The sequence below is a fragment of the Runella zeae DSM 19591 genome, from assembly GCF_000423565.1.
Lineage (GTDB): Bacteria > Bacteroidota > Bacteroidia > Cytophagales > Spirosomataceae > Runella > Runella zeae.
In genome coordinates this window covers 155,653-241,653 of sequence record NZ_KE384041.1, presented here as the reverse complement: position 1 = coordinate 241,653, position 86,001 = coordinate 155,653, and the positions used below count along the sequence as shown (strand labels likewise).

The following is an 86,001-nucleotide window of genomic DNA, read 5'->3' as shown; positions in this document are numbered from 1 at the left end:
GCAGAGAGAGAGGGATTCGAACTCTTCTCTTTAAAAACCTGACTATGAGGCAAATCCGAATCTCGGATTTATGACGTAATCGCAAACGTAACTGCGGGTTGAGTCAAAAAATCAGGCTCTTGCCTGACTTTCTTTCCAAAGAGCTACGATTTGCGCCTCTTCGACTACGCCATCAAGCTTTCCCAGTAAATCCATCAAGCGCTCATTCTGACGCTGATAATACTCAATTTGCTTATCTTTCACTTCAATCTGTTGATTAAGGCGCTGAAAGCTTTCTTCCAGCTTTTGTAGATGATTTTGAAGGTAATCAGTTGGAGCGATGTGCTTACTTTCTTCATTTAAAAACATTTCACCTTCTCCTTTCATCAACCAACTAGAGTTTACCTGTGGATATGCTAACAAAATGGTTTCTAATAAGTCATAACCCGGTTTACTTTTACCTTCAACTATAATCTGAATAGAGCTAAAACTTTTATTTAGCGATTTTGCGAAGGTATTCCTGTTCATCTTAAGCGCATTAATCAAACTCTCAATTCGGCTTGCAATTGGATGTTCCATACCCTTAATACATTTATTTGTTTTTAAAATTGATTTCAATTTTCTGATTAGTCACAATTACAATAGCTTCTATCTACATACGTTTTATTACCATTTGAATTAATGTAGTAACAGCCTCCCCTTGGCCCTGTAATTAGAGTTCGGCCATTATAAACTCCACAAGGCCACTCTTCAGGAGCTGAACGTGATTCGGTAGCCTTCTTCGTTTTTGCATTATAGGAAGAGGTTAAACGTAAGTGAGGGTCACTTCCAGTAAGTTTGTGGACTGATTTTCCTTTAAAATAAACCTCAATTGTGATGTTACCTGATACATAAGGTTTGTAAACAGTTATCTGAGCGGTTTCCGCGCCAAATAACTTGAATTTCAACTCTGAAGGTAAATTCACATTAAGCAAAGAATCACGTTTCCCTTCAGGAGTAGTATAGTATATATTTACAGTTTTAGAAGTTCCTGAAAAAATATACTCTAATGTATTTAAGTAGGCATTTAGAATATAAGTCTTACCACTAACTTCGTATTCTGTGATTCTGTCACCTGATTTCATCATTGGTACCATTCCATTGCCATTTCTCGTCTTAATTACAATTTTAGAATTAGGATTAACTGTAGTTTCAGAAAAGTTCCCTTTTGGGTTACTAGAATCATTATTATAAACTGTGATAGGAAAATTAGAGGTATTTTCAACAATGTATTCATACTGTTTGTAGTCAGCACTCAAGTAATAAACCTTCTTTTCAGCGTCGCTCTTCACTTCGAATACTAAATCAGGGTCAGAAGATTTAAGTTTTGGTTTTAACCCGTCTGCGGACTTTGTTTTGACAGTAGCTTTAGTTTTAGGAGCAATTGTTACTTCATTAAAGTTGTCTTTAAGAGATATTGTATCATTGTTAAATACTGTTATGGTAAAATTTGATAGGTTTTCAAGAGTATATTCATAGTATTTATAGTCAGCGTTTACATAGTAAGTCTTTTTGTCTATATCCCTCTTGATATCAAACACTAAATCAGGATCCGACGACCTAAACTTAGGTTTTAATCCATCTGGTGACTTGGTTTTAACTGTAGCTCTCGTCTGAGGTTCAAGCGACACTTCTTCGAAATTGTCTATAGGACTAGTAGCATCATTATTATAGGCAATTACAGTATGTTTAGAAATATTCTCTATAATATATTCATATTCTGGCTCAGGAGTCTCCTTACATCCGCAGACAAACAGAATAAATAGCAGAAATACTCGATATTTTGCCGATACAAATATCATAATTATGGCATATGTTTATTTTTTTAAATTATTGAAAATCAATAATTTACATTATTTGCAAAATTTTATTTCTTATAATTATTTGATAGTATCATATAATTATATGATATTTGTACTCAATTACAACAACAAATAAACAACTTTTTAGAAAATAGTTGTAATAAATCGAATAATTATTTACTAAACGGCAAAGTTATGACACTCGAAGAAGTACGTCGGATGTACCACGATGGGGTCATCAAAAAGAAAGCCCGCTCCGAAATTAAGAAAGACTTTGTGGAGCTTTTTGGGTACTCTACCGACCAGCAATTCACAATGATGATGGCCGTAGGAAGTTCAGAAATCCCTACTCCCAAAGAATTGGATTGGCTGATGGACACTGTGCAGCGTTATCACAACCATTACACTGAGCACCAACTTACTTTCCAATGATACCCCTTGAAGCTCGTTTTTGGCTCGAAGCTTTGTTGCTTTTTGTCGTTTTTTTTGTGGCTCCTGTAGCCTTGTGCGTAGAGCTTATCAGAATCAATTTTCCTAAAAAGCGTCATGAATAGACATCCCGACCCGCTGATTGGGGGGTATTTGCAGGTAGCTCTCAATCGATTTAAGACCGTAAAAAATCCTACAACAGCCATGTGTTTGCTTGAGTTGGCCGCCAAAGATGTGAATGCTCATCTGAGGGGAGAAGCCAATATGAAGTCGGTTTTTGAAACCGTAATCAAACGCCACCAATCTAAACCTTAATATGATACCCTCGCTCAACCCTAAACAACAAGATTTGCTCCAAAAAGCGGCTCAGGACATGGATGTCTTACGGGAATCGCCTCACAATCGGGTGTTTCAAGAGACTCAAATGCGATTGGTAATAGCAAAACTGAGCCTGGCGGGAGTGCTGATTAGTGATTTTTTGGATGGCTACTATCGTAACCTGTATCAACCTCCCAAAACAGTAACTCCTAAGCCTCTGGATACCCCCAAAAACATCACTGAAGAGAATGACATGCATACGTGCCGGGGTTGTGGCAAACAGTTTTCAGCAAAGGCGTTTAATGGCCACGGTGAGCGGCGATGCTTACTGAAGCATGGAAAGGAGGCTACCAAATGACCGCAGATACAGTGCTTTGGCTCATTATGTTCGTGGTTTTATGGCCGTGGTTGACGCGTATTAGTCCCCAAAAATCTGAAAAATGAAAAAGGAACCTATCTCCGTACAGAGTATCCTGTTTGCGGCAGGTCTCGTTCAGAAAATAGAGGAAGCCGCCAAGCCAGTGCTCTATTGGTACAAGCAACTGGAGCGGCATCGCCACCATACTGCTCTACTAGGTAGGCTACGCTATGCGTATGCACATTACCGTTTCACTCGCGCACAAACTCGATATTTCAATACATTCTTAACCCTCAAATCATGATAGCAATCCCCAATTCGGATGAAAGAGCAAAAATCGTCCAAGAAGCCTTTCAGGAGTTTATGGCAAAAACGGGCGTCAAAAACTGCATAGCCGTATTACAATTCAATGAAAAGCAGAGTGTCTATACCGACGGGGGTATTTTGCCCAGCCCGCCCAAAGAACTGGTACCTATGGGGCTGATGATGAATGTACCGGGTGGTATCAATGACCATCTTGCTATGCTGTATTTTTTGAATATGGCTACCAAAGAAAAGTACCCCCTAGTGTGGGGCATACAGGTAGGCCAGATTTTACAAGAAGTCGAACATTTACCCCCGCCGCCGGACTCTCATAGAGGTTAAGGGTTAGAGGATGGATACTCAGCGCATCGCTGATGCGCATGAGTGTCCGGCGGAAACTTCAGATAATGTCTCCTGTAGTGTAATGGTAACACACCCCCGCCACAGGGAAAGTACTGGTTCGAGTCCAGTCAGGAGACCAGGGTAGGACAGCCTACAACCCAAGTACCCGCGCACGGAGTAACGCCCGAGCGTGGGGAAAGGGGAGTTTTTACTAAATAAGTAAAATGTACAGCAAAATTGACAACGCTGAAGCCTTTGTGCGCTTCTTAGGCCGCTATCGCACTCACAACGAGGCTTGCCCCTCGGTGGAACACCTGCGACGGATCCGTCTCAAAGACGGTACCATCCGAGAATACAACTACTCGCGCCGCACAGGTTTGCTGCCTGAGCAGCTCAAGACCACTTTTTATATACTGCTACAGGAGTATGCCAAGGCTTACAATCAGGTAGCGAGTACGGCGCCGCTGGTGCATCAGGAGCTACCTAGTTTGCTGACCAACAACGTAAGACTGGCCGAAATTTGCGACTGTACCGACCGCACTATTCGCAATCACCTCACTACGCTACGCAATTTGCGGCTGATTCGTACCAAGTTTCGTGGCAGAGAGCATGATTTTGAGCTGTGGATAAGTCAAGAAATCCTTTGGGAAACGAGCGAAAAACCGAAAACTTTAAAAAGCTCAAAATCAAGCCTTTCGCCCACCAACAGGAAAAGTTTTCCGCTTAGTAATATCTACGTAGAGACTATCGTAAACGAAAATGATAGAGCGGAAATCTTGAAATGTGGACAGGGACAGAACAACGAGGGACAGAGGGGTCGGACAGCCAACCAAAGCCCCGAAAATGAGTCCTCTGAGCTTACTACAGAGAGAACAGGGCTGGGGGGCGGCGGGGGGCGGCGCGCACAAAAACAAGCCCAGGACGAGGAGCTACGCAACTTACGCGCCGACCGTGTCCGCAGTAAACTCCCTCAGCTGCCCCCACGTCTCGAAAAGTACTTCGCCGAAATATTGATGCAGTTTTGGCTACACGCTTGGAAAGTACTCTATCCTAGCCGCGATTTCAGCAAAAAGGAGCAAGAACAGGCCATTTCAGCGATATATACGGGTGTTTACAACCGCTTTGACGATGCCCGTACGGCTGCTGATTGGGCTGCTTTTCAGGCCAGACAGCTCGAAAAACTCGACCGCGCCGCCCGATACTACGACCACCACCCGGAGGCATATCTACCTGACCCCTTTGCGGTCCATGTGGCAGGTCGTGGCTACTTCGATGCCGAAAATACCCGCGGATTTAAGGGCATAGAGGCATGGTTACAGCGCGATTCGGCCTTGGCCAGTCGCCGCCGACGTGCCTACGAAGAGGAAAGGGAGAAAAAGCAAAAACGCGGCGAAAGCCTTATGCGGCAAGCCCGTCGAGACTTCGAAAAACTCCGCGCTGGCCAACCGATGCGTCAGGAAGTCCAGGGCAAAGACCTGATGGCACTCTGGAATTATTATCGCCTTATTTTCAGTGGCCTTGGCAAAAAATGGAACGATAGGTTTATGAAACAATTTCTCGAACAGCAAGCCAACGACTTCCAGCCCCCGGCCTATCTGAAGCCAAGCCGTCAACGCAAACTTGCCCATGCTCCTACGGTCATCATCGTAGAAGACTACATGACTTGGGATGATGGATATTACTCATAGCAATCTCTAACCTCTTATCAATATGTCGTCACCGTACATCTTACAAAAGCAAAAAGCGAAACAAAAGACCGTCAAACACGAGCGCAAACCCCTCACCGATGAGCAACGCGCCGAGCAAAGAGCCAAAGCAAGCTGCTATTTGACCGTGACTTTCTACGACGGTAACAAATGGTCAAAATGGTCGAACGAATGGAAGCAACCCCATAAGGGCAAAATCAATGAGTGGATTAACGAAATGTTCCGGGTGTGTGAGGAATACTTCAAAGGCCAAATCCGAGAAGCCGCCATTTTTGATACGCGTACGCTGAAGCAATGTATCGCCTCTGAGCGTGACCCCAACTGCAACAAAATATACCAATACGAAAAAGGCTCGTGGCGATTAGTCCAGCCGATTTCGTGGTAACAACATCATACTATATATAACTATGATACGACTTTCCGTAATCACCCAATCTCAATTTACCACGCTCGGAGCCAACGGTCTGGTCTCTTTCATTGAGGCTGGTTATACTGATAAAATCAATACAATCCAGCGTATTGATGATGATTTCCTTCAGCTCTCTGAAGCCATGAAAACTTACCCATACGGGTTTACAGTCGAAATGAAAGCTGAGTTTTTGGCACTTCTGCAAGCGCACAAAGGTCAAAAATGCCTTATCACTACTAACTGGATATACAAACGCTCTTCGCCTAAGTCAGACTACTTAATGCGAATCGTAGAGAAAATAAACAAGGGTGAACCCTTAACCGAAGCTGAAGCAGAAAAACTGGGAAAGGAGGTGAAGTATGAATGAACTTTCTCGCAATACGTCACTGGATCCTATCAGCATCAAGCTCTATCGCACAGAAGCCCATTTATTACGGGCTTACCTTCTCAATATCTTGGCTGATGTATATGAGCTGCAGGGGACAGCTTCCAACGCTCATCTTATTTTGTCTGAGTGGCTCTGTACTAAATTCATGGCACGTAGCCTACGCATAGAACAAGGCTCACCCGCTATCCCAAAATCAGTCGTCATCCCCCTGAGCATAGCTAGAATACTAATGACGGAAATGACCAACACACCCATACCTGCTCACCTCAATATGGTACTTGGCCAAATCCATCGACAGCTTACTAATCGTAATTTTTTACCACAATAAAATCCAACAATCATGGAAGGAATCAAATACACCCGTGTGGAGTATTCCAAGACTTACAATCTTGGCAACTACGAAAATGAGCGCATCGGCCTCACTGCCGAAGTACCCGAAGGTACCGATATGTTAGCGGCCTACAATCAAATACGTAATGATGTGGAAGCAGCCCACGACTACCGAAAAGACCTAAAAAATTTCGAACGGGCTAAAGAAATCGTAAGCGATAGCCAGAATCATTACGGTCGTGAAGTAATCAGGGCTGAAGAAGTGATTAACAAGTTTTACGACAAATACCCCTTTCATCGACCCAACGATGTAGAAGCAGCTCTCCAGCTCGCCGAAGCTCCCCTCATCGAACACAAAGACGCCAAGGAAACATGGGAGGAGCGATACTAATGGAAAAGTTTAACATTGAACATCAGTTCATGCTATATCTTGAAAGAGTAGGTTTGAATGCACTAACCATGAATCCAATTCAACTCCAAGAAACTCGCCGAGCCTTTTACGGCGCCGCTGGTCAAATGCTTATTTTAGTACGTGACGACATCACCGAACTCTCAGAAAAAGTAGGCAGATTGGCTCTTCATTCCATGATTACTCAAGTAGCAGTATTCTGGGAGAATGAGGTAAAACCTGACAGTTTAGGGTAAATTAGGAAATCATTAATCAATAGTGGTCAGCTCCGTGCTGGCCACGCAAAACACTCCCTTCAATTCAAATGCTAGAACGTGTAAAAAAAATTGTCGATAGAATTACCATGATGGTTTTGGGTAACGGCACCTTCAAATTGAGAGTAGAGCATGACAACGAAAACCCTTCAGGCCGGATTTTCCTTCAGGTCACTTACCAAGCCCCCTGTACTAAAACCGGAGAACTCAAGACATGGAATGGGCGCAAATGGTATTTGTCAAAATATATGACCGACGATGAAGTAATCAAGACTGCTTACGTAGCATTTGAATCAGCCTTAAAACATGAAACTATGGAAGGTTTCAAGGTGGATGGCATCATCCTTTTTAACCCCCATGTTAATTTTGAGGCACTTTTGGAAGTATCTAATCAAGAAGTAAGAAGAGAAAACGTAGAATAATATTTTATTATGAATCTCGAAAACGTAAAAACCAAAGATTTGGAACACCAGCTTAAAAAGCGTAAAGGAGAACATATACGCCCTACTATTATTGGTAAAAACATACGCTTACTTCGGGAACGCTTAGGTTTAAGTCAAGAGGCATTGGCTGATTACCTAAAAGTCTCCCACGTAACGATTAGTTATTATGAAACCGGACAGCGTACTATTCCCTCTAGAAATTTACTAAAAATTTCTGAACTGTTTGGTATTGATGCATACAAACTATCTCTTGAAGATATTCAAATAGAAGAGAATATAACTTTTACCTTCCGAACTAACAAACTCTCAACAGAGTCTCTTGAGCAAATTACAGCTTTTCATAAAGTCATTAAAAATTATCTAAAAATGATAAATGATAGCACATTTTAAACTTTTTTTAAGATGGGACTGTTCCATTTTCGAACGCATATTAAACTTATCCAAAAATGGCATTTATACTCATTGATGAAAATGATTTGAAGTTATTATCTAACTTTCTAGATAAAGTGCATTCTTATGAAAACAAGCCTTTTTCTGAAATAGAAGAAAAAGAAAAAAATCCTCTAAAACAGTTCATTAAAATTGCAGAAAACTTATTGACTTACGGCGAGGAATTGGACATAAAGGGTAGAAAACGCGACTACAAATCAATTAAAGAGGAATTAATTAATTTATTAAGAGATAAGGAAATAGCAACGTATCACCCCTTTATTAGAGACAATCATACTTTTAAAGAACTAATAATTTCTTATACTCAATACACTACAGAAAAAGATTTGGGTCAACTACTTAATAAAAAAATTTCGGAGATGACAGGCAAAGACTTAATCAAACTTTTAAAACTTATTGGAGTTGAAATTTCAAAAAATAACTAATAAACCAAAAAGCCTCCGTTGTGGAGGCTTTCCCTTTTTCAATAGTTCCAAGTCAAACACTCAATCTTCGTCTTATTTTCTTTCCTGCGGCCGTCTACGGCCAGTGTTTTTACATTGTCTTCAGTTTTCTATGTATGCTTCTTTCGGTACTCAGTCAAGAATCAATTTCAACTTGGTTTTAAAGTTCCTAGAGAAGGGAACGTAAAAATAGATATAATCAATCTTCAAGGTAAAATCATCCGCACGTTGAGTAATAAAAAATATTCTAGTGGAGTTTATTACTTAACGCATGATTGTACAGCAGAACCCACAGGGGTTTACTTATGTAAAATGGAATTGGATGGTGCTTTTGTAAAAACTGAGAAACTAATCATAGAAAAATGAAAAGGTTGCAGATAACCCCAACATTTGTGTTAGGATGGGTGTGTGTTGTTTTGGTGTTGGGATGCCGTAAAGACACCAAAGAAGAACCGCTTCCCACCCCTCGCAATTCTGCTCAAATAGTGATGAATGGCGAACCGTGGAATAAAGTCTTGCCAAATGGTGTCGCTGTTGCCACTCGAACTTCCTGTTATTCTTGCTGGGCTGAACGCTTGGACACCCTTTATAAACGCTTTTTCTCGTTATCTCTATACCGTTATTATGACTTTGAAGATTATAAAAGGTATCCCTTTGAGAGTATAACTTTTGGGGCAATTCCTCTAAAAGTAGGTGAGTATGTATTCCAAGAAGGATATAAACCAGCCTGTCGTCCTGACACAATTCCACAAGCTATATTTTTTACACATGAATTTGATGCAGGTAAAGACCAGTATACTGTGTTACCCAGTGAAAAGCAATATTTTAGGGTAACAAAGCTTGATAAAAGTACAGGCTATATAGAAGGGGAATTTATGATGACTTTTATTCGAACTCGAAAAGGGAGTACCTCTACTTATCCTGATACTTTACGTATTCAACCCTCTCAATTTTCTGCTTTTATTGGGGAAAATAATTGAGGAGAAATTTAAGCAAAAGCCTCCACCACGGAGGCTTTTGCTTTTTCAATAATTCCACGTCAAACACTCAATCTTCGTTTTATTCTCTTTCCTGCGGCCGTCTACGGCAAGTGTTTTTACGTTGTCTTCAGTTTTCCATTGATGCTTCTGTCGGTACTCAGTGAGGATAGCTTCAGGGTAGCTTGAGAGTAAAAACTTGCCTTGCATGGATACGCAAGCATCGAGGAGCTGTCGGAAGTTGTCCTCTGTATACCCTGCATAATGCCCTTGGTTAGCCGATACGTAGGGCGGATCGAGGTAGAAAAATGTGTTTGGCGAATCGTAGGCTTTAATCACCTTCAGTACGTCGTAGCATTCAATCGTTACTTTCTTCATGCGGAGCTGGAAGGCATCGGTGAAGGCATTCTTTTTGTTGTGGAGCTTGAGGGCACACTTACCCCCGCGGTCGTATCCAAAACCTGACCCTATTTGGGAACCAAACGACATGTTGGTTTGTACCCACACTGCCCAGGCCATCGCCAATGGGTCTTTGATGATTTCTTCACCAGAATCATACTCGAGAGAGGAATCTTTGTGCTGCGCTCTTGAGTGGAAGGTTTCGTCAATCTTCGCCCTGAGGTCTTCAAAATCATACTTGAGCGCACGGTAAAACGTAACAAGACGGTGATTGATGTCGTTTACAATTTCGGCACCTGAGGGTTCCTTTGCAAAGAACACCGCTCCACCCCCAAAGAAAGGCTCAACGTAGATATTGTGAGCTGGTATCTTGGGGAGAATGTGGCTTAACATCTGCTGTTTGCCACCGTAATAAGTAATTGGGGTTTTCATGGTTATCAATTTTAAGCCACGAAAATCCTTTGTAGGTGAACATATTAAAAGGACAAAAAAACGCCCAATTATCTGGCAAAAAATTGTACGTTTGTAAAGCTGCGGATCCAGCAGTTAAAACACGGAATATATTATGCAAAATGAATTCGCCCGCGGAATGGAGCTTGGGAGAAAGCACCTATCCGCCATCATGAAAAGAGGGGCTAAATGGCAAAATCGTCATATCCCTATCTACATCAGAGAAAATTTGATGTATCCTTTTTTTATCACTGAAGTAGGCACCGAAGAATATCTATATGTTATTCAAGCCCCCCTAAATGATACCGAAAAGGTGCATTTCCTTCAGTTCGCGCGGCGCCCTCGCGATGAAAGTCATCCCCAAATTTCTGGTAACACACAATGAAGCCGCATCTCCCGGTGTAGTTTATATCGTCCATACTCAGTCTCCTGCTTATGTAGCGACCATACACCGATTTGCTGACATTCCATCACTTGAAAATTTTGTAGCAACGGTCAATCATACCAACTTTTTTTACCTCAAAGACCAGCTTATCGGTATTGAAGTATTGCATTTTCTAACGGAGTTTTCCCAAATCCCGGCACGTTTTAACTATTCGTTGAAACGTGCCTTGAATTGGTATCTCCACTCTCAAGAGGATGACTGATTACCAATCAGTTAAAAAAGTTGCACCCTTTTTTCTCGACGGGCACTGCAAATCGCCAGATTGACAGTGTGTTGACCGTGGCGGTCATCATTTTTGCCCCAAAAATCCCTCTCGAAAGCCCGCCCTTTAACATTTTGGAAATTTCCAAAATCAAAATGGCGAATAGCTGAAAGCTATTTACATGAAGTCGATATCGAAGCCACTGGAAGCATAAGCGAGGTGAGGCTTTGAGATGTAAACGGCATAGTAGTCAACGGTATCACTCAAGTGAGTCGCGTTCTCTTGGGCTACACCGGGCTTGCTCTCACTGCCCTTGTCCTTACGGTAGTCGCCAGTGATGGGCGTCATCTGTATCGAGGTGGTGGTGCTACGGGCGTGTGCCTTACTGAAGCGCAGTACTACAGGGGTGACCTCACTGTTCTCTGATAGCATATCACTCATAAGGGTATATATCTCATCCTTAGGAGGGTTATAATGAATGGGTGCTATAATAGTATCCCACCCATGGGTAGAAAATTCTTCCCCAAATTGCTCAAAAAAAGTTTCCCACGTACCGTCAGATTTTTTTACCGAACCCGCCGATTTATTATTCCCATTCCTATCCCCGGTGATGATAATTTGCCGTTTTTTATGACCCCTATTTTCAAGCTCCTCCCGTAGCTTGATAGCCAAGGTCTGCGCCATGGTCTTGTCATTGTCCGGCTCTTTGACGAAGCTATCAAAGGCGCATCGGTGTAAGGGCGAATGAGGGGTGTTTTGCCAATTGGTACAGCTCGTGAAACGCGCATTGAAATCGACTACTGTCACAATGCCCTCAGCGGGGTTGTATATTTCTTCTTCGTCAATATCCGTATGCCGCTCGTAGTCAAAAGCGGGATAATAGCAGTTTGGCAAACGCGAAATCCGTTTGCCTTCTACTTCCACCGCATACTCAATTTTGAGGAGTTTCTTTTTGAGGTTTTCGATAAAATTCGGCGGCAAAAACAAGATATTATCCCGGGTGGTAATGGTCGTAAAATAATACCTGCCTACTTCGGTGGCCATCAATTTTTCGACTTCGTACATCCAATCCCCTCCGCTCCCGTAAGATGGGCTAGAAAAAAAACAGAAAAGGTGGTGCCAATTGGAGTGGAATTTCCCAACGTTTGCCCGTAAACGTCCCTCCAAAATTTTGAGCCATTCTCGTTTAAACAAAAGTGCCTCATCCATGAAGGCAAAATCATCGTTACGTCCCCGGTGCAAATCCGCGTTCAACTTATACCCACAAACTTCCATCACCCAACCGTTCGGAAAAGAAATACAGTTTTCCCAATCATCGGGTTCTTGCCAAGGTCGGTCCCAATTTGCGGGCGGCTCTTTCCACAAACAATAATCCCCTTCGCCCGTCGAAAAGTCGTAGGGCGTCATGTTGAAATGTTCGCGCCAAACGGATTTCACTCCTGGGAAAATACTCCGCTTAAACTGCTTTACGGTGTTGCAAGCAAATTGCCCCTTGGCTTTGGGCAAATCTTCTTTCGAACACAGCATCGCAAAAGCCATAATAAACGACTTCCCTGAGCCGATACCGCCGACGATGCCCGCCGTCTTCACCCCTTTGGCGTTCAAATCATAGGTAATGGCCTCAATAAAATCGGCTTGACGGTCATTGAGTTCAAACTCGACCGTTTCGTCATCAATCCAATTGCTCATATTCAGCTTCTTCGTCTAAAACATCCTTTTTGATATTCCCATTGACGACCGTCGTGCGGCGTTTGACCACAATTTTGGTCGGTTTCTTTTTATCCCCAATCGACCTTGAGGTATCGTAAGCCCCGTCAATCACCGCCGCTTCTTTCATCAACCGCGTGTATTCTCTGAGCAGCATGGCTACCTCTTTCACCGTAGAAGTATCTACGTTCATTTTGATGTCCAAAAACACCACATCTTCACTCACTGGTACTCCTATAATCTCATTGATTTTGTCCATCACCATCTTGGCGGCACCCCGAAACTGCTCGGCGTAGATGTACTTGATGCCGTCTCGATTGCGGAGCTGCCTCAGCTCGGCAAACACCTCATAACTCATCGCTAGGATTTCCCGGGCTCGCCGCTCCATTACCTTGCTCGTGGGGTGATTTTTCAGCATTCGGATCACTTCCGTATCTGAGTAACCATCCTTAAGCCAGGCTCGACAAATATCCATTTTTTCAAAAGTCTCTTCCTGCGTTGGGGTAAGTTCATGGCCATGCAGCAAATGTTTACGATACACGTCCATTTCGCTATACACTTTCTCCAAATACTTATTGTGTTGTCTCATATTTGATTCTCGTAATTTGGGTCTGTAAATCGGTTTTATGGGCTTTCATCCGCGCAAGTTCTTCTTCCCACTGAGTCGCTTTTTTGTGTTCCGGACTTTCGGCCAATTTCTTGGTGTATTTCACAATATTGACATTGAGCCGTTGGAGCTCCAGCCGTAGTTCAGCTTCAGAGCCGGAGACGGGTGAGTGAGGCTTGGCCGATGAAGTCTCTGGAAATTTTCCATATTTCTGAAAATGCTCAATTCGCAACCTAATCGCTTTCCAAGCTTTCCTTCGGTCCATTATCTGGTCAATTACGACCTTGGCACCCTCCGCGTCCCGGTCTTGGAATGTATGCAACTCATTAGAAAAACGAGCAGCTTCTTGATGCAAGCGTTCGGCCTGCACAAGAAGCTGCTCATACTCATCCAGCGAAGCGTTGACTACGCCTCCGTGTTTTTTTTTGCCTGTTCTTCGTCGGTTGCTTCCGCTTGAGGCTCCGTGTCCGTGGCTTGGGGTTCTTCAGTAGTAATTGGCGGATTGACTACCACCGTAGGCTCCTTCTTTTCAGGCTCCACTTTCTCCTTTTTAGGTGCAGCCTCTTTGTTTGTTTTAGCCTCCTTAGCAGGGGTGCTTTCCGCTTTGGTTTCCTTCAGCTTTGCTTGAGTCGCTTCAGGGGCGGTAGCATCTTCTGCTCTTGCGGCTTTCAAAACCGCTTTGGCTTCCTCCAGTTTTGCTTTGGTGGCTTCACTTTTAATGGCATCGTGGCGCATCTGTGCAAACTGCACATCTGCCTCCAATCGTTGAATATCGTGCATTAGTTGTCGGCGTTTTTAGGTTTTACCTCGTTTTTCTCGGCTTTGGTTGGCGTTTCAAACAGCTCTTTGTATTTGTCGCCTAGCCCCCATACCCACTCCAAATCCTTTTGGGGAGTATCGTTGGCCAGCACAATAGATTTATCTGAAGGAGTAGCTACCGTGGCGCCGATGTGTTCTTTTTTTACCTTGAGCATGATTTTAAAAACAGAATAAAAACCAAGAAAAATGCCCTCGGCGAGCATTTTTCTTGGCAGATACAAAGATTAAACCGTTGGCAGAGCTTCTACCAAAAATACCACGTCATCGGCCATTGGGACGGGCATCGTCGTCAAACCGTCGTTTTTAGCTCTGACGGTGATGTCTTTGCGGGCATTTCCTTTTTCGGGCGAAGCACCCACCGCCTCTAGCATAAATGGCACGTGTTTTTGTCCCAAATAATAACGCGAATCATCGTTACCTTGAATCACGATATTGACCGGAACCTCGTACAAACGCGTCAAAAACTTCACGTTGTCTTTGTTGATACCCAAGATTTTGAACTCGAAGCCTTGGGTAAAACCCGCGCCTGGTTTCATCTCAAAATCAAACTTGGTCGTATCATACCACGCTTGTACTTCAATGGCCTTCTTACCCGTGGCCAAAGGAATCGCCGTTGGGCCCGCCAGTTCGCCTCCCGTTACTAGCATATCATAAGTGACCACCTCGTTTTCCAAATCATCGCAAAAGATAATCCACAAACGTTTCGAGCCACCCAACTCAGGCTTTTGGTACTTGCGTTTGACCCCAATCAAAGGCGTAAACGCCAAAATAGGAGCCGTCAGCCCCAAGCCCGTTGGATCACCAAACACCTCAGTACCCACCACAAAGGCCAATACCAAGGCGAGCATCCACCCCAAAATAATCCCTAGTTTTTTCATTACTGTCAATAGTTGATTGTGTTAATTATTAAATAAGTTTAGAAGCTTGCTGACAATCCCCTAGTCAGTACGGTTGTTCATAAACAAGTACTTTCCTACCCCGTAGTTGACATCTGCCGAAAACATAAAGTTGGCTTCCCAACCCTTCACGTTCTCAATCATCTTGGCATTGAAGTTTTGGTAATTCTCGTTGAGTACGAAAAACAAGTTCTTCGGCAAACTGATAAACTGGAAGCGTTTATTGCCCAAACCTTCCTCTACTTTGATTTTGATGTGTGGGAAGTCATCCAACTGTGCTGGTTGTTCACTCAACGAAATCGTGTTAGGTGATTTTTCCCGACGCGTCGCTTTGAACTTACGGTAGCTCGGCGCCGACATATACACCGTCATCGGGCGTCCCGAAATATCAGGATTCGATTCCGTCAACTGCGCCAACTCATTGGTTTGGTCATACACATCGGCATCAAAATCGTTGGCCGTCATGGCCGCGATATTCTTGACGTTGTCGGTCGGAATATCTCCCCCGGATCCCCGACCTTCGGCAAACTTGTAAATCAAACCATTCATGACCGTAAGCGAGCCTTTTACCGCCGGGTTTTTCACCCCTCTAAAGGTCGAATTGTAAGCCAAATCACGTCCCGCTTTTTCCAAGATTTGCTCCGCAAAAAACAACGGCCAAGGGTTAGAAATAAGGGCATCAAGGCTTTGAAAACCAATCACGTTTTTCAAATAAGTGCGATAAAAATTAATCAAGTCACTTCTACGAAGCGACAAGTCAATATCGATATCGTTGAAAGTAGGCAAACGCGCCCCAAACTTCACGGCGTCGGCGGAGGGATCGAAGTCATCACTCGCCACGCGCATTATATCCATTACTTCCATCGAAAGCAAGGGCGTACGGTCATCTTGCTCCCGCACCTCAAAATCACTCCGAATCTTCCCCCAGCCATTGGCCAAGTACATATTCATGATTTCGGGCGTGCTGCTGATGGTGTCGGCCAGCTCGTTGGGCAAGTTGTCAAACTTGACCGAGTTTACTAGATTGTTAGCAATAAGTGCCATTGGTAAAATCGCTGTTAAAAAGGTTGAAAAAAATCAAATCGTCACAAAAGCGTCGCAGCTCTTAGGCTTGCGGACGATTACGCTTCCAAATCTCCGCTGCCACGCCCATGGGGGAGTCGGTGGCTGCCTTGGTCAAGGCTTGTGGCACGCGGCTCGAGGCATCAGCTTGGGGCAATACTACCCCTGCATTCTGAGCCGTTTGGAAGTAGTTATCATAAGCCGCCTGTTTGGTCGCCATTGAATCCACTTTTTGCGTCAAGTTTTGTACCGCTTGGAGTACGGCCTGCATGGGGTCAGTCGTCGGGGGTGCCGTTGCTTCAGCTGAAGCTTGGGGAGCAGGGGAAGTCGTCGCCGCTACTGGAGCTGAAGCTGCCGCCACCGCCGAGGTCGTGGGCTGAGGAGCTGCTGCACCTACGCTAGTGGTGGCCTGTATCGCTTCCAGTGTTGAGTCCTGGGCAAAGGTCGCCGCATTCTCCGTCAGCTCCGTGTATTCCTCTGGCGACAGCGCCTCCGAAATCTTCTTGTGAAGCCCGCCAAAAATCACCTCAAGTACACTTTTGTTCTTGTTCTTCATGATGTATAAAAAATAAAAAATTGGTTATCACTTCTTTTGCGCCAAAGCCAATACGCGGTTCACCGCTTGCGTCAGCGTCCCCGTGCGGTCGGCCAGCCCTACTTCGATGGCTTGTTTGGCAAAAAACATTTTACCCGTCAACGCTTCGGATTTGACCTTGCCTTGCCGTCCACGTTTGACGATGCCCTCAAACTCCCGTTGGGCGGCATCCACCGCCGCCTGAAGCTCTGCTCGGCCTTCGTCGGTGAGTTCTTCCAGCGCATTCACCCGCGCTTTATCGGGCGATTTCTTCGCTCGGATGATTTCCCAGTCAATGCCCTGCTGCTTGAGACTTTCGGCAATATTCTGGTAGTACATGATAGTACCGATGCTGCCCATCTGAGCCGTTGAGCTATCCTCCAGCCAAGTTTCGTCCGCTTGGCACGTGACCAACACCCCCGCACTGGCACAGAAGTTAGTCCAGTTCACAATGGGTTTGGGAAAATTCTCTACGGCTTGTGCCAAAATCGGCGCGCCATCCGCCGCTCCGCCACCCGTGTTGGTTTTCAAGACGACCCCTGCGTAGCGTTCATCTTGGGCGGCACTGTTGAGGAGCGACGCCAAAAACTCGTAGCCCGGCGTGTAATAGCCGCCTCTTGATAGCGGTCCCTGTATGGGCAATACCAGCACCTTTTGGTTAGGCGAGTATACTTCCGTAAAATATTGATTCCAAGATTGCTCCCGCGTCAAGCCTTGCAGTACCAATCCCGCTACACGCAGCGGATCGCTCCACGTAGGTTGTTGGGTGGCCAAACTCATCAAAGCCGGGATATAAGAATGTTCAATGTGCGCAATAATCGGCTGCATGTTCTAAACTTAAATTTTCACGTTACGAAGATGCAAGCCTGTTTTTCAAGGAAAAAGGACGAAAAAGCCTGACAGTATTACCATCAGGCTTTCAATTTATCAGTCCAATTTACCCTACGTCTATGCTGTTGATGATGAGCTCACCGATCGTTGCTAGTCGTTCCTCTGGAATCGGTACCAGCTGACGCTCGCTATTCAATACGCGTATTTCAATCGGAGGCTGCCCCGCTATCATTACCACTTCTTTGTTGATGGCATCCATTACCGATACTTCATAACTCGTCACCCCTCGTTTCACGCTCCCTCTCAACACCACTTCAAATTCTTGGTCTTTGCTCAACTCCAACTCGGCAATTGCCTCTAGTTGCTGTTGAGGACTCAGCTCCGCATAGAGCTTTTTCAATACATTTTCGGTCAATTGAATATTCATAGTATTACCAGCTAGTTGTTGACTGAGTGAGGGTGCCTCTAATTTTCATATTCCCTAGATTATCGGCATAAAACATCGGAGGGTAAGTAGCAAAACTGGTAGAATCAAATTCTACCGTCCCCGTTGGCACCGTGGTAGTAGTAGCCTCGCTAGGGTAAAACGTAATATTGTTGGCACTAACCACATTAAAACGAACAAGGTTATAAGTCGGAATCACTTTGATGTAGATGTCCACTTTGCCCGTTGTGGCACTCTTTACGCACAAAATCCCCGCGACGATATTATCAGCTAGAGGACCCTTTCCGCCTGTTATATACCACTTATACTTGTGGCTGGCATTGGTACTACCTCTATTAGAAAGGATAAAACGGGAAATAAGTAAGTGGTCAGCTGACCAAAGTCGGCAAGTCACCAAATCCACGATGATGTTATCGTAGTTTCCGTTGTCTTCAAATTCCCGAAGCTGGGCAATCTTCAGGTAAGTGTTCGCCCCAAAGGCATTCCCCATGTCTTTTGACATCTGAATCCCATTGATGACGCCCGTCACGTTCAAGTTGCCGTTCACCGTAGCTACTCCAGCGGCTTCTCCTATGATAGAGTCTTCAAAATTGCTGCTACCCCGCTTGGGCAATCGCCCTACGGTCGAGTTCATCCCTCCGCTGCCGCTGCTATCGATACGAGCGTATACTTCTTCTACGATTTTGTTGAGAATCGCCTTGATGGATACCCCTGTATTCAATCGATTTGGGCTCGTGAAAATATTAGAGGCTATCCAAGCCTTTAGTTCGTTTAGGGTCATGGCTTAATGAAAACTTAAATCAAAATCTATTGAAAACTCTCCCTCACCCAAGGTCTCAAAATTGAGTTCCTTCATGGCCACCGCCGGGAGCCAATTTTGTCCGTTGAGCGATATACGTACATCATTGGGTGTGCCCGTCACTTTCGACCACGTCAGCACCAGTGGCAATTCGGGGGTGCCCACTAGCCAGCCACTTTCGTCTTGAAGCTGCACTATCGCCACCCACCTCACCAAGCTGGCCGTCATGAGCCAAGCCATCAGCAAGCCGTCGGGCGCGGTAAGCCGGGTCTCAATCACGCTACTCACCACCCCACCATCGGGTGTGCGCGAAAACCCTTCCGAGAAGCTACATTGTTTGGGTCGAAATTTAAGATGGGTGCAAACCGTTTCCGGCTGTAGCTCTATATCATAGCCGCTAATTTCCCAAGCCGATGGGGTTGAAGGCATCACTACTGCCAACCGATCCGCCGGAACCAACAGCAAACGCACGGGATATCCAATCCCCATACTTTGCCCAAAATGCCCAATGGTTGTACTTTCCATAGCACGAAAGTAAGGGGAGGAACTCCTTTCTAAAAGGACGGAATTTTCGCGCTTTTTACCTGCCTTTTAGATGGTAAAAACGCCTTTTCCGCGCTAGAAACGCACAAAAAAGCCACCCAAAGAGGTGGCCTTATCGCTATTTTATTGGCCTTTTCTCCCAAAAAGTGGCCTTATCTCATTTCTAGTGGCCTTATCCTGCAAAAATTTTCTGCCTTTTTTTAGCCACACTTTCGAGGTAATCGCGGTAGATTTTACGCATACTTTGCCAGTTGACATCCACGTCGGGGATGATACCATAGCGTTCCAAAAAATTGGTCACGTAGGGCCCGTAATCACCACCGATAAGTTCGTGCTTCCCCCTGACTTCATTGATGAGTGCCGACCTGAAAATCTCGTTCAACTGCCGCGCTAGACTCTCTACTTTTTCCGGGGGTACATCATACACCTTCTCATAAGTCGTATATTGAATGGTCAATACATTCTCTCCCTTGTCAATGCTCGGATAGGTATAATTATAAGGAATAGACCGCGAGATGGCATGGATCAACCAGCCCAATTCCGACTTCTTATCCACTTTCACAATCCCCCTACCATCACAGCCGTACTCCCCTTCAATAAATTTCTTGACATAAATCGGTACTTTCAATTTAATTCTTTTGACCATGTTATTGGGTGGTGTTTGCCTAAGAGCGAAAATACAAAATAATTACTTTTTCCCGAACGACGATATGGCCCCAATCAACGAATCCAATCTACCTCCCTGATTAGAGCTGTTGACGGCATCTTTCACCTCGTTTACGGCACTTTGTACCCCGCCTAGCTTATCACCGAGGCTGGTATTCATGCCACCGATACCCAAGGTCAGCAATGCGACCCGCTTGTTCAGCTCCTTGGCTTGCTCTTCGATGCCCTCCAGTAGTTTGAGCTGCTTCTCGCCCTGGGCTTTGGCCTCCGCGTGCGCTGCTTCGGCGTCGGCACCTCCTTCTACTCCGCCCGCATCGCCTGAGGAGTCGTAGTCCCCTCCCGCGTCGGCTTGCTGCGCGGCGGCTTCTTCCTCCGCCCGTCGTGCTTCCTCTTCGGCTTGTTTCTTTTTCTTCTTTCCCCCAAAAAGAAACATATCCCGCTGCCAGTACGGCGACTCTGCAATCCCCCCATCCCGAAAAGCCGGGCCTCGCAAATCCCCCCCAATGGGCTTGCGACGTTTGCCCGGCGTGCGGGCGTTCATAAACATCTGTTGAATGAGTGGCATGTTTGCCTCGGTTTGGTCGGCGCTGATGATAGCCTCGTTGCCTTCCATTTCGCCCACCTCTCGGTTGGTCTTGCGGTCAATCAGCGCGATGCCTCCCTCGCCGTACTTACTACCGTGCTTGCTGCCTTGCGCCACAAATCCCCCCTGGGCAAAACTCGGCTCAGGTTGCCGTTTTATCATGGCGACCTGCACAGCCGTCATCGCAGCCGTTACCGCCGCAAAAACCAAGTTCAATGGAAAAAATCCCGACGCCAAGGCTTTGATGGTGGCCAGTGCTCCGCTGATGATAGCCGTCGCAATATCCGCCCGCTGCTGTGCTTTCCACGCTTGGCGTTTGGCATTGGCCTCGCGGTCGCGGGCTTTCTTGTCTTCCGCCGCGATGCTGCTCTCCAGCTGCTTTTTGCTTTGGATACGGGTTTGCTTTTCCTGCTCCAGTTTCTTGAGCTTTTCCCGCTTTTCCTTTTCCGCTTCGTCGATTTTCGCTTTGGTTTCTTGCTTCGCTAAGTCGATTTTTTCCTTAGCTTCTTTCTTGGCCGAGGCTAGCATCTCTTTGGCTCGCTTGGTATCACCCGCCTGTACGGCTTCGATAGCCTCCAGCTCACTATCCCGCTTCAGCTCCGCCAATTCGATTTTGGTTTTGGCTTCCGCCTGCGCTAGCTCGGTTTTGGTATTGGCCTCAATGGTGGCTTGCTCTATCTTAAAAGTAGCCTCACTTTCGGCCATGCTTTTCTCTTCCTCGTACTTGGCCTGCGCTTCGGCTAGCAGTTTGGCTCGGGTAGCCGAGTCAATATCTGCCCGCTGATTGATGGCCGCAATCTCCGCATCACGGGTGACCTCTGCCGCATCAATTTTGATGAGTTTTTCGTTTTCAGCCGCCGAGATAGCCTCTTCTTTTTTACGAGTCAGTTCCGCAATTTGGTTATCGGCTTCCTGCTTGGCCAGCGAGATAGTTTCGTCGGCCGTGGCACGGGCTTCGTTGCGTTTTTCATCGGCATTGGTGAGGTAGGCGTTGAGCTGCTCATCCAGTTTGGCAGCGTTGTCGGTCGTGGTCATTTCACGGTACTGCGCCTCGAGTTCGGCCACCCGTCGCGCCGAGTCGTCTTTGAGCTGCTGCACCTTGGCTTCGGCTTGCTCTTTTACGCCCCGTTTTTCTTCCTCAATCCGCTCCAGTTCGGCCTTCTCCTTTTCGAGACCTTCGGTCAAAATCGCCACCTTTTCGTCGCGCTCTTTGCGGGCAAGTTCTATCTCCCGTTGGGCTTTCTTTTGGGCTAAGTCATTCAGGAAATTAACGGCAGCCGTCGCCATCTGCGCCACCATTTCGTACTTGGCCATGTCCTCCCCAATCTTCTGTTGCCAAGCCTCTTTGTGGCCTTGCACCATGCTATTGGCGGCATTCAAAAAACCATTGACGTCGCCCTTCAAAATACTCGAAAACATATCCGAGTATCCCTTCAGGTGAGCTTCTTTTTGGGCTTTCAGGTCGGCATCAATCTTCTTCTTATCCTCCGCCGCTTTACGCTCCGCCGATACTTCCTCGGTACGGTAGCGGTCCCGAATGTTTTTCAATACCTGCTGAAGCTGCTCCGTATCCGTAATCTCCCGTTTGGCTTTGGCTTCTGCTTCCGCTTGGTCTGCTTTGAGTGCCTCCTTTTTGAGTCGGAGTTCGGTATCCACCCGCTCTTTGGCAATCGTCAGCAGTTTGGTGGCATTGCCCTTGGCTTGGAGTTCTTTCCAGTCCAAGAGCGCCATTTCGGCCGCTTTTTCCTGCTCCCGCACAAATTTCAGGGCTTCTGCCCGTTTCTGAGCCGCTTCCTCCTCCGCTTTTTTCTGCTTTTCCCGGGCTTCCGCTCTCGCTTTTTCGATGTCAGCGTCGGCGGCTTTGTTGATAGCCGCTCTTACTTTCTCTTTATTGGTTTCGTCGGCCAGTGAGTCATTGATTTCCTTCAGCCGTTTGCGCCGCTTTTCATTAATCTTGGCCTCTTCGGTTTTGATAGACGAGTCGGCCACGAGCTGGTCATGCTCGGCGTTGAGTTGCTCCAGTAGTTCGAGGGCTTTGGCATTGGCATCCTTTACGTCTTCAAGGTGCTTTTGCTCTTCTTTGAGTCGCTTTTCCTCCGCTTTTTTGGCCGCTTTCTCCCGCTTTTCGAGGGCTTTCTTTTGCTCGTCGCTGATTACATTTTGCCGTTTTTTCTCCACCGTTTCCGCCGCCAGTACCGCCGGAGCTTCATCCTTTTTGGGTTGGTCAACAAAGGTATCCGTCCAACCTTTTTTGATTTTGGCAAAGGATTCATTGGCGTGGGTTTCGACGTTGGAGAAGTTCTTCTTCGATTTTTCAAACGACTCCGCCGCTCCTTTAAAATCTCCCACCAGTACCTTAGCCACGGCTTTGCCGCCTTCTACCAGTCCGGCCATTGCATCATAAGCCAAGCGCAAACCGCCAATCATCAATTGGGTCGGGGTCAGCAATGCCCGAAACACCACGGCCACGCCTTTCATCACTCCTTGCAGGGTGATACCGCCGCCGCTGAAATTGGGAAACAGCGTCCGAATGTAGGTCATAAACGAACCCGCCAAATCACCGACGGCCTCGTACATATCTTCAAATACCTTCACCACCGGGTCACTCGCGTCCACCAGATCCTGTAGCCATTCGATGCCCTTGCCAATCGCCCCCAAAATCCCCACAAAAACGGGCGCTAATTTCTGCCCAATCGTCACTTTTAGGGCATCCATCGCATCGTCGATGTTGGAAACTTTCCCGTTCAAAGAGTCCATTTGCTGAGAGGCGTAGCCCATTGTACCGGGGAGTTTCCCCATTTCTACGGCCAGCTCCATGGCACCCTTTTCCGTTCGTTCAAACGACTTGGTGACTCCACCGATAGTGGCCTGTATCTTATCGCCAGAGGTCTTGACTTTAACCCCAAATTCACTCCAACGTTCGTTGTTGTTGACGTCCAAAATCGCTTCCCCCAACTGCGAAAGCGAAAGCCGAGATTTGGACGAAAAATCAATCATCCGTTTCATCTGCTCTTCTCCGGGTCTCAATCCCCGGTTTGCAAGGGCAATGTACCCCTTCGTCACTTCATCGAGCGTCAGCGGCGTATCTTTGGCAATTTTCGCCAAGGCTTTCATACTGGAGGCCGCCGCTTTTTCGGCATCCTCTTTTTTCATGGTGGCCTGATAGGTCGCCGCCAACGATTTATTATAGCTCTCAAATTTGGCCGTCGTGTCAAAAATCGCTTTACCGATACCCGCCACGTACTGCACCACCTGCAAGGCCATAAAAGCTTTGAACACGTTCATCATGTTGCCCGCTCCTTGCGTGATTTTCTGCCAAATCGTAGGTTTGCCCAAATCTTCCCCGCCCTTTTTGATGAGTCCCACTTCGGTCTTCAGCTTCACGAGCTGGGCTTCGGCTTCCTTCAGTCGCTTCACCGAATCGTTGGTTTTGGCCATGCCGGGCGGGATATTGGCCACTTCTTTTTTGAGGTCGCTGACGTGCCTAGTCAGCTGTTTGACGGTCATTTCGCCCACGTCCATGCTCTTGAGTGCCTTGGCGGCATTCTTGGCTTGGTCTTCTACGCCCTTCAGCTCCGTCTTGTATTTCTTCCAGTTGTCAGAGCCTTTGCCACCCGATTTTTCAATCTCCGACAAGGTTTTACGCAGCTCTTTGGCACGGGTGTTCAGGTCGTCAATTTCCTTCTTGGAGTTGCCCATTCCAAGGCTTACCCCCAAGTTCAATTCATCACTTTTCATGGCTTATGGGTTGTATTTGCGGCTTAGTTTGGTATCACGGGCATTCCAAGCCGCTTGGATGCGGGCAGTATTGACGGGGTCGGGTATGCTGATGCGCACTTCATAGCCAAAGGCCTCTTTGAAGGCATTGGCCGTGTAGGTGGCCACATACTCCCGCATGTTTTCGTAGAAAGTAGCTATGAGCAGCTTCAAAGGATCGTTGTAAATCCCGCGATAGCCGCGTTTCACATTAGGCACGGCCTTGAGGTGATACTGTATCCCACGGGCTACCCGGTAGATGCCCTGAATTTCGGAGGATTTCTTGAGGCCGTTTTGCATGCCCGGCACGTAAGGAAATCGATTGAGACCTTTTCCTTCCACCCACTCGGCCAAGGGTCCAATCGGCGGAATGGTGGTATAGCGAAGCTCTTTCAAGTCTTTGACCCGCAGCAGCTCCGAATAATATACATGACCCTTGATAAACCCACTGCCCACTTCCACGGCACCTTCGCGGATAGAGTTGAGCAGGTCTTCGGTATCCAGCAAGCCTTCCCGACGCACGGCATCGCGGAAAGCCTTGGCTGATTGACTCACAAAGTCCTGTAAAATTTTCTTAATGACGGGATTATTCTCAATAGGTACCATAGCGCGGCCATACAGTGATTCACGCTACGAAGAAAAAGGGAAGGAAGAGTGAAGGAAAGGACGAGAATAAATTACTCGTATGCTGTCCAATACTAGAAATTTAGTATTTTTTTATTGAATAAAAGGCTAAGGGAAATAATGATATTTGTTTTGTAAGAATTTAAGGAAAGGAAACTTTGAAAGAATGACATCCCTTTTGATAGGAATAAGAGATAGTCCAGCCGTTTAAGACACATATTTGTCGAACAATGGCCAAGCCAAGCCCCGTACCTTGCGTATGGCTCCAGCCCTTAGTAAAACGGTCAAACAACCCCTGTTCTGGAAAATCTAACAGCTCCCCAGGATTAGTAATAATGAGTTGATGTGAAGTTAGAACAATAGATACTTCGCTGGGTGAAAATGAGTATCGTAAAGCATTAGAGAGAAGATTGGAAAGAAGCACTTCACATAAGTATTGGTTGGCAAAAACCGTTAGTGAAGTCATATCAATAACCAACGTAATTTTACGAGCTATAAACAAATCGTCCATTTGTTCCAGATGCTTTCTTAATAGCTCTTTCAATTCAATAGGTTGCTTTTCTACAAATGCTTTATTATCCAACTTAGCTAATAGCAACAGATTTTTATTCATTTTGGTTAAACGCTCCACTCCTGATTTGGCCTGAACAATATAACGGGCCATTTCTTCACTGACTTCTAATTGGCTCATACGGTCTAGTTTAGATTGAATTATACCCAATGGTGTTTGAATTTCATGGGACGCATTTTCGGTAAATTCACGAAGTGCGAGATATTCTCGGCGGCTCCGCTCAGTCAGTTCTTTCAGGGATTGCTGTAATTCTTTAAATTCAGTAACGGAGGAGTCGTGCCATTGCAAAGGCTGAGACGAACTAACGGAAAACTGTTTCAGATTTTCCAAATTTAAAAAGAAAGGCTTCCATAGATTATGATTAGAATAGTAATTTAACAATACCCCCATGAGTGTTATCCCGAAAGCAACCGCCAAAAATGAGATAAAAATCGTTTTGTAGTATCGTTCCCAACCAATGTAAGAGGTCATCACCATAATATGATAATTACGTTGGTTAATCTTTTTGGTTATAGTGAGATAGTAATACCCTTCTTTTTTATCCTGCAATCGGTCATAAATCAGCGTGTCGCCCAGTCGTTTAGATGCAGCAGACGAAAAAGGCATTTCGCTAACCGAAGCAAGCGGAAAATTAATACTCCTTCCTGCGGCAAGTTCCTCCTCAATCAATTCTACCTGTAATTCAAGCTGTTCGTTGATTTCGTCGGTTACTTCTTGACGAAGTAATAAATACAAAGAAAGCCCTGCCACGGCCAAGATAAAAGTCATAGCAGGGAAGAAGTTGAGGGTAGTTTTATAAAGTAATTTCACATCGATGTAAATTTATAACCCATTCCGTATACAGTTTTGATATAATCAATTCCAGCATGGGCAATAATTTTCTTGCGAAGATTCATGGTATGTACATACACTGTATCAAAGTTGTCGACCGAGTCATAATGATCCCCCCAAAGATGTTCGGCAATCGACTGCTTACTAACAACCCGGTTTTTGTTAATAATAAAATACAAAAGTAATTCAAACTCCTTTCTCGTTAGTGCAATGAAGGTGCCGTTGCAAGAGACTGTTTTAGCTATGGGGTCAATGATTAAGTCGTCTACCACAATTTGAGGACTACCTTTAAATGATTTTCTACGTACTAATGCATTGACTCTTGCATTCAATTCCTCTAAATGGAAGGGCTTGGTCATATAGTCGTCAGCGCCAAGGTTCAAACCTGCCAATTTATCAGTTAGCGAGTCTTTTGCCGAAACAATCAAAACTCCGGCTTCTTTTTGTAATTTTTTGAGTAATTGTAACAACTGGAGGCCATTTCCTCCGGGTAAAGTAATATCTAAAATAATGACATCATACTCGTATAGTACTATTTTGTCCTCACCTACTCCAAAAGTGGTTGCTTTTTCACAACGATACCCTTGCTCAGTGAGATAAGTATCCATTTCGTCCAACAACATAGGCTCATCTTCAATTAATAGCACCTTCATCTATATGCAGAAATAATTTGTTCTAAGGTAGAAATTCCTTTTAAAACTTGTAGTTGTATCCAAACCTAATGACTTGGGTTTCGTAATAATCCGTACTGACGTAACTGAACCCCATTCCTTTGATAGTTTTTTTAATTTGCATTGTATTTAGGAGGTCAGACGCATTGATATATAGCTCCTGTTTTCCGTTTTGCATCAGTTTTTTCAACCCCATATCCAATGAAAAGCGCTGTCCGATACTACCTTGTGGAATCAAATCTGGAGCTAAATAAATAGCCGATACTTGAAAGTCAAATTGATTGGGTAAATGAAGCATTCCGTTCCATTTGATATTTCCTGACCACATCGATTCTGTTGGAGCTGCGAAGGTGTTAAGTTGAGGGTATTGGTTGACTACACTAAAAGCATTGATTTGATTTCGATACCCATTCAGATTCAGATTAAACGAAAACCGCTCGTTTATTTTCTGAGACCATACCATTTCTAAGCCAGACATATAGCTTTTACCAGCATTTTGCATAATAGAATAAATCAAAGTACTGCCAGGCACTGTACTCGCGATCCTTGTAATAGTACCCTGAGCCGCCCGATGGTAAGCTGCTGCGTAAAGATAGCCAGAGTTCCACCCTGATTTATATCCTACTTCCAAGGTATTAGTAAACTGCGGAGCCAAGGCTGGATTACCAACTTTGATAATTTCGGCATCATCGTATTTTGGAAATACTCTAATATCAACTTCATTGGGACGATCCACTCGACGATTAAAGAATAGAGATATTTTGTTGTAATCGTTGAATTTATAGGCCAGCCTCACATTTGGAAACGGTTGAGTATAATTATACCCGTCACTTTTGTACGTATTATGATTGGGGTCAACAAGATAATTGACACCTACATATTCGACTCGAAGACCCGCTTCCAATTCCAGCTTGGTGTTTTCAAAAACATAAGTACTATAAAGAGCGGGGATGTTTTCCCGATAGGTAGCCTTCCCACCTGCATTAACGTCTAAAGGTGAGTTTTGACCTGGGAAAAACTGCATATTAGTAGGAATTTCACGCCAGCGATATTTCACTCCCGCTTCCAAGCGACCATATCGAAGCGGACGTATGTAGTCAGCAGTATAATCCAAAACATGTTCATCAGACAGTAGTTTAAAAGCATCCTGCCCAGTGAAAGCAGGCATGATGTTGGTAAAAAAATATTTCTCGTCTTCTCGATGAAAGGTATAATTAAGACCTGAATTGAAAATGTGCCCGGGTTCTCTAAATTTATGCTGGAAAGCCGTTGTAGCAGTAACGGTCGTCTTCAATTCATCTTCCAAAAATTGCCACAAGCGGCGGCGCTCGGTTAAGTATTGGTTGAAAAATGGTTCATCGCCGTTGTCAAGTATTTTTTCACTACTAAACAAACCCGAAAAGCTTAAAGAATTGTGGGGATTGATGTTCCAATCCATGCCCGTACGCAGTGTACTAATGGTTGTTTTGCGATTACGTTTGGTTTGTTGGTTGATGACCTCACCCGAATCATAAGTACGAACAACGAACTCGTTTTTGTTGAGAGTAGGAGTATATAAAACATCCCCTTGGAAAAAGGTGTTAATTTTGTTTTTTCGATAATTAAGTGCTAACGAAGGGTTTAGTTTAGGGGTATTCTGAAACTGAGGACGTATATCGGGCAAGTTCTCTTTTTTAATCCATAAAGCACCCAAGCCCGCCATCATCCCGACCTTGCCGTTAAAGCCTTCTCGGTTGTTCTTTTTAAATACAATATTGATAATGCCCGCATTGCCATTAGCATCATATTTAGCAGAGGGATTATTGATAATTTCAATTTTGTCAATAGCCGACACTGGTATATTATCTAAGCTTGTCTGACTCCCAAAGCCAGTTAAAGCAGTTTGTTTACCTTCTATCAAAACCACGACTTTATCACTACCCCTAAGTAGTACTTTCCCCTCCTGCATCGTAATTCCTGGCAAATTTTGCATCATTTGCAGGACAGAACCCCCGCTTTGGGTGATGTTGTTTTCAACTGAAAATGTTTTTCGATCCAACGTTTCTTTCACTTCATCAGCTTTACCCGTCACAACCACTTCCGTAAGCGTTTGGATATCTGCTTGCAGGTCTTCTACCCCTAAATCAATAAACTCCGACAGATTACCCACAAAAAGCGGGTGTTGTTTTGGAATATATCCCAGAAAAGAAAATAGTAAAAGATAGCGTCCAGGCTTGATTTTAGTCAATTCAAAACGACCTTCCTCATTACTGATTGTTCCTGCTACAAAAGAGCTATCTTTTTCGTTTTTAAGAATTACATTGACAAATGAAAGTGAGCCTTTAGTTTGATTATCCTTAATCGACCCAGATACAGTAATGGCACTGTATTGGGCACAAAGTGAGTTGGCACAGAACAGAAAAACGACTAACAAAAGTACGCATCGAGATGGGGTGTGTAGTGTCATAAGAAATGAATTTTATGACACAAAAGAGAAAATCAATTTTAAAGAAAGTTTAAACTTTTATTGCATGATATTCACATCCCCCCCATCAGCAACGCCCCTACCGGCTTGCTGATGGGGAGTTCAGCCGTGAGGGAGGCAATGAGATAATCCACGCCATTGAGGTGGTATTTGGCTCCAAAATCAAGCTGCGCCAAGTCACTTTCGTTGAGCATCAAATCCGTCTTCAGATAAAAAGCCGTGGCTTTCATCGCCTCCGTGCGCTGCCAGTACTGCGCCGCCAAACCCGTCGCTCCCGTCCAATAGAGCGCAATCCCGTCTTTGGAAGGCAATGCTTTTGGCCAGTCATCCACTAGGCCGTGCCAAAACAAAAGACGCGGGGCAAACTTGTTGGTCGTTTGCTGAAACTGCTCCGTGATACCCGCTTGCTTTGCTACTGGATAACCCGTAGATTCATCCACCAAAAGTGTCGAAAACTTACTCTTCAGCACCGCTATTCCCGTCGGCTCTGCCAGCTCGGGCGTCAGGTAGTCGGCTGTGAGCGCTGGTTTGTCCTTCATCAGCCCGTCACCACCGTCCTGCTCACTACCCAGCTGGAGGCGTCGATTCATTTCGGGGGTTTTGATGCCACCCGCTACCAATTTTGCCGTCCAATTTTTGGTGGTGACCGCCGCCAGCCGATCCTCCCAAAAATCAATCCTCAGCTTTTTTTCGGGTGAATTGAAGGTAAACATCAGATTGGGGAGCTTGCGAAGCTCAATCAAAAATTGCTCCAGCGTCAGTTCGGGCAAGTGGTTTTTGATGACTACCTCCGTCGCCGCGTCCAATGCCCTGGTATTGTACATAATCAGGTGCTGCCACACGGGATGCGTCAAAAAATCCCCCTCAATGGTCGTGCCCGTCACGGCGGCTATTTTCAGCAACAGCCACTTCACCGAAATCATCGGCACTTTGGGCTCGGTCGTGGTGTAAGCACCACTCTCATAATCGTTGACTTTGCCCGAGTAACCAATACCCGCGCCGTTGGTACCGTAAAAATCTGGATTCAAAATCGTGGGAAAACAGCACACCTGCCCCAAAGCATCCGAAAGCGTCGACGTCAGTACCGTCGGTACCGCCACACTTCCAAAATCAATCTCCGTAAGCAGCTTGGTTTGAAAATCCCCAAAAAACTTGCCCAGCCGATCCGTAAACGCCCCCACATAGCCACCGCGTTCTGATGCTTCCGTCAGGATGAAGTAGCCCGCCCGGATCAGCTCTCCGCCAAAATACTGCTCACAATCAAACTCCCCCAGTGCTACACTAGCTTGCGGCTCATGGTAGTACTCAAACACCCGCTGATTGTTGGCCGAAAACGGAATACTTGGAAAACTCGCTTTGCTGCTCTCGATGCGGTCGTAGAGCAAGTAAGGATTGTTGAATTCCCACAACACTTTGGTTTTGGGGGCCAAATCCAACGGTTGGCCGTTGATGCGTACTCCTATCATGCGTTTTCAACTTTGATGGTTAGGGGAGAATCGGGGCTATTGATGACCACATTCTCAAACAAAAACAAGCCATTGCCCGTCACGGTTGCCGTGCGGCCTTTGCCCACCACTTGCAGCGTACAAGCCTGCATCGGGGTCGTCGAATAAGCCACCCGACACAAAATATTATACGTACCCGGCATATAAGTACTGGAAGAAGTCTGCGTCCCGCCCGCTGAAGTATTGGCCACAATATCGGCTGATTCGCCCGCAATCGCTATCACTGGCGTATCGGCGCCACCCACGCTACTCGTATTGTTTTGGATACGAAATACAAACGGCACCGTATTGTTGATACAGCTGCCATTGTCGTCAGCATAAGCCTGAGTGTTCAAGGTAGCGTACTCCGCCTCAGCGAGCGCATCGGCATCGCCCGGCCGTTCGCCCCCATACTTACCCGCTGGAATCACAATCGTGGCGGGGCCTCCCACAAACCCACTCGCGCAATTGCTGCGGTTGTAAGTTCCCAATCTCGATATGGCCACCGAGGGGAAAGGCGTCGATCCCGCCACCACCGCCGAACTCACAATCGGAGCCAGGTAATCAGGATCGCCGGGGGTGTTGGGTTTGCGAGTGATAGGCTTGTAGAGTTCTTCGTTGTCGGCATACACCTTCTCCAGCTGGGCAAATCCTACTTCACCCGTTCGCTTGCCAAATGCATTGAGGATGTACCGCAAATTGAGCCCGCGCCAGCGCGTAGGCCGCGTAGGTTGAGGAGGCGAGGGAGCCATACGGCTAAAATTGGAGGTGGTTTCGCCCAAATCAAAGGTCAATACCCGCGCTTCCAGTTTGCGCTCATCGTTGAGATACTCCAGCTGATTGCTGGTAAGTCGGAGACTTTCCAAACCTTTGTCGGTAAGTAAGTACCTTACGGGACTCAACGCCAAGTCTTGCAAACACCGCAGATACACCGCCCCATCTTGCCTGAAGTAGCCCGTCGATACCGTCAAACTACGGTCGCCTTCGCTGTTGATGACAATCAGCTCCGGTACGGTCGAAGTATTCAAATCGCGCTCGGCCAAAGTTTGCCGCACGGTAAGGCGTTCGCTGCCTTGCCCTATGAGGCGTAGCGTATCCCAGCCCCCAAGGCTATTGACGTACATCAAATAGCGGTCGGCCAGCGTGGGCATGGTATCTATCCAGTAGCGGCGTACTTCCGAAAGCCGCAGGTTGTTTTCGTCGGTCAGCCATACTTCATAGTACTTGGCGTTGGTTGGGATACTCAAGGCCACGGGTCCCACCGGGCATTGCAACACACTCAAGAGAGGCGTGCGGCTGACACTCATTTTGGTGCTGACCGTAGGCTCAGTCCCGTCTTGATACACCACCCGCGCCCGAAGCCGCACTTCTTGGGGAATAGGCGTGAAGTTGAGTACAAAAGACAGGTATTCTTCTTGGGTCGCACTGACCCAACGCTCGGCAGGAAGCCACGTCAAAAACTGCCGTGCTTCCGCTTGGTAGAGATTCCAGAATTGTTCGCCCCATGCCTCAAAATCTTTGTGGTCAAGCCCCGCTTTAATCGCATACTTAGTAGTGCCTTCCACGTCGGTATTGACCGCAGGCGTTCCCCCTTGCACTCGTTCACGCAAACGGAAGGGGGCAGTCTGTGTAACTATTACGCTAACTTGATTTTGGCCTTTGGTAGGCGCTTGGTACGTGAGTAGCCCGTCGATTTTCCCGTTGATGTGGTTGTAGCGAAACGTGGCACCTTCATAGACTGACACCGCCGAACTATCCACCGGGACTTCCCGCCCTTCAGAAGTACTCAAGGTTTCAAAAATCGACGCATTGGGATACGGCGGTACCTCAATATCCAAAAAATATTTAAGCCCTGCTCGGCTGCTCAACTCAGGATCAGCCGCCGCAATGGTATGAATCAGGGCATTGCGGGTGAAGTGCATCGGCAAAAACACCAATCCACTCTTGAGTGGGTCTATGAGCATATCAAGGTCTAAATTTTGTTCGGAGCGGCGTACCGCTCATTTCCTGACGTACCAGCATGGCTTTCCCCCATGGCCACGGCCTTCTCTGATTGATAATATCCATCGTTAGAAAATAGCCCCACACTAGCGGAAAACAAAACCAAAAAACCACTTCAAACAAAAACCGATACAGGAAGATATTAAACAGTATTTTCATCAGTGAGCCAATAAATGATTGATGTATAAGCCTACCTCAAAACTCACCTCATAGCCATAAGTAGCGTCGAGGGTTTTGTAAATGACGGGTTCGGTGCTGAAACTATTCAGGTCAAAAAGACAATCGTAAGCCTTGCTGTCCATAAACAACCGCTGCATGAGGTCGGTGGCCATGCGCTCCGCCGTTTGGTAGGCGGTATCTTGCTCGGCTTCCTCCATGCCCGCTACCACAAAAAAATACAGGGTAGTCTGGAATTTATGGACGTACACGCCTGTGTTATCATCAACACCTTTATAACGGGGACGCATCACAAAAGCCGCCGGATAAATATCCTCCGAGCGACTCGCTATCGACAGCCGATCCATGCGTTCGGCATCCGACAATTGTACGGAGGCCACCCCGTCGATGCCTTCCAAAATAGGCTGCAAATAGGTCCAAAAAATATCAGTAGGTAGCATGGGCGTCTTCATGCGCACGCATTAAGTCGCGTTCGCGTTTGTTGTTCTCTTCTAAAAACAAAAATACTTCGTGCAAATTAGCGGCGCGCGTTTGCGGTACCGACCCAAAAATCCCTTTTTCGGCCAGCGTAAAGGTGTTTTTGACGAACGATTGACCGGGGTAATCTTCGCCCTTGGAGGGGCCGTCGCCAAACAGTTCGTACATTCCAAAAACGGCGTTCATCGTGCCAATAAACCACAGATAAATGGCCGCTTGGGTCGCCGCTGGCAGCTGTGCCACTTGCGCCACCCGTTTCTCCACCAAGTGGGGATTGTACGGCTCCCGTTCATCACCGTTCCAATCGTCGCCTCGGCCTGAGCGAGCGGGGCGGCATAGGGTTGCGATGAGTTGATACAAACGTGATTCGCCCGGCTCTAGCTGCTCGGCGTAAGCTTTGGAATGCACAAAAGCATCACTCAGCTCCCCCCAACTCATGGTCTTAAAATCTTCATCGGGGAGCAGCCACCTTTCTTTGCCTATTTGGAGATACCCAAAAGGGCGTTGGGTCAAATCCGTTTGCCAAATCCAGCGTAGCGACATCAACAACAAGTGAAGTTCCTGGGCATTTTTCTCGCGGGTTTTGTCCGAAACGTGTCGGCCAAAATACCGATTCATCATGCGCCGATAGTCGCGCTCTTCAATCCCTAGCACCGCTCTAAAGAGCGCATGGTAAGTGAAAGCACTTTCTCTTTTCAAAAAAGCCACTTCTACCACCCTCGGTAGACGCTCAAGGGGTAGCTCCTGCCACGACTCAGGCAAATCATAGGTGTGAGGGTGTAAAGGAATTTTTTTCATAAAACAATACTGGCTGAATGGGTAAAATCATCGTCGCTGGGCGAGCATTGTTCCTGCATCAGCCGCGTGTGGTAGGCTGGAAAGAGACTTTCACTCGCCACCGAGTCGAGCCATTGGCGGAGTTTGGCAAGGTAGAGTTGCCCGTCGTTGAGGAGCTGCATCCGCTGCGCGTCGCGCTGCTTGCTATCCACGATATCTTCTTCACGAGTACCGTCGGTTTTTCGGATTTGGCGAATGCCCTCCTGGTCGATGAGTAACGGTAAATACGGATAGGCTTCATAGACGGCCAACGGGCCCAAGGCTTTCCGAATCCGTTCTATCAGCATTTTGTCGGTCGGGCTGAGGAGCGTGGGCGTTTGCCATTTCTCCAATAGTGCGCCGTACACTTCTTCCGTCACCGCCGGAGCAATGTACAGCTCCTCAGCGCGGCCAATGTACATGACCAAACGGTCAAAGAAACGGGCGTTTCGTCCAACCAACCCCACGTACTTATCAAGTTCTTGGGGACTTCGGAGCAAGTGGGCATTCCGGGCTTGGTAGGCTTCTGAAGTAGTCCATACCGCCGGGGCTACCACTTCGAGTTGGGTATAAAAATGCTCCAAAAACAAATCATACATCACCATGTTGGCATCTCTGGTATCGGTATAGTACCATTTGGTGGGCATGGCCGTATTTTGGGGAAGTTGTACCAACAGCCCCATATCGCTCACTCGCATCTTCAGGTGAGGCATGGCCAAGTCGTAGGCTTTCCAGCACACGACGGCTTCGGCGAGTTCGCGCAAGTCTTTTTCATCTTCGCTAGCAGTGGCCGTAATCGCCGCGATGAATCCAAACAAAGGCGCGCCAACGCGCTGTTTAAACTCTCGGTTCGCGGCCTTCAGATGACTCAGCACCGTCGCTTCGGCAAGGGCACCCTGCACCCCCGAAATGTGTTTTTTGAACGTCGCAATCGTGGTCAACATCATACTGAGCCGTGGTTAACGACGGCCGCTTTGCCCGTAGGAGCGACGTCGAGGGTGGTCAATGATACATCTTTAAACATCGGGATGATGTCCCGCTTGCCCATTGCTACGAGGCTGTGGCGCACATCCTCCAAAATGGCGTTGCGTACAATGGCCGTGCGGTTGCCCTGCTGAAACTCCGCCATGACCCGGATTTGGCTACCCGAGTCGTTGCCCTTGCCCGGATTGACCCCCGCCAAAGTAGGGAGAATCCCCATCGAATTGGCGATGCTGATGTTGGCCATCTCCCATACTTGAGAGTAGGCCGAATCCGACATCTCGTTTTTCAGGGGGACTACGTCCACGTTGTCGAGTGCCTTGCCGTCACTACCACGCAGGTATTTGATGAGCATCGTTTTGTTGACTTGCTTTTCGCCCGCCATCCAAGAGTTGAGCCGCTCCGAAAAATCCTTCCATTTGCCCTTCACGGCTTTTTCGTCGAGGGGTTTGCTGCCTTCTTTGTCAAAATAATCCATCGGCATCCGAATCAAGTACTTGATATTGTAGCCGTTTTTGATGCCATTGAAGTGAAAAATAGGGATCAAGTTGGCAAGTTCAATCCAGCTCCGCGCACACCACCACGCGGGGTAGGAGTAGTAAGGGTTGCCCGGAATCTTGATTTTGCTCTGACGCATGGTCACAAGTCGAGCGATGTTGGCCTCATGCTGATGAGGCTCAAAGACGGGCAGGCGTTGGGTATCGTTGGGACGGTAGAGTCCCCGCTCCCCAAAGTAAGGATTGACGTGGTACTCATACACGCCACCCGCTCCCGGTCGCCCCACCCGCGTCATAAATCCGTCGCTGACGTCGAGGCGGTACCAGCGTTTTTTGATGTCCCATACCCAGCGCGTAAATCGATTGGCCGTGTGGGTCATCTGGTTGATAGAGGTCACGATGTAGTCGTTGAGGTCGGTTTCGTACGCCCAATCTTCCACTTGCTGGTCGTAGAAAGGACTTAAACTCACCTTGCCTTCCACTATTTCCCTTTTAAAAAAACCTACTCCCGTGCCGTAGATGATATCGCGCAGGGCTTCGAGCTGTCCCCGCACTTGATTGTTTTTTTCGATGAGCTTGTTAATCCAGTTGGGTTCATCGTCGCCCGCTCCCCAGCGAACGTGCGGTAAGTGGTCGCTTTGGGCTTGCCACACACTCCCCACCCCAAAACTCTGGTCTCGGACGGGGGTCAGCTCCAGTACCGCATTTTGCAGCACAAAAAGCCCCTCTGATATTTGTTGTACTTTCATACGCTGTGGTCTACTATCATCCCATTGTACTCCACAATGAGGTCGATATGAATGTTAAAATCTTCGTTGGTCTGGTGGTCGTGCAGGAGCAGCAGGTGATTGTGGCCGATATGCGTTCGAAAACCCGACTGCCCGGGCGTGCGGCGAAACGACTTACTGACGCGTTTTTTGCGCGATAGGCTCCCGTCTACTTTGCGGTAGGCAATCTCAAACGTACGCAGACCGTCGCCACTGGGGATATCCTGCTGGTGCATATCGGCAAACATCGCCCGGCGTTTTATGACCTTCTTGGCCATTACTTATCGAGTTTGACGGTGAATTTGGCAATCAGGGAGGTGACCGCTCCTACGGCACCCACCAAGTAAGCCAACCATTCGGGTACGGGTAGTCCTTGCGCCACCAAGCTTTCGTGGGCCGCTCCTAAACCCACCCCGACGGCCACCACAATGCCGCCGATTTTGAAGAGTGTTTGAAAGAATTGGGGCATGGGGGCGTTGAAACGCTCCATTAGTGTCAGTTTCATGGCTTTGAGTTAATTGTTATTGGGTTGATACTTCTTTTTGGTAAAAATTCGTTCGCGGGCTTCCGTCCACAGGTGGTAGAGGGAATCATATTTGGCTTTCCAGTAAGCCGAACTATCAGTAGCTGTCAGGTAGGCTACTGGCGTATAGGGTGGCTTGGTCACAATAGAAGGTACCAAAGGTTGTTTTAAAGATACTTTTGGTACAAAACGGTACAGAATCCCCATGGAAGCCAACAAAACAATTATCAATAAGACCGTCCGATTCATGGTGTGAGGACATCTGATATCTTGTAAAATGACTTCACCGACCGCCGCACGTAGTACACGCCGTCGCCCTCTCGATTGACGGTATTGTAGGCTTGGGCACCCGAAGTGTTGGCCCCGATAGCATATACGTAGCCTTCCTCAAGGTCGATACGCTCCAAAATCTCCACGTGCGAAATCGCCCCTCCGTAAAAAATGTAGCCGATGACATCCCCCTTTTTCGGCAGCTTCAGCATTCGACGGTTGCCCCGTAAGCTTTGCTGCGTCAGTACCGTTTGCTTCGATACCAAAAACCATTCCCGCGCCCGCGCTGGATTGGCGATTTTGGGTTTTACACCCGCTTTACTGTAGCAGTACCACACAAAACTCGCGCAATAGGGCGCCACCGGACGATGCTTGTAGAGCCATGTACTCACCGCTCGGTGATAGTCCAGGATACGAGGGTGGTCGTTGCGGCCACGCGGCTCCCGCAGGCCTACTTCCCCAAGGGCAGTGTGCCAAATCTTTTCCCGTAGAGAATCGGCGGCCACTAGTCCAGTTTGCCCGCGGCTACCAGTACAAAGCACACCAATAAAAAGCCAAACAAGGCCAAGGCGATTAAATTTCGTTGCCATTGGGTTAGTTCTTTAAAGTCCTCGTAAAAATCTAATTCGGAGTGGTTGAAGGGGTTGAAGTAGCGGCCAAAACCCGGAAAGAACACATTGAGCGCGATAATCACGCTCACAAATCCGCCAATAAAAACCGAAAAACCAAAGAGAATTTTTTGGAAACTCACTTCATTGTAAACAGCCGCTTGGGGGTATTTGCCCAGTATCCAATCGCCCGAATACAGCACAATGCCCCAACACAAAAGCAGCAAGGCCACTATCTTGAGGGTGGTGACCCAAGCGGCATTGGCCGTGGGCTGTAGGTCACGCTCGGGTACGGGTGCCGGTTCCTGACCTAAATCATACTTGGTCTCGATTTCGCGGATACCATCTAGCAGGTTTTGACGCTCACGCGCCAACTGCTTGGCTTCTTCAAGGCTGAGTTTGCCCGCTACATTCATGACCGCATCCAGTTCTTTGAGTCGGTCTTTGGTGGTAGCCAGCGTATCCATGTCAATGGCACGGTCGCGCTCCAGTTGGGCTTGGCGTTCGCGGGCTTTTCGTTCACGCGCTTCACGAGCACGCTCAGCCAGCTCAGATGCTTGTTGCTCCAGTTCTTCGGGGGTATAGTCCCCTTCATTTTTCAGGATCTTCATGGCAGTATGGTTACTCAAAAATTCAGGTTTCATCTTCAGGATATTTTGAGCAAAACTCCCTCAAAATCATCCCCCAAAAAAGGACGGAATTTTAGGGCTTGAGCTTCCACCACAGCACGGCCGCCGCGCCTATGCGCCACGCCCACACTTCTAAGTTACGCCGCAGGAGTTTTTGGCGGGTTTGGCGTTGTTGTTCTTGGGCAGCATGCACCGCCGCCACCAATACAGGCAGCTGTTGTTCACACTTCTGACGTTTCTGAGTTTCGGTGTTGAGCTGCTCCAGCCAATCGGCCATTTGGCGTTTTTGGGTCTCTAGTCGCTCGGCCAAAAAATCAGCCCGCCGTAAGTCCTCCAGTATCCGATTGGCATTGCGCTGGTACTCCGCTCGGATGCTATCGCTTTTGGTACCGCTCGTTGATTGTGCGCATAGCTTCCAGCTCAGACATACGGCGCACGCTATCCAGCGCCATTTGCTCGCGAAGGTCGATGATGGTTTCATGGGTTTGGTGGAGTTCGATTTGGAGTTGGCGTAGCTGTAGCTGAAGCGTAGAATCTGATGATACTACGTAAGGCGGTGCGGTAGCCGCTGGAAGGCTAGGGTTGAGTTGGCGACCGAGGAAAATGCCCAATACGATCCCCAAACCCCCTGCTATCAAAACAGGCGTCAGGCGGTTGGAAGTACTTGGGGCGGTCGAAGGAGTGGCCGAGAGGAGCCAGTTCCTTACGAAGTTCCAAACGCGCTTCATTTGGAAAAAGCGTAGTAAAGTTCGAGGGCAATGCACCCAAAAGCCAGCAAGGCTGTAATGGCCGTGATGACGGCGCAGATAGGTAGTAGTAGCTTAGCGATGTCCCGTTTCATATTTTTTTAGGACAAAGATGAGCTACTCACCCCGCTAGCGAAAGGACATAAAAATAGAAAACCTGAATCTGTCAGGATTTACTTCTAAAGCTGAGAAGATAGGCTAGTGACAATTACTTAATTTGGGCAACTTTATCAATCAATATTCGAAGTAAATGAACTATTTCTTTCTGTGGTTCACTTAATTTTTTGTTTCCCAAACTTTCTAAAAAAAGGTCCTTATAGAGGTCATGTTCTTCAATATTCAATTCAGAACAAACTTTTTTTAGTAGGATGTGGCTTGGCCACTTCTTACCCTTCTCAATTAGAGACATATAGGTAGGAGTAATGCCAAGCCTTTCTGCCAATTCCTTTTGACTCAAGCCAGTTTTCTTTCGATATTTAGCTATCGAATGACCCACTGAACTTAACATAGTATGTTTTATTTGTTGAAAAATTATATTCCCTATTCTAATAAATCTGTTATATCTTGGTCCGTAATCTTTTCTAGCACTGTGTGTAAAAAGTGAAGATTTTTAATAATTTCGTAAATTCTTTTCCATAATTTTTGCTTACTTCTACTTCTGTCAGAAGATATGTCTAATCTCCTGAGGTCATCTTCTAAATCTTTTAACAATTTTAGCCCTTTGGTATCTTTTCGAGCCACTAAATGAGATTTTAAGTTTACGAGCACATCTCCAAACTCGTTGGTTTTAAGCGAATTAGCCATGTCTTTTTAATTGTTTTTTTTCTGCTGCTTCCATCCTGGACGTAAGCAACTCTTTGTTTAATTTGATTCATTTTTTTTCAAGTTGTGTTGAGATTACCTCAACGTTTCAGATATGTGTAACTATAATTCAATGCCACAAACCTAGGTAATATAAAACCAAAAAGCAAGAAAAGTCTAAGAAAAGTTTAACAAAAATCTAACAATAAGTTAAAGTTTTTTTTGGGACCTAGAAGTCATCCACTTAGTGTGAAAAATAACTAGAAAAAAAATCCCCCAACCAAGCGGCTGGGGGATTCCGAATTATAAACGCATAATATACATGTCTTACTCAACTCGCCGCCAATATTTACAGGCTTCGAGGTCGGCGATAAAATTTTCAATGGTATCAACACGCACCACGGCGCCGTTCCAAATTTTGATTCGATAGGCAAATCCCTCCATGTATTCTTCGAGTCCCTCCTCCGAACCAAAGCGACTGCCATCACGCAGTGCCTCCACTATTTGTTGGGGGGAGGCTCCTTCGATGGCCTCCCCGTCTTCAGTTATAAATTTCATGCGGCTAACTCTTGTTTACGGTTATGGTAAAAAGTAATTACCTCGGCTTGATTAATGCTTTTGAGCGTGTCCCAGCTGTGGTCGGTTGCGAGGTGGTTTTTTGAATAATCAACCAAGTTATGCAAAAATACGAGCCAGTTTGAGATTTTCGAGTATTCAATCGTTCCGCTGTGTTGGCGAAATTCGATGGTGTTATGGCGACTGTATGAGGTGGGGTTAATTTTAAAATATCTGCTGTTGTTAAATACCTCAGGCATTTGGTTTAGCGAGCTTACTAGGTCGATTTTAGCGTTTAGGTTTCTGATGCTATTTAAGCTGCGGCAGTAGTAGTTGGTGTTTCCGCGTCGGCTTTGTGGCATCAGCTCGTCGATTTGGTTTTCAAATCCTGCGTAGTTTTTATAAATGTTTTTCCATTGGCGGAGGTCAAAATTTTGAGCGTCAAAATGCACATGAAATCCGCAGCTTTTATTGATATAGGCGTTCAAATTTTTAAGCACTTCACATACCTTATTTACTTCTTCCAACCCTGCTTCGCCTTCCAGCACCGGACTTACGAGTTCAAAAGCGTTTACTCCGCTGATGCTGCTGTCCGAAATGATTTTCCAGTAGCTTCTTGTGTGGTGGTTGTAGCCATCCACAAAGCATCTGATTCCTGCGTTTTGTAGGCTATTAGCTAAAACGTGCATCTCTACGTTATAGGCTTCGATTTCGATACCAAATTTTTTATTGAAGGGGCTATGGTTAAAATTTTCGATGGCTACTTGGTTAAGTTTTCCTTCAGCCTTCATTTTAGCGTACACGTTCTGCACAAATCCGTAGTTGCCGTTGGTGACTAATTGCGCGATTTGGGTGCGTGTAAGTCCGATTAAAATTAGCTCTTGAATTTTGCGGGTTTTAGTCCAGCTTTGGCTTAAAATCTCTTGCGTATTCATTTGATTATCTGTGTGTTATGCGTTTATTTTGATAGAACAAACAACGCACTTGTTGTCTCGACAAGCAAGTCTTTCGGCAAGTATTTTTCAATAAAAAAAGAAGATTTTTTGATAATCATACACTCCGATTTAACTCATTTTTTTCATAGAATAAAGTTTAGTGGCATGGCCAGTTTAACATTTATTTAACTAATTTTAGGCTGCATCTATACGCAATACATCATTCCACGATGTCATTTTACGCGCTATTCGCTCCTCTTTAATTTTTACGTAATGTTTTAGGCTGCGGGTGGTCGTTAAACCCAAACAAGCCGCCACATCACCTTCGTCCAACATCAGCACATTCAGTGCCATGTTAGCAAATGTTTTTCTTGCGATTTTCGTACTCAAAACCAGAGGCACTTTGCACATCGTGGCCAGCTCCTTCAGTGTAGTGTTGCGTTTTTGGTTAGATTTCACTGGAAGATTTTCAATCTGCCCACCATATTTTTGGAGGATAGCTACCGCTGGCTCAAGCAGCTTCAGACTAAATACCTTCTGTGTTTTTTTTCGCTTTCCTTTCAAAAACGTCGCCCCTTTGTAGGTTTCCAACCAATACTTGCGCTTGGTATAATCGCAATGGTGCATCCCCGTAAAAGCCGAGAAAACAAAAGCATCGCGTTCTCGGTCCAGGCGGATTGCAGTCTCCTGGGCAATGTACCCTTGAGCATAGAGCTTCATAAAATCAAAAGCCACTACCCTTTCTAATTGGGATATGGTCAAATGAGTAGTATCAGGGTCATCTGGTTCACTTTTCACTATCACCCCTTCTAAAGGATTTGATTTTATTCTTTTCTTTCGAAGTGAGTGTTTCAATAGCTGCTTAACCCAACTCAGGTGTTTTCGAGTATGCCCATACACAAAACTCTTTGGTTTAGACATCAAAAAAATCTTAAATCCATCTAAATGGTCTTCTTCAAAATGACTCGGTGCCAGTGTCTTTAATCCTTTCAGTACTAAGTATTCTTTAAAATTTTTGGAATAATTTTGGTGCACATCAAGCGTTTCTTGGCTGACTAGCCCCGCCTCCTTCTCCTCTTTTCTGTCTTTAAAATATTCCTCAATGAGTTGCTCAAAAGTGTACCTAAAAAACTTCTTACCCGTAAACAAGTCCTTCACCATTTTGGGAGTGACTTCATCACCATGTTCTATCTGTAGGAGTTCATAGATACGCTCTAGCTTATTTTTTATGTCATTGAGAGTTCTGTTATAACGGCGAGCGTTAGAGTCATTCCCTATCACTCGCTGAGTTTTTTCGTCCCATGCCGACCTCTTAATATTGATATGTACGCTTCCTATTTCCTCTACTTGCGTGGCTATCGTTATTCGGCAGCATAGACCTCCCAAAGTGTCATAATTTGGATTTTCTTCTCTTTTTAGTTTTTCGGCCTTCGAGTCACTTTTCCGAAACCAAAACAAAACAAACATTTGCTTAAAATTGAACATAAGTGTGTGTGTGCTTTGGGCCACACCACTCAAAAAAATATCACAAAAAAGAAGCCAAAAAAATGACGTAACTGCGACGCCCCGACGTAATTGTAAACGTAACTGTGAAGTGAAAAACTGAGAATCAACCCCCTAAAATGCAGAAAACCACCGCCTTATATAAGCGGTGGCCTCATAGTCAAAAGCTTTCAGCAGAGAGAGAGGGATTCGAACCCCCGGACCTGTTACAGTCAACGGTTTTCAAGACCGCCGCATTCGACCACTCTGCCATCTCTCTAATTTTTGTCCCAGAGCTCGTTGCTTTGGGACTGCAAAGGTAGATGTTTTAAATCGTTTGTCAAGCGTTTTGAGTAAAATTTTTCAAAAAAAATTAAGATAAAATTTCTGAAAAATACCGCTTTGAAACCAATATTTTGATAATCAAAGACTTGCCCTTATGAAAGTGCTTGCGCCAAATCTGCTATCAAATCATCGATGTGCTCTAGTCCTACCGAAATACGCAACAAATTCTTAGGACTGACCGAATGCGCGCCTTCTGCCGTAGCACGATGCTCTATCAAACTCTCTACCCCTCCTAAGCTAGTAGCCCGTACAAACACTTTCACTTTGCTCTTAACTCTCAATGCTTCTTCTGCCCCTCCTTTGACTTGGATTGATAGCATACCACCACCCGAAAGCATTTGTTTCTGGGCAACTTCATAGCCCAAATGACTCTCTAATGTGGGGTAATGCACGGCTTCCAAACCAGCATGAGTACTTAGAAAATGAGCCAACTGAGTGGCATTGGCCGACTGCTGACGCACGCGCAAAGGCAAGGTTTTAATACCCCGCAAAATCAACCAACAATCAAAAGGCGACGGCACAGCCCCTCCTAGTGCCTGAATTTGCCGAGCTTTTTCGGCCAAGGGGCTATTTTCTTTGAAAATCAAAGCTCCACTCAGCAAATCACTGTGTCCTCCAAAATACTTGGTAGCAGAGTGCATTGATACATCACAACCCAAATCAAGCGGACGCTGTAAAATAGGCGTTGCCCAAGTATTGTCGCACACAGAGTAAGCGCCATTATGACGCGCTAAGTCGGCGATCGCCCCGATATCCGCAATTTTAAGTTGTGGATTTGAAGGTGTTTCTATCCATACAAGTTTGGTATTGGGCTTAAAACTACGGGCTACGGCTTCTACATCCCCCATATCGACTTTGGAATATTCTAACCCCCATATACGCATCACATCTTCTAGCAACGCGGGAGTACCGTAGTAGGCGTCGTCGGGGATAATTACGTGGTCGCCAGGTTTTAAACATTGAAAAATAGTGCTCGCAGCCGCCTGTCCCGAGGCAAATGCCATCCCAACGGCTCCTCCCTCCAAAGCTGCGTAGGCTTTTTCCAAGGAATTGCGATTGGGGTTGCTGGCTCTGGTATAAATATGTCCGTGCGGCATACTGCCGTCTGCTTCTCTTTCAAAAGTAGTTGATAGATAAATCGGCGGTACTACTGCACTGGCATTGGCATCGTGAAATTGGGTACTTTGAATGGCAAGTGTTTCTATATTCATACTTAAAATGAGTGTTTGAATCGATGGTCAACTAACTACACAATTTTACACCAAATCTTTTTGAATCAAAAATTAGTTGTGTAGGTTTGTAATATAGTATGCAAGCAGAACATTTGCTTATAAAATGATGAATTCAAAATCAGGTTTTTAGTGCTTACCTTTTCTTTCTACATATGCTATGAATTTCGAAACTTTTCAGCTTAACATAGAATCTCATCTTGCGCATGTTACTTTCAACCGCCCCGAGCGCGCCAATGCTCTCAATCAAAAAGCATGGGACGAAATGAAAAGTATTTTTGACCATTTAGATGAAAATGAAGACGTAAGAGTAATCATCCTCAGCGGAGCAGGCAAACATTTTTGCGCTGGTATTGATTTAGAATTGCTGATGAATGTAGCTCAATTTTCACAAAAATGTGAAGGACGAAAACGCGAACAACTTCGCAAAAAAATCCTTGACTTACAAGCTCCTATCAACGCTATCGAGCAATGTAGCAAGCCCGTCATTGCGGCGATTCATGGAGGATGCATTGGCGCAGGGGTGGATATTGCAAGTGCTTGCGATATGCGCTATGCCGTCTCCGATGCTTTTTTTACGGTCAAAGAAATAGATATGGGTATGGTGGCCGATTTAGGCACGCTCCAACGTTTACCCAAAATCATTGCTCCTGGCATAGCCCGCGAAATGGCTTTTACGGGGCGAAACGTGAGCGGACAAGAAGCCGAACGCATTGGGCTGGTCAATCGAAGTTTTGAAACCCCTGATGCAATGAATGCCGAAATTCTCAACATAGCCCAACTCATTGCGAGCAAATCTCCTTTGGCTATCAGAGGCACTAAAAATGTCATGAACTATTCGAGAGATCATTCTGTCGGCGATGGACTCGAATACATTGCTAGCTGGAATGCAGCGATGCTGCTATCTGATGATTTAACCGAGGCATTTCAGGCCAAAATGCAAAAGCGTGAGGCTACTTTTAAGTAGGAGCACGACCTTGTTTAACCCATTGATTTACAACACCAAGTACCTCATCAACGCCTTTTCAACTTAGTACATTCACTTATATTTTTAGCATTTAAACACTTTCCATGAACTATTCCCAACCTATGCTACGCGAAGGCTCTTTGGCGGGCAAAACCATCATCGTCACGGGCGGCGGCACTGGCCTTGGCAAATCGATGGCCAAATATTTTCTTGAATTGGGTGCCAATGTAGTCATCTGTAGCCGCCGTTTAGCGGTGCTAGAAGCCACTGCCCAAGAACTCGCCGAAGCCACTGGGGGGCAAGTACTAGCCGCAGAATGTGACGTCCGAAAAACCGACCAGATTGAAGCAGTTATTGAAGCGGGGATCAGTCGATTTGGTGCGGTTCATGGTTTGGTCAACAACTCCGCTGGCAATTTTATTAGTCCTACCGAACGGCTTTCTTACAAAGCTATCGATACCGTAGTGGATATTGTTTTAAGAGGAACGTACTACTTTACCCTTGCGATTGGGAAATATTGGATTGAAAACCAAATCAAAGGTACAATTCTCAATATTTCCACTACTTATGCTTGGACAGGTTCAGGCTGGGTGGTTCCTTCGGCCATGGCCAAAGCAGGCGCCTTGGCAATGACCAAGTCGTTGGCTTATGAATGGGGACAATACGGCATCAGGCTCAATGCAATCGCACCGGGGCCTTTTCCTACAAAGGGAGCTTGGGACCGTCTTTTTCCGAAAGATTTGGCCGAAAAATTTGCTTTCGAAAACCGTATCCCTCTTCACCGCACGGGCGAGCATCAAGAATTAGCCAATCTTGCGGCCTATCTCATGTCCGACTTTTCGGCTTATATGACGGGAGAAGTCATTACGCTCGATGGTGGAGAAGTATTAAACGGGGGGCAGTTTAATTTCTTACGGGAAGTCACTCCCCAAATGTGGGATATTTTGGAAGCCCAAATCAAAAACGCCAACCGCGCTAGTAAGCAAGAAGGCAAGTCTGAGGGGTAAGTTTTTCATAGGCTGATTCAATTGCTCCATTAGACTCTTGAATCAGCTTATATTGCTTTCGCCCGTTTAGTTTGCTTTTCTGTCCGCTTCATTTCTTTTCTTCATTTCTCTCTTCTCGTTCTTGCGTCATTTTGTAGCAAACAATGTCACCAAACAGTTATGCTACAAATCTTAAAATACTTCCTTTTTGCTTTATTAGTAGTACATTCTGCCCTAGGCCAAAACAAGTACACTATCAGCGGTACTATCAAAGACGCCAAAACAGGCGAAACGATGATTGGGGTCACCGTTCGGGTAAAAGAACTCCCCAACACCGGTACCACTTGCAATGAATACGGTTTTTATTCACTCACTTTACCTCAAGGGACTTACACCATAGCGGCTAGCTTGATTGGCTACGATACCAAAGAAACACAGGTAATTCTTACTTCTAACCAAAAGCTAGATTTGTTGATTTTGGAAAACACGGCGCTGTTGGCTGAAGTTGTTGTCAAAGCCACTTCCGACAACGACAAGATAACAAACCCTACCATGGGTGTTGAGAAGCTGAGTATCAAAGAAATCAATAATATCCCGGCTTTAATGGGCGAAAGAGACCCTCTTAAAATAATGCAACTTTTGCCCGGAATCAAATCGGCAGGAGAAGGCAATAGTGGTTTCAATGTACGGGGTGGCAATGCTGACCAAAATCTCATTCTTCTTGACGAAGCTCCTGTTTACAATGCGTCTCACCTGTTGGGGTTTTTCTCTACTTTCAATGCCGACGCTATCAAAGACCTATCCATTTATAAGGGAGGTATGCCCGCACAATACGGCGGTAGATTATCTTCGGTACTTGATGTCAAAATGAACGACGGCAACAATCAAGACTATTACGTAGGAGGCGGCATCGGCCTGATTTCGAGTCGGTTATCGGTAGAAGGGCCTTTACAAAAAGACAAGAGTTCATTTCTTATTACTGGACGCCGTACCTACGCCGATGCCTTTCTCAAGCTTTCTTCCGACCCAGATATCAATCAAAACACGCTTTACTTTTATGACCTCAATGCCAAAATGAACTATACTTTTTCGGACAAAAATCGACTTTACTTATCGGGTTATTTTGGACGAGACAAATTTGGCTTGGGGGATTTGTTTGGCATCGATTGGGGCAATGCCACTGGCACACTTCGTTGGAATCATCTTTTCAGCGAAAAACTATTTAGCAATACGTCACTCATTTACAGCAATTACGATTATAGCGTCAGTATCGCCAATGGAAGCAATGAATTTAACCTATCTTCTTCTATCAAAGATTTCAACCTCAAACAAGAATTTAGCTATTTCCCCAATCCCAAAAATGCAATGCGGTTTGGGGTAAATTTCATACACCATACCCTTAGCCCCCGCAACCGCATCGCCAATGCTCCAAATTCAAGTGTCAACAACACCAGCGAACCCAACCGAACAGCCCTTGAAAATGCTGCTTTTTTTAGCAACAAATGGCAACCTTCTTCTCAGTTTAGTATGGAATATGGCCTCCGAATAACCTCTTTCTTGACCTTAGATAGTGCCCAAAGCCAGACTCATTATTTCAATGTAGAGCCTAGGCTTTCGGTAGCATACATCGCAAGCCCTTCGCTTTCGGTCAAAGGTTCTTATACCCGAAATGTACAAAACCTCCATTTGCTCACCAATTCCAACGCTTCTTCTCCTACCGACCGCTGGCTCATGAGCACGGCTCAAATCAAACCCGAAATAGCCGACCAAGTATCTTTTGGAATTTTTAAAAACCTGTACAACAATGCCTATGAGCTAAGTACAGAGGTTTATTATAAAACCATGAAAAACCAGATAGATTACAAAGACGGAGCTGACTTGACTTACAACGACCAAATCGAATCACAGCTTCTTTTTGGGCAAGGAAGGGCTTATGGAATAGAATTCTTGATACGTAAAAATAGCGGCAAACTTACAGGCTGGGTAGGCTATGCCCTTTCTCGTACCGAAAAACAAATCGACGGTATCAATCAAGGTCAGTGGTACGCCGCCAAGCAAGACCGTACCCACGACTTATCGGTGGTGGGTGTGTATAGGCTTTCTAATAAATGGACTTTTTCGGGAACTTGGGTTTACAATACCGGCAACGCCGTCACTTTTCCGACAGGCAAATACCGGATTGATGATGCGGTAGTTTTTCAATATTCGGAGCGAAACGGGTATCGAATGCCTGATTATCACCGACTTGATTTGGGGGCTACGCTCAAATTCAACAAACGGAAGCATTTCGATTCGGATCTTTCGTTTGGGATTTACAATGCCTACGGGAGGGCTAATCCTTGGGCCATCAATTTTGAAGAAAACGGTGATGCAACCGAAGTACAACGCGTGTCGCTTTTTAAGTATGTTCCTTACATCACTTACAATTTCAAATTTTAAATGTTTACGCAGTGGCTCTTGTCAATCACTGTATTTACTGCCAAAAAATGAGTCAATGGAGACACATAACTTCAATACTCCACTAAAATTTTCCATTACATCCATGAAATCTTCCAATACACTTATTCTCAACTCTTTATTGCTAGTGTTTAGTTTAGTCAGTCTTACTTCTTGCGTTGATACGATTCAATTGGATTTAAGAGAAGTAGAGCCTCAGCTGGTCATTGAGGGGAAAATTACCAATACCCCTTCCGAAAATGAAGTAATCATCACTACAAGCGTCGATTTTCAATTGAAAAACGAATTTCCCCCCATCACAACGGCAGATGTAAGCCTTACCGACCAAACAACTGGCGAGTCAGAAAAGCTCATTCAAACTTCAGCAGGTGTATATGCTATCACTGCCCTCAAAGGTATAGAAGGACATACCTATGCTTTAAAAGTAGCCTACAATGGTCAAATATATTCGGCGATTTCCACCATGCCCCAACAAGTGAATTTTGAAGAATTGACCTATGAAGAAGGGCCTCGCAGACCACAAAATAACTCTCAAACCCGCATGGTAGCTATTTTTAAAGACCCTGCATCGTCCGAAAACTTCTATCGGTGGGTTAGTTATCATAACGGCCTACAGTCTCGGACGGTGTTTGTACGTTCTGATGCTTTTACAAATGGTAATTCAATCCGCCAGTCCATCAATAGCGACATTGATATTGCCGCAAATGATGCCATTACTGTCGAAATGCAATGTATATCCAAAGAGGCTTATGAGTATTTTAATACGCTTATGAGACTTCAAGGTGACGGGGTTAATCAAGGCACTACTCCTACCAATCCTCCAAGCAATATTGTTGGAGGTGCTTTAGGTTATTTCAGTGCACACACTTCTCAAAAGCAAACAGTAGTGATAAAGCCATAAAGGCTACTTATGAGGATTTTTTCAAAAATTGGGTTGACAATTTAGAGAATGGTAATTTTGGAAACATTGCGATTTTAAGATTTTTACATGAAAAAATACCAAATAAAAACCGGAGCCGTCATCTCTCTTTTCATCTCAATACTGGCACTGCTACCTCGGATTATTCGCTTTGAAATGGATAATCTCAGCAATATCACCCAAAACCTCTTCTTTACATTTACATTTTCGCTGCTCTGTTGGATTCTTTTACAAGTACTTTTTCAAAGCCGTCGTTTTACAAATATTTATCTCCGGCTCTGGGTGGGAGTATGGGGGTGCATTTTCCTCTCGCTGCTTCATTATTCTTTTTTTATTCAGCTTCTTCCTCGACCTATCATTTCATTTTTTTTAAATGATTTATCTTGGAAACAACGCGTAGGAATTATACTTTTTAGAGGTATGATGGTAGGCGGAGTTTTATCTTTTATTATTTACTACTTCAACTTACTGCTTCGTACCCAAAAAATTAAGTTGGAGATAGAGCACTTAAAACAAGATAATCTATCGGCACGTCTTGGTTCGCTCAAACAACAAATCAGCCCCCATTTTTTATTTAATTCATTGAATACCCTCAAAACATTGACTGAGGAAGAAAATGTAAAAAATTATGTGGTACAACTTTCAAATGTATATCGCTATTTGCTTCATCATTCAGAACGTCATTTAGCCCTGATTGAAGAAGAACTTAACTTTGTAAAATCTTACTTTTACATCTTACAAGAACGTTTTGAAGACGCTCTTTTGATTGATATCAAGGTATCGACTGAGACCTTGAAATGTAGTATTCCCCCGTTGTCGTTACAAATACTTGTGGAAAACAGCATAAAGCACAATGTCATTTCTCTCAACAAACCCCTCACAATCAGCATTTTTAATGAGAATGGCTATTTAGTTGTTCAAAACAATCTACAACCCAAAAAATCAGTAGAGGAAAGTACTGGAATAGGACTTAAAAACATTATCAGTCGATATGCTTTATTGGCCGACAAATCAGTCGAAATCTCTCAAACTTCTCATACTTTTACGGTCAAACTTCCTTTGCTCGCATGTCACAAATACTCATCATAGAAGACGAGATAAAAGCCGCAAAAGAACTCAGGCGGATGCTCGAAGATACCTACCCCGAAGCTAAGATTATGGGTATTTTATCTTCCGTTGAAGAATCGATTGAGTGGTTAAACCAACACCCGAGCCCTGATCTTATCTTTTCGGATATTCAACTAGCTGATGGCCTCAGTTTTGACATTTTCAAGGCGGTCAAGATACAAGCACCGGTGATTTTTTGTACAGCTTTTGATGAGTACGCCATTCGAGCATTTGAGACCAATGGTATCGATTATCTTCTCAAACCTATTGATAAAGAGCGGTTACAGCAAGGACTATCTAAGCTAAATACCTTAAAAAACGCATTTAAAGCCCCTAATACACCCCTTGAGAACCTTCTCTCGGTTCTCAAGCCTTCGCATAAATCGACGTTATTGGTTTATTTCAAAGACAAAATCCTCCCCATCAAAGCCCATGAAATTGCCTTTTTTTATTACGAAAATGGAACATTGGCCGCCTATACCCACAAAAACCTCCGCTATCAGCTACATTATTCGCTTGACGACCTTGAAAATCAACTTGATTCGCAAATGTTTTACCGCGCCAACCGGCAGTTTATCGTTCACAAAGAGGCCATCATTTCAGTAGAACAATATTTTGCGCGGAAGTTAGTTTTAAAACTTAGTTTAGCTACTCCCGAAACCGTCGTGGTCAGCAAAGCCAAAGCCTCTCATTTTCTTCGTTGGATGGAGCAATAAGTGTAAATCAAAACATCGTATCTCTAATCTCCTAAAAATCTGCACTTTAAATATATTCCATCAACAATATTTGCTCACAAAAAAGGCGACAAAAGCACTTTCTTGCTTCAACTAGCAAGAATAGCACTTTTGTCGCCTTAGGGAAGCTAGCCTAAAAGTTTATACCCGACGCAATTTTGCTTCAATCGTCTGCTGCGTGTGTGGCACAGCACGTAGACGCTCTTTTGGAATCAACTTGCCCGTATCTATACAAATACCATAGGTACCATTTTTGATACGAACAAGGGCATTCTCAAGTTGTGTAATAAATTTCTGCAAGCGAGCGGCCGATTGACTCATTTGCTCACGCTCACTTGTATCTACATCTTCCATCAACTTGGTAGCAGCGCCAGTGTTGTCGGTGCCACTGTCGTTTTTCCGACTCAACGTGTCTTTAATGTACGCTAATTCATTGCGCGCAGCATCTAATTTCTGGTTGATGATACCTTCAAACTCCTTCAACTCTTCTTCGGAGTAACGCTTTTTTTCTTCCTGTACTGTCATACTCAGTTTACTGTTTGGGGTAAAAACTTAAATGGCGGCCTTCGATATTCAGCCGCAAAATTACGCTTTATTCTATTTATACCAATGATTTTAGCGACCGTTTACTAAAAAGTTATTATTTTTTGATTTGCAAAAATGTCATAAATACCAAGTTTTATTTGGGAAATAAACACTAAACTTCTATACGATTCTACACTTTATAATTTAATTGATACAACCTTCTTTAAAAACCAAATTGTACTTAAACAAGAAAAAACTATCTTTTTGTTTTTTTCGTTATAAAGATATTAAGTTTGCGTTCAGGAAATAGACTGCTAAAATAAGCAAGTAGCTAGTTCGTTTCCTTTTTCAACAAACAGCAATTCCAAAACAATCAGAATCGTTAAAATTATGACTTATATTGAGCCAGCTCCTATTAAAGATAAGGAGAATCCACTGGAGTCTATGATGTCGCGCTTTGACAAAGCAGCCGAGCTTCTCGGTATCAGCGACGAAATGTACCATATACTCAAAGTTCCTCGCAAACAAGTAGTTGTAGGGCTTCCTGTGACAATGGACAACGGGCAAATCAAGGTTTTTGAAGGCTACCGCGTCATTCACTCTACCATCTTAGGCCCCGCCAAAGGTGGGATTCGTTTTGATATGGGTGTCAATATCGACGAAGTACGCGCTCTAGCTGCTTGGATGACTTGGAAATGCGCCGTAGTAGATATTCCTTACGGAGGCGCCAAAGGAGGCATTGCTTGCAACCCTCGCCAAATGTCGGCGGGCGAAATTGAGCGTTTGATGCGTGCTTATACGACGGCTATGCTCGATGAATTCGGGCCTGACAAAGATATTCCGGCTCCTGATATGGGTACAGGCCCCCGCGAAATGGCATGGCTCATGGATGAATACTCCAAAGCCATGGGGATGACCGTTCCGGCGGTGGTGACAGGTAAGCCTTTGGTATTGGGTGGGTCACTAGGCCGTACAGAAGCCACGGGCCGGGGCGTGACGGTATCGGCATTGGCAGCGATGGAAAAAATGCGTTTGAACCCTTACCGAACTACGGCTGCCGTGCAAGGATTTGGAAACGTGGGCATGTATGCAGCGGCGCTTTTGCATGAGCGGGGCGTCACGGTTCAGGCGATTAGTGATATTTCAGGGGGATATTATAACGAGCGCGGTATTGACATAGAAGACGCAATCGCTTATCGGGCTGCCAATGGTGGGATATTGGAAGGTTATCAACAAGCAGAGTCTATTACCAATGAAGAATTGCTCGCACTGCCGGTAGATGTGCTCGTACCTGCGGCCAAAGAAGACGTGATTACCCAAGAAAATGCCGCTCATATCCAAGCCAAAATGATTGTGGAAGGTGCCAATGGACCTACTTCGGCCAATGCAGATACCATCATCAATGACAAAGGTATCATGGTAGTTCCTGATATTTTGGCCAATGCTGGGGGAGTAACCGTTTCGTATTTTGAATGGGTACAAAACCGAATCGGTTATAAATGGAACTTAGAACGAATCAACCGCCGCTCTGACCGTATTTTGAAAGACGCTTTTGAAAACGTGTACGCCACTTCACAAAAATACAAGGTCAATATGCGCCTAGCTGCTTACATTGTGGCTATCGACAAAGTAGCGAGTACCTACAAATTCCGTGGGGGGTATTAATAAAAGTAAGCACTAGGCAGTAGAGAGTAGTAATAAGATTACTATTTTTGCGGGGCAAAGGACTCACCTCCTTTCCCCGCATTTATTTTTTATACGTATAAGAATGATGACTATCCATAAAGAAGGCTTTGTTAGTATTGGATTAGCGGCACTGTTTGTATTAGGAACCAATGCCCTCCTACGTAATTTTTTAGGCGAAATCGAATGGCTTACCACCACTTGGCTAGTAGCCTCTATTATATTCTTTTTTATCATTGTACAGTTTTTTCGTAAACCTACTCGCCTCTCTCCTATCAACCCCAAGCACGTCATAGCACCTTGTGATGGCAAGGTAGTAGTAATAGAAGAAGTGGTTGAAACAGAATACTTTAAAGGACCAAGACGACAAGTATCCATTTTTATGTCACCCATCAATGTACATATTAATTGGAACCCTATCAGCGGAGTTGTGAAGTATTTCAAATATCATCCAGGAAAATATCTAGTAGCGTGGCACCCCAAATCAAGCACCGAAAATGAACGCACTACTACCGTTATTCAGTCACCAAATGGTGTAGAGATTTTGTTTAGACAAATTGCAGGTGCTTTGGCCAAGCGTATCGTTTGGTATGTAAAAGAAGGACAGCAAGTAAGCCAAGGCTCTGAGATGGGTTTTATCAAATTTGGGTCTAGAGTAGATATTTATTTACCCCTCGATGCTACCCTCAATGTCAATTTGGAAGACAAAACCACTGGTAGTGTTACGGTCATAGCCACTCTTAATTAATCTTTCAGGTAAAGTTCTTCATAAACACAAAAGGAATTTTACTTTCAAAAATTTGCTTTATTTTTTACGCACATGCTATCTACAACCGAATCGACCTCTCTCTATAATAACCTCGAACTCATGAGCGTGAGAGAGCTGTTAACTAATATCAACAATGAAGACAAAACTGTGCCCTATGCCGTGGAAAAAGCCATTCCACAAATAGAAGCACTCGTAGAGCAAATCGTGGTTAGAATGAAGCAAGGGGGTCGGCTTTTCTACATAGGCGCAGGTACCAGCGGTCGGCTAGGTGTAGTAGATGCATCCGAATGTCCCCCTACCTATGGCGTACCTTTTGATTTGGTGATTGGTATCATGGCAGGTGGTGACCAAGCCATCCGAAAAGCGGTAGAGAATGCCGAAGATGACCCCAACCAAGCATGGATTGACCTTCTCGAATACGAAATCGATGAGCTAGATTCTTTAATTGGGATTGCCGCCTCAGGTCGTACCCCTTATGTCATTGGAGGCCTTGAAAAAGCGCGCCAAGCGGGTGTCTTAACAGGCTGTATTGTGTGTAATACTGGCTCTGCGGTAGCCGCAGCGGCGGAGTTTCCGGTAGAAGTAGTGGTAGGACCGGAGTTTGTGACTGGTAGCACCCGCATGAAAGCGGGTACCGCCCAAAAACTCGCCCTCAATATGATTTCTACCTCTGTAATGATACAACTTGGACGCGTAAAAGGCAACAAAATGGTCGATATGCAAATGACTAATTATAAACTTGTACAGCGTGCCATAAGAATGGTAAGAGAAGAACTCCCCTATTTAAGCATTGAAGAAGCTCAGGGTCTTTTAGATGCCCACGGTAGCGTGCGCAATGCCGTTGAAGCAGGCAGAAAGCCTTAATATGAAAGCGATTTGGCAAGCTATTCGAACGCATTTCCAAGCCGATTTTCGCTGGGATATTTACATTAGCATTGCCTTATTTCTTTTCGTTATTATTTTCTTCAATTATAGCGTCAATCTCGAAAAAGGCATCATTGATAGTTACCGTGGCAGGCCATTACGCATGTTTTGGTATTTTCTGCTATATGCCTTTTCTTACTATGGTAGCTTATTGATTTGGATCGGCTTTCGCAAAGAGTGGTGGCGTTTACAAAATCCACGTTTTTGGGTATATAGCCTTTTCATCTTAGCAATCCTTGGGATAGATGGTGGTTTTTATGCCTATCACCATTGGAGTCAATCGATATTTAAGGGAGCTATTTACAACTATGCTTTTCATTGTTTCACTAATATCTCCTCTTTCCTGACAGTATTTGTTCCTTTATTTATATTTTACAGCACATTTGATACCCAACGGCATTTTTTCTACGGTTTTCTTCCTAAATGGCATGCTTTAAAGCCTTATTTATTCTTGGTGGTATTGATGATACCTCTCATAATCTGGGCTTCTTTTCAAGCAGATTTTTTAAGCTCCTACCCCTCCTATGAAGACTCCAACGCCGATGAGTTTTTTGGAGTTTCTCCCATACTCACTACTTTGATTTATGAAGTGTTTTATGGGTTTGATTTTGTATCTACGGAGCTTATATTCAGAGGTTTTATGGTAGTTGGGATGTCACATTTACTGGGAAGGGGCAGTATCGTACCTATGGTTGTTTGCTATGCGGCCCTACACTTTGGCAAACCTATTGGAGAAACTATCGGGTCTATTTTTGGGGGATATATATTGGGAGTACTCGCCTTTCAAACGCGCAGTATATGGGGAGGCATCATTGTCCACATAGGTGTAGCTTGGCTTATGGACCTTGCCGCTTGGCTCCAAAAGATTTAAAGTTTATAATACAGGCCTTACCCTAAACCCTTGTTTTTTCAATAAACTCAACACTCCCTTTTGTCCACCCAAATGCCCTGCCCCGACCGCAAAAAAAGTAGGTTTTGTTTGCATGGCTTTTTCCATGATAGGTATCCATGCGGCGTTCCGATTGGCCAGTAAAATATCTTCATAACCATTAAAATCCCACTCACTATTATCCATTACTTTCAACAGCCCTTCTACATCTTGAGCTTTATAAAGTCCTACCATCTGCCCAAATTCTTTGGCAGATTCTTCTTTTTTTCGAACCATATCGGCCAGTAATGCCGCCTGCTTTTCGTAAGGAATTTGGTCAAAAACTCCCATTTGAAATTCAACGGTTTCCAGTCCTAGCATTTCTTTTTTGGCATTGGAAGCCATCTGCGTAAACACTAACTCATAGGACTGTGGTTGACACGACAGTAAAGTCATGTACAACATCGACATCACCGTAAATGGCTTCATGCCATTCATTTGGTCGAGTCCCATTCCCATTTTTTGTTTAAAATAATCATTCAATAACGTATAATCATCCACCGAGAGATAATCTTTGAGCTTTTTACCATCTGTAAACATCGCCGTCTTCATCATTTTCGACATCATGCTAGGGTCGTCCATGTCAAGTTCAAGATATACCTGATCGGTTTTTGCAAAAGCAGCCTTAGTCGAATCGGTCAAAAAATAATCACTGGGACAAATCAAATGAATGGTACCATAGAGATAGGAAGGCTTCGAAAGGCCATTGCCCGATATTTCCCATAACAATGACTTGTCTTGCGCTTGAATGAAGTGAGTTAATAAACAAAAAATAAGAACTTGAAATGTTTTCATTGCTTAAAAAATTAAACTATCCGTTTGAAGGCAATTTAATTGATTTTTATCTTTGTATATTCATTTTTCTTTATTCTTAAACATAATATTATCATGGGAAAAGGAGACAGAAAGACCAAAAGAGGTAAGATTTGGCGAGGTTCAAATGGTGTAAAACGCCCTTCTAAGAAGAAAATGATACCTCCAAAACCTTCCTCACCAACTACTTAAGGTAGGCTATGACACAACTGAGTTACTAAGCCTCATAGCAAATCATGCCTTCGCTTAGTAACTCAGTATCTTTCAAAATTTTTATTCTCAGCTTTTTCTCTTTGAAGCTCCTGCTATGTCATCAAGTGCATTGACCAAGCGATCAAGATCTTTGGGAGTATGATATACATGCGGTGTTACGCGTACTCCTTTGATATTTTCCCACTCAATGCTTGTTGTATGGATTTTGTGCTTGTTGTAGAGATGCCCGTCCAATTCCGAAGTTTTCATTCCATCGACGGATACAAGCGCAATCGCGCAGGCGTATTTAGGGTCGGGAGAAGTATGGATTTTAACGCCCGGAATCTGACGAGCTTTGTCAGTCCAATAGCGCTGTAAGTAATGCGCACGAGCCTGCTTACGAGCCGCCCCAATCGACAACTGAAAATCTACGGCTGTACCGATAGCCATTTCTGACGCAAAAGAACGCGTGCCCAGACTTTCAAATTTACGAATATCGGGGCCGTCAGGTTCATTGTTTGACAAGAGTGCCCATACTTTTGAGATTTTGTCTTTTTTGACGTACATCATACCACTCCCAAAAGGCGCACAAAGCCATTTGTGTAAGCTTGTAGCATAATAATCACAGCCTAAATCGGGAATTTTAAAATCCAACAGCGCAAACGTATGTGCGCCATCGGCAATTACCTCAATGCCTCTTTTATGAGCTTCATCGGCGATTTTGCGTACAGGTTGAATCTGCCCTACCCAATTGATCATGTGAGTGATATGAACTACTTTGGTCCGAGAAGTAAAAGCACTCACAAACTTGTCTACAAAGTAATTGTCGTTTTCTTGGGGCAAATCAAGATTAATCCAAACTAGTTTGATACCGTCGCGTTTTTCGCGTTGCTTCCAAGCATTAATCATGTTAGGATAGTCTTGCTTAGTCAAAACTACCTCATCTCCAGGCTTTAAGTCCAATCCAAAAATGACCGTATTGAGCCCTTCAGTTGCATTCCGATTGATAGCAATTTCTTCGGCTGAGCAGCCGGCCAAATCTGCCAATTTGCTACGCAACGACTCCCTACCTTGATCCAATATACGCCACATATAGTAGCTAGGGGCTTCATTGCAGTACTGATAGAAGCGAATATGGGCATCTTGTACTGAGCGGGGCTGAGGGCATACCCCTCCATTGTTGAGATTAAGTAAGTTGGGAGAGACGGTGTACTCCGTTTTGACCCATGCCCAGAAGTCTTCATTTTGAGCAGCCTCTAAAGGCGAAAAATGAGCCATTTGCTGATTAAACATTTCGAAGGTTTTGGCTTCGGCAGGTGCTAAGAATGGCGGCAGGGTGATGGCGCTAGCAGCAGCACCAAGTGACCCTAAAAATTGACGACGGTTAAACATTGTTTAGGTAAATATTTGAAATATGAAGCGGCTTTACAATACTACAAATACACCTCCAAAAAACCAACTTCTATTTTCCGTTTAATAAAATCCTGCCTTAGTTTTTACCCTTCCTTATGCTTTTCTTAGAACCGTTGTTTACCTTTGCTACGAAATAAATCTCTAACATTATTGTCCACTTACAAACACCACAACAATGAAACGCTCTCAGTTGTCGTCCTTCCTCCTCCTATTATTTGCTTCTTTTATCATTGTATCATGTAGCAAGAAAGATGATCCCACTCCCGCTTCGCTCTCTGATCAAGTAGCTGGTAATTATACAATCACTAGTTTTGGTTTTCTAGGTCTTTTACTTCCATTCCCATTCAAAGATCCAGCTACGGGTGTTACTACCTCTGGTAAAATCGAAGTAAAAAAACTAACAGATGATACTGCCAACGCAACGCTAACTTTAACAGATACTGATGCTGCTGGTAAAGCTACTTCTGATAGTGAAGACCTCGGTACAGTAACGCTCAAAAAAGCAACTACTGGCGAAATTGAAGCATATCAAGGCACTGTTAAAGTTGCTACCTATAACAACGGTGAACTCAAACTCACCGCAGAAGATGAAGATTTAGGAGAAATCAACATTATAGCTAAAAAATAATTACACTATAAAGGTTCATATTAAATTATGTGAAACCCTAAGAACCCGTAACTTTAGAAAGTTACGGGTTCTTTCTTTGTAAACATCCACTTTTACAAACTCCACCTACGATACATAGTTCATCTTTAATTTTCTGCACTCTTCATCTAAGTGATTTGAGGGTGCTTTTTTTATGAGCCAAATGCTTACTTTTGTGATTATCCAACATTTGTCTCCTTTCTATACTCTCATGAAAGTCCTCTTCTTTCTTTTATTCACCTTTACAATTGCTGCTTGTAGCAAAAAAGAAGAGCTATCCCCTTCGCTTGCGAATCAAGTAGCTGGAAGTTATACTTTTGTGAGGGAAGAATACAACGGATTTGATATCGTATATCCCTATACACATCCTACTACAGGCCAAACCACTTCTGGCAAAATAGAAGTAACAAAACTTACCGACGAAAATGTATCGGCTAAGATGGTTTACAGCTTTATCGATAAAACAGGAAAGGTAACTTCGGATTCACAAAATTTGGGGGAAGCAACCCTCAAACAACTATCCACCGGCGAAATCGAAGCTTACCAAGGTAAACTTCGAGTGGCTATTTATGCTAACAACGAACTAAGGCTATCTGCAAGCGATCCTGACTTGGGAAAATATACCTTAGTCACAAAAAAATAAACTCCCTAGGCACTCGTCATCTCTTCGCTTTCACCTACTTGCTGACGCCACATAGCATAGTACAGTCCTTTTTGAGTCAGCAAATCTTCGTGATTTCCAGATTCGATGATTTTTCCTTTTTCTAGTACGATGATTCTGTCGGCGTGCATAATTGTACTCAAGCGGTGGGCAATCAACACCGTAATATGCTGCTGATTGCGCGACAAATCGCGAATCGTTTGTGTGATTTCTTCTTCGGTGAGAGAGTCTAACGCAGAAGTTGCTTCATCAAAAATCAACAAATTAGGGTGACGCAAAAGCGCCCGCGCTATAGATAGGCGCTGTTTTTCACCGCCTGACACTTTCATACCTCCTTCTCCAATCACCGTATCGAGGCCATTATCGGCCCGATTGAGCAATGAATAAGCCGCCGCTTTCTGTAATACCGCCAAACACTCTTCGTCGGTCGCAGTGGGTTTTACAAAGAGTAGATTTTCGCGAATAGTTCCTGAAAACAATTGTGCGTCTTGAGCCACAAAACCAATTTGTTCGCGTAGCTCATCTTTATCAATTTCCCGACTATCTATTCCATTATAAGTAATATGCCCTTCCTCGGGGTCATATAAGCCCACAAGAAGTTTAATCAGCGTTGTTTTTCCACTACCTGAAGGCCCCGCAAACGCGATAGTTTCCCCTTTTTTCACTTCAAAATTGACTCCCTTAAGCGCATGACGACCCGCAGTGAGATGTTTGAAAGCTACCTCATGAAAACCGATTTTTTCGATTCGCGTCAATTCAACGGGTTTGGTGGGCTTGGCCTCAATGGGCTTACTCAAAATATCCCTGAAATTGTTGAGCGACACTTCCGCCTCTCGATAGAGTTGTATTACATTTCCAAGTTCTTGAAGAGGTCCAAAAATAAAAAATGAATACAGCAGCAATGAAAAATATTGCCCAATCGTAAGCACTTCTTTGAAAATAAGCCAAAGCATCAAGGCTACAATACAGCTACGAAGAAAATTGATAGTGGTACCCTGCACAAACCCTAAAGTCCTGACAAACTTCACCTTACGAAGTTCAAGCCCTAGTATTTTTTCTGTATTTCCATTCAAACGCTTGATTTCTTGGTCAGTAAGCCCCAGACTCTTTACCAACTCAATATTGCGGAGAGATTCGGTGGTACTTCCCGCTAGAGCCGTCGTTTCGGAGACGATTTTCGTTTGTATTTTTTTGATGCGTTTGCTTAGTACCGAGCTCAACCACGCAATCACCGGAATGGTAAGAAAATATACCGGAGCGATAGGCCAATAAATACTCCATGCGTAGATAATCACAAACGTAATCCCAATTACGGACTGAAATACCACATTGACCACCGACGTAATCATGCGCTCAGTGTCGGTTTTGACTTTTTGCAACACCCCCAATGTTTGCCCACTACGCTGATCTTCAAATACCTGATAGGGTAAAGCTAAAGAGTGCTTAATTCCGTCGGTATAAATCTGTGTACCAACCTTTTGCGTAATGACACTTATGAAATAGTCTTGGAAATTTTTGGCAATGCGCGACACCATAGCAGCGCCAATCGCCAAGCCAACGTATTTTAAGACACCCCAAATGTAATCGCTTTCAGAAAAGTCTTTGATATGCGAAGCATAACGGTCGATCACTAAGCGATAAATGTAAGGGTCAAGCAAAGAAAAAATTTGATTGACAGCGGCCAGAGTAAGAGCCACCGTGATGAGTTTCCAATAAGGACGAAGGTAGCGGTAAAGTATATCCATGAGTGAAAAACACCGCTTTTCCCCTTTCTGTTCCGCATAGGCTACCTAAAAATAGCGTTTTAAATTTTTTTGAAACGATATAAATAAGGAGCTTTGTTGGGCGCTCCAGTATAGCGTTTTTCGATACGTTCTAGAATGTCTAAACTCAGCATTTTTCGTTGAAAATTGTTTCGGCGCAACGATTCTCCCAAAATTCCTTCGTATAGTTTTTGTAGCTCATTCATCGTAAATACATCAGGTAAAAGGCTCGTACCTATCACTTTAGAATCGAGATTGAAGCGAAGAGTCTCTAAGGCTTTTTCGATCATTTCTTGGTGGTCAAAAGCCAAAACAGGCAACTTATCAATCTCAAACCACTCGCAAGCCAGCGTAACTTCATTGACCTTGGCGTGTACTTTCGAAAAATCGACCAAGGCATAGTACCCTATAGAAACAAACCTTTTCAACAACCAATCCGCTTCAATACCTACCGAATGATTGGCGGCCAAAAAATCCTCTATGGATTGTTTGGTAGGGCGTTTAGCTTTCCCAAAAACCCGAAATTGCTCTAAATAAATATCATAAACCCCAGTTCTATTATACAGAATATTTCTTGCGGCATCATCAATATCTTCCTCTTGTTCGACAAACCCCACCGGTAACAGCCAATTTTGCACTCCTTTGGTTTTCAAAAGCAGAATATGAAGTTGATTTTCATGAAAGCCAAACACGACACAAGCAATCGAAAGTTGGGGTATAAAAAAATCTTTTTTGGACAAAAATGTTGATATTTCTTCTGAATCAGACATCATAAATTGACTATAATAGATAGATACAATATTGTTATAATTTGTTTTTCTAAGACTTATACTCCCTACTACCCATGCTTCTATCGAAATAGTAATAATTTAACCTTGCTTTGGGTAGCCATTTACATTAGATAAACGTAACCAAGCGAGATCTACATGTGGAATACCAATAAAAAAATATTGTATCTTTAGAATATGAAACCAACGACCTTTTCCTCTCGACGAGAATTCATCAAAGCATCGACAAGTATGGCCACAAGCTGGGTTTTGTTGCCAGATATTGACATTGCTTTTTCTAAACCTCCTTTCAATCAATCACCCAACATGACAGTCATTAAAAGCCTTATTGGAATCTATGGCGAATGGGCCGCTTCCTTAGTGCCCAACCTCCCGGCGCTATCGTTTCGGCAAAACAAATGGAATGATACAAAAAAATGGCAAAAAGAAGCATTAGCCAAAACCAATGAGCTACTATCGAAGCCTAATTTAGGAAAAACCCCTACCGTGACGCTTGAAAAAAAATATACTTACGACGGTCTGGAGATTGAAGAACTTTCATGGCAGCTTCCTTATGGGCGTGCGACCAAAGCGTATCTGCTCAAACCTCAAGGAGTACAAAAGCCACTGCCTGCGATTTTGGCCCTTCACGACCACGGTGGTAACAAATATTTTGGAAAACGTAAAATCGTAAAACTTTCAGACGACCAACATCCGCTACTTAAAGACCACCAAGAGCATTATTACGGTGGCAAAGCTTGGGCCAACGAAATCGCCAAACGAGGCTATGTAGTACTGGTTCATGATACTTTTGCTTTTGAAAGTAGGCGAGTACTTTACGAAGAAGTGGGCGGTTTTTTCTGGGGGCCTCTCAAAACCGAGGGCAAATCGGATGCCGAGCCCGAAAAGCCTGAAAACATCCAAGCTTATAATACTTGGGCAAGCGAGCACGAGCATGTGATGTCGAAGTCGTTGTTTTGTGGGGGCACTACTTGGCCGGGCGTAGTACTAGCCGAAGACCAAGTTGCCCTCGACATCCTGAGTAATCGTCCCGAAGTAGATAAAAACCGTATTGGCTGTGCAGGGCTATCAGGAGGAGGACTTCGCACGGTTTATTTAGGCGGGCTTGATCCCCGTATTAAGTGCGCCGTGTGTGTGGGTTTTATGTCCACTTGGGATGACTTCACCCTCCACAAATCCTACACCCATACATGGATGCTGTATGTTCCGTTGCTTCCTAATTACTTAGATTTTCCTGAAATATTGAGTATCAGAGCACCACTTCCTACTATGGTACAAAACAACAATGACGATGATTTGTTTACCTTACCCGAAATGAAAAAAGCAGATGTCATTTTGCAAGATATATTCAAAAAAGCAGGGGCAGCCGACCACTATCAAGGTAAGTTTTATGAGGGTGAGCATAAGTTTGACCAAGCCATGCAAAAAGATGCCTTCGATTGGTTTGATAAATGGTTGAAAAGTTAGACTTAGCCCTTTTTCTTCTGTTGTTACTTTAAACTCACTACACTCTGATTCGCCTTAATTCGGCACTTTGAGGTAGTGAGTATTTTTATTCTTCTACCAAGACTCTATGCGCCTTTAACAGCTCTTTTTCAGGCGATATTTCTCCGATTTTAAGCATAAAAACACAGAAAATAATTAATATGTACGGTTTTCATTCGTACCTTGCACCCCCATATTCAACTCACAATTATCGTTATGCCTCCAAAAATTCGTAAAGAGGACGCACTCTATTACCACTCAAAGGGCCGTCCTGGCAAGATTCAGGTTGTTCCAACCAAAGAGACCAACAACCAACTCGACCTTTCTCTGGCTTACTCTCCGGGAGTAGCCGAGCCGTGTATGGAAATCCACCACAACGTCGACGACGTCTATAAATATACGGCCAAAGGCAACCTAGTGGCGGTCATTAGCAATGGCACCGCCGTACTAGGTCTGGGCGACATTGGGCCAGAAGCGGGTAAACCTGTTATGGAAGGGAAGGGGATTTTGTTCAAAATTTATGCCGATATAGACGTATTTGACCTTGAACTCAATACCAAAAACGTAGACGAATTTGTCAGAACCGTCAAAATTTTAGAACCCACTTTTGGGGGCGTCAACTTAGAAGACATCAAAGCGCCCGAATGCTTTGAAATCGAACGCCGCCTCAAAGAAGAGCTTAATATCCCTGTCATGCACGATGACCAGCATGGTACGGCTATCATCAGCGCAGCAGCGCTCTTGAATGGGCTTGATCTGGTCAACAAAAAAATTGAAGACATTCGAGTAGTAGTATCAGGGGCAGGTGCATCGGCCATTTCGTGTACCAAGCTTTACATTTCGCTAGGCGTAAAACGTTCAAACGTAGATATGTTTGACAGTAAAGGGCATATCAACACCGCCCGTACTGACCTTGATGCCATGAAATCAGAATTTGCTTCTGAGCGCCGTTTTGATTCTCTAGCCGATGCTATGGTGGGCGCTGATTTGTTTTTGGGATTATCAAAAGCCAACGTTGTATCGCAAGACATGGTACGCTCTATGGCCAAAGACCCGATGGTATTTGCCATGGCCAATCCCAACCCCGAAATCCCCTACCCTGATGCTGTAGCCGCCCGAGAAGATGTAATCATGGCTACGGGGCGTTCAGACTATCCAAACCAAGTCAATAATGTACTGGGTTTCCCTTATATCTTTAGAGGAGCTTTGGATGTACGCGCCCGCGAAATCAACGAAGAAATGAAATTGGCCGCTGTACGTGCCTTGGCAGATTTGGCTAAAAAGCCAGTTCCTGATATTGTTAATTTAGCCTATAACACCGACAACCTCACTTTTGGTCGCGAATATATCATCCCCAAACCTGTCGATCCACGTTTGCTTACGACCCTTGCTCCTGCCGTAGCCAAAGCAGCCATGGACAGCGGCATGGCCCAATATCCTATCACGGACTGGGATGCTTATATTCAGCAGCTTGAAAAACGCTTAGGACAAGACAATCAAATCTCACGCGTCATTATCAATAAAGCGCGCCGCGCGCCTAAGAGAGTGGTTTTTGCCGATGCCGAAAACGTCCAAGTTCTTAAAGCAGCTCAGCAAGTACGCGATGAAGGGATTGCAACTCCTATTTTATTGGGAAAAGAAGACAAGATTCGGGGTATTATCCAAGCCAACAAATTGGATATGGCCGATGTCCCCGTCATCGACCCTTACAATCCTGACCAATCGGCCAATATAGACCGCTATGCCGAAGTGTACTTCAAAAAACGCCAACGCAAAGGTGTAAACATCATTGAAGCTCGCAAAATGATGTACTACCGCAGTTCTTTTGGTGCAATGATGGTAGAAATGGGGGAAGCCGACGCCCTGATTTCGGGTTTGACGCGCAACTATCCTGATACCATCCGACCCGCCCTCCAAATCATCGGTAAAGAAGCGGGTGTAAAAAAAGTAGCAGGGATGTACATCTTGCTTACGCGCCGTGGACCTTTATTTTTGGCCGATACCACTGTCAACTTTAATCCTTCAGTTGATGATATTGTAGAAATTACGGAACTGACAGCACAAGCCGTAGAGCGTTTCAATATCAAACCTCGCATTGCGTTACTTACTTATTCCAATTTTGGAAGTGCCAAAGGAGACGATGCCGAAAAAATGAGCGCTGCGGCGGCTATTCTCCAACAAAAACATCCCGAAATGATTGTAGACGGTGAAATGCAGGCTCACTTACCCTTTGATACTGAGCTTCTCCGTACCAATCACCCCTTTAGCAAGCTTGCCGAAGATGGCGCTAATACGCTTATTTTCCCCAACTTATCGGCCAGCAATATCGCTTACAACTTGTTAAAAGAAGTAGGTGAATATGAGGCGATTGGGCCTATCTTGCTAGGAATGCGTAAACCTGTTTATGTATTACAATTAGGTAGTTCGGTCCGCGAAATCGTCAATATGGTAGCTATCGCAGTGGTAGAAGCTCAAATGAAGGAGTAGTTCCCAAATTTTCAATCATTGAGTACTAAACAAAATGGGCAAGCTGAAAAAATTAGCTTGCCCATTTTGTTGATGGTAATACTTTTATTTGTTGGCTACTTTTCCCCAAGTATCTTTCAGGCCAACGGTACGATTAAATATCAGTTTTTCGTCGGTACTATCAATATCTAAGCAAAAATACCCTTTTCGGATAAACTGAAACCTAGCACCAATAGCAGCATCTTTCAAAGCAGGCTCCGCATAGCCTGTCACGATTTGTAAAGAATCGGGATTGATATAATCTTTAAAATCTCCTTCGGCATTAGAGAGGTCTTCTACTTTAAAAAGTCGGTCGTATTGACGAATCTCTACCGAAAGTGCTTGATTAACAGCCACCCAATGAAGCGTACCTTTGACATTGATACCAGAAGTATCGTTACCGCTCTTACTGTTTTCGATGTAGCTACAGTGAAGCTCTGTCACTTCTCCATTTTCGTCCTTGATGACCTCATCACAACGAATGATGTACGCGCTTTTCAGACGTACCATTTGTCCGGGAGCTAAGCGGAAATACTTTTTGGGAGGATTTTCCATAAAATCTTCCCGCTCAATGTATATCTCACGACTAAACGGCACCTCTCTCATACCCCCGTTGGGATCTTCGGGGTTGTTTTCGCTATAGCACATTTCTACTTCTCCTTCCGGAAAATTAGTAATCACTACTTTGATAGGGTCTAAAACCACCATACGGCGTTCGGCCACTTTATTGAGATGGTCACGCACACAAAACTCCAAAAGACTTATGTCAATCAACTGGATATTTTTGGTCACACCAGCCCTGTCACAAAACTCCCGAATCGACTCCGGCGTATAACCCCGTCGCCGCATCCCCGAAAGCGTAGGCATCCGAGGATCATCCCAGCCTGTTACGTGCTTTTCGTTGACCAATTGTAACAGCTTCCGTTTGCTCATCACGGTATAAGTGAGATTCAAACGCGAAAACTCATATTGTTTAGAAGGAAAAATCTCTAAATTGTTGATACACCAATCGTACAGCTCGCGGTGGGGTACAAACTCCAACGTACAAATCGAATGCGTAATTTTCTCAATCGAATCCGACTGACCATGCGCAAAATCATACATAGGGTAGATACACCACTTATCACCCGTACGGTGATGATGGGCAAATTTGATACGATACAGCACAGGGTCTCTCATAATCATATTGGGAGAAGCCATATCGATTTTTGCACGCAGCGTGCGCGTTCCTTCCGCAAATTCTCCATTTTTCATCCTGACAAACAAGTCAAGATTTTCTTCGACCGTCCTAGTGCGATAAGGGCTATTGGTACCGGGCTCAGTAGGAGTGCCTTTCATCGCGGCCATTTGCTCTGACGTAGAATCATCGACATATGCTAATCCCTTCTCAATGAGAACAATCGCAAATTGATATAACTCATCAAAGTAATCAGAAGCATAAAATTCATTAACCCACTGAAAACCTAACCATTGCACATCATTTTTGATTGATTCGACATACTCAGTATCTTCAGTGACGGGATTGGTATCATCAAAACGAAGATTGGTAGCACCTCCATACTTTTGAGCTGCTCCAAAGTTCAAACAAATAGACTTGGCGTGGCCAATGTGCAAATACCCGTTGGGCTCGGGTGGAAAACGCGTCAATACTCGGCCGCCATGTTTTCCCAAACGGAGGTCTTCTTCGATGATTTGCTCGATGAAGTTCAATGATTTTTCTTCGGTGGATTCTTTGCTAATGTCACTCATTCTTTTTGTATTTAACAATAAATAGGCTAGGTATGCTGCTTGTCGGCTTCTAATTAGAACTTTTCTAATAACTGACAATTATTTTTTAAGCCTTAGAAAACGCAAAAGTAGTACAATTCGATTTGATTGGTATTGCAATACAACGCGAAAAATAAGATAAAATCACCAATGTATCGTACTTTATTTTATGGTCTTTTTTTCTTTTTGGTAGATTTTATCCACTTATGTACTTCTTTTATCTGTTTTAAATCAGCCAATACATCTGTTTTTAGCTTCATTGGGGATTGAATGGGGTTAGAATTAATTATAGTATTTTTTCTACAGCTCAAAAAAAAATAAAACTATTTGGGGACTAAAGCCGTTTAGTTAATGAATTGAAAACGAGACTTACCCAAGGGCTTTGGTACCACGCCCAACGGTCGAGAGGGTGTTGCAGACAGACTTTCTGACGACTCCTCGGCACGTTCGTCACAATCACATTTGAAATTGAATACAATTATTGGTATGAACAACCCTAGAGTGGCAGTTTTTCGCAAGGCCCACTTCAATGCAGCCCATCGTCTGCACAATCCGTCGTGGTCGCAAGAGCAAAATGAACGTGTGTTTGGAAAATGTAATTTACCTAATTATCACGGTCACAATTATGAGCTTATTGTGCAAGTCACAGGGGAAGTAGACCCCCAAACGGGCTATGTAGTGGACTTAAAGTGGCTGAACGATTTGATTGAAGACAATGTTTTACAAAAGTTCGACCACAAAAATCTTAATCTTGATACTGAGGAATTTAAACATCTCAACCCTAGTGCTGAGAACATTGCAATTGTGATTCATAACATCTTACGTGGACATCTGGAGACCACACTTGACTTGAAAATACGACTATATGAAACCGAACGAAACTTCGTGGAGTATCCCGCATGACAACCAAGACCTTTTGGAATTAACCATTGATGAATGGGGTGACAACCACGGATTGAGTGCTTACAACACTCCCCTGCGCTCCGATGCTTTTGAGTTGAGCGACGCAGAAAAAGTGGCCAAAATTGAACACCATTTTCGAGAAATTATGGAAACTTTGGGCCTCGACCTTACCGACGACAGCCTCAAAGGTACTCCCCTGCGAGTAGCCAAAATGTATGTTAAAGAAATTTTTTCTGGCCTCAATCCCGCCAATAAACCCAAGGCTACACTCTTTGAAAATAAGTACAAGTACAATGAAATGTTGGTAGAAAAAGACATTAGTTTTTACTCCAACTGCGAGCATCACTTTGTACCTATTTTTGGAAAAGCGCACGTCGCTTACATTTCGAGCGGGAAGGTGATTGGCCTTTCCAAACTCAATCGAATTGTACAATATTTTGCTAAGCGGCCGCAAGTCCAAGAACGCCTCACAATGCAAATAGCCAAAGAGCTGGAAGATATCTTAGAGACACCCGATGTAGCTGTAGTAATAGATGCCAAACATCTATGCGTAGCTTCGCGTGGTGTACAAGACGATACTAGTACAACTGTGACGGCATATTATGGCGGGAAATTTCAAGAAGCTGGCACAAAAAACGAGTTTTTGAAATACTTGGAACTTAGCAAGTAAATCTCCAATCAGAAAAAAATCATTGATTGATTCTCGCACTAGTCAGTCAGCTCCCAATAAAGTCAAAGCAGCGCGGGCCTTGTTGTCCACGCTGTTTTTGTATTCATGCTTTGGGTAGTTGAGAGCTAGTTTGAAGTATTCAATCGCTTTGCTTTTCAGGTTTTTGTTTTGGTAAATATAGCCCAACTGCAAAGCTGAAGTTGCCCCAAAATACAAACTTTGAGATTTACTCAATACGATAGCTCGTTCGTAATGAGGTATCGCTGCTTCGGATTGGTTCTGACGTTGCAGAATCCGCCCCCAACGATACTGAAATTCAGCTTTGTCGCTTGTTCGTACAAATGTCTCTTCTTGGCACGGCTTCAAAACCTGCGCTGCTTCCGCCAAGTACCCTCCGTCAAAAGCAAAACGAGCTTTCATCAAAGTCTTTTGCTGCTCCGAAATCTCGCCTTTCTTGAAATTTTGAGCAAATTTTTCGGCAAATTTATCAGCTTCCACATACGCACTGCCTACCTTCGGGATACGATCCAAATACGGCATGGCCGCCTGCGCTTGCCCTGCAAGCCAATAGCTCAAAAACAATTTTAGTTGGGTATCTTTCAAGAAATTTTGGCCTCGGTAATTTTTCAAAAAACTATTAAAAAGAATTCTAGCTCCCTCATAATCACCTTTTTGTAGCAAAATCTCCCCTTTCAAATAATCTAAGAAAGGAAAAGGCAAATATTCTTTGCCCGTAGGACGATTTGAAAGAAATTGTAGGGCTTGGGTGCCTCGCCCGTCTTTCATCGAAATAGTAGTACCAAAGAAATGAAGTAAAAGATTTTGGGCGTCACTTTCAACCAGGGCTATTAGTTCCTTGTTTTGTACGTCCGTGTATTTCAAGACATAAGCATGCAGCAGCGCAGAGACCAGTTGCGCTTCAATCCGAAATAATGAATCTTGCTCAATTACTTTTTGTAATTCGCTCAATCCCAACGGAATATTACCACGCAATCCGAGAAGTTTGGTTACCCATTGATAGTTTTGTGGTGCCGACCCAATCAACACATGCAGCATTCCGAGAGATTTGTAGGTGCTGATAAAGTGGGGATACTTTTTTGCGTTTTCTTCCAACAACCGATACGCCTTGATGATGTCCCAGCAAGCACTTACTTCTTTGCCAAACTTTAGTTTTACAAAAGCCCAGTGAAGACGTATTTCGGCTTGCCACAAGCGCTGATAAGGGGAAGTTGACGGCAATTCACTCAAAACCTCCAAACGCTGATCTTGACGAGGGACAAGCTGCTCAAAAAGCCTTTTCTCATCACTCACCAGCAAGGTCACCATGTCTGCATAGTCTTCCACGTATATCTTAAAAGCATTGGTTTGGGCTTCTTTTCCCAACAACGTACGAGCCACACCTACTTTCATCCTAAACACTTCCCTATAAGCTTGCTGTTGTATGGGAGTCATGGTATAGGGTGCGTTTTGAGCTATCAAAGACCAAGGAAACAGTACCCACACCACACACCTCGCTATGCTATTCAAGCTTACTTTTCGAATCATTTTAGGTGATATTTTGGATGACGGCTTTTTTTTGTTGGAACAAAAACGTATCTCCCACTTGCTTTCCCATCAGCGAAGCACCAAGTGGCGATTGAGGAGATACCACGATTATTTTTTGTCCCGACACCATCACCACCCCTACGCTTACGGCAATCAAAAAATCCCCCAACGACGAATGTACCAATGCCCCTAGACCTACCCTTTCAAAATGGAAAGAAGGATCAATCCGCTCCAAGACCGCCCGCTCTTGACGCAGTTGCTCATAAAGCTGCGCATGACGGTCACGTTCGATTTGAGCCATGGCGCGGGCGGTTTCGTATTTGTCACCCGCACTGCTTTTGGTTTCTTCGTTGGCCGAATCTTGCGCCGATTGCATGGCATCATAGGCCGCTTGCATGCGCGTATCTAGTTGATTTTTGAGGATTTGTAGTAATTCTAATTTCATTTATAAAAGAAAAAAGAGCATTAGAATTTTCTAACGCTCTTTTCTTGAGTTTAAAGGCGGTGATTAATAATTTGGTCGTAGGTTCCGGCAAAGGCCGATTGTTTTACACCTTCTGACGACAAAAAATCGTGCGGAAACCCTAGTTCAATTTTACTTATTTCGTTCAAACGCTCCATCATTTCGTCAGGAATGACCGAGTTTAGACTTTCTAAAGAATCTTTGATTTGCTCCACACGACGCGAACCAATAATTGGCATCACATTAGACACCCGCTGACGCACCCAGTTGATAGCCACTTGGGTAGGTGTACACCCCAACTCTTGAGCGATACTTACTACTTCTTGGGCGATTTCCATACTGCGGTCATTGCGACGGAGGCTATTTTCGGGCACTCTTCCTCCTTCACCACGAAGGTATTTGCCAGTGAGAGCACCACCTCCAATCACCCCCCAAGGCGTAACAGCCATATCAAGGGCTTTGGCCATGGGCAGCAAATCCCTCTCAGCTCCCCTTTGAAGCAATGAATATTCGATTTGTAAAGCGGCAAATTGATTCCAGCCCCTAAGTTCGGCCAGCATATTGGCCCTAGAAATTACCCAAGCGGGCGTATCCGAAATCCCGATATAATGCACTTTACCACTGCGTATCAAATCATCCAATCCCCGCATTACCTCATCGACAGGCGTGGTAAAATCCCACATGTGTACCCAAAACAAATCTATGTAATCAGTGTTGAGTCGTTTCAAGCTTTCGTTTATGGAGCGAATCATGTTTTTGCGGTGGTTTCCCGCAAAGTTGGGATCACCATCGCGGTCCATCAAGGTATATTTGGTCGAAACCACAAAATGATCTCGATCAGCGGCGATAAAATCTCCCAAGTATTTTTCGGAGGTACCTTCTGTGTACCTGTTGGCAGTATCCAAAAAATTACCGCCAGCTTTGGTATAAGCATCAAAAATTTTTTTACTTTCATGCTTATCGGCCCCCCACCCCCATTCGTTACCAAAAGTCATCGTACCTAAGCAAATTTCCGAAACGCGCAGGCCAGATTTTCCCAATAATTTGAATTTCATAGTTAAAATGTTTGTTTGATGAAAGTAGGACGGGAATAGTATTTTCGCCCAAAATTAAGGATTAAATTGGTTCATTATGTGTTTTCGCAATTCCTTAACCGCCACCGTTGCGGAAATAGAGCAACGTCTAGAAGCCGAAATGGAAGTTGATGCCGCTGACTTCCAGCCTGTTTATCACGCCAACGGATTCGACTACCCCAAATGGCCCGTCGTAACTGCACAAGCTCCCCGTCGTATTCAATTTTTTAATTGGGGTTTGGTTCCTCACTGGGTCAAAACCGTAGCCGAAGCCGAAGAAATGCGCCCTTTGACACTCAATGCTAAAGTCGAAACGCTCACTCAAAAACCCTCCTTCAAATACGCCCTCCAAAATGCCCAAAGGTGTCTGATTCCTTCGACGGGTTTTTTTGAGTGGCAAACCGTCAACAAACAGAAATACCCTTATTATATTAAGCTACGTACTCAACCCATTTTTGCGATGGCAGGAGTATGGGAAAGCTGGGTTAATCCCGCCCACGCAGATGATGTCTGGAATACATTCAGTATTATTACTACGGAGGCCAACCCTCTTATGGCAAAGATTCACAATACCAAACAGCGCATGCCGTTGATACTTCTTCCGGGTACCGAAACAATTTGGTTACAAAACAATTTATCTACTGCGGCGTTAAAAGAAATAGCCAAACCACTTGATGATAGTCTTATGGAAGCTTTTACAATCAGTCGTCGCCTTAGCAATCAACGTAGCAATCCAAATGTTCCGGAAGTTTTGTTGCCAATGGCCTATCCTGAACTCTCTCAACAACAGCTCTCTTTGTTTTAGCTTTTGTAAATAATTACAAAACTTTTGGCTAGTAACTTTTCACTCAGACTCTAACCAAATCTCACACTTAACCATTCTCATGTTAAAGAAACTCTTCATTTGGGCTTGTATCTGCGGATTGTGCGGAGGACTTTCTTCTTGTTTTCGTTCATGGCGAAAAAGTGACCGAGAAATCAGAGAACATTATGCCAACCGAAACATTAAACCTACTTATTATACCATCCAAAACGACAGTCTACGATTGTTTGTCGCCACCACTGGAGCCGATACGCTACCGCCGCTTTTATTGATTCATGGCGCACCCGGTGCTTGGTATGGCTATATGAACATGATAGACGATAGCTTGTTGCAACAAAAATACCATATTATCGCCGTTGACCGCCTAGGCTACAATCACTCTAGTTATCGCAAAAAACGCTTTGTGACGTCTATCGACACCCAAGCTCGTGCTGCGGCTCTTGCCTTGAGCCTTAATCATTCGCGCCAAAAAGGGGTGATTTTGGGACGCTCCTATGGTGCTCCTATCGCCGCCAAAATCGCTATCCTAAATCCCCAAAGATTCAATAAACTAGTGATGCTGGCACCCGCTATTGATCCTGCGACAGAAAAGTTCTGGTGGTTTTCGAAGCCTGCCAAGTGGTGGATAGTGAGAATGTGGCTACCCCATCGCCTCAATGTGGCCACTTTCGAAAAGTTTGCCCATGTCAAAGAGTTGGAAAAACTCAGCAATGAATGGTCGCAATTGGAAGTACCTACCACGGTGGTTCAAGGTGGCAAAGACTGGATTGTAGACCCTTCTAATCTGGATTTTGCCCGAAAACAGCTTACCAACAAGACCGCCGAGTTTATCTACTTGCCAGAGGCAGGTCATCTTATTTCTTATTCACATCCAGATTTGGTACGTAAATTGGTCACAACCCTCTTCGATTCTGGTTTAGCTACTCCTATGGCAACCGCCAGTAGTGGGCAAGATGAGCACTAAAACAGCCCTAAGTCTAGAGGCACTCCTATCTTACTTTGTTTTGTGACAGGATGTTTTTTGTCGTACTTTCACGATTTAAACACTCATCCAAATGAAACCATTTTTTATATCATTCTTAGTCGCCTTGCTAAGTTTGTGGGTATCAAGCGCATTTAAGACCCGCCCCTCCTTGTCCTCAGCCAATATCATCACTGGAGCCGACCAGCCTTCTGAATATATCCCATATCTGAAAGGGAAGAAAGTAGGAATGGTCATCAATCAGACCTCTATCATTGGCAATAAAATAAGCGTAGACAGTCTTGTTCAAATGGGGGTGACGATTGCTAAGATTTTTGGTCCCGAACATGGTTTTAGGGGAAATGCCAGCAATGGTGCCAAAGTAGACGATAGCGTAGATGCAAAAACGGGCATTCCAATCATTTCGCTTTATGGTAAAAATCGCAAACCCAGCGCCGAACACCTCAAAGACATAGATGTGATGATTTTTGATGTGCAAGACGTAGGGGCTAGGTTTTATACATACATCAATACCCTTGCTCACGTCATGGAATCTTGCGCTCTCAACGGCAAAGAGCTGATTATATTTGACCGGCCCAATCCACACGGATTTTGTGTAGATGGCCCTATCCTGGAGCCTCACCTCAAATCAGGTATTGGGATGTTTGCGATTCCTATTACGCATGGACTTACGATTGGCGAATTTGCCCAAATGCTCAATGGCGAAGGCTGGCTTCCCAATCAAGTGAAGTGTAAGCTCAAAATTATAAAGGTAGCCAACTATACCCATGACATGGGCTATACGCTGCCCGTAGCTCCTTCCCCCAACCTCAATACACAGCAGTCTATCATGCTTTATCCAAGTATTTGTTGGTTTGAAGGTACTATCATAAGCCAAGGACGTGGTACTTATATGCCTTTTGCGGTACTTGGAGCACCTGCTCTTAAAGGCAAATACAGCTTTTCGTTTAAACCTGTCAGTATTCCCGGCATGAGTGAGACGCCACTTCACCAAGATACCGAGTGCTACGGCCTTGATCTTCGCCAATACGACACCTCCATTTTTCTCAAAACAAAAAAACTCAATCTAAAATGGCTAATGGAGCTATACGCGGCTTATCCGGTGAAAGAGAAGTTTTTTAACAATTTTCAAACCCATCAAATGGGTGTGTTCAATAAGCTTTCTGGCAATGAAGCTTTGCAGCAACAAATTATTGCCGGGAAGAGTGAAGAAGAAATCAGAAAAAGTTGGGAGCCTGGTCTTTCTAATTTTAAGAAAATGCGCCAGAAATATTTGTTATATCCTTAAAACCAAAAGTAGCAAAGGAGACTTTACTCTACCTTAAGTGCTATCAAAGCAAACAAAGCCCGCTAGTAGTCTAAACTTACACTAGCGGGCTTTGATTTATAAACTTATCAGAGTATGATAAATTGAAGCAATTGGGTATAAAGAGCAAATACAAAATAAAATCCCTCGCAACTACTCAAACCCCTTAGGTAGTGCGAGGGAAATTTTCATCATAGGTCAAGTTGTGATTGAATCATCATTGCAAAGTTATGCAAAGTTTTGAAAACAAAACAACTTTTTGTTGCATTTTTTTGCAAAGTTTTTTTTGATTAATTTTCCCCTAAATTTAGGAAGCAGCTATATCAATTTGTCCATTCTACGCTACCTTAACTTATGATAAAAGAAGAACGCCAAAAACTCATTATTGAGAAACTTAACCGTGATCAAAAAATAAATCTACTAGAGCTAAGTCAGCTCTTAAATGTATCCTATGACAGTATCCGAAGAGACGTCATCGAACTGGAAGACAAGGGATTACTAAAAAAAGTACATGGAGGAGCTGTCGCTAATTCTTACTTGTCTTTTAAGACCACGCAGGGCTATGGCATGGACAATCAAGAAGTACTGCATCTTACCCGCAAAGCCCAGAAACTCTTCGAAAATCATCAAACTATTTTGATGGATGGAGGAACTACTAACTTTCATATTGCGGAGCAGTTTCCCAAAAACCTAGAACTTACCGTTATTACCAACAGTCTCCCCCTTGCCACTGTCCTCAACGACCATCCCAAAGTAGAAACCATACTGCTAGGCGGCACTTATCATAAGCGGTATCAGATTACGATTGGCCATGAGGTAATGCGCCAACTTGACCATTTCAGAGTAGACCTTTACTTAATGGGATTCAACGGTTTACATCCTCAAACTGGCGTTACGTTGCGGCATTATGAAGAATCTGTATTAAAGCAAAAAATGGCACAATCTGCCAATAAAGTCGCAGTGTGTGCCATTGCCGAGAAACTTCATAATATAGAAACTTACAAAGTTTGTGACATTCAGGAGATAGATATTTTGGTAACAAGTCTTAAACCCACCGATGTTTCTCTACAAGATTTTCGCAAACATGGTATTGAGCTTCTGTAAAGTTTGCAAAAGTTTGCAAACTTTACATTTTAGAAAATTCTAATTTAAAACCTAAAGGGCTTCGTTAGTCGTTATCTTGTGCTTCTTCCAATTTAGATACGAGTATCTTATCAATACGACTTTTGTCCATATCGATGATTTCGAAGCGATACTCTTGCCATTTAAAATGCTCGCCTGTATTGGGGATGTCTTTCAGAATATGAAGGGCAAAACCTCCTAGCGTATTGAAGCCTGTTAAATCAACTTTGTTTTCGACCGTAATCTCAAAATGTTCTAAGAAATCCTCCCAAGGAAGCTGCGCATCTACCAAAAAACTCCCATCTTCACGTTCTACAATGTCATAATTAAATTCATTGGTTTCGGACAAATCTCCCACCAAAGCATCCAAAATATCATTGAGAGTGGCGATTCCTTGCAAAGAACCATACTCGTCTACGATAATACCAAAGTGAACGCGCTTTTCTTTGAACTTCTGTAATACTTCGTAAGCCTTGTTGTTTTCGGCAATATAAAGAGCCTCACGCTTATAACTCTCCAAATTGGCAATTTCGTCGTCGAGCGAATTTTCTAATAAATCTTTGACATACACTAACCCTACCACGTTGTCGATACTATCATGACATAAAGGATACACCGAATGCCTAAATTCCAAAATCCGTCGTTTGTTTTCCTCAATTGTATCAGCCGTATCGAGCCATACTACTTCTTGCCGATTGGTCATGAGAGAGGTAATTTTGCGGTCTCCTAGATGAAATACATTTTCCACAATTTCCTGTTCTATCTCATCAATGACTCCGCCCGTAGTGCCTTCCTGAATGATTGTTTTTATTTCTTCTTCGGTGATAGCTTGGTTTTGTTGTTTGATGCGTAGCACCTTCATGATCAAATCACTTGACTTTGCCAACAACCAGATGAAAGGAGCAGTAAGATTAGAAAGCCAATTCATGGGTGTCGCCATAAACTTGGCAATTCCCTCTGGATTCGACATCCCTATACGCTTGGGTACAAGTTCACCCAAAACCAAGGATAAATACGTCACAAAAAGCACCACTCCACCTACCGCTATGGTATGAGCGTAAGGTTTGAGGGGCTCGTATTGCTCAATAAAAGCCTGAAAGTCGTTGGTAATACGCTCTCCACTAAATACCCCGTTGAGGATACCAATGAGAGTAATACCAATTTGAACAGTAGATAAAAAACGGTTGGGGGAATTGGCCAAAGCGAGGGCATGTTCGGCTTGTCGGTCTCCGTTACGAGCCGCAGTTTCCAATTTCGATTTCCGCGATGAGACCAGCGCGATTTCCGACATCGAAAAAACTCCATTAATAAGAACGAGTAGAACAATAACAAGTAGCTCCACGTAGAGGGGGGATGTTGATACAAATGCAAAAATATCAAAACTATTTGCTATCCAAAACAAAGGCATTTACTAATTTTGTCATGTTTTACTGTTTTACTACGCGAATGATCATTTTTATCAAAGACCGCCCAATCCGGATAATAAACGAAAAAGCTGCTCAGAAGCTTCCTCACCGCATTACATTTGACAAAATCATCGATGCTCATCTAGAAATGCTGAAGGTGGCCAGCTTGAAAGGTCATTTGCTTATTCTGAACGCAACGCCTATCACCGCCGAAAAACTCTTTCACTTCCTCAACAACTTTGATTTGCCTGATTTACAATCGATTTACTTAGTTCCAAAAGACAAAGAAGCGGTCGAAAAAAGGCTCAAAAAGATTTATTCTGTAGTGAAAGCAGCGGGTGGAATTGTAACCAAAGACAACCAGTTTTTACTTATGTTTCGGAGGGGTGTTTGGGACTTACCCAAAGGCAAACTTGACCCCAACGAAAAGTCCAAAAAAGCGGCTGTTCGTGAGGTAGAAGAAGAGACCGGCGTCAAGGCCGAAATCATCGAGAAAGTTTGCACTACTTGGCATACTTATACCCAAAACAATCAAAAGATTCTTAAGCGCACCAAATGGTATTGGATGCGTAGTCTTGATGACTCTAAAATGAAGCCTCAACAAGACGAAGATATTGAGCAACTTGTATGGCTGACCGACGCTGAAGCCCGCCCTCATTTGGTCAAATCTTTTAGTTCGATTCGGTATGTAATCGATTGCTTTTTGGGACAAGAAGTAGATATTGAGTAGTAATGATAAAAACCAAAGCTAGCTTTTATTGACTTCGTAAAAGCTAGCTTTGGTTTTTCATGGTAGTTTTATTCAAACACCGTTTTCATTCGTCTAATTATTTCTTCCAATCGCTCACGCGGACAGGCAAAATTGAGCCGGATAAAGCCCGCGCCGTCAAATTGCGCGCCGTCAGAGATGCCCACTCCTTCGGCTTCCAATTGCTCCGCTACGTTGGTAATCCCAGTGGCGCGGGTATCTATCCATGCCAAGTAGGTCGCCTCAAGCGGTACCATATGCAAACCCTTCATACTTGACACCTCTCGGTACAATAGGTCGTGATTTTGCCGTAAATACCCCAACAACTCCTCATGCCACTGCGCCCCGTCGCGGTAAGCTGCCAAGGCCGCTTCAAAAGCATAGGATGAAAGCATGGGCATCAAACCTGCTTTGGTTTTAAGAAAATTGGTCCTGATAGTATCGTTGGGAATCACCGCAAACGAACAACCTAATCCTGCGATGTTGAAAGTTTTGCTCGGGGCCAATAGCGTAATGGTATTTTGCTCCGCTTCTGGACTTAGGGTAGCCATCGTAAAATGACTTTTATGCTCATCCAAAATAAGATCACAATGGATTTCGTCAGAACATACCACAATACCATGCCGATGACAAATCTCAAACAAACGACTTTGTTCTTCTTTTGTAAAAACAGTGCCAGCGGGATTGTGAGGATTGCACAATAAAAACAACTTGGTTTCGGGCGTAATGGCAGCCTCTAATGCCTCAAAATCATACGTCCAACGATTGTTTTGCAGCACCAAAGGCACTTTAATCAGTGCGCGATTGGCGGCTTTGGCTTCAAGCATAAAAGGGTGATAAACAGGTGTTCCCATCAAAACCCCTTCGCCTTCTTTGGTAATGGTCCTAATCGATAGCCCGATACCCGGCACTAGCCCTGGCAGCCATACAATCCACTCTTTTTTGATCTCCCAATGATGACGCTTCCGCAAACGCTCCACTACTATCTCTTCTAGCTCATCAGGGCAATGAGAATAGCCAAATACCCCGTGTCGCGTTATTTTATCTAAAGCCTCTAATATAGGCGGAGCAGCTTTGAAGTCCATGTCTGCCACCCAGGCTGGGATAACATTTGGGTCGGTGTATTTGTCCCATTTATAACTATTGGTATTGGTACGGTCAATCAGTTCGTCAAAAATACTCATTTTAAAAAAGTTATGGGCTATCTATGGTTGTGTCAAAACACCCAACAGATAATCTAATTTTAATTAGTGCGTTGGTTTGTCTTTGGCGGGTGCCGATGCATGATAATCCCGCCGAATCATTTCGGCATATTTGTCCATCAATTCAAGTACTCGTTTTTGGCTATCAGACTGTACGATAAGCCCTACGTGGTATTCTTCTTTCATACGCCAGACGATTTCGGGGTCATCAAACGGCGACATATCGGGCCATTCTTGCCGCGCTAGTGAAATGATAATACCCGAATATTTTTTTTGTACTGTCGGTAAAGTATACCCTTTCCCTTTGGCCTTGGCCGTTTCGATGAGCGCCCACTCACGCCAAAGGTTAATCCCCGAAGAAAAATCAACCATCTCCGCCAAATGCGCCCCTCCTACCCTAGAAGCCGTTTCGAGAAAATAAAATTCGCCGTCTTCGTAGCATTTGATGACTTCTGTGTGCGAGGCACTGTAGTTCATATGAAATGCCTTCAATACCTGCTCGTTTATTTTTTTGAGGGCTTTGGTATCTTTTGAATTAAACTCCACCGTCACAGACCTAAAAATCCCGCCACCGTGGGCTACTTCAAAAGGAGTATTGAGGTATTGGCTACTTCGCTCAAAAATCACCTTACCATCGAGCGTAAGCGCATCTACGTGGTATACATCGCCGGGCTTAAATTGCTCAATCAAAAACATATGCCGTTCTTCGCCCAAGCTATGTACTGTTTGCCAGGCTTCGTCGAAACTGTGTACTTTTTTAATGCCCGCCGCCGAAGCTTCCGCACGCGGCTTAATGACCCAAGGCGGAGTCGTAGATTTTAGATATTCGGTAATTTCAACATCATTAAACAAAGCCGAAAATGCTGGTACTTTGATTCCTTCATCTTGAGCCTGCACGCGCATCGCAAGTTTGTCACGAAAATAGCGAGCGGTGGTTTGTCCCATGCCCGGAATCCGAAAATGCTCCCGAACAATAGCCGCTTTTTCAACATCAAAATCATCAAGAGCTACTACTCGGTCTATCTTGCGGCTCCGCATGACATACGCCAATCCTTTGATCATATTGTCAAAATTGGCGAGTGTATTGGAATCATCTTCTAAATAAAAAAACTCGTCGATACTTTCATAGGGCCAAGCTTTTCCTTCAGTACGTTTGGCAGTCAACAACAAAACCGTATTGCCCGCTTCTTTACAAGCCCTCAAAAAATCCCCTCCTTTGAAATAACACGTGATACAGAGAAAAGTCAAACTCATATTGGGTTGTTAGTTTAGTGTTGATAAAAGTTGGTCTGTATGTTTATAAAGATGTTTAGTTCGCTATTTTTGGGGCAAGCCACGCCCATTTTCTAATCAAACTCACGATAATTGAAAAGAAAACGTTTTTTTTGCAGGCACATTCCAAACATACAAACTATCAATCTTTCTAACAAACGTAAATTGTGAATTTCCCTATTTTCGTAGCCCGCCGAATTCGCCAACCTCAACAAGCCACTTTTTCGGCTACCGTCTCGCGCGTGGGCATTACTACTATCGCTTTGGGAGTGGCTGTGGGTATTGTAGCTTTGGCGGTATTGTTTGGGTTTAAACACACAATTTATCAAAAGGTGTTTGTGTTTGGTTCTCACCTTCAAGTATCCAAATTGAGCCTTAATCAGTCTTTTGAAGAGCCTCCCATACCTCTACATACCTCAGCCTACGACCAATGGCAGCAAATCCCCGGCATAAGACACCGACAAGCGATTGCGCACAAGGCAGGTATCCTCAAAACTCCCGACGAACTCCAAGGAGCAATCGTCAAAGGAGTGGGCAAAGACTATGATTGGCCACTTTTTAAAGAAAGTTTGGTAGAAGGCCGTCCGATACAATTTTCGGATACAACCGATGCCAAAGAGATTATTTTGAGTAGAATCATTGCCCGAAAACTAAATTTAAAAGTAGGGGATGATGTAGTGATGTATTTTGTACAAAACCCTCCACGAGTGCGAAAACTACAAGTGGTCGGCATCTACGAAACCAATCTTGAAGAGTTTGACAATCAGCTCATTATTGGAGACATTGCTCTTATCCAACGCCTCAATGGTTGGGGGGCAGATTCGGTGGGAGGATATGAATTTTTTGTCAAAGATTTTGAAAAACTTGACCTTACCGCCAAAGAACTGTTTGCCCGTCTACCAGCTGATATGCGCGTAGAGCGAGTGACGGAGCGCTTCCGGCCTCTGTTTGAATGGCTTCAGCTGCTCGACCAAAACACCCTCGTCTTGTTTGTATTGGTGCTTTTTGTGACTTGCTTCAATATCGCCTCGGTCTTGCTCGTGATGATGATGGAGCGTACTCCAATGGTGGGATTACTCAAAACCCTCGGTAGTCCCAACATCCAGATTAGGCGCATCTTTTTTTATGTGGGACTTCAGTTGGCTATCAAAGGGTTGCTCATCGGCAATATCGTAGGGCTTGGATTTTGCTGGTTACAGTATCAATTTAAAATCATCCCTCTCGATGCCACCAACTACTTCATGAGTACTGTCCCTATCGAATTCGACTGGAGTTCTATTTTACTACTCAATCTAGGTATTTTGGCACTTATTGCCCTTATTTTACTGATTCCTACCCTCATCATCAGTCGCATACGTCCTGTGCAAGCTTTGGTATTTAAGAAATAATATCCCGTTAAATAAAATACGTCCCATTTGGATAAGGGTAAAACTATCCTTAGGTGTCAATGTGGTAAAACAGCCATTCAAATATGACACCTCGTTATTGTATTTTATGGGCGCAAGCCATTGTATCTCTTGCTTTTGCAAGTTGCCAAAATCACCTATCTCGCGTAGGCAAACCCGCCGCGCTATCGGTCGAAATCACCCCCGAGCGCGTCCAACGAGGTGCTTACCTCGCCAATCACGTAGCAGTGTGCATGGATTGTCATTCGCGACGCAATGATAACCAATTTGCAGGCCCTATCATTGCGGGCTCTGAAGGAGCTGGTGGAACCCGATTTGACCACAAAATGGGCATTCCGGGCGTTTTTTATGGTAAAAACCTCACCCCTGCCGCGCTTCACAACTGGACCGACGGCGAACTCTATCGGGCGATTACGTCGGGAGTCTCTAAAGAAGGCAAGGCTTTGCTACCCGTGATGCCTTATCTCAATTATGGTAAAATGGCTTCTGAAGACATCAAATCAATCATCGCTTACTTGCGGAGCCTTCCGCCTATTCCCAACGACGTTGCCCCTTCTAAACCTGACTTTTGGCTGAAACCACTTCTCAAAAAAATGCCTCAAAAAGCACTTCCTCAGCCCAAGCCTGCCCTTCAGGATTCGATTGGATACGGAAAATACTTAGCAACCTTTGCAGGATGTGCCGATTGCCATACGCCACGCCGAATGGGAATGCCACTCAAAAACAAAGGCTTTGCGGGGGGAACACCCTTTAAACTCCCCAGTGGAATCGTCACCTCTGCCAACCTTACCTCCGATACGCATACTGGCATCGGGCGCTGGACCAAAGTAGATTTTATTGCTCGATTTAGGGCTTTTGACGCAAGGAGGTTTAAGCCCTTTGATACCCAAGGGGGTTTCAATACACCCATGCCTTGGCTTTTGTACAGTGGCATGACCGACGAAGATTTAGGTGCCATATATAGCTATCTCCAATCGCTTCCTCCTATCAAAAATGAAATTGTTGTTTTTAAACCCAATAAAAACGCCTCTACTGACCTAGCTAGCCTAATAGCAGGCAGCTACGAAGTAAAAGAACTCCAAGTGTTTGATAAAAAAATAAATATTACTGAAGGTTTTAGTGGTAGCATCATTTTGAGTAAAATCAGCAACACTAGCATAAAAATCGACATTGATATTCATCATCAAGACGCAGAAGCCACGCCAGTGAGTAGTATTTGCAACCTAGTACCAACAAAGCACAAAATGAGCCTGATTGAAGTCACCACCAAGGACGAAATCGGCTATGCCTCCAAAGGAAAAATTTATTTGTTGTCCCGAGATTCAAAGGGTGCTAAAACCAAAATTGTGGCTCATATGAAAAGGAAATAAAAGTCCTACTTTTAGCAAATGCAGTGGCGTTGCAAACGAAATTTTAGATTTAGGTGTTCAAAACAGAAAGCGAGTTTTGCGAAAGGGCTAGCCAAATTTTATCACAAAGCCCCATTTTTCGCAGACTTGACGTAACTTTGTATCCATATCTCAAGAAAATCCTCTAATGACACAAAAAGAAATTAAATTCACCATCGAGCAAGACGAAGAAAAAATCCCCGAAAAAATCTACTGGGAAGCTACCGACAATCCCAACGAAGGTCTGGAAGAAACCAAAGCGATTGCGGTAGGCGTATGGGATCATTTTCATAAAGGAACGCTTTTTATCCCACTGTGGGCCAAAGACATGGAAGTACACGAAATGAAACGCTTTTGTATCGAATTGCTCGGCTGCGTAGCAGACACCCTTCGCAATGCGACTGGCGACGAAATCATGGCTGCCGATATCGACGAAGTGGGAATGAGCCTTAGCAAACGTCTCCAAAAAGAAATGCAAGCTGCCGCCAAAGGGCAATAATTCTTTCATTTAACTAACAATTAACTGTGCTTTAGCACTTAACAGTGGCTTGCCACTTAATACAATGAATAAAATAAAAGTTGGTATTGTAGGGGCTGCGGGATATACGGGCGGAGAGTTGTTGCGGATTTTGGTAAATCACCCCTTTGTGGAGATTGATTGGGCTCACTCAAAAAGTCAAGCCGGAAAACCAGTGTATGCCACCCATACAGACTTGCTAGGTGATACCTCATTGGTATTTTCGGGCGATGACCTTGACGCGCTTTTACAACAAGCAACACTTTCGGCCATTTTTTTATGCTCTGGCCATAATGAATCACGAAAATTTCTTGAAACATACTCCGTACCTAGCACCGTCAAAATCATTGATTTAAGCACTGATTTTCGGGATGAAAGCAATGGATTTGTGTACGGTTTGCCTGAATTTCAACGCGATAAAATCAAAACAGCTACCAAAATCGCCAATCCGGGATGTTTTGCGACTAGTATTGAGCTTGCGTTGTTGCCTCTGGCA

98 protein-coding genes and 2 tRNA genes (1 of these 100 only partly in view) are annotated in these 86,001 nt (G+C 44.4%); 46 read left to right on the top strand and 54 right to left on the bottom strand.

Features of this window, described 5'->3' with window-relative positions; all coding sequences use genetic code 11:
* Positions 1-111: 111 nt before the first annotated feature.
* The gene (locus tag G563_RS37315; protein WP_051210961.1) at positions 112-558 is read right to left on the bottom strand and encodes a hypothetical protein; all 447 of its coding nucleotides are present in this window, start codon (positions 556-558) and stop codon (positions 112-114) included.
* Positions 559-605: 47 nt separating this feature from the next.
* Positions 606-1,820 carry a hypothetical protein gene (locus G563_RS38735; protein WP_028665770.1) on the bottom strand — a complete coding sequence of 405 codons (1,215 nt, stop codon included), beginning with the start codon at positions 1,818-1,820 and terminating at the stop codon, positions 606-608.
* A gap of 195 nt (positions 1,821-2,015) precedes the next feature.
* Here G563_RS38735 and G563_RS0128085 point away from each other — a divergent pair, with 195 nt between their 5' ends.
* The 18 genes from G563_RS0128085 (at position 2,016) to G563_RS0128000 (ending at position 9,382) form a co-directional block, all read left to right on the top strand.
* Positions 2,016-2,252 carry a hypothetical protein gene (locus G563_RS0128085; RefSeq protein ID WP_028665771.1) on the top strand — a complete coding sequence of 79 codons (237 nt, stop codon included), beginning with the start codon at positions 2,016-2,018 and terminating at the stop codon, positions 2,250-2,252.
* Positions 2,249-2,374 carry a hypothetical protein gene (locus tag G563_RS39090; protein WP_262506115.1) on the top strand — a complete coding sequence of 42 codons (126 nt, stop codon included), beginning with the start codon at positions 2,249-2,251 and terminating at the stop codon, positions 2,372-2,374. Before G563_RS0128085 ends, G563_RS39090 begins: the two co-directional genes overlap by 4 nt.
* Entirely contained in the window at positions 2,367-2,564 is a 198-nt protein-coding gene (locus tag G563_RS0128075) for a hypothetical protein (protein ID WP_028665772.1), read from the top strand. Before G563_RS39090 ends, G563_RS0128075 begins: the two co-directional genes overlap by 8 nt.
* Before the next feature lies 1 nt (position 2,565).
* Positions 2,566-2,925 carry a hypothetical protein gene (locus G563_RS0128070; RefSeq protein ID WP_028665773.1) on the top strand — a complete coding sequence of 120 codons (360 nt, stop codon included), beginning with the start codon at positions 2,566-2,568 and terminating at the stop codon, positions 2,923-2,925.
* A gap of 82 nt (positions 2,926-3,007) precedes the next feature.
* Positions 3,008-3,229: a hypothetical protein gene (locus G563_RS0128065; RefSeq protein ID WP_028665774.1), complete on the top strand. Its 222-nt coding sequence runs from the start codon at positions 3,008-3,010 to the stop codon at positions 3,227-3,229.
* The gene (locus G563_RS0128060; RefSeq protein ID WP_028665775.1) at positions 3,226-3,570 is read left to right on the top strand and encodes a hypothetical protein; all 345 of its coding nucleotides are present in this window, start codon (positions 3,226-3,228) and stop codon (positions 3,568-3,570) included. The genes G563_RS0128065 and G563_RS0128060 overlap by 4 nt, the downstream gene beginning before the upstream one ends.
* 68 nt (positions 3,571-3,638) lie before the next feature.
* Positions 3,639-3,707 (top strand) — tRNA-OTHER (locus G563_RS0128055).
* An 87-nt stretch (positions 3,708-3,794) separates the two neighbouring features.
* Positions 3,795-5,258 (top strand): hypothetical protein, encoded by a 1,464-nt coding sequence (locus tag G563_RS0128050; protein WP_028665776.1) that lies wholly within the window; start codon positions 3,795-3,797, stop codon positions 5,256-5,258.
* 22 nt (positions 5,259-5,280) lie between these two features.
* The gene (locus tag G563_RS0128045) at positions 5,281-5,661 is read left to right on the top strand and encodes a hypothetical protein (RefSeq protein WP_028665777.1); all 381 of its coding nucleotides are present in this window, start codon (positions 5,281-5,283) and stop codon (positions 5,659-5,661) included.
* 22 nt (positions 5,662-5,683) lie between these two features.
* On the top strand, positions 5,684-6,052 hold the full coding sequence (locus G563_RS0128040) for a hypothetical protein (protein ID WP_028665778.1): 369 nt from the start codon (positions 5,684-5,686) through the stop codon (positions 6,050-6,052).
* Positions 6,045-6,401 carry a hypothetical protein gene (locus tag G563_RS0128035; RefSeq protein WP_028665779.1) on the top strand — a complete coding sequence of 119 codons (357 nt, stop codon included), beginning with the start codon at positions 6,045-6,047 and terminating at the stop codon, positions 6,399-6,401. Before G563_RS0128040 ends, G563_RS0128035 begins: the two co-directional genes overlap by 8 nt.
* Before the next feature lie 12 nt (positions 6,402-6,413).
* Positions 6,414-6,794: a hypothetical protein gene (locus G563_RS0128030; protein ID WP_028665780.1), complete on the top strand. Its 381-nt coding sequence runs from the start codon at positions 6,414-6,416 to the stop codon at positions 6,792-6,794.
* 68 nt (positions 6,795-6,862) lie between these two features.
* Entirely contained in the window at positions 6,863-7,048 is a 186-nt protein-coding gene (locus G563_RS0128025; protein WP_157585309.1) for a hypothetical protein, read from the top strand.
* Positions 7,049-7,116: 68 nt separating this feature from the next.
* On the top strand, positions 7,117-7,488 hold the full coding sequence (locus G563_RS37310; protein ID WP_051210962.1) for a hypothetical protein: 372 nt from the start codon (positions 7,117-7,119) through the stop codon (positions 7,486-7,488).
* 9 nt (positions 7,489-7,497) lie between these two features.
* Entirely contained in the window at positions 7,498-7,899 is a 402-nt protein-coding gene (locus tag G563_RS0128015) for a helix-turn-helix domain-containing protein (protein ID WP_051210963.1), read from the top strand.
* A 56-nt stretch (positions 7,900-7,955) separates the two neighbouring features.
* Positions 7,956-8,384, top strand: coding sequence for a hypothetical protein (locus G563_RS0128010; protein WP_028665783.1), 429 nt, complete (start codon positions 7,956-7,958; stop codon positions 8,382-8,384).
* Between the two features lie 114 nt (positions 8,385-8,498).
* Positions 8,499-8,768 carry a T9SS type A sorting domain-containing protein gene (locus G563_RS39260; RefSeq protein ID WP_028665784.1) on the top strand — a complete coding sequence of 90 codons (270 nt, stop codon included), beginning with the start codon at positions 8,499-8,501 and terminating at the stop codon, positions 8,766-8,768.
* Positions 8,765-9,382 carry a hypothetical protein gene (locus tag G563_RS0128000; RefSeq protein ID WP_028665785.1) on the top strand — a complete coding sequence of 206 codons (618 nt, stop codon included), beginning with the start codon at positions 8,765-8,767 and terminating at the stop codon, positions 9,380-9,382. Before G563_RS39260 ends, G563_RS0128000 begins: the two co-directional genes overlap by 4 nt.
* Positions 9,383-9,427: 45 nt before the next feature.
* On the opposite strand, the gene G563_RS0127995 is transcribed toward G563_RS0128000, so the two are convergent.
* Positions 9,428-10,210: a DNA adenine methylase gene (locus G563_RS0127995; RefSeq protein ID WP_028668259.1), complete on the bottom strand. Its 783-nt coding sequence runs from the start codon at positions 10,208-10,210 to the stop codon at positions 9,428-9,430.
* Positions 10,211-10,343: 133 nt separating this feature from the next.
* On the opposite strand from G563_RS0127995, the gene G563_RS38730 reads away from it, so the two are divergent.
* A complete protein-coding gene (locus G563_RS38730) occupies positions 10,344-10,613 on the top strand; it encodes a hypothetical protein (RefSeq protein ID WP_211235319.1) in 270 nt (89 codons plus the stop codon).
* Positions 10,576-10,875: a hypothetical protein gene (locus G563_RS0127985; protein ID WP_028668257.1), complete on the top strand. Its 300-nt coding sequence runs from the start codon at positions 10,576-10,578 to the stop codon at positions 10,873-10,875. Before G563_RS38730 ends, G563_RS0127985 begins: the two co-directional genes overlap by 38 nt.
* Positions 10,876-11,052: 177 nt before the next feature.
* On the opposite strand, the gene G563_RS0127975 is transcribed toward G563_RS0127985, so the two are convergent.
* From G563_RS0127975 to G563_RS0127780, 39 genes are all read right to left on the bottom strand, one after another.
* A complete protein-coding gene (locus G563_RS0127975; RefSeq protein WP_037328384.1) occupies positions 11,053-12,564 on the bottom strand; it encodes a hypothetical protein in 1,512 nt (503 codons plus the stop codon).
* Positions 12,548-13,171 carry a hypothetical protein gene (locus G563_RS0127970; RefSeq protein ID WP_028668255.1) on the bottom strand — a complete coding sequence of 208 codons (624 nt, stop codon included), beginning with the start codon at positions 13,169-13,171 and terminating at the stop codon, positions 12,548-12,550. The genes G563_RS0127975 and G563_RS0127970 overlap by 17 nt, the downstream gene beginning before the upstream one ends.
* On the bottom strand, positions 13,155-13,559 hold the full coding sequence (locus tag G563_RS0127965; RefSeq protein ID WP_157585670.1) for a hypothetical protein: 405 nt from the start codon (positions 13,557-13,559) through the stop codon (positions 13,155-13,157). The genes G563_RS0127970 and G563_RS0127965 overlap by 17 nt, the downstream gene beginning before the upstream one ends.
* Positions 13,560-13,594: 35 nt before the next feature.
* Positions 13,595-13,969, bottom strand: coding sequence for a hypothetical protein (locus tag G563_RS0127960; RefSeq protein ID WP_157585668.1), 375 nt, complete (start codon positions 13,967-13,969; stop codon positions 13,595-13,597).
* Complete coding sequence (locus G563_RS0127955; RefSeq protein WP_157585666.1) at positions 13,969-14,163, bottom strand: hypothetical protein; 195 nt, start codon at positions 14,161-14,163, stop codon at positions 13,969-13,971. Before G563_RS0127955 ends, G563_RS0127960 begins: the two co-directional genes overlap by 1 nt.
* A 69-nt stretch (positions 14,164-14,232) precedes the next feature.
* A complete protein-coding gene (locus G563_RS0127950; RefSeq protein WP_028668251.1) occupies positions 14,233-14,886 on the bottom strand; it encodes a hypothetical protein in 654 nt (217 codons plus the stop codon).
* Positions 14,887-14,946: 60 nt separating this feature from the next.
* Positions 14,947-15,948, bottom strand: coding sequence for a hypothetical protein (locus tag G563_RS0127945; RefSeq protein ID WP_028668250.1), 1,002 nt, complete (start codon positions 15,946-15,948; stop codon positions 14,947-14,949).
* 61 nt (positions 15,949-16,009) lie between these two features.
* Positions 16,010-16,522, bottom strand: a complete 513-nt coding sequence (locus G563_RS0127940) for a hypothetical protein (RefSeq protein ID WP_028668249.1) — start codon at positions 16,520-16,522, stop codon at positions 16,010-16,012.
* 27 nt (positions 16,523-16,549) lie between these two features.
* Entirely contained in the window at positions 16,550-17,368 is an 819-nt protein-coding gene (locus G563_RS0127935) for a S49 family peptidase (protein ID WP_028668248.1), read from the bottom strand.
* A gap of 109 nt (positions 17,369-17,477) precedes the next feature.
* Positions 17,478-17,798: a hypothetical protein gene (locus tag G563_RS0127930; protein WP_028668247.1), complete on the bottom strand. Its 321-nt coding sequence runs from the start codon at positions 17,796-17,798 to the stop codon at positions 17,478-17,480.
* A gap of 4 nt (positions 17,799-17,802) precedes the next feature.
* Positions 17,803-18,597, bottom strand: coding sequence for a hypothetical protein (locus G563_RS0127925; RefSeq protein WP_028668246.1), 795 nt, complete (start codon positions 18,595-18,597; stop codon positions 17,803-17,805).
* A gap of 3 nt (positions 18,598-18,600) precedes the next feature.
* A complete protein-coding gene (locus G563_RS0127920) occupies positions 18,601-19,140 on the bottom strand; it encodes a hypothetical protein (RefSeq protein ID WP_028668245.1) in 540 nt (179 codons plus the stop codon).
* A gap of 190 nt (positions 19,141-19,330) precedes the next feature.
* A complete protein-coding gene (locus G563_RS0127915; protein ID WP_028668244.1) occupies positions 19,331-19,804 on the bottom strand; it encodes a hypothetical protein in 474 nt (157 codons plus the stop codon).
* Positions 19,805-19,846: 42 nt separating this feature from the next.
* Positions 19,847-24,145 carry a hypothetical protein gene (locus tag G563_RS0127910; RefSeq protein ID WP_028668243.1) on the bottom strand — a complete coding sequence of 1,433 codons (4,299 nt, stop codon included), beginning with the start codon at positions 24,143-24,145 and terminating at the stop codon, positions 19,847-19,849.
* Between the two features lie 3 nt (positions 24,146-24,148).
* Positions 24,149-24,769 (bottom strand): hypothetical protein, encoded by a 621-nt coding sequence (locus G563_RS0127905; RefSeq protein WP_028668242.1) that lies wholly within the window; start codon positions 24,767-24,769, stop codon positions 24,149-24,151.
* Positions 24,770-24,929: 160 nt separating this feature from the next.
* A complete protein-coding gene (locus G563_RS0127900; RefSeq protein ID WP_157585664.1) occupies positions 24,930-26,168 on the bottom strand; it encodes a sensor histidine kinase in 1,239 nt (412 codons plus the stop codon).
* Positions 26,165-26,842: a response regulator transcription factor gene (locus tag G563_RS0127895; protein ID WP_028668240.1), complete on the bottom strand. Its 678-nt coding sequence runs from the start codon at positions 26,840-26,842 to the stop codon at positions 26,165-26,167. Before G563_RS0127895 ends, G563_RS0127900 begins: the two co-directional genes overlap by 4 nt.
* A gap of 40 nt (positions 26,843-26,882) precedes the next feature.
* The gene (locus tag G563_RS0127890; RefSeq protein WP_037328382.1) at positions 26,883-29,306 is read right to left on the bottom strand and encodes a TonB-dependent receptor; all 2,424 of its coding nucleotides are present in this window, start codon (positions 29,304-29,306) and stop codon (positions 26,883-26,885) included.
* A gap of 71 nt (positions 29,307-29,377) precedes the next feature.
* Positions 29,378-30,790 (bottom strand): hypothetical protein, encoded by a 1,413-nt coding sequence (locus G563_RS0127885; protein WP_028668238.1) that lies wholly within the window; start codon positions 30,788-30,790, stop codon positions 29,378-29,380.
* Entirely contained in the window at positions 30,787-32,772 is a 1,986-nt protein-coding gene (locus G563_RS0127880; protein WP_028668237.1) for a DUF5977 domain-containing protein, read from the bottom strand. The genes G563_RS0127885 and G563_RS0127880 overlap by 4 nt, the downstream gene beginning before the upstream one ends.
* Before the next feature lies 1 nt (position 32,773).
* Positions 32,774-32,968 carry a hypothetical protein gene (locus G563_RS0127875; RefSeq protein ID WP_028668236.1) on the bottom strand — a complete coding sequence of 65 codons (195 nt, stop codon included), beginning with the start codon at positions 32,966-32,968 and terminating at the stop codon, positions 32,774-32,776.
* Positions 32,968-33,438, bottom strand: a complete 471-nt coding sequence (locus G563_RS0127870) for a hypothetical protein (protein WP_157585662.1) — start codon at positions 33,436-33,438, stop codon at positions 32,968-32,970. Before G563_RS0127870 ends, G563_RS0127875 begins: the two co-directional genes overlap by 1 nt.
* A complete protein-coding gene (locus G563_RS0127865) occupies positions 33,413-34,261 on the bottom strand; it encodes a hypothetical protein (protein WP_028668234.1) in 849 nt (282 codons plus the stop codon). Before G563_RS0127865 ends, G563_RS0127870 begins: the two co-directional genes overlap by 26 nt.
* On the bottom strand, positions 34,258-35,226 hold the full coding sequence (locus tag G563_RS0127860; RefSeq protein WP_157585660.1) for a DUF6712 family protein: 969 nt from the start codon (positions 35,224-35,226) through the stop codon (positions 34,258-34,260). The genes G563_RS0127865 and G563_RS0127860 overlap by 4 nt, the downstream gene beginning before the upstream one ends.
* Positions 35,223-36,506, bottom strand: a complete 1,284-nt coding sequence (locus tag G563_RS0127855; RefSeq protein WP_028668232.1) for a hypothetical protein — start codon at positions 36,504-36,506, stop codon at positions 35,223-35,225. Before G563_RS0127855 ends, G563_RS0127860 begins: the two co-directional genes overlap by 4 nt.
* Complete coding sequence (locus tag G563_RS0127850) at positions 36,503-36,760, bottom strand: hypothetical protein (RefSeq protein WP_157585658.1); 258 nt, start codon at positions 36,758-36,760, stop codon at positions 36,503-36,505. The genes G563_RS0127855 and G563_RS0127850 overlap by 4 nt, the downstream gene beginning before the upstream one ends.
* Before the next feature lie 41 nt (positions 36,761-36,801).
* The gene (locus G563_RS0127845) at positions 36,802-37,029 is read right to left on the bottom strand and encodes a hypothetical protein (RefSeq protein WP_157585656.1); all 228 of its coding nucleotides are present in this window, start codon (positions 37,027-37,029) and stop codon (positions 36,802-36,804) included.
* A gap of 9 nt (positions 37,030-37,038) precedes the next feature.
* Positions 37,039-37,296: a hypothetical protein gene (locus tag G563_RS0127840; RefSeq protein WP_028668229.1), complete on the bottom strand. Its 258-nt coding sequence runs from the start codon at positions 37,294-37,296 to the stop codon at positions 37,039-37,041.
* Entirely contained in the window at positions 37,293-37,907 is a 615-nt protein-coding gene (locus G563_RS0127835) for a C40 family peptidase (protein ID WP_157585654.1), read from the bottom strand. Before G563_RS0127835 ends, G563_RS0127840 begins: the two co-directional genes overlap by 4 nt.
* On the bottom strand, positions 37,823-38,569 hold the full coding sequence (locus tag G563_RS0127830) for a hypothetical protein (RefSeq protein ID WP_028668227.1): 747 nt from the start codon (positions 38,567-38,569) through the stop codon (positions 37,823-37,825). Before G563_RS0127830 ends, G563_RS0127835 begins: the two co-directional genes overlap by 85 nt.
* 58 nt (positions 38,570-38,627) lie before the next feature.
* Positions 38,628-39,035 carry a hypothetical protein gene (locus G563_RS38265; protein WP_157585652.1) on the bottom strand — a complete coding sequence of 136 codons (408 nt, stop codon included), beginning with the start codon at positions 39,033-39,035 and terminating at the stop codon, positions 38,628-38,630.
* A complete protein-coding gene (locus tag G563_RS0127820) occupies positions 38,929-39,282 on the bottom strand; it encodes a hypothetical protein (protein ID WP_028668225.1) in 354 nt (117 codons plus the stop codon). Before G563_RS0127820 ends, G563_RS38265 begins: the two co-directional genes overlap by 107 nt.
* 226 nt (positions 39,283-39,508) lie before the next feature.
* Positions 39,509-39,808 carry a helix-turn-helix transcriptional regulator gene (locus tag G563_RS36070; protein WP_037328381.1) on the bottom strand — a complete coding sequence of 100 codons (300 nt, stop codon included), beginning with the start codon at positions 39,806-39,808 and terminating at the stop codon, positions 39,509-39,511.
* Positions 39,809-39,840: 32 nt separating this feature from the next.
* The gene (locus G563_RS0127805) at positions 39,841-40,104 is read right to left on the bottom strand and encodes a hypothetical protein (protein ID WP_028668224.1); all 264 of its coding nucleotides are present in this window, start codon (positions 40,102-40,104) and stop codon (positions 39,841-39,843) included.
* A gap of 324 nt (positions 40,105-40,428) precedes the next feature.
* Positions 40,429-40,659 (bottom strand): hypothetical protein, encoded by a 231-nt coding sequence (locus G563_RS0127800; RefSeq protein WP_028668223.1) that lies wholly within the window; start codon positions 40,657-40,659, stop codon positions 40,429-40,431.
* Positions 40,656-41,591, bottom strand: coding sequence for an amidoligase family protein (locus tag G563_RS0127795; RefSeq protein WP_028668222.1), 936 nt, complete (start codon positions 41,589-41,591; stop codon positions 40,656-40,658). Before G563_RS0127795 ends, G563_RS0127800 begins: the two co-directional genes overlap by 4 nt.
* Positions 41,592-41,786: 195 nt before the next feature.
* Positions 41,787-43,076 carry a phage integrase SAM-like domain-containing protein gene (locus G563_RS0127790; protein WP_028668221.1) on the bottom strand — a complete coding sequence of 430 codons (1,290 nt, stop codon included), beginning with the start codon at positions 43,074-43,076 and terminating at the stop codon, positions 41,787-41,789.
* A 192-nt stretch (positions 43,077-43,268) separates the two neighbouring features.
* Positions 43,269-43,353, bottom strand: a tRNA-Ser gene (locus G563_RS0127785).
* 157 nt (positions 43,354-43,510) lie between these two features.
* The gene (locus tag G563_RS0127780) at positions 43,511-44,629 is read right to left on the bottom strand and encodes a trans-sulfuration enzyme family protein (RefSeq protein WP_028668220.1); all 1,119 of its coding nucleotides are present in this window, start codon (positions 44,627-44,629) and stop codon (positions 43,511-43,513) included.
* Between the two features lie 178 nt (positions 44,630-44,807).
* On the opposite strand from G563_RS0127780, the gene G563_RS0127775 reads away from it, so the two are divergent.
* The 6 genes from G563_RS0127775 to G563_RS0127750 all read left to right on the top strand — a co-directional run bounded on the left by G563_RS0127775 (position 44,808) and on the right by G563_RS0127750 (position 51,799).
* A complete protein-coding gene (locus tag G563_RS0127775) occupies positions 44,808-45,614 on the top strand; it encodes a crotonase/enoyl-CoA hydratase family protein (protein ID WP_028668219.1) in 807 nt (268 codons plus the stop codon).
* A gap of 104 nt (positions 45,615-45,718) precedes the next feature.
* Positions 45,719-46,621 carry an SDR family oxidoreductase gene (locus G563_RS0127770; RefSeq protein WP_028668218.1) on the top strand — a complete coding sequence of 301 codons (903 nt, stop codon included), beginning with the start codon at positions 45,719-45,721 and terminating at the stop codon, positions 46,619-46,621.
* Positions 46,622-46,780: 159 nt separating this feature from the next.
* Positions 46,781-49,039 (top strand): TonB-dependent receptor, encoded by a 2,259-nt coding sequence (locus G563_RS0127765; protein ID WP_028668217.1) that lies wholly within the window; start codon positions 46,781-46,783, stop codon positions 49,037-49,039.
* Positions 49,040-49,142: 103 nt separating this feature from the next.
* Positions 49,143-49,958 (top strand): DUF4249 domain-containing protein, encoded by an 816-nt coding sequence (locus G563_RS0127760; RefSeq protein WP_028668216.1) that lies wholly within the window; start codon positions 49,143-49,145, stop codon positions 49,956-49,958.
* Positions 49,959-50,045: 87 nt separating this feature from the next.
* Positions 50,046-51,065 (top strand): sensor histidine kinase, encoded by a 1,020-nt coding sequence (locus tag G563_RS37305; protein WP_028668215.1) that lies wholly within the window; start codon positions 50,046-50,048, stop codon positions 51,063-51,065.
* Positions 51,044-51,799 (top strand): LytR/AlgR family response regulator transcription factor, encoded by a 756-nt coding sequence (locus G563_RS0127750; protein WP_028668214.1) that lies wholly within the window; start codon positions 51,044-51,046, stop codon positions 51,797-51,799. Before G563_RS37305 ends, G563_RS0127750 begins: the two co-directional genes overlap by 22 nt.
* A 159-nt stretch (positions 51,800-51,958) precedes the next feature.
* Here G563_RS0127750 and G563_RS0127745 read toward each other — a convergent pair whose 3' ends face one another.
* Positions 51,959-52,342: a TraR/DksA family transcriptional regulator gene (locus G563_RS0127745; RefSeq protein ID WP_028668213.1), complete on the bottom strand. Its 384-nt coding sequence runs from the start codon at positions 52,340-52,342 to the stop codon at positions 51,959-51,961.
* Positions 52,343-52,732: 390 nt separating this feature from the next.
* Here G563_RS0127745 and G563_RS0127740 point away from each other — a divergent pair, with 390 nt between their 5' ends.
* The 4 genes from G563_RS0127740 to G563_RS0127725 all read left to right on the top strand — a co-directional run bounded on the left by G563_RS0127740 (position 52,733) and on the right by G563_RS0127725 (position 56,589).
* Positions 52,733-54,007 carry a Glu/Leu/Phe/Val family dehydrogenase gene (locus G563_RS0127740; RefSeq protein WP_028668212.1) on the top strand — a complete coding sequence of 425 codons (1,275 nt, stop codon included), beginning with the start codon at positions 52,733-52,735 and terminating at the stop codon, positions 54,005-54,007.
* Between the two features lie 106 nt (positions 54,008-54,113).
* On the top strand, positions 54,114-54,773 hold the full coding sequence (locus G563_RS0127735) for a phosphatidylserine decarboxylase family protein (RefSeq protein ID WP_028668211.1): 660 nt from the start codon (positions 54,114-54,116) through the stop codon (positions 54,771-54,773).
* A 72-nt stretch (positions 54,774-54,845) separates the two neighbouring features.
* On the top strand, positions 54,846-55,658 hold the full coding sequence (gene murQ / locus G563_RS0127730) for an N-acetylmuramic acid 6-phosphate etherase (protein ID WP_028668210.1): 813 nt from the start codon (positions 54,846-54,848) through the stop codon (positions 55,656-55,658).
* Between the two features lies 1 nt (position 55,659).
* Complete coding sequence (locus tag G563_RS0127725) at positions 55,660-56,589, top strand: CPBP family intramembrane glutamic endopeptidase (protein WP_028668209.1); 930 nt, start codon at positions 55,660-55,662, stop codon at positions 56,587-56,589.
* A 3-nt stretch (positions 56,590-56,592) separates the two neighbouring features.
* On the opposite strand, the gene G563_RS0127720 is transcribed toward G563_RS0127725, so the two are convergent.
* The gene (locus G563_RS0127720; RefSeq protein WP_028668208.1) at positions 56,593-57,441 is read right to left on the bottom strand and encodes a TraB/GumN family protein; all 849 of its coding nucleotides are present in this window, start codon (positions 57,439-57,441) and stop codon (positions 56,593-56,595) included.
* A gap of 93 nt (positions 57,442-57,534) precedes the next feature.
* Between G563_RS0127720 and G563_RS37785 the strand changes: the two genes are divergently transcribed.
* Complete coding sequence (locus tag G563_RS37785; protein WP_084650995.1) at positions 57,535-57,651, top strand: 30S ribosomal protein THX; 117 nt, start codon at positions 57,535-57,537, stop codon at positions 57,649-57,651.
* 87 nt (positions 57,652-57,738) lie between these two features.
* Here G563_RS37785 and G563_RS0127715 read toward each other — a convergent pair whose 3' ends face one another.
* Complete coding sequence (locus G563_RS0127715; RefSeq protein ID WP_028668207.1) at positions 57,739-59,043, bottom strand: aminotransferase class V-fold PLP-dependent enzyme; 1,305 nt, start codon at positions 59,041-59,043, stop codon at positions 57,739-57,741.
* A 196-nt stretch (positions 59,044-59,239) separates the two neighbouring features.
* Between G563_RS0127715 and G563_RS0127710 the strand changes: the two genes are divergently transcribed.
* Both G563_RS0127710 and G563_RS0127705 read left to right on the top strand, forming a co-directional pair.
* Positions 59,240-59,692, top strand: coding sequence for a hypothetical protein (locus G563_RS0127710; RefSeq protein WP_028668206.1), 453 nt, complete (start codon positions 59,240-59,242; stop codon positions 59,690-59,692).
* 229 nt (positions 59,693-59,921) lie between these two features.
* Positions 59,922-60,353: a hypothetical protein gene (locus G563_RS0127705; RefSeq protein ID WP_157585648.1), complete on the top strand. Its 432-nt coding sequence runs from the start codon at positions 59,922-59,924 to the stop codon at positions 60,351-60,353.
* 5 nt (positions 60,354-60,358) lie between these two features.
* On the opposite strand, the gene G563_RS0127700 is transcribed toward G563_RS0127705, so the two are convergent.
* Entirely contained in the window at positions 60,359-62,116 is a 1,758-nt protein-coding gene (locus tag G563_RS0127700; protein ID WP_028668204.1) for an ABC transporter ATP-binding protein, read from the bottom strand.
* A gap of 59 nt (positions 62,117-62,175) precedes the next feature.
* Positions 62,176-62,907, bottom strand: coding sequence for an NUDIX hydrolase (locus G563_RS0127695; protein ID WP_310586571.1), 732 nt, complete (start codon positions 62,905-62,907; stop codon positions 62,176-62,178).
* A gap of 246 nt (positions 62,908-63,153) precedes the next feature.
* On the opposite strand from G563_RS0127695, the gene G563_RS0127690 reads away from it, so the two are divergent.
* The gene (locus G563_RS0127690; RefSeq protein ID WP_157585678.1) at positions 63,154-64,389 is read left to right on the top strand and encodes a dienelactone hydrolase family protein; all 1,236 of its coding nucleotides are present in this window, start codon (positions 63,154-63,156) and stop codon (positions 64,387-64,389) included.
* Between the two features lie 234 nt (positions 64,390-64,623).
* On the top strand, positions 64,624-66,894 hold the full coding sequence (locus G563_RS0127685; RefSeq protein ID WP_028668201.1) for an NADP-dependent malic enzyme: 2,271 nt from the start codon (positions 64,624-64,626) through the stop codon (positions 66,892-66,894).
* 84 nt (positions 66,895-66,978) lie between these two features.
* Here the strand turns inward: G563_RS0127685 and G563_RS0127680 are convergent, their stop codons facing one another.
* On the bottom strand, positions 66,979-68,661 hold the full coding sequence (locus G563_RS0127680) for a glutamine--tRNA ligase/YqeY domain fusion protein (protein WP_028668200.1): 1,683 nt from the start codon (positions 68,659-68,661) through the stop codon (positions 66,979-66,981).
* A 504-nt stretch (positions 68,662-69,165) separates the two neighbouring features.
* Here G563_RS0127680 and G563_RS0127675 point away from each other — a divergent pair.
* Positions 69,166-69,582, top strand: a complete 417-nt coding sequence (locus G563_RS0127675; RefSeq protein WP_028668199.1) for a 6-pyruvoyl trahydropterin synthase family protein — start codon at positions 69,166-69,168, stop codon at positions 69,580-69,582.
* On the top strand, positions 69,545-70,252 hold the full coding sequence (gene folE / locus G563_RS0127670) for a GTP cyclohydrolase I FolE (RefSeq protein ID WP_028668198.1): 708 nt from the start codon (positions 69,545-69,547) through the stop codon (positions 70,250-70,252). Before G563_RS0127675 ends, folE begins: the two co-directional genes overlap by 38 nt.
* A 42-nt stretch (positions 70,253-70,294) precedes the next feature.
* On the opposite strand, the gene G563_RS0127665 is transcribed toward folE, so the two are convergent.
* Genes G563_RS0127665 through G563_RS0127655 form a run of 3 tightly spaced genes read right to left on the bottom strand, consistent with a single transcriptional unit; the run spans position 70,295 to position 73,315 of the window.
* Positions 70,295-71,797 carry a tetratricopeptide repeat protein gene (locus G563_RS0127665; protein ID WP_051211252.1) on the bottom strand — a complete coding sequence of 501 codons (1,503 nt, stop codon included), beginning with the start codon at positions 71,795-71,797 and terminating at the stop codon, positions 70,295-70,297.
* Position 71,798: 1 nt separating this feature from the next.
* Complete coding sequence (locus G563_RS0127660; RefSeq protein WP_028668196.1) at positions 71,799-72,242, bottom strand: GreA/GreB family elongation factor; 444 nt, start codon at positions 72,240-72,242, stop codon at positions 71,799-71,801.
* Positions 72,243-72,292: 50 nt separating this feature from the next.
* Positions 72,293-73,315 (bottom strand): aldo/keto reductase, encoded by a 1,023-nt coding sequence (locus tag G563_RS0127655; protein WP_028668195.1) that lies wholly within the window; start codon positions 73,313-73,315, stop codon positions 72,293-72,295.
* 76 nt (positions 73,316-73,391) lie between these two features.
* Here G563_RS0127655 and G563_RS0127650 point away from each other — a divergent pair, with 76 nt between their 5' ends.
* From G563_RS0127650 to G563_RS0127635, 4 genes are all read left to right on the top strand, one after another.
* Positions 73,392-74,138: an SOS response-associated peptidase gene (locus G563_RS0127650; protein WP_028668194.1), complete on the top strand. Its 747-nt coding sequence runs from the start codon at positions 73,392-73,394 to the stop codon at positions 74,136-74,138.
* A 79-nt stretch (positions 74,139-74,217) separates the two neighbouring features.
* Positions 74,218-75,120 carry an alpha/beta fold hydrolase gene (locus G563_RS0127645; RefSeq protein WP_037328380.1) on the top strand — a complete coding sequence of 301 codons (903 nt, stop codon included), beginning with the start codon at positions 74,218-74,220 and terminating at the stop codon, positions 75,118-75,120.
* A gap of 91 nt (positions 75,121-75,211) precedes the next feature.
* Positions 75,212-76,426, top strand: a complete 1,215-nt coding sequence (locus G563_RS0127640; protein WP_028668192.1) for an exo-beta-N-acetylmuramidase NamZ family protein — start codon at positions 75,212-75,214, stop codon at positions 76,424-76,426.
* 372 nt (positions 76,427-76,798) lie between these two features.
* On the top strand, positions 76,799-77,548 hold the full coding sequence (locus G563_RS0127635) for a DeoR/GlpR family DNA-binding transcription regulator (protein ID WP_028668191.1): 750 nt from the start codon (positions 76,799-76,801) through the stop codon (positions 77,546-77,548).
* Between the two features lie 64 nt (positions 77,549-77,612).
* Here the strand turns inward: G563_RS0127635 and G563_RS0127630 are convergent, their stop codons facing one another.
* Positions 77,613-78,908, bottom strand: coding sequence for a hemolysin family protein (locus tag G563_RS0127630; RefSeq protein WP_262506132.1), 1,296 nt, complete (start codon positions 78,906-78,908; stop codon positions 77,613-77,615).
* An 80-nt stretch (positions 78,909-78,988) separates the two neighbouring features.
* Between G563_RS0127630 and G563_RS0127625 the strand changes: the two genes are divergently transcribed.
* Positions 78,989-79,702 carry an NUDIX hydrolase gene (locus G563_RS0127625; protein WP_310586570.1) on the top strand — a complete coding sequence of 238 codons (714 nt, stop codon included), beginning with the start codon at positions 78,989-78,991 and terminating at the stop codon, positions 79,700-79,702.
* A gap of 68 nt (positions 79,703-79,770) precedes the next feature.
* Here the strand turns inward: G563_RS0127625 and G563_RS0127620 are convergent, their stop codons facing one another.
* Together G563_RS0127620 and G563_RS0127615 are read right to left on the bottom strand one after the other, a co-directional pair.
* Positions 79,771-80,904, bottom strand: a complete 1,134-nt coding sequence (locus G563_RS0127620) for a MalY/PatB family protein (protein WP_037328378.1) — start codon at positions 80,902-80,904, stop codon at positions 79,771-79,773.
* A 63-nt stretch (positions 80,905-80,967) separates the two neighbouring features.
* On the bottom strand, positions 80,968-82,176 hold the full coding sequence (locus G563_RS0127615; RefSeq protein WP_028668187.1) for an ATP-grasp domain-containing protein: 1,209 nt from the start codon (positions 82,174-82,176) through the stop codon (positions 80,968-80,970).
* Positions 82,177-82,361: 185 nt separating this feature from the next.
* Here G563_RS0127615 and G563_RS0127610 point away from each other — a divergent pair, with 185 nt between their 5' ends.
* From G563_RS0127610 to argC, 4 genes are all read left to right on the top strand, one after another.
* Positions 82,362-83,582, top strand: coding sequence for an FtsX-like permease family protein (locus G563_RS0127610; RefSeq protein ID WP_028668186.1), 1,221 nt, complete (start codon positions 82,362-82,364; stop codon positions 83,580-83,582).
* Between the two features lie 83 nt (positions 83,583-83,665).
* On the top strand, positions 83,666-84,970 hold the full coding sequence (locus G563_RS36060) for a c-type cytochrome (protein WP_051211251.1): 1,305 nt from the start codon (positions 83,666-83,668) through the stop codon (positions 84,968-84,970).
* A gap of 166 nt (positions 84,971-85,136) precedes the next feature.
* A complete protein-coding gene (gldC, locus tag G563_RS0127600; RefSeq protein ID WP_028668185.1) occupies positions 85,137-85,487 on the top strand; it encodes a gliding motility protein GldC in 351 nt (116 codons plus the stop codon).
* 64 nt (positions 85,488-85,551) lie between these two features.
* On the top strand, positions 85,552-86,001 hold the 5' portion of the coding sequence (argC, locus tag G563_RS0127595) for an N-acetyl-gamma-glutamyl-phosphate reductase (protein ID WP_028668184.1). The gene runs 534 nt beyond the window's last position; only the first 450 of its 984 coding nucleotides appear in the window; its start codon is at positions 85,552-85,554; the stop codon falls past the right edge of the window.

Excerpts from the sequence above, each read along its gene's own strand:
- G563_RS37315 (WP_051210961.1), bottom strand. The coding sequence starts at position 558 with ATGGAACATCCAATTGCAAGCCGAATTGAGAGTTTGATTAATGCGCTT.
- G563_RS38735 (WP_028665770.1), bottom strand. The coding sequence starts at position 1,820 with ATGATATTTGTATCGGCAAAATATCGAGTATTTCTGCTATTTATTCTG.
- G563_RS0128085 (WP_028665771.1), top strand. The coding sequence starts at position 2,016 with ATGACACTCGAAGAAGTACGTCGGATGTACCACGATGGGGTCATCAAA.
- G563_RS39090 (WP_262506115.1), top strand. The coding sequence starts at position 2,249 with ATGATACCCCTTGAAGCTCGTTTTTGGCTCGAAGCTTTGTTGCTTTTT.
- G563_RS0128075 (WP_028665772.1), top strand. The coding sequence starts at position 2,367 with ATGAATAGACATCCCGACCCGCTGATTGGGGGGTATTTGCAGGTAGCT.
- G563_RS0128070 (WP_028665773.1), top strand. The coding sequence starts at position 2,566 with ATGATACCCTCGCTCAACCCTAAACAACAAGATTTGCTCCAAAAAGCG.
- G563_RS0128065 (WP_028665774.1), top strand. The coding sequence starts at position 3,008 with ATGAAAAAGGAACCTATCTCCGTACAGAGTATCCTGTTTGCGGCAGGT.
- G563_RS0128060 (WP_028665775.1), top strand. The coding sequence starts at position 3,226 with ATGATAGCAATCCCCAATTCGGATGAAAGAGCAAAAATCGTCCAAGAA.
- G563_RS0128050 (WP_028665776.1), top strand. The coding sequence starts at position 3,795 with ATGTACAGCAAAATTGACAACGCTGAAGCCTTTGTGCGCTTCTTAGGC.
- G563_RS0128045 (WP_028665777.1), top strand. The coding sequence starts at position 5,281 with ATGTCGTCACCGTACATCTTACAAAAGCAAAAAGCGAAACAAAAGACC.
- G563_RS0128040 (WP_028665778.1), top strand. The coding sequence starts at position 5,684 with ATGATACGACTTTCCGTAATCACCCAATCTCAATTTACCACGCTCGGA.
- G563_RS0128035 (WP_028665779.1), top strand. The coding sequence starts at position 6,045 with ATGAATGAACTTTCTCGCAATACGTCACTGGATCCTATCAGCATCAAG.
- G563_RS0128030 (WP_028665780.1), top strand. The coding sequence starts at position 6,414 with ATGGAAGGAATCAAATACACCCGTGTGGAGTATTCCAAGACTTACAAT.
- G563_RS0128025 (WP_157585309.1), top strand. The coding sequence starts at position 6,863 with ATGAATCCAATTCAACTCCAAGAAACTCGCCGAGCCTTTTACGGCGCC.
- G563_RS37310 (WP_051210962.1), top strand. The coding sequence starts at position 7,117 with ATGCTAGAACGTGTAAAAAAAATTGTCGATAGAATTACCATGATGGTT.
- G563_RS0128015 (WP_051210963.1), top strand. The coding sequence starts at position 7,498 with ATGAATCTCGAAAACGTAAAAACCAAAGATTTGGAACACCAGCTTAAA.
- G563_RS0128010 (WP_028665783.1), top strand. The coding sequence starts at position 7,956 with ATGGCATTTATACTCATTGATGAAAATGATTTGAAGTTATTATCTAAC.
- G563_RS0128000 (WP_028665785.1), top strand. The coding sequence starts at position 8,765 with ATGAAAAGGTTGCAGATAACCCCAACATTTGTGTTAGGATGGGTGTGT.
- G563_RS0127995 (WP_028668259.1), bottom strand. The coding sequence starts at position 10,210 with ATGAAAACCCCAATTACTTATTACGGTGGCAAACAGCAGATGTTAAGC.
- G563_RS38730 (WP_211235319.1), top strand. The coding sequence starts at position 10,344 with ATGCAAAATGAATTCGCCCGCGGAATGGAGCTTGGGAGAAAGCACCTA.
- G563_RS0127985 (WP_028668257.1), top strand. The coding sequence starts at position 10,576 with ATGAAAGTCATCCCCAAATTTCTGGTAACACACAATGAAGCCGCATCT.
- G563_RS0127975 (WP_037328384.1), bottom strand. The coding sequence starts at position 12,564 with ATGAGCAATTGGATTGATGACGAAACGGTCGAGTTTGAACTCAATGAC.
- G563_RS0127970 (WP_028668255.1), bottom strand. The coding sequence starts at position 13,171 with ATGAGACAACACAATAAGTATTTGGAGAAAGTGTATAGCGAAATGGAC.
- G563_RS0127960 (WP_157585668.1), bottom strand. The coding sequence starts at position 13,969 with ATGCACGATATTCAACGATTGGAGGCAGATGTGCAGTTTGCACAGATG.
- G563_RS0127955 (WP_157585666.1), bottom strand. The coding sequence starts at position 14,163 with ATGCTCAAGGTAAAAAAAGAACACATCGGCGCCACGGTAGCTACTCCT.
- G563_RS0127950 (WP_028668251.1), bottom strand. The coding sequence starts at position 14,886 with ATGAAAAAACTAGGGATTATTTTGGGGTGGATGCTCGCCTTGGTATTG.
- G563_RS0127945 (WP_028668250.1), bottom strand. The coding sequence starts at position 15,948 with ATGGCACTTATTGCTAACAATCTAGTAAACTCGGTCAAGTTTGACAAC.
- G563_RS0127940 (WP_028668249.1), bottom strand. The coding sequence starts at position 16,522 with ATGAAGAACAAGAACAAAAGTGTACTTGAGGTGATTTTTGGCGGGCTT.
- G563_RS0127935 (WP_028668248.1), bottom strand. The coding sequence starts at position 17,368 with ATGCAGCCGATTATTGCGCACATTGAACATTCTTATATCCCGGCTTTG.
- G563_RS0127930 (WP_028668247.1), bottom strand. The coding sequence starts at position 17,798 with ATGAATATTCAATTGACCGAAAATGTATTGAAAAAGCTCTATGCGGAG.
- G563_RS0127925 (WP_028668246.1), bottom strand. The coding sequence starts at position 18,597 with ATGACCCTAAACGAACTAAAGGCTTGGATAGCCTCTAATATTTTCACG.
- G563_RS0127920 (WP_028668245.1), bottom strand. The coding sequence starts at position 19,140 with ATGGAAAGTACAACCATTGGGCATTTTGGGCAAAGTATGGGGATTGGA.
- G563_RS0127915 (WP_028668244.1), bottom strand. The coding sequence starts at position 19,804 with ATGGTCAAAAGAATTAAATTGAAAGTACCGATTTATGTCAAGAAATTT.
- G563_RS0127910 (WP_028668243.1), bottom strand. The coding sequence starts at position 24,145 with ATGAAAAGTGATGAATTGAACTTGGGGGTAAGCCTTGGAATGGGCAAC.
- G563_RS0127905 (WP_028668242.1), bottom strand. The coding sequence starts at position 24,769 with ATGGTACCTATTGAGAATAATCCCGTCATTAAGAAAATTTTACAGGAC.
- G563_RS0127895 (WP_028668240.1), bottom strand. The coding sequence starts at position 26,842 with ATGAAGGTGCTATTAATTGAAGATGAGCCTATGTTGTTGGACGAAATG.
- G563_RS0127890 (WP_037328382.1), bottom strand. The coding sequence starts at position 29,306 with ATGACACTACACACCCCATCTCGATGCGTACTTTTGTTAGTCGTTTTT.
- G563_RS0127885 (WP_028668238.1), bottom strand. The coding sequence starts at position 30,790 with ATGATAGGAGTACGCATCAACGGCCAACCGTTGGATTTGGCCCCCAAA.
- G563_RS0127880 (WP_028668237.1), bottom strand. The coding sequence starts at position 32,772 with ATGCTCATAGACCCACTCAAGAGTGGATTGGTGTTTTTGCCGATGCAC.
- G563_RS0127875 (WP_028668236.1), bottom strand. The coding sequence starts at position 32,968 with ATGAAAATACTGTTTAATATCTTCCTGTATCGGTTTTTGTTTGAAGTG.
- G563_RS0127870 (WP_157585662.1), bottom strand. The coding sequence starts at position 33,438 with ATGAAGACGCCCATGCTACCTACTGATATTTTTTGGACCTATTTGCAG.
- G563_RS0127865 (WP_028668234.1), bottom strand. The coding sequence starts at position 34,261 with ATGAAAAAAATTCCTTTACACCCTCACACCTATGATTTGCCTGAGTCG.
- G563_RS0127860 (WP_157585660.1), bottom strand. The coding sequence starts at position 35,226 with ATGATGTTGACCACGATTGCGACGTTCAAAAAACACATTTCGGGGGTG.
- G563_RS0127855 (WP_028668232.1), bottom strand. The coding sequence starts at position 36,506 with ATGAAAGTACAACAAATATCAGAGGGGCTTTTTGTGCTGCAAAATGCG.
- G563_RS0127850 (WP_157585658.1), bottom strand. The coding sequence starts at position 36,760 with ATGCACCAGCAGGATATCCCCAGTGGCGACGGTCTGCGTACGTTTGAG.
- G563_RS0127845 (WP_157585656.1), bottom strand. The coding sequence starts at position 37,029 with ATGAAACTGACACTAATGGAGCGTTTCAACGCCCCCATGCCCCAATTC.
- G563_RS0127840 (WP_028668229.1), bottom strand. The coding sequence starts at position 37,296 with ATGAATCGGACGGTCTTATTGATAATTGTTTTGTTGGCTTCCATGGGG.
- G563_RS0127835 (WP_157585654.1), bottom strand. The coding sequence starts at position 37,907 with ATGGCAACGAAATTTAATCGCCTTGGCCTTGTTTGGCTTTTTATTGGT.
- G563_RS0127830 (WP_028668227.1), bottom strand. The coding sequence starts at position 38,569 with ATGAAACCTGAATTTTTGAGTAACCATACTGCCATGAAGATCCTGAAA.
- G563_RS38265 (WP_157585652.1), bottom strand. The coding sequence starts at position 39,035 with ATGAAACCATCATCGACCTTCGCGAGCAAATGGCGCTGGATAGCGTGC.
- G563_RS0127820 (WP_028668225.1), bottom strand. The coding sequence starts at position 39,282 with ATGAAGCGCGTTTGGAACTTCGTAAGGAACTGGCTCCTCTCGGCCACT.
- G563_RS36070 (WP_037328381.1), bottom strand. The coding sequence starts at position 39,808 with ATGTTAAGTTCAGTGGGTCATTCGATAGCTAAATATCGAAAGAAAACT.
- G563_RS0127805 (WP_028668224.1), bottom strand. The coding sequence starts at position 40,104 with ATGGCTAATTCGCTTAAAACCAACGAGTTTGGAGATGTGCTCGTAAAC.
- G563_RS0127800 (WP_028668223.1), bottom strand. The coding sequence starts at position 40,659 with ATGAAATTTATAACTGAAGACGGGGAGGCCATCGAAGGAGCCTCCCCC.
- G563_RS0127795 (WP_028668222.1), bottom strand. The coding sequence starts at position 41,591 with ATGAATACGCAAGAGATTTTAAGCCAAAGCTGGACTAAAACCCGCAAA.
- G563_RS0127790 (WP_028668221.1), bottom strand. The coding sequence starts at position 43,076 with ATGTTCAATTTTAAGCAAATGTTTGTTTTGTTTTGGTTTCGGAAAAGT.
- G563_RS0127780 (WP_028668220.1), bottom strand. The coding sequence starts at position 44,629 with ATGAATATAGAAACACTTGCCATTCAAAGTACCCAATTTCACGATGCC.
- G563_RS0127775 (WP_028668219.1), top strand. The coding sequence starts at position 44,808 with ATGAATTTCGAAACTTTTCAGCTTAACATAGAATCTCATCTTGCGCAT.
- G563_RS0127770 (WP_028668218.1), top strand. The coding sequence starts at position 45,719 with ATGAACTATTCCCAACCTATGCTACGCGAAGGCTCTTTGGCGGGCAAA.
- G563_RS0127765 (WP_028668217.1), top strand. The coding sequence starts at position 46,781 with ATGCTACAAATCTTAAAATACTTCCTTTTTGCTTTATTAGTAGTACAT.
- G563_RS0127760 (WP_028668216.1), top strand. The coding sequence starts at position 49,143 with ATGAAATCTTCCAATACACTTATTCTCAACTCTTTATTGCTAGTGTTT.
- G563_RS37305 (WP_028668215.1), top strand. The coding sequence starts at position 50,046 with ATGAAAAAATACCAAATAAAAACCGGAGCCGTCATCTCTCTTTTCATC.
- G563_RS0127750 (WP_028668214.1), top strand. The coding sequence starts at position 51,044 with ATGTCACAAATACTCATCATAGAAGACGAGATAAAAGCCGCAAAAGAA.
- G563_RS0127745 (WP_028668213.1), bottom strand. The coding sequence starts at position 52,342 with ATGACAGTACAGGAAGAAAAAAAGCGTTACTCCGAAGAAGAGTTGAAG.
- G563_RS0127740 (WP_028668212.1), top strand. The coding sequence starts at position 52,733 with ATGACTTATATTGAGCCAGCTCCTATTAAAGATAAGGAGAATCCACTG.
- G563_RS0127735 (WP_028668211.1), top strand. The coding sequence starts at position 54,114 with ATGACTATCCATAAAGAAGGCTTTGTTAGTATTGGATTAGCGGCACTG.
- murQ (WP_028668210.1), top strand. The coding sequence starts at position 54,846 with ATGCTATCTACAACCGAATCGACCTCTCTCTATAATAACCTCGAACTC.
- G563_RS0127725 (WP_028668209.1), top strand. The coding sequence starts at position 55,660 with ATGAAAGCGATTTGGCAAGCTATTCGAACGCATTTCCAAGCCGATTTT.
- G563_RS0127720 (WP_028668208.1), bottom strand. The coding sequence starts at position 57,441 with ATGAAAACATTTCAAGTTCTTATTTTTTGTTTATTAACTCACTTCATT.
- G563_RS37785 (WP_084650995.1), top strand. The coding sequence starts at position 57,535 with ATGGGAAAAGGAGACAGAAAGACCAAAAGAGGTAAGATTTGGCGAGGT.
- G563_RS0127715 (WP_028668207.1), bottom strand. The coding sequence starts at position 59,043 with ATGTTTAACCGTCGTCAATTTTTAGGGTCACTTGGTGCTGCTGCTAGC.
- G563_RS0127710 (WP_028668206.1), top strand. The coding sequence starts at position 59,240 with ATGAAACGCTCTCAGTTGTCGTCCTTCCTCCTCCTATTATTTGCTTCT.
- G563_RS0127705 (WP_157585648.1), top strand. The coding sequence starts at position 59,922 with ATGAAAGTCCTCTTCTTTCTTTTATTCACCTTTACAATTGCTGCTTGT.
- G563_RS0127700 (WP_028668204.1), bottom strand. The coding sequence starts at position 62,116 with ATGGATATACTTTACCGCTACCTTCGTCCTTATTGGAAACTCATCACG.
- G563_RS0127695 (WP_310586571.1), bottom strand. The coding sequence starts at position 62,907 with ATGATGTCTGATTCAGAAGAAATATCAACATTTTTGTCCAAAAAAGAT.
- G563_RS0127690 (WP_157585678.1), top strand. The coding sequence starts at position 63,154 with ATGGCCACAAGCTGGGTTTTGTTGCCAGATATTGACATTGCTTTTTCT.
- G563_RS0127685 (WP_028668201.1), top strand. The coding sequence starts at position 64,624 with ATGCCTCCAAAAATTCGTAAAGAGGACGCACTCTATTACCACTCAAAG.
- G563_RS0127680 (WP_028668200.1), bottom strand. The coding sequence starts at position 68,661 with ATGAGTGACATTAGCAAAGAATCCACCGAAGAAAAATCATTGAACTTC.
- G563_RS0127675 (WP_028668199.1), top strand. The coding sequence starts at position 69,166 with ATGAACAACCCTAGAGTGGCAGTTTTTCGCAAGGCCCACTTCAATGCA.
- folE (WP_028668198.1), top strand. The coding sequence starts at position 69,545 with ATGAAACCGAACGAAACTTCGTGGAGTATCCCGCATGACAACCAAGAC.
- G563_RS0127665 (WP_051211252.1), bottom strand. The coding sequence starts at position 71,797 with ATGATTCGAAAAGTAAGCTTGAATAGCATAGCGAGGTGTGTGGTGTGG.
- G563_RS0127660 (WP_028668196.1), bottom strand. The coding sequence starts at position 72,242 with ATGAAATTAGAATTACTACAAATCCTCAAAAATCAACTAGATACGCGC.
- G563_RS0127655 (WP_028668195.1), bottom strand. The coding sequence starts at position 73,315 with ATGAAATTCAAATTATTGGGAAAATCTGGCCTGCGCGTTTCGGAAATT.
- G563_RS0127650 (WP_028668194.1), top strand. The coding sequence starts at position 73,392 with ATGTGTTTTCGCAATTCCTTAACCGCCACCGTTGCGGAAATAGAGCAA.
- G563_RS0127645 (WP_037328380.1), top strand. The coding sequence starts at position 74,218 with ATGTTAAAGAAACTCTTCATTTGGGCTTGTATCTGCGGATTGTGCGGA.
- G563_RS0127640 (WP_028668192.1), top strand. The coding sequence starts at position 75,212 with ATGAAACCATTTTTTATATCATTCTTAGTCGCCTTGCTAAGTTTGTGG.
- G563_RS0127635 (WP_028668191.1), top strand. The coding sequence starts at position 76,799 with ATGATAAAAGAAGAACGCCAAAAACTCATTATTGAGAAACTTAACCGT.
- G563_RS0127625 (WP_310586570.1), top strand. The coding sequence starts at position 78,989 with ATGTTTTACTGTTTTACTACGCGAATGATCATTTTTATCAAAGACCGC.
- G563_RS0127620 (WP_037328378.1), bottom strand. The coding sequence starts at position 80,904 with ATGAGTATTTTTGACGAACTGATTGACCGTACCAATACCAATAGTTAT.
- G563_RS0127615 (WP_028668187.1), bottom strand. The coding sequence starts at position 82,176 with ATGAGTTTGACTTTTCTCTGTATCACGTGTTATTTCAAAGGAGGGGAT.
- G563_RS36060 (WP_051211251.1), top strand. The coding sequence starts at position 83,666 with ATGACACCTCGTTATTGTATTTTATGGGCGCAAGCCATTGTATCTCTT.
- gldC (WP_028668185.1), top strand. The coding sequence starts at position 85,137 with ATGACACAAAAAGAAATTAAATTCACCATCGAGCAAGACGAAGAAAAA.